Origin of the sequence: Haloarcula sp. H-GB4, from assembly GCF_030848575.1 — an archaeon.
Taxonomy (GTDB): domain Archaea; phylum Halobacteriota; class Halobacteria; order Halobacteriales; family Haloarculaceae; genus Haloarcula.
Genome location: NZ_JAVDDX010000002.1, coordinates 1,275,338 through 1,384,753, shown reverse-complemented (window position 1 = coordinate 1,384,753; position 109,416 = coordinate 1,275,338). Strand labels below are relative to the sequence as shown.

The 109,416-nt window shown below is 63.6% G+C and carries 119 protein-coding genes and 2 tRNA genes (2 of these 121 only partly in view); 60 read left to right on the top strand and 61 right to left on the bottom strand.

All coding sequences use genetic code 11. The features are described 5' to 3' along the window. Positions 1-1,335, top strand: the 3' portion of a protein-coding gene (locus RBH20_RS15730) for an MATE family efflux transporter (RefSeq protein WP_306710261.1). Its footprint begins 135 nt before the window's first position; 1,335 of the gene's 1,470 nt are visible here — the last part of the coding sequence; its start codon lies beyond the left edge, outside the window; the stop codon is at positions 1,333-1,335. Between the two features lie 34 nt (positions 1,336-1,369). Here the strand turns inward: RBH20_RS15730 and RBH20_RS15725 are convergent, their stop codons facing one another. Next, entirely contained in the window at positions 1,370-1,756 is a 387-nt protein-coding gene (locus RBH20_RS15725; protein WP_306710259.1) for a RidA family protein, read from the bottom strand. Between the two features lie 167 nt (positions 1,757-1,923). On the opposite strand from RBH20_RS15725, the gene RBH20_RS15720 reads away from it, so the two are divergent. Further along, positions 1,924-2,709 (top strand): hypothetical protein, encoded by a 786-nt coding sequence (locus RBH20_RS15720; protein ID WP_306710257.1) that lies wholly within the window; start codon positions 1,924-1,926, stop codon positions 2,707-2,709. A gap of 48 nt (positions 2,710-2,757) precedes the next feature. On the opposite strand, the gene RBH20_RS15715 is transcribed toward RBH20_RS15720, so the two are convergent. Together RBH20_RS15715 and RBH20_RS15710 are read right to left on the bottom strand one after the other, a co-directional pair. Beyond that, a complete protein-coding gene (locus tag RBH20_RS15715; protein ID WP_306710254.1) occupies positions 2,758-3,885 on the bottom strand; it encodes an ORC1-type DNA replication protein in 1,128 nt (375 codons plus the stop codon). Positions 3,886-3,968: 83 nt separating this feature from the next. Further along, positions 3,969-6,047, bottom strand: coding sequence for a helix-hairpin-helix domain-containing protein (locus RBH20_RS15710; protein ID WP_306710252.1), 2,079 nt, complete (start codon positions 6,045-6,047; stop codon positions 3,969-3,971). A gap of 141 nt (positions 6,048-6,188) precedes the next feature. Here RBH20_RS15710 and larE point away from each other — a divergent pair, with 141 nt between their 5' ends. Next, complete coding sequence (gene larE, locus RBH20_RS15705; RefSeq protein ID WP_306710250.1) at positions 6,189-7,070, top strand: ATP-dependent sacrificial sulfur transferase LarE; 882 nt, start codon at positions 6,189-6,191, stop codon at positions 7,068-7,070. Between the two features lie 222 nt (positions 7,071-7,292). Further along, entirely contained in the window at positions 7,293-7,565 is a 273-nt protein-coding gene (locus tag RBH20_RS15700) for a hypothetical protein (protein ID WP_306710248.1), read from the top strand. Positions 7,566-7,672: 107 nt separating this feature from the next. Here RBH20_RS15700 and RBH20_RS15695 read toward each other — a convergent pair whose 3' ends face one another. After that, a complete protein-coding gene (locus RBH20_RS15695; RefSeq protein WP_306710246.1) occupies positions 7,673-8,302 on the bottom strand; it encodes a histidine phosphatase family protein in 630 nt (209 codons plus the stop codon). 1 nt (position 8,303) lies between these two features. Continuing rightward, positions 8,304-9,923, bottom strand: a complete 1,620-nt coding sequence (locus tag RBH20_RS15690; protein WP_306710245.1) for a twin-arginine translocase subunit TatC — start codon at positions 9,921-9,923, stop codon at positions 8,304-8,306. A 104-nt stretch (positions 9,924-10,027) separates the two neighbouring features. Here RBH20_RS15690 and RBH20_RS15685 point away from each other — a divergent pair, with 104 nt between their 5' ends. The 3 genes from RBH20_RS15685 to RBH20_RS15675 all read left to right on the top strand — a co-directional run bounded on the left by RBH20_RS15685 (position 10,028) and on the right by RBH20_RS15675 (position 13,362). Next, positions 10,028-12,223: a twin-arginine translocase subunit TatC gene (locus RBH20_RS15685; protein WP_306710243.1), complete on the top strand. Its 2,196-nt coding sequence runs from the start codon at positions 10,028-10,030 to the stop codon at positions 12,221-12,223. 274 nt (positions 12,224-12,497) lie between these two features. After that, positions 12,498-12,674 (top strand): ribbon-helix-helix protein, CopG family, encoded by a 177-nt coding sequence (locus tag RBH20_RS15680; protein ID WP_008307016.1) that lies wholly within the window; start codon positions 12,498-12,500, stop codon positions 12,672-12,674. Then, the gene (locus RBH20_RS15675) at positions 12,664-13,362 is read left to right on the top strand and encodes a queuosine precursor transporter (RefSeq protein WP_306710483.1); all 699 of its coding nucleotides are present in this window, start codon (positions 12,664-12,666) and stop codon (positions 13,360-13,362) included. The genes RBH20_RS15680 and RBH20_RS15675 overlap by 11 nt, the downstream gene beginning before the upstream one ends. 18 nt (positions 13,363-13,380) lie before the next feature. On the opposite strand, the gene RBH20_RS15670 is transcribed toward RBH20_RS15675, so the two are convergent. Then, the gene (locus RBH20_RS15670) at positions 13,381-14,172 is read right to left on the bottom strand and encodes a 23S rRNA (uridine(2552)-2'-O)-methyltransferase (RefSeq protein WP_306710241.1); all 792 of its coding nucleotides are present in this window, start codon (positions 14,170-14,172) and stop codon (positions 13,381-13,383) included. A 309-nt stretch (positions 14,173-14,481) separates the two neighbouring features. Here RBH20_RS15670 and nirK point away from each other — a divergent pair, with 309 nt between their 5' ends. From nirK to RBH20_RS15650, 4 genes are all read left to right on the top strand, one after another. Then, positions 14,482-15,567, top strand: coding sequence for a copper-containing nitrite reductase (nirK, locus tag RBH20_RS15665; protein WP_306710239.1), 1,086 nt, complete (start codon positions 14,482-14,484; stop codon positions 15,565-15,567). A 159-nt stretch (positions 15,568-15,726) separates the two neighbouring features. Beyond that, positions 15,727-16,470, top strand: coding sequence for a DNA polymerase sliding clamp (locus tag RBH20_RS15660; protein ID WP_007187874.1), 744 nt, complete (start codon positions 15,727-15,729; stop codon positions 16,468-16,470). Between the two features lie 6 nt (positions 16,471-16,476). Then, positions 16,477-17,373: an alpha/beta fold hydrolase gene (locus RBH20_RS15655; protein ID WP_306710237.1), complete on the top strand. Its 897-nt coding sequence runs from the start codon at positions 16,477-16,479 to the stop codon at positions 17,371-17,373. A 36-nt stretch (positions 17,374-17,409) separates the two neighbouring features. Continuing rightward, positions 17,410-18,021: a hypothetical protein gene (locus tag RBH20_RS15650; RefSeq protein ID WP_306710235.1), complete on the top strand. Its 612-nt coding sequence runs from the start codon at positions 17,410-17,412 to the stop codon at positions 18,019-18,021. Between the two features lie 13 nt (positions 18,022-18,034). Here RBH20_RS15650 and RBH20_RS15645 read toward each other — a convergent pair whose 3' ends face one another. After that, entirely contained in the window at positions 18,035-18,994 is a 960-nt protein-coding gene (locus RBH20_RS15645; RefSeq protein WP_306710233.1) for a DUF4382 domain-containing protein, read from the bottom strand. A gap of 192 nt (positions 18,995-19,186) precedes the next feature. On the opposite strand from RBH20_RS15645, the gene hjc reads away from it, so the two are divergent. Continuing rightward, complete coding sequence (gene hjc, locus RBH20_RS15640) at positions 19,187-19,705, top strand: Holliday junction resolvase Hjc (RefSeq protein WP_306710231.1); 519 nt, start codon at positions 19,187-19,189, stop codon at positions 19,703-19,705. Positions 19,706-19,723: 18 nt separating this feature from the next. Here the strand turns inward: hjc and RBH20_RS15635 are convergent, their stop codons facing one another. Beyond that, positions 19,724-20,371 (bottom strand): SWIM zinc finger family protein, encoded by a 648-nt coding sequence (locus RBH20_RS15635; protein WP_306710229.1) that lies wholly within the window; start codon positions 20,369-20,371, stop codon positions 19,724-19,726. 129 nt (positions 20,372-20,500) lie between these two features. Between RBH20_RS15635 and RBH20_RS15630 the strand changes: the two genes are divergently transcribed. Beyond that, positions 20,501-20,710, top strand: a complete 210-nt coding sequence (locus tag RBH20_RS15630) for a hypothetical protein (RefSeq protein WP_004590143.1) — start codon at positions 20,501-20,503, stop codon at positions 20,708-20,710. Here RBH20_RS15630 and priL read toward each other — a convergent pair. Then, a complete protein-coding gene (gene priL, locus RBH20_RS15625; protein WP_306710224.1) occupies positions 20,707-21,783 on the bottom strand; it encodes a DNA primase regulatory subunit PriL in 1,077 nt (358 codons plus the stop codon). The genes RBH20_RS15630 and priL overlap by 4 nt on opposite strands. A gap of 281 nt (positions 21,784-22,064) precedes the next feature. Here priL and RBH20_RS15620 point away from each other — a divergent pair, with 281 nt between their 5' ends. Beyond that, on the top strand, positions 22,065-22,217 hold the full coding sequence (locus RBH20_RS15620; RefSeq protein WP_306710222.1) for a hypothetical protein: 153 nt from the start codon (positions 22,065-22,067) through the stop codon (positions 22,215-22,217). 136 nt (positions 22,218-22,353) lie between these two features. Here RBH20_RS15620 and RBH20_RS15615 read toward each other — a convergent pair whose 3' ends face one another. The 4 genes from RBH20_RS15615 to RBH20_RS15600 all read right to left on the bottom strand — a co-directional run bounded on the left by RBH20_RS15615 (position 22,354) and on the right by RBH20_RS15600 (position 26,795). After that, positions 22,354-22,809, bottom strand: coding sequence for a DapH/DapD/GlmU-related protein (locus RBH20_RS15615; RefSeq protein WP_306710220.1), 456 nt, complete (start codon positions 22,807-22,809; stop codon positions 22,354-22,356). Positions 22,810-23,064: 255 nt separating this feature from the next. Continuing rightward, positions 23,065-24,342, bottom strand: coding sequence for an adenosylhomocysteinase (locus tag RBH20_RS15610; RefSeq protein ID WP_306710218.1), 1,278 nt, complete (start codon positions 24,340-24,342; stop codon positions 23,065-23,067). Positions 24,343-24,386: 44 nt separating this feature from the next. Further along, on the bottom strand, positions 24,387-25,358 hold the full coding sequence (locus tag RBH20_RS15605; RefSeq protein WP_306710216.1) for a hypothetical protein: 972 nt from the start codon (positions 25,356-25,358) through the stop codon (positions 24,387-24,389). 138 nt (positions 25,359-25,496) lie between these two features. After that, positions 25,497-26,795 (bottom strand): amidohydrolase, encoded by a 1,299-nt coding sequence (locus tag RBH20_RS15600; protein ID WP_306710214.1) that lies wholly within the window; start codon positions 26,793-26,795, stop codon positions 25,497-25,499. 214 nt (positions 26,796-27,009) lie between these two features. On the opposite strand from RBH20_RS15600, the gene RBH20_RS15595 reads away from it, so the two are divergent. Beyond that, on the top strand, positions 27,010-28,152 hold the full coding sequence (locus RBH20_RS15595; protein ID WP_306710212.1) for an MFS transporter: 1,143 nt from the start codon (positions 27,010-27,012) through the stop codon (positions 28,150-28,152). A gap of 68 nt (positions 28,153-28,220) precedes the next feature. Next, on the top strand, positions 28,221-29,069 hold the full coding sequence (gene hisG / locus RBH20_RS15590) for an ATP phosphoribosyltransferase (RefSeq protein ID WP_306710209.1): 849 nt from the start codon (positions 28,221-28,223) through the stop codon (positions 29,067-29,069). A 207-nt stretch (positions 29,070-29,276) separates the two neighbouring features. Here the strand turns inward: hisG and RBH20_RS15585 are convergent, their stop codons facing one another. Next, the gene (locus RBH20_RS15585; RefSeq protein WP_004590159.1) at positions 29,277-29,666 is read right to left on the bottom strand and encodes a hypothetical protein; all 390 of its coding nucleotides are present in this window, start codon (positions 29,664-29,666) and stop codon (positions 29,277-29,279) included. 87 nt (positions 29,667-29,753) lie between these two features. Here RBH20_RS15585 and RBH20_RS15580 point away from each other — a divergent pair, with 87 nt between their 5' ends. Both RBH20_RS15580 and RBH20_RS15575 read left to right on the top strand, forming a co-directional pair. Further along, the gene (locus tag RBH20_RS15580; protein WP_306710208.1) at positions 29,754-30,785 is read left to right on the top strand and encodes a TIGR01177 family methyltransferase; all 1,032 of its coding nucleotides are present in this window, start codon (positions 29,754-29,756) and stop codon (positions 30,783-30,785) included. Positions 30,786-30,874: 89 nt separating this feature from the next. After that, positions 30,875-31,030, top strand: coding sequence for a rubrerythrin-like domain-containing protein (locus RBH20_RS15575; protein WP_004960444.1), 156 nt, complete (start codon positions 30,875-30,877; stop codon positions 31,028-31,030). 23 nt (positions 31,031-31,053) lie between these two features. On the opposite strand, the gene RBH20_RS15570 is transcribed toward RBH20_RS15575, so the two are convergent. Genes RBH20_RS15570 through RBH20_RS15550 form a run of 5 tightly spaced genes read right to left on the bottom strand, consistent with a single transcriptional unit; the run spans position 31,054 to position 33,980 of the window. Beyond that, positions 31,054-31,593 carry a GTP-dependent dephospho-CoA kinase family protein gene (locus RBH20_RS15570; RefSeq protein ID WP_306710205.1) on the bottom strand — a complete coding sequence of 180 codons (540 nt, stop codon included), beginning with the start codon at positions 31,591-31,593 and terminating at the stop codon, positions 31,054-31,056. Position 31,594: 1 nt separating this feature from the next. Further along, complete coding sequence (spt4, locus tag RBH20_RS15565) at positions 31,595-31,792, bottom strand: transcription elongation factor subunit Spt4 (protein ID WP_004960449.1); 198 nt, start codon at positions 31,790-31,792, stop codon at positions 31,595-31,597. Next, a complete protein-coding gene (locus tag RBH20_RS15560; RefSeq protein ID WP_004516007.1) occupies positions 31,792-32,370 on the bottom strand; it encodes a DNA-directed RNA polymerase in 579 nt (192 codons plus the stop codon). Before RBH20_RS15560 ends, spt4 begins: the two co-directional genes overlap by 1 nt. A gap of 3 nt (positions 32,371-32,373) precedes the next feature. Continuing rightward, positions 32,374-32,751, bottom strand: coding sequence for a DUF188 domain-containing protein (locus RBH20_RS15555; RefSeq protein ID WP_170082589.1), 378 nt, complete (start codon positions 32,749-32,751; stop codon positions 32,374-32,376). Continuing rightward, positions 32,751-33,980 (bottom strand): translation initiation factor IF-2 subunit gamma, encoded by a 1,230-nt coding sequence (locus RBH20_RS15550; RefSeq protein WP_005536660.1) that lies wholly within the window; start codon positions 33,978-33,980, stop codon positions 32,751-32,753. Before RBH20_RS15550 ends, RBH20_RS15555 begins: the two co-directional genes overlap by 1 nt. A gap of 397 nt (positions 33,981-34,377) precedes the next feature. On the opposite strand from RBH20_RS15550, the gene RBH20_RS15545 reads away from it, so the two are divergent. From RBH20_RS15545 to RBH20_RS15535, 3 genes are all read left to right on the top strand, one after another. Beyond that, complete coding sequence (locus RBH20_RS15545) at positions 34,378-35,265, top strand: ArsR family transcriptional regulator (protein WP_306710200.1); 888 nt, start codon at positions 34,378-34,380, stop codon at positions 35,263-35,265. Positions 35,266-35,415: 150 nt separating this feature from the next. Then, entirely contained in the window at positions 35,416-35,592 is a 177-nt protein-coding gene (locus RBH20_RS15540; protein ID WP_306710198.1) for a hypothetical protein, read from the top strand. A gap of 42 nt (positions 35,593-35,634) precedes the next feature. Beyond that, complete coding sequence (locus tag RBH20_RS15535) at positions 35,635-36,585, top strand: DUF5787 family protein (RefSeq protein WP_306710196.1); 951 nt, start codon at positions 35,635-35,637, stop codon at positions 36,583-36,585. A gap of 19 nt (positions 36,586-36,604) precedes the next feature. Here RBH20_RS15535 and RBH20_RS15530 read toward each other — a convergent pair whose 3' ends face one another. The 4 genes from RBH20_RS15530 to RBH20_RS15515 all read right to left on the bottom strand — a co-directional run bounded on the left by RBH20_RS15530 (position 36,605) and on the right by RBH20_RS15515 (position 39,591). Beyond that, on the bottom strand, positions 36,605-36,901 hold the full coding sequence (locus RBH20_RS15530) for a hypothetical protein (protein ID WP_306710195.1): 297 nt from the start codon (positions 36,899-36,901) through the stop codon (positions 36,605-36,607). Between the two features lie 62 nt (positions 36,902-36,963). Beyond that, entirely contained in the window at positions 36,964-37,839 is an 876-nt protein-coding gene (locus tag RBH20_RS15525; RefSeq protein ID WP_306710193.1) for an MBL fold metallo-hydrolase, read from the bottom strand. A gap of 44 nt (positions 37,840-37,883) precedes the next feature. After that, positions 37,884-38,159, bottom strand: coding sequence for a hypothetical protein (locus tag RBH20_RS15520; protein WP_306710191.1), 276 nt, complete (start codon positions 38,157-38,159; stop codon positions 37,884-37,886). 82 nt (positions 38,160-38,241) lie between these two features. Continuing rightward, positions 38,242-39,591, bottom strand: a complete 1,350-nt coding sequence (locus RBH20_RS15515) for an ATP-binding protein (protein ID WP_306710189.1) — start codon at positions 39,589-39,591, stop codon at positions 38,242-38,244. Between the two features lie 118 nt (positions 39,592-39,709). Here RBH20_RS15515 and RBH20_RS15510 point away from each other — a divergent pair, with 118 nt between their 5' ends. From RBH20_RS15510 to RBH20_RS15500, 3 genes are all read left to right on the top strand, one after another. Continuing rightward, positions 39,710-41,290 carry a DUF1508 domain-containing protein gene (locus RBH20_RS15510; RefSeq protein WP_306710480.1) on the top strand — a complete coding sequence of 527 codons (1,581 nt, stop codon included), beginning with the start codon at positions 39,710-39,712 and terminating at the stop codon, positions 41,288-41,290. Positions 41,291-41,378: 88 nt separating this feature from the next. Next, positions 41,379-41,849: a pyridoxamine 5'-phosphate oxidase family protein gene (locus RBH20_RS15505; protein WP_306710187.1), complete on the top strand. Its 471-nt coding sequence runs from the start codon at positions 41,379-41,381 to the stop codon at positions 41,847-41,849. Between the two features lie 110 nt (positions 41,850-41,959). Further along, positions 41,960-43,093, top strand: a complete 1,134-nt coding sequence (locus tag RBH20_RS15500) for a thiolase family protein (RefSeq protein ID WP_146417720.1) — start codon at positions 41,960-41,962, stop codon at positions 43,091-43,093. 140 nt (positions 43,094-43,233) lie between these two features. Here the strand turns inward: RBH20_RS15500 and RBH20_RS15495 are convergent, their stop codons facing one another. After that, the gene (locus tag RBH20_RS15495; RefSeq protein ID WP_306710184.1) at positions 43,234-43,701 is read right to left on the bottom strand and encodes an NUDIX domain-containing protein; all 468 of its coding nucleotides are present in this window, start codon (positions 43,699-43,701) and stop codon (positions 43,234-43,236) included. 259 nt (positions 43,702-43,960) lie between these two features. On the opposite strand from RBH20_RS15495, the gene RBH20_RS15490 reads away from it, so the two are divergent. Both RBH20_RS15490 and RBH20_RS15485 read left to right on the top strand, forming a co-directional pair. Further along, positions 43,961-44,107 (top strand): hypothetical protein, encoded by a 147-nt coding sequence (locus RBH20_RS15490; protein WP_306710182.1) that lies wholly within the window; start codon positions 43,961-43,963, stop codon positions 44,105-44,107. 89 nt (positions 44,108-44,196) lie between these two features. After that, on the top strand, positions 44,197-44,649 hold the full coding sequence (locus tag RBH20_RS15485) for a PaaI family thioesterase (protein WP_306710180.1): 453 nt from the start codon (positions 44,197-44,199) through the stop codon (positions 44,647-44,649). Here the strand turns inward: RBH20_RS15485 and RBH20_RS15480 are convergent. The 3 genes from RBH20_RS15480 to RBH20_RS15470 form a co-directional block, all read right to left on the bottom strand. Further along, a complete protein-coding gene (locus RBH20_RS15480) occupies positions 44,646-46,550 on the bottom strand; it encodes a cation:proton antiporter (protein ID WP_306710178.1) in 1,905 nt (634 codons plus the stop codon). The two genes, RBH20_RS15485 and RBH20_RS15480, sit on opposite strands and share 4 nt — an antisense overlap. Positions 46,551-46,665: 115 nt before the next feature. Beyond that, positions 46,666-47,613, bottom strand: coding sequence for a mechanosensitive ion channel family protein (locus RBH20_RS15475; protein ID WP_306710176.1), 948 nt, complete (start codon positions 47,611-47,613; stop codon positions 46,666-46,668). A gap of 35 nt (positions 47,614-47,648) precedes the next feature. Then, the gene (locus RBH20_RS15470; RefSeq protein WP_306710174.1) at positions 47,649-48,557 is read right to left on the bottom strand and encodes an MBL fold metallo-hydrolase; all 909 of its coding nucleotides are present in this window, start codon (positions 48,555-48,557) and stop codon (positions 47,649-47,651) included. A gap of 107 nt (positions 48,558-48,664) precedes the next feature. On the opposite strand from RBH20_RS15470, the gene RBH20_RS15465 reads away from it, so the two are divergent. From RBH20_RS15465 to RBH20_RS15455, 3 genes are all read left to right on the top strand, one after another. After that, complete coding sequence (locus RBH20_RS15465; RefSeq protein ID WP_306710173.1) at positions 48,665-49,108, top strand: universal stress protein; 444 nt, start codon at positions 48,665-48,667, stop codon at positions 49,106-49,108. A 77-nt stretch (positions 49,109-49,185) separates the two neighbouring features. Further along, entirely contained in the window at positions 49,186-50,568 is a 1,383-nt protein-coding gene (gene serS / locus RBH20_RS15460; RefSeq protein ID WP_306710172.1) for a serine--tRNA ligase, read from the top strand. A gap of 111 nt (positions 50,569-50,679) precedes the next feature. After that, the gene (locus tag RBH20_RS15455; protein ID WP_306710171.1) at positions 50,680-51,390 is read left to right on the top strand and encodes a class I SAM-dependent methyltransferase; all 711 of its coding nucleotides are present in this window, start codon (positions 50,680-50,682) and stop codon (positions 51,388-51,390) included. Positions 51,391-51,416: 26 nt separating this feature from the next. Here RBH20_RS15455 and RBH20_RS15450 read toward each other — a convergent pair whose 3' ends face one another. After that, positions 51,417-51,797: a nuclear transport factor 2 family protein gene (locus tag RBH20_RS15450; protein ID WP_306710169.1), complete on the bottom strand. Its 381-nt coding sequence runs from the start codon at positions 51,795-51,797 to the stop codon at positions 51,417-51,419. Then, a complete protein-coding gene (locus RBH20_RS15445; protein ID WP_306710167.1) occupies positions 51,794-53,479 on the bottom strand; it encodes a redoxin domain-containing protein in 1,686 nt (561 codons plus the stop codon). The genes RBH20_RS15450 and RBH20_RS15445 overlap by 4 nt, the downstream gene beginning before the upstream one ends. A gap of 87 nt (positions 53,480-53,566) precedes the next feature. On the opposite strand from RBH20_RS15445, the gene RBH20_RS15440 reads away from it, so the two are divergent. Then, positions 53,567-54,082, top strand: coding sequence for a DUF367 family protein (locus RBH20_RS15440; protein ID WP_306710165.1), 516 nt, complete (start codon positions 53,567-53,569; stop codon positions 54,080-54,082). Positions 54,083-54,251: 169 nt separating this feature from the next. Here the strand turns inward: RBH20_RS15440 and RBH20_RS15435 are convergent, their stop codons facing one another. Further along, positions 54,252-55,325, bottom strand: coding sequence for a hypothetical protein (locus tag RBH20_RS15435; RefSeq protein WP_306710164.1), 1,074 nt, complete (start codon positions 55,323-55,325; stop codon positions 54,252-54,254). A gap of 136 nt (positions 55,326-55,461) precedes the next feature. Here RBH20_RS15435 and RBH20_RS15430 point away from each other — a divergent pair, with 136 nt between their 5' ends. Continuing rightward, positions 55,462-55,611, top strand: coding sequence for a 50S ribosomal protein L40e (locus RBH20_RS15430; protein WP_004515982.1), 150 nt, complete (start codon positions 55,462-55,464; stop codon positions 55,609-55,611). 50 nt (positions 55,612-55,661) lie between these two features. Here RBH20_RS15430 and RBH20_RS15425 read toward each other — a convergent pair whose 3' ends face one another. Then, a complete protein-coding gene (locus RBH20_RS15425; RefSeq protein WP_306710162.1) occupies positions 55,662-56,567 on the bottom strand; it encodes a hypothetical protein in 906 nt (301 codons plus the stop codon). A 50-nt stretch (positions 56,568-56,617) separates the two neighbouring features. Continuing rightward, positions 56,618-57,229: an MBL fold metallo-hydrolase gene (locus RBH20_RS15420; protein ID WP_306710160.1), complete on the bottom strand. Its 612-nt coding sequence runs from the start codon at positions 57,227-57,229 to the stop codon at positions 56,618-56,620. 160 nt (positions 57,230-57,389) lie between these two features. Between RBH20_RS15420 and RBH20_RS15415 the strand changes: the two genes are divergently transcribed. From RBH20_RS15415 to RBH20_RS15400, 4 genes are all read left to right on the top strand, one after another. Then, positions 57,390-57,575 (top strand): DUF5786 family protein, encoded by a 186-nt coding sequence (locus RBH20_RS15415; protein WP_004515979.1) that lies wholly within the window; start codon positions 57,390-57,392, stop codon positions 57,573-57,575. Next, positions 57,572-58,123: a DUF99 family protein gene (locus tag RBH20_RS15410; RefSeq protein ID WP_306710155.1), complete on the top strand. Its 552-nt coding sequence runs from the start codon at positions 57,572-57,574 to the stop codon at positions 58,121-58,123. Before RBH20_RS15415 ends, RBH20_RS15410 begins: the two co-directional genes overlap by 4 nt. Before the next feature lie 223 nt (positions 58,124-58,346). Then, the gene (locus RBH20_RS15405; protein ID WP_306710152.1) at positions 58,347-58,790 is read left to right on the top strand and encodes a RidA family protein; all 444 of its coding nucleotides are present in this window, start codon (positions 58,347-58,349) and stop codon (positions 58,788-58,790) included. 76 nt (positions 58,791-58,866) lie between these two features. Beyond that, positions 58,867-59,454, top strand: coding sequence for a uracil-DNA glycosylase family protein (locus tag RBH20_RS15400; RefSeq protein ID WP_306710150.1), 588 nt, complete (start codon positions 58,867-58,869; stop codon positions 59,452-59,454). A gap of 27 nt (positions 59,455-59,481) precedes the next feature. On the opposite strand, the gene RBH20_RS15395 is transcribed toward RBH20_RS15400, so the two are convergent. Then, positions 59,482-59,847: a hypothetical protein gene (locus RBH20_RS15395; protein ID WP_306710148.1), complete on the bottom strand. Its 366-nt coding sequence runs from the start codon at positions 59,845-59,847 to the stop codon at positions 59,482-59,484. 168 nt (positions 59,848-60,015) lie between these two features. Here RBH20_RS15395 and hisH point away from each other — a divergent pair, with 168 nt between their 5' ends. Genes hisH through RBH20_RS15380 form a run of 3 tightly spaced genes read left to right on the top strand, consistent with a single transcriptional unit; the run spans position 60,016 to position 62,263 of the window. Then, positions 60,016-60,663: an imidazole glycerol phosphate synthase subunit HisH gene (gene hisH / locus RBH20_RS15390; RefSeq protein WP_306710146.1), complete on the top strand. Its 648-nt coding sequence runs from the start codon at positions 60,016-60,018 to the stop codon at positions 60,661-60,663. Positions 60,664-60,683: 20 nt separating this feature from the next. After that, positions 60,684-61,532: an SDR family oxidoreductase gene (locus RBH20_RS15385; protein WP_306710144.1), complete on the top strand. Its 849-nt coding sequence runs from the start codon at positions 60,684-60,686 to the stop codon at positions 61,530-61,532. Beyond that, positions 61,529-62,263, top strand: coding sequence for an acetoacetate decarboxylase family protein (locus tag RBH20_RS15380; RefSeq protein ID WP_306710142.1), 735 nt, complete (start codon positions 61,529-61,531; stop codon positions 62,261-62,263). Before RBH20_RS15385 ends, RBH20_RS15380 begins: the two co-directional genes overlap by 4 nt. A 206-nt stretch (positions 62,264-62,469) precedes the next feature. Here the strand turns inward: RBH20_RS15380 and RBH20_RS15375 are convergent, their stop codons facing one another. Next, positions 62,470-62,817, bottom strand: coding sequence for a hypothetical protein (locus RBH20_RS15375; protein WP_306710140.1), 348 nt, complete (start codon positions 62,815-62,817; stop codon positions 62,470-62,472). Positions 62,818-62,957: 140 nt separating this feature from the next. Here RBH20_RS15375 and RBH20_RS15370 point away from each other — a divergent pair, with 140 nt between their 5' ends. Together RBH20_RS15370 and RBH20_RS15365 are read left to right on the top strand one after the other, a co-directional pair. After that, positions 62,958-64,640, top strand: coding sequence for a histidine kinase N-terminal 7TM domain-containing protein (locus RBH20_RS15370; RefSeq protein ID WP_306710138.1), 1,683 nt, complete (start codon positions 62,958-62,960; stop codon positions 64,638-64,640). 156 nt (positions 64,641-64,796) lie between these two features. Further along, positions 64,797-65,900 (top strand): tRNA (guanine(26)-N(2))-dimethyltransferase, encoded by a 1,104-nt coding sequence (locus tag RBH20_RS15365; protein ID WP_306710137.1) that lies wholly within the window; start codon positions 64,797-64,799, stop codon positions 65,898-65,900. Between the two features lie 61 nt (positions 65,901-65,961). Here the strand turns inward: RBH20_RS15365 and RBH20_RS15360 are convergent, their stop codons facing one another. Continuing rightward, positions 65,962-66,378, bottom strand: a complete 417-nt coding sequence (locus tag RBH20_RS15360) for a hypothetical protein (protein ID WP_306710135.1) — start codon at positions 66,376-66,378, stop codon at positions 65,962-65,964. A gap of 94 nt (positions 66,379-66,472) precedes the next feature. On the opposite strand from RBH20_RS15360, the gene RBH20_RS15355 reads away from it, so the two are divergent. The 3 genes from RBH20_RS15355 (at position 66,473) to RBH20_RS15345 (ending at position 70,105) form a co-directional block, all read left to right on the top strand. Then, on the top strand, positions 66,473-67,909 hold the full coding sequence (locus tag RBH20_RS15355; RefSeq protein WP_306710133.1) for an MATE family efflux transporter: 1,437 nt from the start codon (positions 66,473-66,475) through the stop codon (positions 67,907-67,909). Between the two features lie 70 nt (positions 67,910-67,979). Next, positions 67,980-69,215 carry a YihY/virulence factor BrkB family protein gene (locus RBH20_RS15350; RefSeq protein WP_306710131.1) on the top strand — a complete coding sequence of 412 codons (1,236 nt, stop codon included), beginning with the start codon at positions 67,980-67,982 and terminating at the stop codon, positions 69,213-69,215. Then, entirely contained in the window at positions 69,212-70,105 is an 894-nt protein-coding gene (locus tag RBH20_RS15345) for a phosphatase PAP2 family protein (RefSeq protein WP_306710129.1), read from the top strand. Before RBH20_RS15350 ends, RBH20_RS15345 begins: the two co-directional genes overlap by 4 nt. A gap of 12 nt (positions 70,106-70,117) precedes the next feature. Here the strand turns inward: RBH20_RS15345 and glnA are convergent, their stop codons facing one another. After that, positions 70,118-71,473 (bottom strand): type I glutamate--ammonia ligase, encoded by a 1,356-nt coding sequence (gene glnA, locus RBH20_RS15340; protein ID WP_306710126.1) that lies wholly within the window; start codon positions 71,471-71,473, stop codon positions 70,118-70,120. 126 nt (positions 71,474-71,599) lie between these two features. Between glnA and lrp the strand changes: the two genes are divergently transcribed. The 3 genes from lrp (at position 71,600) to RBH20_RS15325 (ending at position 74,280) form a co-directional block, all read left to right on the top strand. Further along, positions 71,600-72,058 (top strand): HTH-type transcriptional regulator Lrp, encoded by a 459-nt coding sequence (gene lrp / locus RBH20_RS15335; RefSeq protein WP_306710124.1) that lies wholly within the window; start codon positions 71,600-71,602, stop codon positions 72,056-72,058. Between the two features lie 141 nt (positions 72,059-72,199). Then, positions 72,200-72,796, top strand: a complete 597-nt coding sequence (locus tag RBH20_RS15330) for a TetR/AcrR family transcriptional regulator (RefSeq protein WP_306710122.1) — start codon at positions 72,200-72,202, stop codon at positions 72,794-72,796. After that, complete coding sequence (locus RBH20_RS15325) at positions 72,793-74,280, top strand: MATE family efflux transporter (protein WP_306710120.1); 1,488 nt, start codon at positions 72,793-72,795, stop codon at positions 74,278-74,280. The genes RBH20_RS15330 and RBH20_RS15325 overlap by 4 nt, the downstream gene beginning before the upstream one ends. 49 nt (positions 74,281-74,329) lie before the next feature. Here the strand turns inward: RBH20_RS15325 and RBH20_RS15320 are convergent, their stop codons facing one another. Then, positions 74,330-74,875 carry a Rieske 2Fe-2S domain-containing protein gene (locus RBH20_RS15320; protein ID WP_306710118.1) on the bottom strand — a complete coding sequence of 182 codons (546 nt, stop codon included), beginning with the start codon at positions 74,873-74,875 and terminating at the stop codon, positions 74,330-74,332. Between the two features lie 97 nt (positions 74,876-74,972). On the opposite strand from RBH20_RS15320, the gene RBH20_RS15315 reads away from it, so the two are divergent. After that, positions 74,973-75,251, top strand: coding sequence for a hypothetical protein (locus tag RBH20_RS15315; protein WP_306710117.1), 279 nt, complete (start codon positions 74,973-74,975; stop codon positions 75,249-75,251). Positions 75,252-75,424: 173 nt separating this feature from the next. Then, entirely contained in the window at positions 75,425-76,009 is a 585-nt protein-coding gene (locus tag RBH20_RS15310; RefSeq protein ID WP_306710115.1) for an NADPH-dependent FMN reductase, read from the top strand. 2 nt (positions 76,010-76,011) lie between these two features. On the opposite strand, the gene RBH20_RS15305 is transcribed toward RBH20_RS15310, so the two are convergent. Together RBH20_RS15305 and RBH20_RS15300 are read right to left on the bottom strand one after the other, a co-directional pair. Next, positions 76,012-77,532 (bottom strand): hypothetical protein, encoded by a 1,521-nt coding sequence (locus RBH20_RS15305; RefSeq protein ID WP_306710113.1) that lies wholly within the window; start codon positions 77,530-77,532, stop codon positions 76,012-76,014. Between the two features lie 137 nt (positions 77,533-77,669). Then, on the bottom strand, positions 77,670-78,164 hold the full coding sequence (locus RBH20_RS15300) for a hypothetical protein (RefSeq protein ID WP_306710111.1): 495 nt from the start codon (positions 78,162-78,164) through the stop codon (positions 77,670-77,672). Positions 78,165-78,333: 169 nt separating this feature from the next. On the opposite strand from RBH20_RS15300, the gene RBH20_RS15295 reads away from it, so the two are divergent. Continuing rightward, positions 78,334-79,194, top strand: a complete 861-nt coding sequence (locus RBH20_RS15295; protein ID WP_306710109.1) for a transcription initiation factor IIB family protein — start codon at positions 78,334-78,336, stop codon at positions 79,192-79,194. On the opposite strand, the gene RBH20_RS15290 is transcribed toward RBH20_RS15295, so the two are convergent. From RBH20_RS15290 to RBH20_RS15265, 6 genes are all read right to left on the bottom strand, one after another. Continuing rightward, positions 79,173-79,889, bottom strand: a complete 717-nt coding sequence (locus RBH20_RS15290; RefSeq protein WP_306710107.1) for an AAA family ATPase — start codon at positions 79,887-79,889, stop codon at positions 79,173-79,175. The two genes, RBH20_RS15295 and RBH20_RS15290, sit on opposite strands and share 22 nt — an antisense overlap. Further along, positions 79,886-80,653, bottom strand: a complete 768-nt coding sequence (locus RBH20_RS15285) for a hypothetical protein (RefSeq protein ID WP_306710105.1) — start codon at positions 80,651-80,653, stop codon at positions 79,886-79,888. Before RBH20_RS15285 ends, RBH20_RS15290 begins: the two co-directional genes overlap by 4 nt. Positions 80,654-80,685: 32 nt before the next feature. Beyond that, the gene (locus RBH20_RS15280; RefSeq protein ID WP_306710101.1) at positions 80,686-81,495 is read right to left on the bottom strand and encodes a hypothetical protein; all 810 of its coding nucleotides are present in this window, start codon (positions 81,493-81,495) and stop codon (positions 80,686-80,688) included. Further along, a complete protein-coding gene (locus RBH20_RS15275) occupies positions 81,492-81,827 on the bottom strand; it encodes a hypothetical protein (RefSeq protein ID WP_306710099.1) in 336 nt (111 codons plus the stop codon). The genes RBH20_RS15280 and RBH20_RS15275 overlap by 4 nt, the downstream gene beginning before the upstream one ends. A gap of 167 nt (positions 81,828-81,994) precedes the next feature. Next, entirely contained in the window at positions 81,995-82,267 is a 273-nt protein-coding gene (locus tag RBH20_RS15270; protein WP_306710098.1) for a hypothetical protein, read from the bottom strand. 1 nt (position 82,268) lies between these two features. Beyond that, a complete protein-coding gene (locus tag RBH20_RS15265) occupies positions 82,269-84,365 on the bottom strand; it encodes a minichromosome maintenance protein MCM (protein WP_306710096.1) in 2,097 nt (698 codons plus the stop codon). A 155-nt stretch (positions 84,366-84,520) separates the two neighbouring features. Between RBH20_RS15265 and RBH20_RS15260 the strand changes: the two genes are divergently transcribed. Then, positions 84,521-85,663: a BMP family protein gene (locus RBH20_RS15260; protein ID WP_306710094.1), complete on the top strand. Its 1,143-nt coding sequence runs from the start codon at positions 84,521-84,523 to the stop codon at positions 85,661-85,663. Further along, the gene (locus RBH20_RS15255) at positions 85,663-87,993 is read left to right on the top strand and encodes a methyl-accepting chemotaxis protein (RefSeq protein WP_306710092.1); all 2,331 of its coding nucleotides are present in this window, start codon (positions 85,663-85,665) and stop codon (positions 87,991-87,993) included. The genes RBH20_RS15260 and RBH20_RS15255 overlap by 1 nt, the downstream gene beginning before the upstream one ends. A 211-nt stretch (positions 87,994-88,204) precedes the next feature. Here the strand turns inward: RBH20_RS15255 and RBH20_RS15250 are convergent. Beyond that, a tRNA-Pro gene (locus RBH20_RS15250) sits at positions 88,205-88,277 on the bottom strand. 55 nt (positions 88,278-88,332) lie between these two features. After that, positions 88,333-90,207 (bottom strand): SLC13 family permease, encoded by a 1,875-nt coding sequence (locus RBH20_RS15245; RefSeq protein ID WP_306710478.1) that lies wholly within the window; start codon positions 90,205-90,207, stop codon positions 88,333-88,335. A gap of 141 nt (positions 90,208-90,348) precedes the next feature. Between RBH20_RS15245 and RBH20_RS15240 the strand changes: the two genes are divergently transcribed. Then, entirely contained in the window at positions 90,349-90,522 is a 174-nt protein-coding gene (locus tag RBH20_RS15240) for a hypothetical protein (RefSeq protein WP_306710090.1), read from the top strand. A gap of 37 nt (positions 90,523-90,559) precedes the next feature. Here RBH20_RS15240 and RBH20_RS15235 read toward each other — a convergent pair whose 3' ends face one another. From RBH20_RS15235 to RBH20_RS15225, 3 genes are all read right to left on the bottom strand, one after another. Next, positions 90,560-92,746 carry a hypothetical protein gene (locus RBH20_RS15235; RefSeq protein WP_306710088.1) on the bottom strand — a complete coding sequence of 729 codons (2,187 nt, stop codon included), beginning with the start codon at positions 92,744-92,746 and terminating at the stop codon, positions 90,560-90,562. 79 nt (positions 92,747-92,825) lie between these two features. Beyond that, positions 92,826-94,871 (bottom strand): DEAD/DEAH box helicase, encoded by a 2,046-nt coding sequence (locus RBH20_RS15230; RefSeq protein ID WP_306710085.1) that lies wholly within the window; start codon positions 94,869-94,871, stop codon positions 92,826-92,828. Between the two features lie 176 nt (positions 94,872-95,047). Then, positions 95,048-95,413 carry a cupin domain-containing protein gene (locus RBH20_RS15225; protein ID WP_306710083.1) on the bottom strand — a complete coding sequence of 122 codons (366 nt, stop codon included), beginning with the start codon at positions 95,411-95,413 and terminating at the stop codon, positions 95,048-95,050. A 100-nt stretch (positions 95,414-95,513) separates the two neighbouring features. Between RBH20_RS15225 and RBH20_RS15220 the strand changes: the two genes are divergently transcribed. Then, complete coding sequence (locus tag RBH20_RS15220) at positions 95,514-96,719, top strand: CBS domain-containing protein (protein WP_306710081.1); 1,206 nt, start codon at positions 95,514-95,516, stop codon at positions 96,717-96,719. 3 nt (positions 96,720-96,722) lie between these two features. Here RBH20_RS15220 and RBH20_RS15215 read toward each other — a convergent pair whose 3' ends face one another. Both RBH20_RS15215 and RBH20_RS15210 read right to left on the bottom strand, forming a co-directional pair. After that, a complete protein-coding gene (locus RBH20_RS15215; RefSeq protein WP_306710079.1) occupies positions 96,723-97,370 on the bottom strand; it encodes a phosphoribosyltransferase in 648 nt (215 codons plus the stop codon). A gap of 89 nt (positions 97,371-97,459) precedes the next feature. Further along, positions 97,460-97,738, bottom strand: coding sequence for a hypothetical protein (locus tag RBH20_RS15210; RefSeq protein WP_306710076.1), 279 nt, complete (start codon positions 97,736-97,738; stop codon positions 97,460-97,462). 372 nt (positions 97,739-98,110) lie between these two features. On the opposite strand from RBH20_RS15210, the gene RBH20_RS15205 reads away from it, so the two are divergent. Further along, positions 98,111-98,563, top strand: coding sequence for a DUF5814 domain-containing protein (locus RBH20_RS15205; RefSeq protein ID WP_306710074.1), 453 nt, complete (start codon positions 98,111-98,113; stop codon positions 98,561-98,563). Here RBH20_RS15205 and RBH20_RS15200 read toward each other — a convergent pair. Further along, positions 98,555-98,989 carry a CopG family transcriptional regulator gene (locus RBH20_RS15200; RefSeq protein ID WP_004590291.1) on the bottom strand — a complete coding sequence of 145 codons (435 nt, stop codon included), beginning with the start codon at positions 98,987-98,989 and terminating at the stop codon, positions 98,555-98,557. The genes RBH20_RS15205 and RBH20_RS15200 overlap by 9 nt on opposite strands. Positions 98,990-99,122: 133 nt before the next feature. On the opposite strand from RBH20_RS15200, the gene RBH20_RS15195 reads away from it, so the two are divergent. After that, positions 99,123-99,551: a VOC family protein gene (locus RBH20_RS15195; RefSeq protein ID WP_306710072.1), complete on the top strand. Its 429-nt coding sequence runs from the start codon at positions 99,123-99,125 to the stop codon at positions 99,549-99,551. A 46-nt stretch (positions 99,552-99,597) separates the two neighbouring features. Here the strand turns inward: RBH20_RS15195 and RBH20_RS15190 are convergent, their stop codons facing one another. Both RBH20_RS15190 and RBH20_RS15185 read right to left on the bottom strand, forming a co-directional pair. After that, positions 99,598-100,212 carry an RPA family protein gene (locus tag RBH20_RS15190; protein ID WP_306710070.1) on the bottom strand — a complete coding sequence of 205 codons (615 nt, stop codon included), beginning with the start codon at positions 100,210-100,212 and terminating at the stop codon, positions 99,598-99,600. Next, positions 100,213-101,157, bottom strand: coding sequence for a replication factor A (locus RBH20_RS15185; protein ID WP_306710068.1), 945 nt, complete (start codon positions 101,155-101,157; stop codon positions 100,213-100,215). Positions 101,158-101,341: 184 nt separating this feature from the next. On the opposite strand from RBH20_RS15185, the gene RBH20_RS15180 reads away from it, so the two are divergent. Together RBH20_RS15180 and RBH20_RS15175 are read left to right on the top strand one after the other, a co-directional pair. Further along, positions 101,342-101,626, top strand: coding sequence for a hypothetical protein (locus RBH20_RS15180; RefSeq protein WP_306710066.1), 285 nt, complete (start codon positions 101,342-101,344; stop codon positions 101,624-101,626). 83 nt (positions 101,627-101,709) lie between these two features. Continuing rightward, positions 101,710-102,705 carry a mannose-1-phosphate guanylyltransferase gene (locus RBH20_RS15175; RefSeq protein ID WP_306710064.1) on the top strand — a complete coding sequence of 332 codons (996 nt, stop codon included), beginning with the start codon at positions 101,710-101,712 and terminating at the stop codon, positions 102,703-102,705. 21 nt (positions 102,706-102,726) lie between these two features. On the opposite strand, the gene RBH20_RS15170 is transcribed toward RBH20_RS15175, so the two are convergent. Further along, on the bottom strand, positions 102,727-103,509 hold the full coding sequence (locus RBH20_RS15170; RefSeq protein WP_306710062.1) for an SDR family oxidoreductase: 783 nt from the start codon (positions 103,507-103,509) through the stop codon (positions 102,727-102,729). A 63-nt stretch (positions 103,510-103,572) separates the two neighbouring features. Continuing rightward, positions 103,573-104,025 carry a TRAM domain-containing protein gene (locus RBH20_RS15165; protein WP_306710060.1) on the bottom strand — a complete coding sequence of 151 codons (453 nt, stop codon included), beginning with the start codon at positions 104,023-104,025 and terminating at the stop codon, positions 103,573-103,575. Positions 104,026-104,170: 145 nt separating this feature from the next. Between RBH20_RS15165 and RBH20_RS15160 the strand changes: the two genes are divergently transcribed. Then, complete coding sequence (locus tag RBH20_RS15160; protein ID WP_306710058.1) at positions 104,171-105,619, top strand: hypothetical protein; 1,449 nt, start codon at positions 104,171-104,173, stop codon at positions 105,617-105,619. Between the two features lie 131 nt (positions 105,620-105,750). Further along, positions 105,751-106,113 carry a group 1 truncated hemoglobin gene (locus tag RBH20_RS15155; protein WP_306710056.1) on the top strand — a complete coding sequence of 121 codons (363 nt, stop codon included), beginning with the start codon at positions 105,751-105,753 and terminating at the stop codon, positions 106,111-106,113. 397 nt (positions 106,114-106,510) lie between these two features. Here RBH20_RS15155 and RBH20_RS15150 read toward each other — a convergent pair. The 4 genes from RBH20_RS15150 to RBH20_RS15135 all read right to left on the bottom strand — a co-directional run bounded on the left by RBH20_RS15150 (position 106,511) and on the right by RBH20_RS15135 (position 108,608). Then, positions 106,511-106,615: transfer RNA gene (locus RBH20_RS15150), tRNA-Arg, on the bottom strand. Positions 106,616-106,669: 54 nt separating this feature from the next. Beyond that, complete coding sequence (locus RBH20_RS15145; RefSeq protein ID WP_306710054.1) at positions 106,670-106,966, bottom strand: hypothetical protein; 297 nt, start codon at positions 106,964-106,966, stop codon at positions 106,670-106,672. Further along, positions 106,966-108,063, bottom strand: a complete 1,098-nt coding sequence (locus tag RBH20_RS15140; protein WP_306710053.1) for a DUF373 family protein — start codon at positions 108,061-108,063, stop codon at positions 106,966-106,968. The genes RBH20_RS15145 and RBH20_RS15140 overlap by 1 nt, the downstream gene beginning before the upstream one ends. A gap of 44 nt (positions 108,064-108,107) precedes the next feature. After that, entirely contained in the window at positions 108,108-108,608 is a 501-nt protein-coding gene (locus RBH20_RS15135; RefSeq protein WP_306710051.1) for a phosphate-starvation-inducible PsiE family protein, read from the bottom strand. Positions 108,609-108,734: 126 nt separating this feature from the next. Here RBH20_RS15135 and RBH20_RS15130 point away from each other — a divergent pair, with 126 nt between their 5' ends. Continuing rightward, a protein-coding gene (locus RBH20_RS15130) for a radical SAM protein (RefSeq protein ID WP_306710049.1) crosses the window boundary here: on the top strand, positions 108,735-109,416 show its 5' portion. Its footprint extends 347 nt past the window's final position; 682 of the gene's 1,029 nt are visible here — the first part of the coding sequence; the start codon lies at positions 108,735-108,737; the stop codon falls past the right edge of the window.

The window sequence follows — 109,416 nt, the reverse complement described above, 5'->3', positions numbered from 1 at the left end:
CGCATCCTCTTGCGTCTCGCCGACTTCCTGATGGTCGGTCTGGCGCTCGGTGACGCGGCCATCGCTGGCCTCGAACTCGGCTTCCAGTACTACTTCGTCGGGTTTGGGCTCTCACTGGCAGTCTCCTCTGGGACAATAAGCGTCGTCTCGCGGCTGCAGGGGGCCGATCAGCCGGAGCGTGCAAACCTCGCGGTCAAACAGTCGCTGTGGATCGCGTTGCTCGTCTCCCTGCCGCTGTCGGTACTCTGCTGGCGCTATCCGGAACTACTCGTTGGGGTTCTCACCGACGACCCGGCGACCATCCGCCTCGGCGCGACGTATCTCGCCATCGTGATGTTGTCGCTGGCCCCACGGTTCTGGAGCATGGTCGCCGCCCGGGCGCTGGCGGGCAGCGCCGACACCCGAACGCCGATGTACGTCCGCCTGCTTACGCTGCCGACGAACGTCGCACTCAACGCCATCCTCATCTTCGGCGTCGGTCCGTTCCCCGAATTCGGCATCGCCGGTGCGGCGTGGGGGACAGCCATCGCGAACACGCTCGCGGCAGTGATTTTCCTCGGACTGTTGCTGTCCGGGCGCTACGTCGTCACGCTCCGGCCCGGCGGGACGCAGTTCAGCGCCGACCTCATGCGCGAAATCGTCCGTGTCGCCCTCCCGCTGTCCGGAATGCGGCTACTGCAGACGTTCGCCCGCTTCCCGTTCCTGTTCATTCTCGGTGTGCTGGGGACGCCGACACTCGCGGCCTATGCCATCGGCCGCCGGGTCATGCTGCTCGCGCTAATGCCGGCGTGGGGGTACGCGACTGCCGCGTCGACGCTGGTCGGGCAGTCGCTGGGTGCTGGGGACGAAGGAGAGGCGACCGCCTACGGCTGGCAGACGCTTCGCGTCGCGCTTGCTCTCCAGCTCGTCGTGGCGGCCCTGCTTGTGGTGTTTGCCCGACCCATCGTCGCCCTGTTCGGGACCGCCTACCCCGACCTGGCGGCGGCGTTCGTCCGGGTGTTCGGCCTGCTCGTCGCCGGCTTCTCCATCTCCCGGACGATGCGGGGCAGCCTGCGGGGTGCCGGCGACACACGCTGGCCGCTATACGGGACGTTTCTGGGTGGCTACTGCTACCGCCTCCCAGTGGCTGCCCTCGCCCTGCCGTCGTCGTTCGTGGTAACCGTTCCGGTCCTCAATATCGCCGTCTCACCGGGACTCGGGATTGGACTGCCGGCAATCTTCGCTGCACTCGTTGGCGACTTCTACCTGAAAGCTGCGGTCAACGCGGGCCGGTTCTGGTCCGGTGGATGGCGCGACGTTGCCAGACAGGCGAGCGTTGGTGCGACTGACGACTGACACCACTGGTCGTCTCCGACCCGTCTCGACGGCGTCACTCGCCCTGCGCGACGGCTTCGACTTCGACGACGGCCTCGGGCGTTGCCAGCCCGCTCACTTCAACCATCGTCGCTACAGGACGAACGTCGCCGAAGAACTCGCTGTGGGCCTCGCCGACCCGTTCCTGATTGTCGATGTCGGTGACGTACATCCGAGTCTGGACCACGTCGTCGATAGCGGCATCAAGGGCTGTCAGTGCATCCGAGACGATTCCGAAGGCATGTTTCGTCTGTTCGTATGGGTCACCCGGCGCGACGACCTCGCCTTCGTCGTCCGTGGCGATGGTGCCGGCGACACGGACAGTATCGCCAGTGCGTATCGCCCGCGAGTAGCCAACCTGCTGTTCCCAGGCAGTCCCCGTCGAAGTGCGTTCGCGACGCATACTCGATACTCGCTTCGGATCCCGAAAATCGTTTCTCAAGTTTTAATGTCCGGCCCGAGATACTCATTGGCATGAGCAAGGCCACAAAAATTGTCCTCGGAACAATCGGCGTGTCGGCACTACTGTCGGTCGGCATCATCATCAACCTCGTCCTGTTCTCGGCGTAGATGTTCACCGAGCGCTCACTGGCCGGCGAGCTGCCGGCCGTACGTGACGCCTACGCCCCGAAGGCGCTCGTACTGAACTGCGACCGTGACTTCGAGACGCTGGACCCCGCAGTCGCCGAGGAACTCCTGCTGGTGACCGACAGCCTCGACCAGATTTCCTACGACGGTGCGTGGCTCCCGACCACAGCGCCAGAGGTGCTACAGGAGTACATCGGGAACGACCTCACCATCGGAATGCCCGGCGACGGCGGCGTCGCCTGGACGCGCCAGACGGTCCCGCCCTGCGTGTTCGTCAAGCCGCGGCTGGAGACCTCACCGGACGACTTCGTCTCGTTTCTCGTCGCCGAGGCGCTCGTCGAGGTCAGTCTCAACGAACCCGAGCATTTTCTGGGCTTTTTCGGCGAGCAGTACCCGGAGTTCGTGGCTGCCACAGAGAACCATCTCGATGCGAACGCCCGATACCAGCTTTCAGCAGCGGTGTATACGGCGTATCTCGGGCTCCAGACCCGGGCGGAGTTCGCCGACTGGGCTGATGACTATCCGGATCTTTACGCGGCGTGGGATGACGCCGGCGAGCGCCTGCAACCCCGCCTCGAAGATCTCCCCAGCGAGATCGCACAGGGCCAGACGGAGTTCGCCGCGGCCGCCGAACTTGCCTGCAGCGGCATCAAGCACGGACTCGACCTCCCCGCGCCGTTTGCCGCACTCGACACCGACGCCTATCTGGAGTACGGCGCTGACTACGCCGTCCAGTGGGCCGAGACGACGTTTGAGAAGATGGAGTAAGCCGGCTTTATTTCGGTGGTTCGGCAGAATACGATTGACTACGTTGTGCTACAGCCGTTCCAGCACCGCGTCGGCGTCGTAGTTGAGCGTCAGTTCCCGTGAGCGGCCTCGACCTTCGACGTTTGTGTAGTCGGCATCGATGATGTCGAGCTGGTCGAGCTTGTTGATGATCTCAGAGTACCGAGTGTAGCCCAAGTCTGTCTGCTCTGAGAAGGCGTCGTAGATGTCGCCGGCCTGCTGGCCGTCGTGGGCCGCGATGACCTCCACGAGCGCGGTTTCCGAGTCCGACAGCTCCCGCAGCCGGCGGGAGAGGTGGACGTATTTTGACTTGTCGTAGGCTTCCTCGACGTCCTCGGTTTCGACGGAGCGGGAGGCGCGCATCTCGGCGTTCATGCCGGCCCGGCGCAGCAGGTCGATGCCGACCCGGAGATCACCGCCCTGCTCCTCGGTCAGTTCGGCGACACGATCAAGCACTGTGGGGCCGACGACACTTTCGTTGAATCCCCGGTCGGCACGCTCGCCCAGGATATCTGCGATTTCGGCCTGTCCGTACGGGTTGAAATACACCTCCTCCGGGCGGAACACGGACTGGACGCGTGTATCGAGGGCGTCGATGACATCGAGTTCGAGGTCCGAGGAGACGCAGATGACACCGATTTTCGCGCCGGAGTGGGCCTCGTGGGCGCGCAGCAGCGAGTACAGCGTGTCGCTGGCCTCGCTCTCGTAGAACAGGTAGTTCACGTCGTCGAGGGCGACGACGAGCACCTCGTCTTCCTCGACTAGTTTATCGGTAATCTGGGAAAACAGCTTCTTGAAAGAGATGCCCGAGGAGGGCGGTTCATAGTCGAAGATCTCGGCGAACAGCCGCGAAAAGACGGCATAGCGCGTCGAGTCCATCTGGCAGTTCACCCGGACGGTTTTCACGTCTGTCTGGGCGGTGAGTTCGTCGAACAGGATCTGGGCAGCAGTCGTCTTCCCTGTACCGGGCGGCCCGCGGGCGATGACGTTGAGCGGGCGCGACCCCCGGACGGCCGGCCGAAGCGCGTACTTCAGCGTCTCCATCTGGGTGTCCCGGTGTTTGAACGTCTCCGGGAGCCAGTCGATTTCAAAGACGTGTTCGTCCCGAAAGACGGACTCGTCCCAGCCGAGCATCCGGTCCTCGGGGTCGTCGCTCATCACTTTCACCGAGCTTCGCGGCCCACTTAACCATTTGCCACAGCTTCACCCACAGTGACAGGTCAGTGCGTCTCAGGCGGTCACTACTCGAACTTTCCGAGCAAATCACTGTAGAATCCATCGGCATCGTCGGTCCCGTCGTCGGCGAGCTTCTCGACGATGAGTTCCGGCGTCGAGCGGGCGAGCTTCCCCTTGACCGGGGAGCGCTCAACGCGCAGCTTGCCGTCTTCCAGCCCTTTCGCCTCGATTCCGTCGATACTGATGTCGGTTTCGGCGGCCGCGCGGATGTCGCGTGCGAGGTGTGATACGAAGATAGCCGTCGCCTGCCGTTCACCCAGCGCTTCGAGGATGCCGGCCATAATCTTCGCGCTGGCGCCGGGCTCGGTGATCGATTCGAGTTCGTCGACCAGCACCATCACTGGGCGGTCGTCGGTCCCAGCCGCCGGATCGTCGCTGTCTGTTGTTGCATCGCTGTCAGCCTCTGTCCCGTCCCCATCCGCTGCCGCCGGCGACCGATGGTCCACGTCCGCAACGAGGTCACCGAACTCCCGCAACGTAGCTTCGAACGCACCGGCGTCCAGCGTCCCCTGGGTCTTGGCGTGGTAGTGGAGTTCGGAAATCCGACCGATTCGGGCCGACTCCGCCGGGACGGGCAGGCCCATGTGGGCTAGGGTCGTCACCAGCGCCACGAGGTCCAGCGTCGACGTCTTGCCACCGCTGTTGACCCCGGAGAGGACCGTCACGCCCTCGACAGTGTAGTCGACAGGCTCGACGTTTTCAAAGGGAACATCCAGCAGTGGAGAGCGCCCGCCCTTGATGGCGACGCCCTCGGACTCGGTTAGCTCAGGCATCGTGCAGTCAAAATCGTCGGCAAAACGGGCGATCGCCAGCTCCACGTCGAGTTCCAGCGCGGCATCGACTAGCGCGGCGGCGTCGTCGCGCATCTCGGCGAGGTCGTCGGCCAACTCTCGCTTCCGGCGGGTCGCCCGCTGGTCGCGCGCGGCGGTCAGTTCCTCTCGGAGACGGGCAACGACGTCTTCACTGTGTTCGACGGGGTAGGCGGGCTCGTCAGGGAAGGCTCGGCGCGCTGTCGCCTCCATGTCCCGGAGCGCCAGCGCGTCGACGAGGTGGTCGCGGGCCTTCTCGACAGCCGCGGCGTACTCGTCGGCCAGTTCCCGCTGGAGCAGCGAGTCGACGCCCGCCCCGCGTTCGACCAGCGATAGCAGGTCCGTCCCCTCGATAGTCACGTCCTGTTCCTCGATAGCCTCCCGGAGGTGGTCGTTGGCGACACTCTCAGCCGTCGACACCGCCGCGTCGAGGTCGTCGACAGCAGTGGCGAGCCGGTCGAGTTCCTCGTCGCCGCTGACACTGCCGTCTTCATCGAGCTGGTCGAGCGCCGACAGGAGCGTCTCTAGGTCACACGGCGCGTCGAGGTCGGCGACGCAGTGGACCTCGGCGGCGGCCCGTATCCGGTCGCGGTTGCGGGCGAAGAAGGTGAGTACGCGTTCCGGAACGACGGATTCGGGCTCTTCGAGCGCGTTCGGCTCCACCCGTACGTCGCCCTCGATGTCGACGCCGGCGAAGGCCTCATCCAGCGCGACGACCGTCGAGTACGAGCGGGCGAGTTCGGCCAGCTGACGGGCGTCGTCGACGACCTCAACGCTGACCTCCGGAATCGCGGCCTGTGCGTCGGCGTAGCGCTCGGCGTCGCGGGTCGCCAGACAGCGGTCCCGCACCCGCACGTCACCGGGTTCGGCCAGCGGCTCGACGGCCGAGAGGGCGTCGAGAACTGCCGGGTCGGGCTCGCGGGCCATCGCCGACTCGGCGAACGAGCGGACTTCTTCGATACGGCTACGGATGCCGCTGGGATAGATCGTCTCCAGTCGCTTCGCGGCGTAGTCGGTTACCGTCCGGTCGGTCAGCAGGGCCAGTGCGTCCTCGTGGATCTCTCGGGCGCGTTTCGTCGCGGTGAACCCACCAGGGTCGTCGTGTTCGGCCCGGATCGCGCCGCGAGCGATACGGGCTGCCCGGCCCTCGCTGATACCCGGTGCGCGTGCAAGCGACGCGACGTCGCCGTCCCGGAGTGCTGCCTCCGGGTCGTCTAGTTCCCGGAGCGCCGCGGCTGTCTTCGCCCCGACGCCCGGAACCGATTCGAGCTCCATCTGCCCGCCCATTCGACGCCAGCGAGAAAAAACCCGTTGCCAGCGGTTCCGGCGGCAGCGGAGCGGTCAATACCGCTCCGGCCCGGTCAGTCAAACACCGAACGCGAAGGCGTTTTTGCGCTCCACCGAGAAAGAAATTCCATGTCTGCTGTTTCGGAGAAGCTAGCGGCCGCCCGCGAAGACCTCAAGTCGCGAGACGGCGTGCTGATCGCCTTCTCCGGTGGGGTCGATTCGAGTGTCGTCGCCGCACTGGCGCACGACGCCCTCGGCGACGACGCCATCGCCTGTACCGCCAAATCTGAGACGCTCCCCGCAGCCGAGCTTACGGACGCGACCCGCGTCGCCGAGGAAATCGGCATCCGTCACGAGATCGTTGAGTTCTCCGAACTCGACAGCGAGGAGTTCATGCAGAACGACGACATGCGGTGTTACCACTGCCGGTCGATGCGGCTGGGCGCGATGTACGACCGCGCCCGTGAACTCGGCATCGACGTGGTGTGTGATGGGACAAACGCCTCCGACGTGGGCGAGGGTCACCGTCCCGGCCTGCGCGCCGTCGAGGAACTGGACGCCTACTCACCGCTACTGGAACATAACATCGAGAAATCCGAGGTCCGTGAGATCGCCCGCGAGTACGACCTTTCGGTCGCCGACAAGCCCTCGATGGCCTGTCTCTCCTCGCGGATTCCAACCGGCCTCGAAGTCACGGAGGAACGACTCTCCCGCGTCGAGAAGGCCGAGCGCCTCCTGCGGACGTGGGGCTTCGAGCAGTTCCGCGTGCGCGACCACGACGGCCTCGCCCGGATTGAGGTCGGCGAGGAAGAACTCGAAACCGCACTCGACCCAGACTTCGTCCGCACTGCTCGCGACCACATCGAAGACTGCGGCTTCGACCACGTCACGCTCGACCTCCACGGGTACGAAACCGGCAGTGTGAGCCCGGAAACAGAAGAACCAGCCGAAGAAGAGGCCGAGGACGTGGTTAGCAACGTTTTCGACGCCGACTATCCGTCCGTCGATTGACGGCGTAACCCTTCTCAAACCAGTGCGTCACGTCAGCCATCGCTTCTACGTTGGGCGATCAGACGCGCAAAGTAGCGCTTTCGTTGTCATTGAAAGTATGAGATAAAGTACAAGTGTAGCGGTACAGTCGGAGGAAATACAGACCACAGTGGACCGCGGTCGGGCTGAGTTCAGTGATATGCGCGGCCAGCCTCGAAACACGGCAGGAATACCACGTTATATATGCTTGTTGACCTATTTCTTGATTCGGCGCTTCTCGTACTCGGCATCTTCTCGTTGTTTGCCATTCCGGTAGTTTTCGCGCAATCGACCGAAAACACGGACGCCGAATCCAAGTTAGAACGTGTCGCACCGTTGCTTCTCAGCCTCTCGTACGTACTCTCGAAGCTCGTTCCGGGTCGGTTCGTTACGGTATCCCCGGGCGTGGAGAGCGCCGTCGGGACGTTAACACTCGTACTCCTTGTCATCAGTGTCTATTTCATGTTCGTCAGATAGCCAGCACCACAGCGCGGCGACTACTCGCAATCGCTCGTAGTTCAAGATTCACCGACGAGAGTACAGGGCGGTTTTTAGATCGTATCGCATCAAGCAACAGTAAGCACTCAGTCTAGCAACGTTCGCCAGCCAGTCATCTCCTCGTTGACCAGTGCAGGACCGTCCTCGTCTAATCGAATTTCGTTGGCTGCGCAGTTCGGCTGTGAGCTTTTGGCCAGCGCCGCATCCGGGTCAACATCGGTGAGTTTTGCCAGCAAGACCTTGATGACGCCGCCGTGGGTGACCACAAGCGTCGTCTCACCGGCGTCGGTGGTCGCGATTGCCCGGTCCCAAGCCGACTCGACCCGTCCGCGGAAGGTCGGGATGCCCTCGCCGCCTTCCGGGGCTGCGTCGAGTGAGATGACGCTCGCGTCCCGGTCGTGGTCGGGGAACTCATCAAGCAGTTCCTCCGCGTACAGGCCCTGCATGGTCCCAAAGCCCCGCTCACGCCAGTCAGTATCGAACTCAGGGTCGGGCAGACCACCGTAGCCGTCGTTGGCTGCGGCGGCCGTTTCACGGGTCCGCCGGAGGTCCGACGCGAAGACACGGTCGACGCCGTAGCGCTCATCGAGCCATGTTCCGAGCGCCGTGGCCTGCTTCTGTCCCTGGTCGGTCAGCCGACTCGGGGCCCAGCCCTGGATGCGTCCGTCTCGATTCCACGTCGTCTCGCCGTGCCGGGCGACAAGTAGGGTTCCCATCTTATTCACCCCGGTTTCGCCAGCGCGCGACGGCGATGGTCCCCTCATAGAGGATGACGAGGCCGGCGGCGACGGCGATTGCGGCGTTTCTCGGGAGGCTGAACTGGTTGATGAGGCGGAACAGCGTCGGGTCGGGGCTGCCGAGGTAGCCGACGACGATGGCGACGGCCCACACCGGCAGGCGGGCGGCCCGGAACCCGCGCCAGAGTTTGACCGAGCCGTAGTAGTTCTTGTTCACGTAGGCCAGCGCCTCGAACAGGACGATCATCCCACCGCCGACAAGCATTGGCGTGGCGTTCCCGAGGCCGACGGCTGCGAGCGTCTCAGTAACTGTGGCTGGCAGTTGCTCATAGTAGCCCGTCGGGACCGGTGCGGGGCTGAGGACGTAGCCGGCAATACCGGCGGTCAACCACGCAACCGGGCGGCGCGCGGCGAGGTCGTCCGCTGTCGGGACCGGCGACGTACTGCCGGTCCAACGAAGGAGCAGCAGGGTCCCCTCGAACAGCCCGATCATCGTCACGGCGACCATGAGCGGGGCCATCCCAGTCGGGTCCGGGCTGAACAGGAATGCCACAGCGGCGAAGCCACCCCAGAAGTACAGCCGCCGGTCCTGCAGCCACTGGCGGGTCGTCACGCCCATCATCACTGCGAGCATCACGAACAGCGGGATCTGGAAGATGAGCGCGAACAGCCCCAGCATCAGGATGATGAGGTTGAACGTCTCGCTCAGGCCAAAGGCCAGGTCGGCTGCGCGGTCGGAGTAAGTAATGAAGTAATCGAACATCGCCCGCAGCACGGCGAAATACGCGAAGCCAACGCCGACAGCTGCGAGAACGAGGCTTGTCGGAACCGCAGCCAGATAGTAGCGGCGCTCGCGGGGGTACAGCCCCGGTCGCATGAACAGGTACGTCTGGTAGACGAACACCGGCAAGGCGACGATAAAGCCGACTAGCGAAGACACCTTGAGACGCGCCAGAATGAGCGCGAGCGGGTTGTACACGTTCGGGCAGTCAGCGCCCGCGACAGCACTGCCGTCGACGTTCGTCGCGACCTGTCCGCAGGCCTCGGCCGGGCCGTCGAGGAACGAGTACCACAGGAAGTTGATGAGTTCATCGGAGTACGGCAAGGCGATAACGGCGACGACGGCCATCACGCCGACGACGACGAACAGCCGCATCGCCATCTCCTCGACGTGGTCGGCCAAGGGCATCTCCTCGTCGTCGGGTGCGCCCTCGTCGACGATATCGTCGTCGGGGTCGTAGCTCGGTGCATTCCCGCCGCCGGTTGTCGGCGCAGCACCACCGGCACCGGCCGGTGACGGCGTCGGCTTGCCCCAGTCAGTCGGAACGTCAGCCGGGACAGCAGCGGAGATATCTGACGCGTCCCGGTCGAACAGCCCGTCGCTGGATTCGGCTTCTGTCGGCGCGGCATGCGAGCCAACAGTGTCCTCGTCACCGCCGGCCGGTGCGGGACCGGGGCTGGTCACCTCGTCCGCCTCCCGGTTGGCATCGGCCTCGGCAACGGGGTCAGTAGGGGGTGACGAATCGTCGGACTCGTCGTCAGACGGTAGCGGCGGCTCTTCGGGCCTGCGTTGCTCGTCGTCCGCATCACCGTCCTCCATCTGTCCCGGGCTTAGACGGTGGGTGTTGTAAACTTTCTTTTCGAGCAGTGGCTGTCACCGGGATGAATAAATTGATAACGCCCACTGGGCTAGGCACAGAGAAGATGGCGAGTGCTATCGACGAGGACACCGTCCAGACGGTCCAGAGCGGGCGTGCGACGCTCGGTGCGATGCTCCGCTCGGCACAGGTGCACCTCCAGAAGGTGTTCATCGTCTTCGTCATCGGGATGATCGGCACGATCATGGGACTGCAGTACGGCGTCTGGGACACGCTGCGTGCTGATCTCCTGTACTCGCAGATGGACCTCACCACCCAGGAGGCCACGAGCATCGTCGCGGTCACACCGTTCGACGTCATCCTCCTGCAGGTGAAAATCGGAGCCGTCATCGGGATTCTCATGTCGCTGCCGCTGCTGATCTACTTCGGCCGCGATGGGCTCCGACAGCGCGGCTGGTGGCCGGCCGAACACATCCCGACCTGGAAGGGCGCGCTGTTCGTCAGCATAAGTCTGGGCCTGTTTTTCGGCGGTGTCGCCTACGCGTACGAACTGTTCTTCCCCCTGATGTTCAACTTCCTCGCCGGGGACGCGTTCAAGGCCGGCTTCACGCCGCAGTACTCCATCGTCAAGTGGTTCCAGTTCGTCTTCCTGCTGGCCGTCTCCTTCGGGCTCGCCGCCCAGTTGCCGCTCGTGATGACGGTGCTTTCCTACACTGAAATCGTCCCCTATGAGACGTTCCGGGACAAGTGGCGCTACGCGGTGATGGGGATTTTCGCCTTCGGGGCGCTGTTCTCGCCGCCGGACCCCTTCACCCAGATTATGTGGGCCGCACCGCTGTGTGGCCTCTACGGGATCAGCCTCGCGCTGGCGAAGCTCGCGATGCTGGTCAGGCGCTCCGGTGATCTGGTGAGCACGTGGAGCGTCGCCCGCGGACACTGGAACACGATTCTCGGCGGTGCAGTGCTGGGCGGCGGCGTGGTGTACTACGTCCTAGCGACGCCGGCGTTCCAGTACATCCAGCAGTTCGCCGAGGTGTTCCCGTCCGACCGGCTCACCGGCGATATCCAGCCGCCGGCGCTGTTCGGGCTCCCGGTCGAAAGCACAGCGCTGCTCATCGCCGCCGTATTCGGTGTCATCGGTGCTGTCGTCGTCCTGTACTACCACGTTCTGACCGCACTGTCAGAGAAAGCCGGTCCCGGTCAGGTCGGTGACCCGACGGCCATCGACATTGGCGAACTCAACGCCTCGGCCGTCGAGGTCGCGCCCCCCGAAGTGTTCGAGGAGATGACCGAGGACGAGGCGCTCGCCCACGCCGACCGCGCTCTTGCGGACGACAACAAGGAGAAAGCTCAGGCCGTCCTCGACCGCTGGGACATGGCTCACGAGGACGACACAGAGTCGGAGGGTGAGAGCGGCGGTGCTGACGGGGCCGCCGAAGCGGACGAGGAGGAGACAGGTGTGTTCACCTCGACGACCGCCGGTATGGTCGATGCCTTCACCGAGGACGAGACAACCGAAGACGAGATCGGCGGCTACTACTACGACATCCAGTTCATTCTCAGTGCGCTGGCGTCCCGGGCGTTCGTGATTCTGGGAATCTTCGGGGCGGTGCTCGCCGCTGCGTTCCTGTTCCTCTATCAGGGCGGCATCGGGTCGATACAGCGGACGTTCGTCAGCCGGCTCCCGCCGGAGATGGCCGCCGACGTGAGCATCGTCACGCTCCACCCCGTGGAGCACCTCGTGTTCATCGTCAAGTTCTCGACGATACTCGGAGCCGTCTCCATCATCCCCGTGGTGCTGTACTTCGCGTGGCCGGCGATGCGCGAGCGGGGACTGGTCATTGGGAACCGTAACATCCTCGGCGTCTGGGGCGGAACGCTGTTCGCCGCACTCATCGGCGGAAGCCTGCTCGGGTTCCTCTACGTGGCCCCGATGACCATCTCCTGGATCGCCTACGACCAGCTGAACTCGAACATGGTCATCGCCTACCGGGTGAGCAACTTCGGCTGGCTCGTGTTCTTCCTCACCATTGGGATCGGCCTGCTGGCGGAGATTCCGGTGACGATGTTCCTCTTCCATAAGGGCGGCATCATCCCGTTCCGCCTGATGTACGAGCGCTGGCGGGAGGTCGTCATCGCCATCGTCGCCCTCTCGGCGATTCTCTCGCCAAGTGGCATTTTCACGATGTTCATCGTCGGCATTCCCACGGCGCTGGCGTATATGCTCGGGCTCGGTATCCTCTGGGTGTACACGCTGGGCGGCCGGCGGACGACGAACCGCCGAAGCGAACCAGCTGACTGATAGCTGTGCTCGGCGACGAGTCGCGAACCGTTATTCGACGATGATCGCACCGCCGTCGCAGTCGTGGAACGCTCAGGGATACTCGTAACGGCCCGTTATCTCGATAACAGCCCCGCGAGGCTCTCCCTCCCCCTAACCGGAAATCCGAGCTGTTTCTCCATCCGTCCTGTTGCGAGTGCAGTAGCTCTCGTGATGCCCAGAAACTACCTGTGAGTCGACACGCCTGGCCAACGAACCACAGTGGCTAAGCATATGCCCAATATATTCTCCAGATATGCCCAAGATAAGCGTCGAAGTTCCGGCGGAGTTGCTGAATGACATCGACAAGCACGTCGGCGAAGACGGGAAGTTCGTCAATCGAAGCGAGGCTATCCGCGCCTCAGTCCGAAAAACGCTCGACGTGCTTGACGACATCGATGAGCGCCAAGGACGACTCGACGATGACCAGTGAGCGGTCGGAGGCGGTGCGCGTCGGCCTCGTCGCGCTGTTCGTGACAGCGCTGGTTACCTCACAGGTGACCGCCTCGAAGCTGCTTGCGTTCTCGCTGCCGTTCTCACTCCCGCTTGCCGGGTCGACACTTGTCCTGCCCGGGGCAGCGCTAGCGTACGCGCTGACGTTCTTTGCCTCCGACTGCTACGCCGAACTGTACGGCCGCCGGGCCGCGACCGTCGTCGTCAACGTCGGCTTCGCGATGAACTTCGTCCTGCTGGCGCTGGTCTGGAGCACGATTCTCGCCCCCGGACTCCCACAGGCGGCCCAGCCGGTCGATCTCGCGGCCTTCCAGAATGTGCTCGGGGCGAGCACGGCCATCGTCGTTGCCAGCCTGTCGGCCTACGTGATAAGTCAAAACTGGGACGTGTTTGTCTTCCACTGGCTCAGGGACCGAACGGACGGCAAAAAGCTCTGGCTCCGGAACATCGGCTCGACAGCCACCAGCCAGCTCATCGACACGGTCATCTTCATCGGCGTCGGCTTCGTCCTGTTTCAGGGGGTCCCGCCGGCCGAGGCGCTGGCGCTCATCGTCGGCCAGTACCTCCTAAAACTCGCTATCGCCGTTCTCGACACGCCGTTCGTCTACGCCGTCGTCGGCTTTGCCCGGCGAAACAACGTCGTCTCGACTCCAGCAAGCGCCGATTGAAAAACGACTGGAAGCGGCTTACTCGACCGGCTCAGCGAACGCGTACCGCGGTTTCACGTCATCGATTCGGACCTCGACTGTTTGGCCGTCTTCGACGCCGCTGACGAACACGGTGAAGTTCTCGATCTTTGCGATACCGTCGCCCTCCTCGCCGATATCCTCGATAGTGACTTCGACAACATCGCCCTCGCGGACCGGCCCAGTCAGGCGGTGTTTCGCCACCAGATACAGCTCCGAGGAGGAGTCCCGCGAGGCGTCGGGACGGACCTCGCGGACGTACTCGAACTCCGGTTCGATATCGGCGATGAGGTCGTCGAGGTCCTGTCCGTCGAACACCTTCGCACAGAAGTCCCCGCCAGCGTCGAGCAGGTCCGTCGCGACCTCGAAGGCCTGCCGGACCAAGTGGACCGACCGGGCGTGGTCGAGGTCATACTGGCCGGTCATGTTCGGGGCCATGTCAGAGATGACAACGTCGACCGGACCAGCGCTGCCGTTGCTTTCACCGACGATTTCTCGGATCTCGTCTTTCGTGCTATCTTCGGTCATGTCGCCGCGGACGTACTCGACGGTCGGCTCGGGATCTTCTAGGTCATCGATTGTCTGGCGATCGACACCGACGAGCGTCCCGCGGTCACCGATGCGCTCGGCCGCGACCTGCATCCAGCCGCCGGGTGCCGCACCGAGGTCTACGACGGTCCGTCCCTCACCGAGGAGGCCGGCTGTGTCGTCTAGCTGCTGGAGCTTGTAGGCTGACCGCGCACGATACCCCTCCTGCTTCGCCCTGTTGTAGTAGTCGTCTTTGCCCGACATGATTACCACACACCACGTGCGTCTCGACCGCCGAAAGATGGCGAACGCGTAGTCATAGTACCACGGAGGCGGTCAGCGCTCAAATGGATGCCGACTCAGAGTTTCCGGTCGAACTGCTGCGCGACAGTTACCAGTCGGTTGTTCCGAGGAAACCGGGATAGCGTTCAGTTTTCATAGGTATATTACCACCAACCCGAACACGTTCAGTGTCGTTCTTACCGCACAAGAACGCGTCTCAGCGGCTGAGATTCGCCGTCCCCATATATACAGGTTGCGCGCTGAGTCCCATCTGTAGGAAGTGACCTCCCAATGTCAACCATTCCGACGACGACGCGGAGGCGGGTGTTAGAAGCCTTGGGCGTCGGCACGGCCGCACTTGCGGGCTGTGCCAGCGCACCAGGCGCAAAAGAGCAAGCGACCGAAGCGGAGACGACCCCTCAGGAGCCAGCTATGAACGCCGCACAACAGACCGACGTCGACCGTATTGCCGCTGACCCGACCGCAATCCCAGACCCTATCGACCGGTCGGAGCCAAAGACCGTGTCGGTCGAGATGACCACCAAAGAACAGGTCGCAGAGGTCGAGCCGGGCGTCACCTACACGTACATGACGTTCGGTGACCAGATCCCAGGTCCGATGATTCGAGTCCGTCGGGGCGACACCGTCGAACTCACCATCACGAACGAGGAGGGGAACTCGATGCCCCACAACATCGACCTCCACGCCGTCCGCGGCCCAGGGGGCGGTGCTGAGGCGTCGATGGTCACGCCGGGCCAGACCAAGACGTTCCGGTTCAAGGCCACCTACCCCGGCGCGTTCATCTACCACTGCGCCGTCCCGAATCTCGATATGCACATCTCCTCGGGGATGTTCGGGATGATACTCGTTGAGCCGAAGGAGGGGCTCCCCGAAGTGGACCACGAGTTCTACTTCGGCCAGCACGAGCTGTACACTACCGGTGACACCGGCGAGAAAGGGCACCACGACTTCGACATGGAGGCGATGGCAGCCGAAGAGCCGACGTACGTCCTGATGAACGGCGAGAAGTACGCCATCACGCCGGACCGATACGGCTCGCCGAGTATGTCGGTCGGCGACACCGCTCGCGTGTACTTCGTGACCGGCGGGCCGAACCTCGACTCCAGTTTCCACCCCATCGGGTCCGTCTGGGACGAGGTCTGGCAGCAGGGCGCTATCGCCGGGCCGCCGAACAAGTACGTCCAGACCACACCGGTCAAGCCCGGGTCTTGTGCCATCACGACGCTCCACGCCGAAGTGCCCGGCCCGATCAAACTGGTCGACCACGCACTCTCTCGGGTCGCCCGTAAGGGCACGATGGCCATCATCAATCGCGAAGGGCCAGCAAACCCCGACGTGTTCGAACCAGAGGCCTGACCGCGTCGCCGGAGTAACGCTCTGCGCTGCTGCTTCGTGTTCTGATCGGTCACTCGATAGACAGTCATCGGTTTTCGTAAACGCCCACCCGCGGTCGCTCGCGCGCACGCGGTTTCAATGAGGGACTTTTTAATGGATGGGGGCATAGTCCGGTTCAAGATGTTCAACGCCATCGTGAGCGCAGACACGCTCCAGGCGACTCTCGACTCTGTGAGCGTGCTGGTGGACGAGTGCAAGATCCACCTCGAAGAAGACGGGCTGGAAATTCGGGCAGTCGACCCGGCAAACGTTGGAATGGTCGACCTGCGGCTCGACGCGGCGGCGTTCGAGTCCTACGAGACTGACGGTGGGCTCATCGGCGTCAATCTCTCCCGCCTCGAAGACATCGCCGGCATGGCCGACGCCGGCCAGCTCGTCCACCTCGATCTGGACGAAGAGACGCGGAAGCTCCACATCTCTATCGACGGTCTGGAATACACCCTCGCCCTTATCGACCCCGACTCCATCCGTCAGGAGCCCGACCTCCCGGATCTGGACCTCTCGGCAAACATCGTCATCGAAGGGAAGGACATCGACCGGTCGGTGACCGCCGCAGACATGGTCAGCGACCACATCGCACTGGGCGTCGACGCCACCGATGAACTGTTCTACGTCGACGCCGAGGGCGACACCGACGACGTCCACCTCGAACTCACCCGCGACGACCTCATCGACCTCACCCCCGGGGATGCTCACTCGCTGTTCTCGCTGGATTACCTGAAGAACATGAACAAGGCCATTCCGAAAGACGCCGAGGTCGAGATGGAACTCGGCGAGGAGTTCCCCGTTAAGATGCACTTCAGCTTCGCTGAAGGGCAGGGCCGGGTCACGTACATGCTCGCGCCGCGCATCCAGAGCGAATAACGACGGATGCCCTCCGCGCCGCCAATTCCGGCCACTGACTGGCTGCCGGACGATTCCGAAACGGAGACACTCTCGCTCCCAGACGGTCGGCAGCTGGCCTACGCCACCTACGGCGACGCCGACGGCTATCCGGTCCTCTTCTGTCACGGTACTCCCGGATCACACGTCGCCGCACGGCTACTCGCCGCGCCGGCTCGCGAACGCGGCATCAACCTCATCGCTCCGGACCGACCGGGCATTGGAAACTCGGAAGACGCTTCTGTCACGCTCAAGGACTGGCCAGACGACGCCGCGCACCTCCTGTCCCATCTTGATGTCGACACGGCTGGTGCCGTCGGTTTCTCCGGCGGTGGCCCGTTCGCGCTGGCCTGTCACCGACTGCCAGACATAGAGCGCGTTGCACTCTTAGGCAGCAGCGGCCCGCCGTCAGTCGGCGCGACAGGGCGTGTACAGCAGTTCGTGGGGGCACTGTCCCAGCACGCTCCATGGGCGCTCGGGCGACTCTTCCGGCTGCAGCGATGGTTTGCTGTCCGCAGGGACCCGTCCTACGCCGTGGGGTTAGTTGCTGATGAGACACCGGAAACAGACGACCTGGCAGCTGACAAGGTGGCTCGGATCGTCCGTGCGGATATGCTCACGTCGATGGCACGCGGTCCAAGCGGGATTATCCGCGAGCAGCGACTCCTCTCACAGCCATGGCCATTTGCCCTCGAAGATATTTCAGTGCCGGTCAGCGTGTTTCAGGGGCAAAGCGATGCCAACGTTGCCCCGTCAACGGGGAACGCCCTTGCCCAACGGCTTCCAGACGCCTCGCTCGAACTCGTCGACAGCGACCATCTCGGTACGTTGATAGCTGCTGGCGGCGACGCATTGGGCGCCGTACAGCGTCGAACGCGCGTCTGACGTAGCGTTTTGTGGGTCGGGTACCAACGGGCCGGTATGGAGGACCTCAGGGACGCGTACAGCAACCGGCGTTGGGAGGGCCGCAACCCTCGCCGCGTCGTTGCCGGTGCGACCCTGGGGGGTGTCGGCGCGCTGGCAGTGGTTGTGGCGATACTTCTTGTGACAACTCCGCTGTCGGCAGTGGTCGGCGCAACTGAACCCCACGCCGCCGAAAAGCTCGGCGGGACACTGGGCGGCCTCGGCATCCCCGCGATGTTTCTGAGCGTCGTCGCCGTGCTCCCTTCAAGCCGCCGGGAGCAGAGCGGTGTCGCCGTCGGCGCGATTCTCTGTCTGGTCGGAATCGGACTGTTTCAGGTCGCGTATCCCTACAACTGGACGGTCGGCGAGCAGACACTGGCCTTTGAGACGACGATGGCGTACTTCATCGGGACGTGCGTGGCGTTCTGGTTCGTCTTCACGGCGATGGCGAGCTTCCGGCGCCGGAACAATCCACACGGCACAGTGAAACTTGAGATTTCGCACAAAGGCGAAACGAAGACTGTGGAGGTATCCCCCAAGGAATACAGGCGCTACACGCAGGCGGTTCGCGGCGATGGCGGCACGACCGATGAGGTCATTCAGGAACTGGAGTCACGAATCGAAGACTAAGCGTCCCTGAGCGCTACTCGGCGGCTGTCGTTTCGTTGCCGCGCTGGTTCGACTCCGGCGTCGAGTCGCGCTCAGTTTCATCGATTGCTGTTGTCTCGACCTCGGCCTCTTCGTCGCCGGTATTATCGCCGTCCGTCTCCGTCTCGTCAGCCTCGTCTTCCGTACTGTCGCTGCCGACCTCCTCAACAGCAACGTCCTTGCCGGCGACCCCGCTTTCCGAGATGACCGGCAGGAGGTTGTAGCCGCCGTTGCCCTTCTTGACGACATTGATGTCGAAGACGAAGTCGACCGATTCGCCAGCAACGACTTCGAACGGCTTGGTGAGCTGGAGCTTCTCGCTCGGAATCTTTACATCGACCGATTCGCCGTTGACGACCCCGTCAACGGATTCAGCGTACAGTTCGATCTTGCTGTAGCGGCCCGCTTCGAGTTCACCGTCGAGGACGCCGATGGCTTTGTCCCCGACGACTTCGGTGAGGTCAACGGTTGCGCCGTCAAGGTCACGAACCTCGAAGCTGCTGTCGCCGCCGTCAGCTTCCTCGTTCTCTTCCTCACCGGTGTCTTCGTCCTCACCCTCAGTGTCGTCATCGTCCGTTGTCTCGGTTTCAGTCGCCTCGGCCGTCTTTGTGTCGGTCGCTTCGGATGTGGCTGTTTCCGTCGGTCCGGTTTCGGTCGCGTCGTCGCTTTCGTCCGTCTCTTCGCTGTCTTTCGCGTGGAAGATGCGAGCCTCCGAGAACGATACGTTGAGCGAGTCGAAGTCACCGATAGCCGCGGGCTGGTCGCTGATGAGCAACCGGAACGTCCCGACGGTACTGCCGTCGTCCGTCATCGCATCCGCGTCAGTAGAGCCGCCGTCACTGGTTTCATCACCGCTAGTCCCATCGGATTCGCCGGAGGTGCTCGACCCGGAACAGCCGGCGAGGAGACCGACGCTGACGCCAGCGCCTGTCGCGATGAATCGTCGCCGTCTCATTGGCTCCACCCCGTGTGGTTGGTTGCCGACAATACTGTCGCTGCTGTTGCGTACGTAGTCATTCCATGACGTGGAATGGTGTTAGCCCGTATATGCCCCGCGATAGGTCAAATCGAGGTGCGCCTCTCTGAACGGGATGAACGGTCTGGCTGTATCTGAACGGTTTTACCCCCATCCCTCCACGACCTGATAATGGCAAACTCGAACGCGAAGGGTGACCGCCGCGAGCGCGAACTGGTCAACGCACTCGACGAGGCGGGCTTTGCAGTGATGCGCGCGCCGGCGAGCGGCAGCGCGACCGAGCGGGAACTGCCGGACGTGCTCTCAGGCGACGGGGAAACGTTCTACGCTATCGAGGCGAAGTCCAGTGCTGGCGACCCCATCTATCTCACTGGTGAAGAGGTCGAGGCGCTGCTGTTTTTCGCCCGGAACTTCGGCGCGAAGCCGCGTATCGGCGTCAGGTTCGACCGCGAGGAGTGGTACTTCTTCCATCCGGCTGATCTCTACACCACCGACGGCGGCAACTACCGCGTCAAAAAGGAAAAAGCTCTCTCTGACGGGACTGACTTCGATGAGTTCGTGGGCAACTCCGAGAAGGTCACGCTTGACGAGGTAGGCGACGACGGCCCCGACCAGAGCGTGCTAGATGTGCTGTCGGCCTTCGAGCGCGGCGACCTCGACAAAGAGGAAGCCGCAGCGATGCTTGAATAGTGCTTTACAGGCGTTCGATTACTGTGTCCCACCGCCAACGAGTTCGGCGTCGTCGGCGCGGCGGAGTCGTGACAGCGGAAAGGCGTATTCTCGCGGCTCGGTCGCGCTGACGGCATCAGAAAGATACGTCGCTAGCACAACGAGGTCGTCAGGCGGGTAGCCGTCGTTGGTGTCGTAGTCGGCGACCGTCTCGTCGGTCGCCTTGATGGTCCAGTCGTCGGCTGGCGTGTCGGTGACGGCCGTAACGACGAGGCTGTCGTCCGTCTCGCGGTCTCGCACGATGTCGCCGATTTCCAGTCGGCAGTTGCCACAGAGATGGGGCGTTCTCGCGTCGACGGCGACGAAGGTAACGGTCCCACAGGCGTCACAGACCGCCCGTTGCTTACCGGGCGGTGCGACCTGTCGTGCAGTGATTTCGATAGCGACGCGCCGGAGGTGTTTGCAGTGCTCGCCGCGAATGCGGTTGTCCGGACAGGAACAGGCGTGCTGTGCGATGTCGACGAGGTACGTGCTGTCGCTCTCCGTCGTCACGGCGTACGTGCTGTCCGCTCGCGGATGGACGGCCATGCGCTCGGTCCAAGCACGGGCGGCCCGGTCCGGGAGGGAACGGAGGTCCGGTGCAAGTGCGGTACTCTGCCGGTCGGCTGCTGGCTCGATGAGCGTCATAGGTGCGGACACGGCTGTATTTTCCAATGTGTCCAGTTGAAACGTAGGTGCTACACGGGCCTAAATGGCTCGGACAGTGGGCTCCGCCGCTTCGATACCCTTTTTGCCGGCCCTGTGAAATCGCAGAGCATGGATATCGAGCGGGAGACGCTCCTGCAAATCGTCATCTCGGCGGTCGCCGTCGTGCTGTTCGTCGGCGCAACTGTTACGGCCTCACAGATGTATCTAAGTGGGTCAACCGTAGAGGCAACGGGCGGCTACGCACTCATCGGCGCGATCGGGCTGTTCGTCGTGTTCATGACCGCTGCCGGTCTCTGGCTCGAACGCCAGCAGTTCTAGGCGTCGGCCTCTTCATCAGCCTCGTCCTCGCGCCAGTCGACTAGTTCCTCTTCGTCGGTGTCATCTAACTTCTGCTCGTAGTAGCCCATCGGGTGAGAAATCGTCTCACAGAGGTCGTCCATGTTGACACAGTCACCGTAGGACTGCATGGTCGAACACGCCGGGGTTGAGTATTCCGTCGGGCTGGTATCCCCGCGGATATGGTCGACCTGATAGCGGGTTGCCTCCTCGCCGAAACCGGGGTTGACCTGAAACAGGTCGACGATCTCGTCTGTCGTCATCCCGATGCCGATGAGGAAGGTCGCGATGGCAAACCGGGAGTGGTGTTCGAGGTGTTCGCCTTTCTGCACCTGATCGAGGAGCGACTTCATACAGGGTGGGAACAGCTCCGGGACGACAGTGTCGATCTCGCGGGTGAGTTCCAGTTCCGAGAGGACTTCCTCTAGGCGGTCGACCTCCTCTGTCAGTTCGTCGGCGATGGCATCCGGGACGGTGAACGGCAGGCCGTCGGTGACTCGGTGACGTATCGCCTGCTTCAGCAGGACGTTCAGTTCCTCGGCGGTGACCCTGACCTCGCCGTCTGTCAGTGGCCGATTGACCAGCCGCCAGGAATCGCCCCGCTGATCGGCCGCCAGGTCGAGATACGCCCCGACTTCGACGCGGTATCCGTCGCCGGCGTCGCTAACAGCACTCGCGAGGTCGAACTCCGCGAGCAGTTCCGTTCGGTCCAGTGTCTCGCGCTGAGTCGACTTCAGTTCCGTCGTCGTCGCGAACTCCTCGGTAAACCGGTCGTAGGCCGCCTCGGCCTCCGCCTGTGCGTACTTCCGGGTGCAGATGTGCACGTCGACGAGCGACACCAGCACGCGGGCGACCGGGTACGAAAGCAGTTCGACGCGGGTCCGTCGATGTGGCTCACCGACAGTCCCGTCCGTGATTGCCGATTCGACCCGCTCCAGCGCGCGCGCTGTGACCGTTTCGTCCGTGGCGACGATCTCGCCCAAGTCCACCGCCGCGGCTTCGACGGCCTCCCGCGACCGCGCCAGAAAGGGGTAGCGTGCGTGGAGCGGTTCCATTGCCACCACCTTTCGGATGGGAGCGAATAAAATTGCCGTCACCGGGACGGGCGGTGTCAGATTCCCGACAGCGGGGGCGACCAGACTGTGGGGCTATACATATAGGACCGGCCCCGCGGCGGGTGAATACAGCTAGTAGACAAACGGATGCCCACCACTCTCCAGTGATGAAGTGTGGTAAGGATATGCGGGTCGGCGACTGCACACGGTTCGGTCGGGGAACTGGACCGGTGCAGTCATTCCCGACGATGTAACTGCCAAACGAGACACGGAACACACCGATGACGCACGAGCAACACACCGATTCACAAGAGGGCATCAGAGCGACATTCGAAGAGTACGACGTTGGCGTGGATACAGTCGCCCACATCGGCGACCCCGAAAACCCGTCTGCGTGGATTCAATCGACGGTTTTCGTCGACGTAACCGAGTAGGACTAGTCGGCGGTCGGTTGGTGACACCAATGTGACAAGCGGTTTTGTTTTATATCGATCGAGTACCCCCGGCCGGTCGATCGGTCACGGTGGCCGACCGTTCACCGGGAGGTGGAAACCGGCGTTTTGTGCCGACTCAGAGGGAGCGCTGTACCGTTTCCGTGGCGCTCCGGACCACAGTCTCGGACGGGACATCTTCGGTTACAGTGGTCCCGGCCCCGACAACGGCGTTTTCGCCGACCGTGACGCCCGGGAGGACTACCGCACCAGCGCCGACGAAAGCTCCGTTCTCAATGATTACCTCGTCGAAGGTGTCGTTCTGGAACTCCATGCCCGCGTCGGTGAGGTCGTGGGTTACGCCGACGATGGAGGCGTTGGGTCCAATCTGGACGGACTCGCCAAGCGTCGCGTTCTCGACGTAGGCGTTTGCATTGATATCGGTCGGTCCGTGGATAGTCGCCTTCTTGATCGAGGCCCCCTCGTAAATCTGGACGCCGTCATCTATGTCGGCGTCGTGGATTGTCACGTATTCTCGAATATCGACAGTTCCCAGCGTCGCATTCTCAATCTGAGCGGTCTCGTGGACAGCCATACCGAGACATCAGTGCCGACCGTAATCATCGTGGTGTCGAAAACCGAGTGTTTGAATCCTAAATCGATTCAAGAAGGTTACCAGCACGGTTATCGCGTGGCAGTCTCGTCGACGTTGCAGCCTGGAGGTCTCTCGCTACGCCTCACGGCTTTCGACGTGTTAGGGTTCTCGCTACGCTCGAACCACTCTGTGTCCTCCACGGGTCGCTTCGCTCCCCATTCCGGTGCGAGATTCTTCGCACCGCTCAGAATCTCGCTATGTCCCGTGCTGCCAGGAATCCATGTACTCGGCCTGCGTATCGGTCAGCGAATCGAAGTCGACGCCCTCGGCGTCAAGTTTGATCTCCGCGACCTCCTTGTCGAGTCGGTCCGGGACAGCGTGGACACCGGCCTCGTAGTCGTCGCCGTTTTCGACCAGTTCGCGGACACAGACGGCCTGCACGCCGAAGCTCTGGTCCATCACCTCGACGGGGTGGCCCAGTGCGATAGGCGTCGCGAGATTGACCAGACGGCCCTCGGCCAGTACGTTCAGGCGGCGGCCGTCGGCCATCTCGTAGGTCTGGACGCCGTCGCGGGCCTCGTAAGTGTCGACAGCGAGGTCCGACAGCGCGTCGAGGTCAACTTCCACGTCGAAGTGACCAGCGTTGGCGAGCAGGACGCCATCCTGCATCGCCTCGAAGTGCTCCTCAACGATGACATCGCGGTTGCCGGTCGTCGTGATGAACACGTCGCCCTCGGTGGCGGCCTCGGCCATCGGCTTGACCTCGTAGCCTTCCATGTGGGCTTCGAGCGCGCGGCGGGGCTCAACTTCGGTGACGATCACGTCGGCGTTCTGTCCGCTGGCTTTCTTCGCGACACCTTTGCCGCAGTCACCGTACCCGGAGACGACGACGGTCTTGCCGGCCCACGAGAGATTCGTCGTCATTGCAATCGAGGCCAGCGAGGATTCGCCGGTGCCGTGGACGTTGTCGAACAGGCGCTTCATCGGCGTGTCGTTGACCGCGAACACGGGGTAGTCGAGTTCGCCGTCATCGTCCATCGCGCGCAGTCGGTGGACGCCGGTCGTCGTCTCCTCTGCCCCACCGATGATGGTGTCGATGAGTTCCGGATAGTCCTCGTGGATGGCCGCGACGAGGTCCATCCCGTCGTCGACGGTGATGGTCGGCTTGTGGCCGATAACAGCCTCGATAGCCTCGTAGTACTCCTCGTCGTCGACACCGCGCTCGGCGTAGGAAGTGATGCCGTCAACAGCGTCAAGTGCGGCGCTCACGTCGTCGTGGGTCGAGAGCGGGTTACAGCCGGTGATGGCGACTTCCGCGCCACCGATCGCGAGGATTTCCGCGAGGACAGCGGTCTTGGCTTCGACGTGCATCGCCATGCCGATGCGTTCGCCCGAAAAGGGCTGCTCGGCCTCGAACTCCTCGCGGAGCGCGCCGCAGATGGGCATATGCTGGATAGCCCAGTCCATCTTTCGGCGGCCGGAATCGCGAGCCTCGTCGAGGTCGTCAAGTTGCTCCGAAATAGGCGTCGTCATGTCACGATAGAGGAAGAGAGTTCCTAAAACGCTACCGAAGCCGTTCAGTTACCGCGTTCGTCCGGCGGGCCGGCGTCGTCCGGTCGACCGCGGTCGCCGTCGTCAGCATCGTCGCTGACGTCGTCATCGCTGTCGGCCACATCCTCCGAGTCCTCGGCCTCGTCTTCCGATTTCTCGGTTTCGTTCTCGTCGTCTTCAGTCTCGTTCTCCACGTCGTCATCATCGCGGTCGTCAGGCGGTCCGGCATCCGCCGGCGGACCACGACGGTCGTCGGCCGTTTCGTTGTCGTCGTCAGTTTCGTTCTCGGCCTCGTCGTCATCGCGGTCCGGACCGCGGTCTTCAGGCGGGCCGCGGCGGTCGTCTGTCTCGTTTTCGTCCCCGGTCTCGTTCTCGTCGTCACCGAAGATGTCGGCCGGCGGACCCTGTCGTTCGCTGGGGTGGGTCTCGTTGTCGTCGGACTCGTTCTCACCGGTGACGTGTGCGGGTGGGCCGGCGTGGTCCGGCGCGTTGCCGGGGTTGTTCGCGGTCACGAAGCTGGCAACGGCCGGTCCGATACCGCCGGTCCGGTTCTCGTCGCTCAGCACATCGCTCACGTAGGCCGACACTTCGAGTCCGAAGGTGTCGAACTCGGTCATGTTGGTGGCGTTCGGCGCGACGGTCAGGTCCGCCGTCGTCGTCGCAGTGTGGTTGTCGGTCGTCGCCGTCACGTCGACCGTCACGTTCTGCTCGGGGGCAGGCAGTCCAACCGTCCCGTCACTGTCGGTCGTGTAGTTTCCTGACCCAGCGTAGGAGGTATTGTCAGCCGTCTCCACGGCAACTGAGGTGTTCTCGACGCCCGTCTCGTTCTGTGTGACCGATACCGTCGCGCTGCCGTCGTCAGCCTGTGAAACACCGACAGCGAGGGTGTTCCCTGCGCTGGTGTTGCCGGCCGAGTCCGCAGCGGCCGCCAGTCCCGGACCGACGGCCAGCAATATCAGTCCGACAGCGGCGTACAGTGCAAAGAGTTTGGTGCGCATCGTAGCCGATACGTTCGCCGAGAGAGCGATAAACACCCCCTCTCGTTCATCCCGTTCAGGCAGTTTGCGCAGTCAAAAATACCGGCTGAAGCACAGTTATACCGTTTAAAACTTTCTCTCAGCGTTTATTTCGTCTGTTCAGTCGCCGGCTCGTTCGACCAGCGCGGCCGCGTGATCGCTGGCTCGTTCGCGGACGGCCTGCTCGTCGAACACCTCGACAGTGCGGTCCCGCATGAGTACCTCGCCGTCACAGACCGTATGGCGCACGTCGCTCCCGTGGACGGCGTAGGCCAGGTGCGAGACAAGGTCGTGGGCCGGCGTCAGGTGCGGGGCGTCGAGGTCGATGACAGCCAAGTCGGCGTTCGCGCCGGTTTCGATGCGACCGCTGTCGAAGCCCAGCAGAGCCGCGCCGTTTGCGGTCGCCATTTCGACGACAGTGCCAGCATCGACCGCGCTGGCGTCGTCAGCCGCGAGCTTTCCGATCATCGCCGCGTCGCGCATCTCATCGAACATATCGAGATCGTTGTTCGAGGCTGCGCCGTCGGTTCCGAGACCCACGGTGACGCCGGCATCCAGCAGGTCCTGTACCGGTGCCATCCCGCTTGCGAGCTTCATGTTCGAGGCCGGGCAGTGAGCGACGCCGGTACCCGTCTCTGCCAGCAAGTCGATTTCGCTATCGTCGACGTGGACGCCGTGGGCCACGTACGTGTCGCCATCCAGCAGGCCGATGTCGTCGGCGTAGGCGAGCGGGCGCTGTCCGTGTTCGTCGACGATAGGCGTCACCTCGTCGCGTGTCTCGTTGGCGTGCAAGTGGATCGATAGGTCGTCGTCGAGGGCCTGCGGGACGAACTCACTGAGGAACTCCTCGCCGACGGTCGTGAGCGAGTGTGGCTGGAACGTCGTCCGAACTCGGCCATCAGCCGCACCGTCGAGTTTCCGAGCTACGTCGAGACTCTCCCGAAGGTCAGACCGCGCGGCCTCGTCGTCCTTGCCGACGGTGACCGCGGTGAAACCCAGGACTGCGCGCATCCCGGCCTGATCGACTGCATCTGCGATCTCCTCGACCTCGAAGTACATATCCGACAGTGCTGTCGTCCCCGACCGGATCATTTCGACCAGCCCAAGTTCTGCCCCGGCACGGATGTCGTCGGCGGTCAGTTCCGCCTCGACGGGCCAGACATCCTCCTGCAGCCAAGCGTCGAGGGGCTTATCGTCCGCAAGACCGCGCAGCAGCGTCATCGCGACGTGGGTGTGAGCGTTAACCAGACCGGGGATGACTAAGCCGTCGCTAGCATCGAGTTCATCGTCGCCGTCCAGTGTGCCCGGTTCGTCGACGGCCACGATGTCGCCGCTGTCCTGTGAAACCAGTACATCCGCACGCTCGACGGTCAGGTCAGGTCGGAGGACCTGCCCGCCGGTGACGAGAAGTTCGCTCATGACGGTGACTTCGCAACCGCGGGCCTTAGTTCGCCGGGTCCACGCCGTCGTTGTGTGGCGTGTTGCCACGTTTATCGGCGGGTGTCGCAGTGACAGCAGTGCCTGTTCCGCAGGGGTCTTTCGGCTCCGGCGCGTTCGGATTGGCAAGAGAATGGCGGCGGCAGAGCAACTCCGACAACGGGTCAACGCCATGCGGCACGGAAGCCCAGGCCGAATGCTGCTTGCCGTCGCTGCCGGCTGGTTTCTCGTTCTCGGGATGCGGTTTGTCGTCCCTGCGGTGCTGCCGACGATACGCGAGGAGTTCGTCATCTCGAACGCACAGGCAGGGCTCGCAGTCACAGTACTCTGGCTCACATACGCGGCGGTACAGTTTCCGGCCGGGGTGCTGATCGACCGAATTGGGGAGCGGACACTGCTGGTAGCCGCAGCGTTGCTGTCGGGCGTCGGGCTGCTGGGCTACTTCTTCGCGCCGGTCTTCTCGCTGTTCCTCATCGCAACGGGCGCGTTCGGGCTCGGAACTGGGGTGTACGGCCCGACCCGCGGGACCGCGCTCTCACGGACGTTCGACGCCCGCGAGGGGACCGCCTTCGGTGTCGTAATGGCGGCCGGTTCTCTCGGCGCGGCCACACTGCCTGCCGTCGCCGCGTTCGTCACCACACGGTACGGCTGGCGGCTGGCGCTTGCCAGCGCCGCTCCGCTGTTCATCCTTGTCGCCGGCGCGCTCTGGCTCTCAGTCTCGGACCGCCCGACCGGTGAGTCCAAACGGAGCCTCCGGCAGGACCTCCGAATAGTCCTCACCGGCTTTCGCAACCGTCGGCTCGTGCTGTCGGTCTCCGGCAAGACACTGATGCTGTTTGCCTTTCAGGCCGTGACAGCGTTTCTCACGACATATCTGGTCACAGTCAGGGACCTCTCACAGGGGACCGCCGGGGCGCTCCTCTCGGTGCTGTTCGTCGGTGGCGCGCTCTCACAGACGGTTACCGGCCGGGTCGCCGACCGATACGGAACGCCCAGTGTCCTGACGGCTGTCGCGCTCGTCAGTACTGTTCCACTCGTGCTCATTCCGTCCGTCCGCGGCGTCGTGCCGCTGGCCATCGTCTCCGGCCTCATCGGGGTTCGGATGAGCGTCGGCCCGCTAGCTAACGCCTACATCGTCGATACGCTGCCTGACACCGCCGAAGGGACCGGCTGGGGCCTGCTCCGGACCGGCTTCTTCGGGATCAGTTCGCTGGGCTCGACGGCCGTCGGTCTGCTAGCCGACCAGAACCTGTTTGCTCTCGCGTTCTACGGTCTGGCTGGCCTGACACTGCTGGCTGCGGCTACCTTCGTTGTCCTCCCACGCCGGGACCGCCTGTAACGGCTCCGCCCACAGCTTCGGCCAGCCTGAGGGGAAAGACAGTTGCACCACGGCCTGCCAGTAGGCGTATGCGAATCGCCGTCCCCAACAAGGGCCGCCTGCACGAACCAAGCGAGGAACTGCTCGAACGGGCCGGCCTCCATCTGGTCGACGGGGCCGACCGCCAACTGCACGCCGATACTGTCGATCCGGACGTAACCGTCCTGTACGCCCGCGCCGCCGACATTCCTGAGTATGTTGCGGACGGCGCTGCCGACGTGGGTATCACCGGCCTCGATCAGGTCCGTGAGTCCGACACCGACGACCTCGTCGAACTCCGTGACCTCGATTTCGGCCGCTGTCGCCTCGTCCTCGCCGCGCCGGAGGACAGCGACATCGAAACCGTCTACGACTTCGAGGACGGCCGCATCGCCACGGAGTTCCCTAAAATCACCCGCCAATACTTCGACCGGGTCGACGTCGACGTCGACGTAACCGAAGTGTCCGGCGCGACGGAACTGACCCCCCATGTCGACATCGCCGACGGCATCGTCGATATCACCTCGACCGGGACCACGCTCCGGATGAACCGGCTGGCCGTCGTCGACGAGGTGCTCGAAAGCTCCGTCCGTCTGTTCGCCCGCGAAGACACCGCTGACAACGAAAAGGTCCAGCAGGTCGACACCGCGCTTGGCTCCGTCCTCGCTGCCGAAGACAAACGCTATCTGATGATGAACGCCCCCGAGGACGCCCTTGACGACGTGGAAGACGTGCTTCCGGGGATGGGCGGCCCCACTGTGATGGACATCGCCGGCTCCGACCAGCTCGCCGTCCACGCCGTCGTCGAGGAGCGTGCTGTCTTCGAGACCATTAGCTCGCTCAAGGACGTGGGCGCGAGCGACATCCTCGTCACAGAGATAGAACGACTGGTTGAATAGTACCTTTTTACGTCACCCCATCTCCTCGCGCGCTCGTAGAGCGCGCTGTGGGGAGCGGGTTCGCAGAAATCTACGCTAAAAGCGACCTCCGGGTCGCGGCCTGCGGCCGCACTCGGAGCGAAACCGCGCCTCCGGCGCGGTATGCACCACACTCCGCTCCGCGCCCGCATTCCACAGACACTCCCACCACATTCCCAGCTCGGAGAGTCAGAAGAACATGAAAATGTTGTTTAGCGCGAACCCGAGCACCGCCGCAAACGCCAGATGCAGCGCCACGAGCGGGGCCGTCGATCGGGTCGACAGCCGATAGGAGAGGCTGATGGCGATCCCGTCGGCGACGAGGGTGAGCAACAGGACGACCGCAACGCCGAGGTCGGCCGAAACGACGCCGGACTCGACGCCCCAGCGTTGGAGGATCAGCGAGACGATCGCTGGCGCGAGGGCGGCCTTTGCGGCGAGTTGGCTCGGCACGTCGCCGATAAAAAACGTCGCAGCCAAGTGAAGCGTGAGGGCGTAAAAGAGCCAGGTGACAAGGACAGTCACGAGGACCGCAAGGATACCGCCGCCGGTCAGGCTGGAGAACCCGGACTGAAGCATACTCGGGGTTCGGCAGCCGCTCGCTTGTGCGTTTTGTTCCCGGGCGCGACCGGCACGCTCATAGCCGCTCGCCCACACCGCTCGGGCGTGTACGTCCTCGAACTCGGCGGGCAGGATGACGCGTTCGCGCGGCGGGAAGCCGCAAGCGCCGCGAGCGCCGTCGACGTGCTCGCCCCCGGACTGGCGACGGCACGGGGCATCAGCGACCGCGTTCGCCACCTCGCGTTCACCCACCGGGCCTGTGACCTGATCGGAACCTCGGACCCGGACATCGAGAGCGCCGCCGCGTTGCTGTCGGCCGCAACAATCGACCGCGAGGGGAGCGTCGCCGTGCGTGCGGTCGACGTGCGAGCGAGCACCGGTATCGACACCCAACAGGCCGAACGGACGCTGGGCGGTGTGCTCACCGACCGCGGCTTCGCCGTCGACCTCGACAACCCAGACCACGTTCTCTATGCCCACTTCTCGGACCCCGCGGGCGACGAGGAGGGCGGGACCGGCGAGGCCTGCTGTGCGCTGGGCTGGCTTACCACCGGGAGCGTACGAGACTTCGGGGGCCGCCAGCCGACCGAGCGCCCGTTCTTCCAGCCCGGCAGCATGGACCCGCTCGAAGCCCGCGCGCTGGTCAACATCGCTGGGGCCGGCCCGGATGCGACGGTACTGGACCCAATGTGTGGCACCGGCGGCCTCCTGCTAGAGGCGGGGCTGGTCGGGGCCGACGTGGTCGGCGGCGACGCACAGAAAAAGATGGTCTCGGGGACGCGCGAGAACCTGGCCTACGCACTCGACGGCGACGGCCACCCCAACCGAGCATCGTACCCGGAAGCGGGCGAGTGGGGGGTGTTCCGCTCCGATGCGTCCGCACTACCGGTTGCCGACGACGCCGTCGACGCCGTCGTCTTCGATGCTCCCTACGGTCGTCAGTCTCGTATTGAGGGGGAACTGGCCCCACTCGTGTCCGGTGCGCTCGGCGAAGCCACCCGCGTCGCAGAGCGATGTGTCCTCGTCGCCGACCGCGACTGGCGCGAGGCCGCGACCGGCGCGGGCTGGGCTGTCACTGATTACTTCAAGCGGCGCGTTCATCGCTCGCTGGTCAGGCACATCCACGTTCTTGAGTGAACGTACGTCCACTTTCTCTGGACGGGTGTTGTCTTTTATTTCGGTATGAGCAAAGTTTATGCCGTGACAAATGCTAATTAGTCCCAAGCATGCCAACGTGGTCAGACCCCGCCCCATGCGACGACGACGAACAGCTGTTTGAATGCCCGGACTGCGGGAAGCGTCTCTGTAGCGAGCGCTCAACCGTCTCCTGTGGCCGCTGTGAGACAGAAATGCAGAACCTCAGCGTCCCTCGGCCGGAATAAAATCAGTCCGCGTTTTTTGCTGGTTAGCTCGACACGAGTGCAGTCGCTCGCTCGGCGTCACCGTCCATCCGCTCCAGTAGCGACCGGACCCGGTCCCGGGCTGCGTCATCGCAGTCGGCCAGCACCATCCCCTCGTCCGGCTGGCCGTACACAACGCTGGCTCCGGCGGGCGCGGCGAGCACTGCGGGGAGCGTGGCGAGGTCCTCCTCGCCGTCAACATCCAGAAGAGTCGTCCCGTCACTGTCGAGACCATCCCTGAGCGCAGTAAGCAGTTCAGCAGTGAGCGTCGCGGGTGGGTTGTCGACCGGGAGCGTCCGGTCAAAGCCATCAATTGCCGCTGCCACGTCCGCGTCGACGGCCGAGCGTTTGGTCCGTTCGTCGACCAGCGCGAGGTCGGGCGTCCGCCCGGCCTCGATGAGATGGTACGTGACCATGTCGCCGACGGCGATGATGGGTTCACCGGCATCGGCCAGCAGCGCCGCTGTGTCGGTATAAATCCGTCCGAGCGGCTCTTTTAGCTCGTGCCGCAAGGCACTCGGGAGTTCGAGAACGACGTCGGACACGTTAGCGGACTTTCAGCGCGTACTTGCCCGGCTCGGTCACTTCCATCTCCTCGGCGATGTCGGACCGCTCCGGGTGGGCGATGACGACGTAGCCGGCCCAGTCCTCGGTCAGTGCGGTGCCGCCGCAGGCCTCACACTGGCTTTCGATCTCCGCGCTCTGGACGCGGTGACAGTCTCGGCAGACGAGTCGGTCCGCCATCAGCTATCACCGGCTTCCGCCGTGCCTTCGCGGCGCTCGCGCTCCTCTTGGAGCCAGCCGTGCTTGCCCAGGCCGACCTGTTTCGCTGTCAGGCCGATCTTGGAGTCACGCGGGTTTCGCTCGTCGATGCTCTTGGTGACGATACGCGCTCGGACGGCGTCACCGACGGTGAGCGTCCGGTTGGACTCGCGGGAGGCGAGTTGCTGGTTCTCCTCGTCGTAGGCCAGATACTCGTCGGAGATCTGGGAGACGTGGAGCAGACCGTCGACCGGCCCGATGCCGATGAAGGCCCCGAAGTTGACGACCTCGACGACCTCCCCGTCGACCACTTCCTGCATCTGTGGGTCGAACGTGAGGGCGTCGAACTCGGCCTCGTAGTAGACGCCGGGCTTGTTCGGCAGCACGGCACCGGTACCGATGTCGTGGACCTCGATGACGGAGACGACGCTGCCGACGTCCTCGTCCATTCGTCCTTCGAGCTTCTCTTGCAGGAGCCGTTTGACCAGCCCCGGACTGACCTCCGCCAGAAAGCGTGGCGGGACTTCGACCGTATCGCGTAGGCGTACCCGTTTATACATGTGTTATGGTTGAGTGATACCCAGTTTGTTCCGGCCCCTTAAACTAATTACTGGAACGCCCGCGTCCAGCAGGCGTCGTTTGAGGGGGTTGTCGTTCGTGACTGCGTGTGTCGCATCGTCTGCCTGTGCCAGTTCGAGGACGGCATCGTCCGCGTAGTCCGCCGTCGTCTCCCGAACCGTACACCGGTCAAGCAGGTCCTGCCCGACAGAAGCGGCCGTCGCTTCCGCGCCGGCGCCATCGGCCAGTTTCGCCAGCTCGTCGCGGACGGCGGCGGGCGCCACGTAGTCCGTCGCATCCGGCAGCACCCTGTCGAGTTCCTCGAACAGGCGCACGTTGCATTCGACCGGCATCATCAGTGCGTTCGTATCCAGCACGATCATCACCGCAGCGTGCCGACACCGATGAGCCGCCATCGAGCGCCGACACGGCGGTTGATGGCGATCTTCGAGCCCGAGGCCGCACAGACCGGGCGCTTGAGCGCGACTTCACATTCGTCGTCGCGCGCGCTCGTGACCGACCCAACCGTGGTGGCGGTGCCGATAGTCAGCATGAGCGGTTCACCGGTCGAGATTTCGTCGACCTCGCCGCCGTCGTCGCCGACGATGCGTTCCAGCAGGTCCACGTCCATCGTGAACGTCTCGTGGACCGGCGGGAGGCTACCGGGCGGCCCGGCGACCTGGCCGGCGAGCGCGTCGCCTTTCGTGATAGCGGGGTCGAGCCCAGTCCCGACGCCGAGCAGGCCACCCGGCGTAACCGTGTCCACGAAGTCGCCGCCGGACTGGAGCGAGCGGACCGTCGTCGTCACGGGCTGCCACTCCGTCTTGCCGCCTTCCTCGACCTCACGGCCAGGGCGGAGTTCGATCTCGTCGTCAACGTCCAGTTGGCCGCCAACGAGCGAGCCGCCGAGCACGCCGCCCATCAGGTCGTCCCAGGTCGTGCCGGGACGGTTGATGTCGAACGAGCGTGCGACCATCATGCGGGCGTCCTCGTCGGGGTCCCGTTCCGGCGTCGGAATCTCGGACTGGACAGCCTCAATGAGCAGGTCGATGTTGGCCTCCTGACCTGCGCTGATGGGGACAACCGGTGCGCCTTCGGCGACGGTCCCTTCGACGAACTCCTGAATCTGCTCGTAGTTCTGCATTGCCCGCTCCTCGTCGACGAGGTCGACCTTGTTCTGGGCGATGACGATGTTGTCAATACCGATGATATCGAGCGCGCTCAGGTGTTCCTCGGTCTGGGCCTGCGGGACAGGCTCGGTCGCCGAGATGACGAGAACGGCCCCGTCCATGATGGCCGCGCCGGACAGCATGGTGGCCATCAGCGTCTCGTGTCCGGGCGCGTCCACGAACGACACCGTCCGGAGGTGGTCGGTGTCGACGTCGTGGTCGTCGCAGTGCTCGTCGACGGTAAAGGCCTCCGGCTCCTCGGCCTCCGGGCAGCGACGGAACGTCGCGTCGGCGTAGCCGAGTCGGATAGAGATACCGCGCTTCATCTCCTCGGAGTGCTGGTCGGTCCATTCGCCGGACAGCGCCTGTACGAGCGTCGTCTTTCCGTGGTCGACGTGCCCAACGAGTCCGATGTTCACCTCCGGTTGTTTGTTCGATGTCATTTCGAGAGTAATCTTGGTGGATTTTCGCCGCGTGCAATTGATAAACCTACTGTTTGCGGCCCGTCGACCCCGGTTCAATCGCCGATATTGTCCCTGCTGACAGCGGCAACATCACCGGATTGCTCGGTATCGGCCCGGATATAGCGACGCGATCCCATCGCTGCGCACGAGCCGCGGACTGCGCGAGTCGGAGATTACACCGGCTATCGCCGTTAAGAGAACGTCGGAGTCAACGACCAGTCATACCACCATCCGTGACGAACCGGTCGAACCGGTCGAACCCTGCTCGTTGACTAGACGGGGACGCTGAAGTAATCGTGACGCGTTCATGTCGGTGCTGTTACGTAACTGTGTTTCTGTGAACGCTTTTGTTTATGCGGGGACAGGTTCATGCACGATGCGAGTCGATGAGTCCCCCGAAACGGATGCCGACATTGACCCGGCGACAGCGTTTTCGGTCATCGCGAGCGAGACGCGCCTGGACATTCTGGAGGCCCTGTGGCGCGCAGACGACCGACCAGTTCGCTTCTCGGAGTTGTTCGACGCCGTAGAGCTAGCCGACAGCGGGCAGTTCAACTATCACTTACAGGAGCTCACTGATCAGTTCGTCAGCCAGGGAACTGACGGGTACGACCTCCGGCACGCCGGGGCGCAGGTCATCCGCGCGGTGCGGGCGGGAACGTTCACTCGGACGCCCGACATCGACCCGTTCTCGGTGACCGGGGCCTGTACGCGGTGTGGTGGCGGTCTGCTAGCCGAGTACGCCGACGAGCAGTTCGCTATCGACTGCGAGGACTGCGGGAAGGCTCACGGCGAGTACCCGTTCCCGCCGGGCGGTCTGGTCGACCGGACACCGACGGAAGTCGCGACGGCCTTCGCCGAGCGGGTGCGACACCTCCACTGTCTGGCCGCCGACGGGGTCTGCCCGGACTGCGCCGGTCGGATGGGGACAGAGATCTCCCGCGATGGCGACTGCTGTCTCGATGTGTCGATCCGCGCCGAGTTCGTCTGCGAACGGTGTCGCCACGAACTCTGTTCGCCTGTCGGACTGACGCTACTCGATAACTCCCGCGTTGCAGCGTTCTACGACGACCACGGCGTCGATCTGTCGAGTCGACCCTACTGGACGCTCCCCTGGTGTGTCGACGACCAGTACACCAGCGTTGAAGACACCGACCCGTGGCGGCTCACGGTCCGGGTTCCGCTGGCCGAGGCGGAACTGACCGCCTATCTGGACGGCAACCTCCAGCCGACCAAGTTCGAGCGACAGGCTTGCGAGCACTGAGCCGGTCCGCCGGTTGTACTGTCTGTCTTATGGGGGTGAGCTGTTTTTCGGCTGACTGAAATCGTCTTCAGGAGAGCCTCTGTCCGCGTCTGTTGCAGAAATATCATTCAGATTATGCTTATCGGCGTTCGGGACCATTGTTTCACTGTAATGTATCAGCCTGCACCCTACGCCGACCCCGAACTGTACAGGCCGACGTATCCACCGCTGACCGTTCGTTCCCTCCTCGGCGTTCTGACGGTCTACCTCGGCTTGCTGACGATACTCTCGCAGAGTCCGGTTCTCGCACTGGCGGCGCTGACCTGTTTCCTTGTCGCCACCCGGTAACCGAGCACGGGGCTTTTGCCCGTCCCAGCCCTGCCTCCGGTCGTGCGGGAGTTCGACTTCGAACTGGCACTGTGTGCCCACCTCGAACGCGAGGGTCGACTGGTGAGCCGCCAGCTCGGCGGCGCTATCCACGGCCGGCGCGTCCTCGATACCGTCGTCGTTGAGCCGGGCCCCGAGTTCGACGAGCGGGCGGCCATCACTCCCGAACGACTACCGACGGCGGCCATCGAAAGCGACGTTGGCCCGGGTCGGGCGCGGTACTGGAAGGACGCCTTCGACTGTCACCCCGACCGCGCCGAGCGGGCCGTCGAACTGGCGGTCGATCGGGGCTTCTTCGAGCGCGAGCGTCGCGGCGGCCGGACGTACGTCCGACAGACGACGCGGTACCCCGACTGGGTCGGCGACATCGTCGCCATCGAGAACAAGCCGGACCTGCGTCGGCCCGGCGACCTGGAATCACAGTTGCGGACCGACGTCTCGCTCGCGCTTGCCGACCGCGTCGTGCTGGCGACGGCCTCCTACGTTACCGGGGCGCACCTCAACCGGATTCCCGAGGAAGTCGGTGTCTGGCGGTTCGACGCCGACAGCGGAACGATAGACGTCCGTCGGGAGGCGACACCACTGGCGACCGACGACGCCGGCGTCGAACTCCTCGACGAGCGGGCGATCCGGACAGACGTGGGGATAGTCAACGCTTCTGAAAAGGCTCGCGCACGCCGGCGACTGGCCGAGCGAGCGTATGGGAAGGGATGGCGGAGTTTCGACTATCCGGCGTGTGAGCGCTGTTCACCCGACAGTGACGGGATTCCGTACTGTCAGTGGAAGGATCGCGCTGTCCGCGAGAGCGACGAGTGCGGCCCGGACTGCGGCGGGTACAAGGCAGCCGACCCGCCGGCCGTCGACGGGGACTCGCTTCGGGCCGAGCGGACGCCGTGGCGGGCGGACCCAGACGGACGCAGGCGTCGTCAGTCGGGGCTGGATCGGTTCGGATAGCCGCGAGAAGTCGTCACCGCTACCGGTCGTCGTCGCCTGAAGGCGCGTCATCCGACGGTAAGCCGCCGTCACCGGCTGTCGGACGGCCGTGCTGTTCGTAGTTGTCTTCGGTCACTGCCGGCGCTTCGGTGGCGACCTTCGCCGCATGTTTCGTTCTGGCCTGATAGTTCGCCGCGGCCGCGATACCGACACAGGTGACCAGTCCCACCACCAGCACCCAGTCGATACTGCCCACGATACCCTGCTGGACGGCGATTGCAAGGACGCCGCCAGCCAGCGACAGCCCACCGACCTCCGCGATGCCGCGCCTGTCCATACAACGGCATTAGCCGCCATGGCCTATAAGCTACGGTCCGTTTCACCGAGCCGAATCGGGAGTCAGAGCGTGAACCGCTCGCCGTCGAGTCCGATGTCGTCAGCGAAGGCCCTGTCCGCGGGGACGTAGTGCGCCGTGTGGACGATACGGTAGTCGTCGGCCGCAATGTCTTCGGCGAAGTCCCGCGCGCCGGGCAGGGTCATGTGTTTCGTGCCGAAGGTCCGCGGCACGCCGTTTTCGTCGTGGTGCGTGCCGCCTTTCGGGTGGTACTCGCAGGCCTCCGGGTGGACGATGCCCTCGACGAGCGCGAGGTCGGCCCCGGTCAGGACGGATTTCGAACGGTCGGGCACGTCGTAGCAGGTATCCCCGGAAATCGACAGCACTGCGCCGGTCTGAGGTTCCTCGATTCGCAGGCCGTAACACAGAAGCGGTGGGTGCGTGACCGGGACGAGCGTCACCTCGAAGCCAGCGACGGTGAACGGCTTGAGCGGCGTCTGTGCGTGGACCGAGACCGTATCGAGATAGTCATAGCGGCTCCGGACGCTCTCGGCGACGCTTGCACCAGTCACCGGATCGGTTTCGTCGGCAGCGTGGACCGGCAGTTCGTCGAACAGGCGGTAGGCGTTGCCGAGGCCATCGAGGTGGTCGAAGTGAACGTGCGTGATAATCGCCGCGTCCGGCAGCGGGACCGACTCGCGGAGGAACTGGTGACGGAAGTCCGGACTCAGGTCGATCAGTAGTGACTCGCCGGTTTCGTCGTTCTCCACGGCGACGGAGAAGCGCGACCGTTCGACGCCGCCCGTGGGGTCGATGCCACGCTCGCGGACGCGGGCCCGGAGTTCCTCGTCGGGGTCGCGCGCCCGTTCGCACGTGTCACAGTCGCACTGGACAGTCGGCGTCCCCGTCGTGTCGCCGGTCCCAAGCAGCGTGACCTCCATTACCATCCCTTCAGAGGGGGACCCGCCTAAGCCCCTCGCTTTCGTTACTGGCTATCGAACAGGTTCGCCGGGTCGATCCCCTGTCGCTCCATCGTCGCCGCCAGCAGGGACCGGGCGCGCTCGTCCGCGAGGTCGTCGAACAGACACTCGAAGAACCCCTCAAGTAACTCCGGTCGGATGCGCAGGTCGACATACTCGACCTGCTTTTCCGCGATAACCACGTCTACGTCCCACTCGCCTTCATCGGGATCAGTCATCCGAACGTCAACCCACGACTCGGCCGGCTCGTCTGTCTCGGTGAACACGTCGTTGTCAGCCATGGCTACCGAATGGTTCCTGCATTGATAAGTAAATCGCTCATACCGACAGCCAGAACGGGTGTCTAAGTGGGCAAGCCGTCGCTCAGTGGTCGTGATCGTGGTCGTGATCACTGCCGCCGTCACCGGAGAAGCCGCCGCTCCCGGCGACCAACGCGTCGGCGTCGCCGTCCATCATGTCCATGTTCTTGAGGTTGTCCCGCTCCTCGAAGTCGATGATAGCGTCTTCAAGATCCTGCTGGGTGAGCGTGGTCCGCTCCTCGGTCAGAGCATTGAGGACAGCCTCACGGAGCACGAGCCGGAGGTCACTGCCGGTCAGCCCCTCGGTGAGGTCCGCCAGTGTCTCCGGGTCGAAGTCGTCGATCTCCATCTGCTGGGTGACGATGCGGAGGATGTCCGCGCGCATACCGCTATCCGGCTTCGGGAAGTTGACGATCTCGTCGAAGCGCCGCCAGGCGGCGGCGTCAAGCTGGTCGGGGTGGTTCGTCGCGCCGATGAGCAACACCTCATCCTGAATAAGCGAAATCTCGTCGATGCTCTTGAGGAGAGTGTTGACAGCGCGCTTGATCGCGGCGTGTTCGTCGGAGGAGCGCGTCTTGGCGACGAAGTCGAACTCGTCCATGAAGAGGATACACGGCGAGAGTCGCTTTGCGACCTCGAACACCTTCTCGACGTTCTTGGCCGTCTCGCCGAGGTACTGGCTGGTGATCATCGAGAGCTTCACCTCGACGAACGGAAGGTCGAGGTCATGGGCCAGCGCGCGGGCGACGCTGGTCTTGCCGGTCCCCGGCGGGCCGACAAAGAGGAGTTTCCCGATCTCTCGCAGGCCGATCCGGGCGAGGTAGTCGCGGTGCTCGATGGCCTTGACGATCTTCTGGATCTCGTCTTCCTGATCGGTGGTCAACACCAAGTCAGCCAGCGTCATCTCCACCTCTTCAGGGGCGCGCACGTCGACAAGGTCGAGCATCTCCTCATCGTCCTCGTCGTCGGTGTCGAACGCCTCCTCCAGTTTGGCGTCGATAAACGCGCGGTCGGCACGCGACGGTCGGTTCTGTTCGCGGGCCCGCTTGTAGTCAGCGCCCTCCACATGGTCCTCGAAGGCTTTCGCCAGGACCGGATTGTCTTCGAGCGCCGCGGCGTCGACCCGTTCGAGGAACCACTCCTCGGCGAGGTCGCGGTCCGTCATGGAAATGCTCCCCGAGAAATCGTCGCGGTCGGTGAACATCAGGCCGGAGATGGCCGCCCAGGGTCGCTCGACACCGGTGGCCTCGCTCGCGGTCGTGTTGGTGACCGACAGCGGCCGTTCGATCTCGCCGTCGCTCCAGAAGACGGACCGGTACGAGGCCGGCAGGTCGTCCGGCTCAAGGTCCCGCCGCTCGCTGTAAATAGTGGCCGTCAGCAGAAACTCAACGACATCCAGTTCCGGATTGCTCATTCCCACTGATGTTACCACGCAACCGGTATAAGTCACTCGAAGCCCCGATGTCCGACACCAAGGTAATATACCACCGCCGTGTGTTTCCAACGTGGCAACTAATAACAAATTAATCTCGGTGTATCGGAACCGCATCGGCGAGCCGACGACCGACGACGAGGTGTACGGCTACTGGCTGTTCGTCATCGGCATCGTACTCGGTATCGTCGGCCTCCTCCTGTTTTATCTGACAGCGTCGCGGAGCACGCCCCGGCAGTTCGGCTATCTCCTCGGTGCAATTGGGCTCATCTCGCTGTTTGCCGGGCCGACGATCAGGCTGCCGCTGACACGACGTGGTCTGATACTCACATACCTCGGGGCCGTGGTCGGACTGGTCGCGATGGTGTGGTTCACCACGTTCTACCCCTCCAATTGGGCCGGCCCCGAGGGGAACCCGGCAGTGACGCTATACATCGTCGGCCTCGGGCTGATGGCTGTCGGCGCGGTCGTCTCCCCGCTGCTGACTGGCCGAAAAGAAGCGTACGACAAAGCCGTTCAAACGGCGCAGGAAGCAACTGAAGTGGCCGAGCAAGCCACACAGGAGGCCGACCAGGCGTCCCGGGAAGCGACACAACAGTCCCAGGCCGCCGAACAGGCGAGCCGCGAGCGCAACAGGCTGGCCGAGAAGTTAGCGACCAGCGAGGCCGCCCGCGAGGAACTGGCGACCGTGACCGAGGCGACCGAGGCGGAACTCGCCGCGGCCCACGCCACCATCGCGGCTGCGATGGACAGCAAGGCGACGTTCGAACTGTACGAGGACGCGGCGGGCAAGTACCGCTGGCGGCTCCGCCATCGGAACTCCAACGTCATCGCCGACAGCGCACAGGGGTATTCCTCGCGCCAGAAGGCGATGCAGGGGCTCCGTAGCGTCCAGTCCAACGCCGCCGGCGGGGCTGTCGTTTTCTTCGAGGATGCGACAGAGGACGACACCGCCGAGGACGTACCGGTCGTGCCGGCTCCCGAAAGCGACGCCGCGTTCGAACTGTTCGAGGACAATGCCGGGGAGTTCCGCTGGCGCTTGCGCCACGATAACGGCAATATCCTCGCCGACAGCGGTGAGGGATACGCCTCGAAGTCGAACGTCCGGCGAGCGCTGCAGAGCGTCCGCGCATACGTTCCCGGCGCGGCCTACCTCAAAGTCGACCCCGTCGCTTACGAGGTGTACGCCGACGCTGCCGGGGAGTTCCGCTGGCGCTTGCTCCACCGCAACGGCAACATCCTCGCCGACAGCGGCGAGGGGTACAGTTCCCGGTCGAACGCCCGGCGGGCGGCCCGTCGAGTCAGCGAACTCGCACCCGACTCCGCGGTCGATGACCGTTTCGAGGTGTACGAGGACGCTGCCGAGGAGTGGCGCTGGCGGCTACGGGCCGACAACAGCGAACTCGTCGCCGACAGCGGCGAGGGGTACGCAAATCGGTCGAAAGCCATGGATGCCATCGAGCGAGTCCAGTCGTACGCGGCCGAGGCTGATCTGCTAGAAATCGGGAGCGCAGCGTTCGAAGTGTACGAGGACAGGGGCGAGGAGTGGCGCTGGCGACTCCGCCATCGCAACGGCGAAATCATCGCGGACTCCGGTGAGGGGTACGCCGAACGCAACAAAGCCGTGACCGCCATTGAGCGGATCAAGCGCCACGCTCCGGGTGCAACACAGGAGGAGTAGCGGCAACCGGGCACGTTCCAGCGGGCAATTCTCCGCCGCGAGGAATAGCCGAATTAATTAAACAGGTTTCAGTCGAAGTTACACCTATATGACAATAGATACTCTCGAGGCGGCCGGACTCACGCGCATGGACGACAGCAACATTGCGGCGTTTCTGTCGAACCAGCGGGTCGGTGTGCTGGGGCTACCGACCGAGAACGGACCGTACATGATTCCCCTGTCGTTCGGGTACGATGATGACCGCGCGCTGTATTTCACCTTCATCGGTGGGTCAGCAAGCCGTAAACAACAGTTGACCGAGGCGGCGGAGAATGCGGCCGTGCTCGTATACAAAGTCGAATCGATGTTCCACTGGGAGAGCGTCCTGTTACAGGGCGGTATCGAGGCCGTCCCCGAGTCCGAGTGGGACGACTTCGCGGACGTGCTCGATACGGCATGGCGGCCGGAGCTGTTCGAGGACGCTATCGAGGACGGCGACATCGCAGTCTACCGGTTCCGTATCGATGAGATGGAAGGGCTCAGACACGCCGGCCTCCCGCCGGGATTCGAACCGGAGTGAATCCGCTGCTCGACCGTGTCGGGGCGCAGTCAGGCCGGTCGGCCGACAACGGTTCCCCCGCTGTGTAGAGTTTGTCAGGTTTTAACACAGGCCGAGACGTTCCGTTGTCCATGCCCACACCTGTCATCGTGGACGCAGTCAGAACGCCACAGGGAAAGGAGGACGGCGCACTCGCCGGCGTCCGGAGCGAAGACCTCTCGGTGCCGCTTATCAACCAGTTGCTCGCGTCGACCGGCGTCGAGGCCGATGACGTCGACGATCTGCTGTGGGGGTGTGCCCAGCAGCGCGGGGAACAGGGCAACAACATGGCCCGGGTCATCGCGCTGTTGTCGGACCTCGGCGAGAGCGTCCCCGCATCGACGATTAACCGCTGGTGTGCGTCCTCCGCCGAAGCGCTGATGCGAGCCGCCGACGCCATCGCGGCCGGCCAGCGCGACGTGCTCATCGCCGGCGGTGTGGAGTCGATGTCCCGTGTGCAGATGGACGAAAACACGCACAACGTCCACCCGCGGCTGGCCGAACACTACAACATCGGCGAACTCCAGATGGGAATGACCGCTGAGAAGGTCGCTAGCGAGATGGAGGTCGCCCGGCAGGAACAGGACGAGTACGCGCTCCGGAGCCACCAGCGCGCCGCCGACGCGACGGAGTCCGGTCGCTTCGACGACGAGATCGTCCCGATCGATACCGAGGACGGTCAGCTCGAAGCGGACGAGGGTATCCGTCCTGACACCACACTCGAAAAGCTGTCCCAGCTACCGACAGTGTTCAAGTCGGATGGATCGGTCACACCCGGCAACGCCTCGCAGGTCTCTGACGGTGCGGCAGGGCTGATGGTCACCTCCCGTGAGTTCGCGGAGGACCGCGGACTCGACATTCTGGCGGAAATCGGCTCCCACGAAGTCGCCGGTGTTGACCCGACCGTGATGGGGATCGGCCCGGTCCCCGCCGTTCGCAAACTCACCGAACGAACTGACCGCGAAACGGACGATTACGACCTCGTGGAACTCAACGAGGCCTTCGCCTCCCAGTGTCTGTACTGCCAGCGCGAACTCGGCTTCGACGACGACATCTACAACGTCAACGGCGGCGCAATCGCCATCGGCCACCCGCTCGGGGCCTCTGGCGCGCGCCTTCCAGTGACGCTCGTCCACGAAATGAACCGCCGCGACGCGGAGCTGGGTCTGGCGACAGAGTGTGTCGGCTTCGGTCAGGGCGCGGCTATCGAGTTCCGACTGCCCTGAGCAGCCGCTGTCAGCGCGGTTTCAGTATGCTACCCTAGCACATCGTTTGCGAATCCGTCGGTTTCGAGTCTGTTGCTTATGAATCCGTCATTTGCGACCGCTGTGGCGCTTGCACGAGCGATATTTGAGAGAAGAAGTCGTTAATCGGCAGCCACATCGCCGGCTGTCGTCGCCTCAGCGGGACTCGTCAGAGAGTGGAGATAGTCGTCAAGATCGAGTGCGAAGGTGGCATCGGTCTGGAGGTCGACCCACGAGAACTCGAACTCTGCACCGCGTTCCTCGCCCGTCCCGGTGACGGTGTGGACCCAGTGATCCCGGGATTCGTGGACAGGGAGGTGGTAGAACGACCGCACGTATCGCTTCGGTGGCGACTCGCGGCGCGTCCAGACATCGGTGGCGATGTGTTGCAGACGCTCGAATGAGGCGAGACCGCTCTCCTCGACAGCCTCTCGCTGTACGGCTACCCGCGGTCTTTCTCCCGGTTCAACGGTTCCCTTCGGTATCTGTAGCCCGTCGTGGCCCGGCCCGTCGAACACCAGCAGTTCCGACCCGTTTCTGGTGATGTAGGCACAGGCTTTCTTTACGTACGTTGCCCGCTGTGGTTGCATAGAATCTGGTAGCGACGGCCAACATATAGTAGTACCCACATATCTGCCTAAAATCATATTAGGTCATCGGGGGGCAAAGAGGGGTAATGAGTGGAATCAGACGCCGGTAGCAAGGCCGTCGAAGTACACCGACCCCTCATCCTCAGTAACAGACGCCCACTACGATAGTGGTAGCTCCCTATAGTAGGTGATAATCCACTACAATTTATTTTAGATTTTATTACAAGGATTAAAGTAGTGTCAACAGTGGATACTGTATATGGACGGTCACATCACACCCGAGGAGTGGGAGCGAATCGAAGCGTTCGCACAGAAGCCGAGCTACCTGCGTCGCCCGGAGCATCTACTTCCAGAAGAAGCCACGGAGAGCGACGAGAGCGTGGACGGAGCGGTAGCAGGGGACTGACAGGAAGTCGTGTCCCGAATAACGACCACACTCGACCCGTTGTTGATTGTTCTCGGAGGCTTATCTGACTCGATTCCGTGGAGATAGCCATGAGTCTCAAATCGATGTTCAACGACATCCCGTTTGTCAAGCAGCTAGGGATGGAGATCACGGCTGTCGATGACGGTTATGCGGCTGGCGAACTCCCGCTGGAGGACGGCCACTCCTCGAACCCTGAATCGATAATCGCACACGGCGGCGTCACGTACTCACTCGTGGATACCGTCGGCGGGGCGGCCGTCATCTCGCAATCCGGCACCGTCTCACCGACAGTCGACATGCGGATTGATTATCTCGCGCCGGCAACCGCTGATCTGCGGACTGAGGCAGAGGTGCTCCGAAGCGGCGGGAGCGTCTCAGTCGTCGATGCAGAAGTGTATGACACCGATGGCCATCACATCGCGAGCGCTCGCGGGACGTACAAAACTGATGGCGACCGCGGTGAATCGCCATGGACAGAGGGTGTCGAGGAATCAGATGTTGCCCATCTTACTGACGACTAGTCGCCGCTAACCATCTTCATCCCGTCACGCACGGACTCTCGACGGCCAAGCAGCGTCACCATATCGCCCTCTTCGAGGATGTAGTCTGCTGTGGGTACTTCGGCGTTCTCGTGGAGTTCGCCGCTGACGAGCGCGACCAGACAGGCGTCGGGCAGCATCGGACCGACATCGCGGATCGACTTCCCGATGAGTTCCGGATTGGTGACCTCGACTTCCTGAACATCCCCACTGCGGCCGACATCGGTCATCCAGTGGGCGATAGCCGGACGTTCGATTTGGTTGTCGATGGCCCAAGCCGTCGCCATCGCTGAGGAGATGGTCCGAACGCCGAGGTCCTCGAAGGCCTCGACGTTGTCCGGGTTGTTCGCGCGGGCGATGACCCGGTCGACGCCGAACTTCGAACTCGCCAGCTGTGACACCAGCAGGTTCGCGTCGTCGTCACCGGTCGCCGCGACGACGGTCTTGGCGTTTTCAGCCCCGGCCGACCGCAACACGTCGGTGTCGGTTCCGTCGCCGATCTCGACGGCATAGCCGTCGTTACGGGCTCGTTCGACGATCTCTTCCTCCTCCTCGATGATGACGACGTTTTCGCCCCGGTCTTCGAGGCGTGCGGCGAGCGCTCGGCCCACCTGTCCGCCGCCGACGATGATGACTCGCATTGGTATCACATCCAGTTTTTCCGCGATGAATCGCGCCAGTCCACCCTCGAACAGGGCGGTCGCAAAGATAACAAGAAAGACAGTGCCAAGCAGGATATCGGCCTGCGTCCCCAGTAGTTCAGCCTGTGCCCCGGTGACCTCCTCGGCTGCGGAGTGCAGTTCGACGGCAAACAGCGTCGCGACGGACGCCGGAATAATACCGCGCGGCCCGACGAAGCTGACGAACAGTTTCTCGTTGGTGGTAAACCGATCACCAGCGGCCGAGACAAACACCAGCAGCGGTCGGATAAGCAGGGCGACCGCGAGGACGACGATGATGCCCGCTAGCCCAACATCAATGAGTGAGGCCAATTCCAGTTGCGCCGCCAGTGCGATGAACACGAACGACAGCACCAGCAGCGTGATATCGCCTTTGAACTCCTCGATGTCCTCCTCGTACGGGTGGTCAACGTTACCGAGCGCCATCCCCGCTGTGGCGGCGGCGGCAACGCCGGCCTCGGTCGCTATCGTGTTCGCGCCCGCGTAGGCGATGAGCGCCCCGGCGAGCACGAGCAGTCGGGAGTTCCGCGGTGCGTCACCGGGCGAGAGGTCGACGTACTGGAGGAGGTAGTACACGACGCCGGCGACGATGAGGCCGACAAGTAGCCCCGTCCCCAGTCGGAGCGCAAATCCTCGTAGTAGGCTCTCACTGGCAACGGCTGGATTAACCGTCTCGAAGATGACGACAGCGATGATAGCCGCGGTCACATCGTTGACAATCCCTTCCGTCTCCAGTGCAGCGGCGACGCGGTCTCGAACCGGGACGACATCAAGAATCGGAGTGATGACCGTCGGTCCAGTCGCAACCAGTAGCGCACCGATCAGGAACGCGAGGTTCCAGGAGACGGCCGCGGAGCTGAACGCGAACTTGACGGCGATAGCGGTGCCCACAAGCGCGATAGCCGCACCGACGGTAACAAGTCTGAACGTCGCGGCCGGAGCCTCGCGTAGCCGGTCGAATCGGAGGTGATAGGCCCCTTCGAAAACGATGATTGCGACCGCTAAGCCGACGATTGCCGACAGTGCCCCGCCGAAGGTGCCGTCACCGATGATGCCCAGTCCGGGCTGGCCGATGATGACACCCACCAGCAGGTAGAAGATAATGCTGGGCACGCGTAGGCGTGCTGCGAGGACCTGTGCAAGGACGCCGAGCCCAATGATACCGGCGACGAGCGGAATCAATAGCCCCGAACTACCAGCCACAGTTAGCCTCCATCTGTCCAGCCTAACGCATCGCCCTCGTATAAACGCATTCACTCACCGGCAGACGAGAGGTCGATATCAGAGGCCACTCGACCTCTGTGACCCACACCAGAGTTCACCGGTTCCGGCTCACCGGGAACTTCACGCGGTCGGGATGCTCATTAAATTGCTCCAGAATGTCCTCGTACAGCGCGTTCCGCATCCGGGTCCCCCGACGAGGGTGGACCAGATATCGGAGGCGAAGCTCCACCCACGACTCACCCTGCGTGACGTTGACTGTCGGCTGTTCGTTCACGTCGAGTTCGACCGGTGTCTCAGCGAGGCGGTCACGGTACTCACGGACCTGTTCGGCCATCTCGTCGCCGAGGTGGGCCGACGCCACGTCGATCATCACCTCGGACGCGAACTGCAAGTCGGTCTCGTAGGCAACCTGTATCGAGAGCTCGTTCCAGACATACTGGACGCCCTCGCCGTAGAAGTTGACGACGCGAGAGGACAGAACCGTACTATTAGGCACGGTGACGATGCGGCCCGACGGCTGGTTCGAGGAGACGAGGTCGCCGTCAATCTCCCACACCTCCGTCACGAAGAAATCGACCGCGACGACGTCGCCGCGCATCTCCTCGATAGCGATGCGGTCGCCCACCTGATAGGGCCGTTTCGTCACGATGTACAGCCAGCCGATAAGCGAGAACAGCGGTTGCTGGAGGGCGAACGTGACCGCGAATCCGAGCACGCCCAGAGAAAACAGCACGCTCACCCATTCCCGGGTGACGACGCCGAAAATCGCAATCATTCCGAGGATGCCGAAGGTCAGCCGGAGGGCGTTCCGCACGTCGTGCCGGCGGCGTTTGTTCTGCGTGTGAGCGAAGAGGTACGACTGGCAGATAGTGTAGCTCCCGTAGAACGCAAGGAAAAGCGACGCCAGCGTCAGGCTCATCAGGGTCAGCGGTTCGAGTTCGACCCCGAACAGCCGCTCGTCGAAGCCGAACTGGCGGACGAACCGCGAGCCGGCGTACAGGACGACCGCACAGAGCAGCGACACGGAGCCAGTTCGGCGCATACCACGACACTGTGGCCCGGCCTTGAGAAAGCCTCCTATTCTTCCCGGTTATCGAGCGCCACGAGCACGCCGCGGACGTTCAGACGCATCTCGGCACGGCCCTTGCGCTCGCCCCAGAGATCGGTGTCAGCCCGCTCGACGAAGTAGTCGATGACCGCCTCGTCGTCGCCCAGTTCCTCGCGTTTACGTTCGACTTCGGCCACCCATTCGGGCAGGATCTCAGCGTAGGTTTCCAGTTTGTCACCGGTCTTCGCGGGGCCGTAGTGGCCGAACATGAGGAGTTCGGGGTCGAGGTCCTGCAGCATTGCCACGTCATCGAGGGCTCCATCCAGCGTGAAGTTGACCGGCGGCGTCGTGACGTGCATCTCGTCTGTCGACGGCGTGTAGATGCCGGCGGCGTCGGCGGTGAACACACCGTCGATGACGGGGTCGTAGAAGACGACCTGATGTGGCGCATGGCCCGGCGCGTGCAGGACTTCGAGCGAGTGGTCACCAAGGTCTATCACGTCGCCGTCAGTTAGCGTCTCGATCCGGTCTTCGGCGACCGGGATCGGCTTGCCGTAGAACTCGATCTGGTCGCCGACGGCGTGTTTGGTCCCCTCCCAGAGTCGCTCGGGGTCGACGAGGTGGCGCTTGCCGGACTCGTGGACGTACACCGTCGCATTCAGACAGTCCTCGGCGAGATACCCGGCCCCGCCGGCGTGGTCCAGATGGACATGGGTCGTCGCAATGACTTCCAAGTCCTCGGGCGCGATACCGACCGACTCCATCGCCGAGAGGATGTTCTCGTGTCGCGCACCGATGCCAGTGTCGACCAGCGCCGGTCGCTCGGCGTCGATGATGTAGACGGAGCCGTACTCAGCTACGTCGTACATCCCGGTGTCAACGTAGTGGACGTCCGTGCAGTCCCCGACCGTCACCTCGTAAACGTCACCGATTCCCATACACGTCCACGTGACCGGCGGGGGCAAAACCGTTGTGCTGTGGCTGTCGTGACACCCAAGCATCAGGAAGGGCAAAGCCATTTACCCGCACTCAGAAACACCACTGTATGTACGACGCCGTACTCGTTCCGACCGACGGCTCCGAGGGGGCTGCCACCGCGGCCGAACACGCTATCGACCTCGCCGAGCGCCACGATGCGAGTCTGCACGCGCTACACGTCCTCGAAACCGAGCAGGTAGTCGACCAGATTCCCGAGTTCGAGGACAGCAGCATCTTCGACCGCCTCGCCGATGCTGGGCAGCAGGCTGTCGACGACCTGCAGGCACAGGCCGAAGACGCCGACATCGACACGGTGACCACGGCGGTCAAGCAGGGCGTTCCCCACGAGGAAGTCGTGGAGTACGTCGAGCGCCACGACATCGACGTCGTCGTGATGGCAACGGAGGGACGGACCGGCCCCTCCCGGGAACTTATCGGCAGCGTCACCGAGTCGGTCATCCGGGCCTCGCCGGTGCCGGTGCTAGCGGTGAAGGTCGGCGGCGAGGCGTAGCGAGACGGACATTGACGGTCGGGGTCGCCCACCGCGGGACCGACACGCCTAATTTCTGCCGTCGAGAACCGTCGGCCATGTTATCGAGACAGTTCGTCCGGGAGAACCCCGAGACGGTCCGTGACGCTATCGAACGGAAGGGCGTCACGGGCGTCGACCTCGACGAAATCCTCGAAATCGACGAGGAGTGGCGAGAACTGAAAGCCGAAGGTGACGGGCTCCGACAGGAACGCAACGAGGTATCGAGCAAGATTGGAGAGCTCAAACAGGACGGCAAGGACGAGGAGGCTCAGGAGGCCATCGACCGCTCGCAGGAACTCAAAGACGAACTACAGGACGTCGAGGAGCGCGCCGACGAACTGGAGTCCCAGTTGGAAGACGCCCTGCTCGAACTGCCGAACATCCCCCACGATTCGGTCCCGACCGGCGAGGGCGAGGCAGACAACGTCGAGCGCTACCGCGAGGGGTTCGGCGACCTCCGGGACCTGCCCGACGAAGTGGTGCCCCACTACGACCTCGGCGAGGATCTGGACCTGCTTGACTTCGAGCGCGGCGCAAAGGTGTCCGGCGGCGGCTACCAGTTCGTCAAAGGTGAAGGTGCGCGCCTAGAGCACGCCCTCATCCAGTTCATGCTCGATGTCCACCGCGAGCAGGAGTACGTCGACGTGCTCCCGCCGATTCCGGTCAACTCCGATTCGATGGAAGGGACGGGCCAGCTCCCGAAGTTCGACGAGGACGCCTACCGCGTCGGGGCCAGACAGGACGACGACTACGACAGCGACGACCTGTGGCTGCTCCCGACGGCGGAAGTGCCGGTCACCAACATGTACCGCGGCGAGATTCTGCTTGACGACGACCTGCCGGTCAAACATCAGGCGTTTTCGCCGAACTTCCGCCGCGAGGCCGGCGAGCACGGGACCGAAACGCGGGGGTACGTCCGCGTCCACCAGTTCCACAAGGTCGAACTTGTCAACTTCGTCCGGCCCGAGAACAGCTACGACCGGCTGGAGGGGCTACTAGACGAGGCCGCCGAAGTCCTTGACCGCCTCGAACTGCCCTACCGCGTGCTCGACATGTGCACCGGCGATATGGGCTTTACACAGGCGAAGAAGTACGACATCGAGGTGTGGGCCCCCGGTGACGACATGGCGGACGGTCCCGACCGCGGCGGCCGCTGGCTCGAAGTCTCCTCGGTCTCGAACTTCGAGGATTTCCAGGCCCGGCGCGCTGGTCTACGCTACCGCCCCGAGCGGCACGAGTCCGCCGACTATCTCCACACGCTGAACGGCTCCGGACTCGCCGTCCCCCGGGTCCTCGTCGCAATTATGGAGTACTACCAGAACGACGACGGGACCATCACCGTGCCCGAACCGCTCCGTCCGTACATGGGCGGTCAGGAAGTCATCGAAGGCTCTGAGAAGATCGGCGAGAGCGCCGTCGGAGCCGGCGAAAAGGACTAATTCCACCGCGGTCCGTTACGCACGGCCGGCGTCCAGTCGTCTGCATGCGGTGTGTTACACGAAATCACATTTCATTACACTATTACATTCGTTCGCCAGCACCGTCGAGATATGGCTGACGACGCATTCGGCCGGATGGTACTGGACTTTCATCGCGACGACCTCGCCGAGCAACCCTGCTACCGCCGCGATGACGACGATTTGACCGAAGCACATCTTTCGGGCTACTTCGAGCCGCCATCGGCGTGGCATCCCACCGAGCGGGACCTGTTCTCGACGGTGAGAGGCCGCGTCCTCGACACCGGCTGTGGCGTCGGCCGACACGCACTTGCGCTGCAGGAGCGCGGCCACAGCGTGCTGGCGGTCGACCGGAGTCCCGGGGCCGTCGCAGTCGCCCGCGAGCGCGGCGTCAAGCGTCCCGTGGTCGGCGACCTCCCACGACCGCCGGGTGACGGGTTTGAGACGGTCGTTGCGCTGGGCAAACAACTCGGCCTTGGCAGTTCGCTGGCCGACCTCCGGACGACGCTCACCGAACTGGCGTCGGTGACGCGGCCCGGTGGCTGTCTCGTCGCCGACATGGACACGCTCGACCGAGCAGACCCGGAGACCGACGCGTCCCACCACGTCCAGCCCGGTGTCGCTTACCGGACTTTCCGTGTCGAGTACGACGGGCTGGCCGGCCCGTGGACCGACCTGCTACTGGTCGCGCCGTCACGGTTCCGTGCCGCAGTCAGCGAGACGCCGTGGACCGTGGACGCGCTCGTCGGGACCGAAACCGACGGGTCGATGTACGGCGCTCGGCTGTCGCTGCCGGGACAGTGAAATAGTAACTCCACGAGCGGCAGGAATCAGCGTGTGTACGTGTCGATGCGCTCGATATCGTCCCCAGCGAACGTGAACACATCGACGAAGCCAACGATACGCTCACCGTCGGCATCGAGCAGGCGGCCGCGGGCGACGACCGCTGCCGTCGACGCGTCGTCGCCGTCAGCCGGCTCAACCGCGCTGTCTTCCTGGCGACAGTAGAGGCCGTCGAGCGGATGCGTGGTGTCTGTCTGGGGCCGTTCCTCGCGCATGAACTGTACGAACCGGTCCCGGCCCTCGATGCTCCGGTCAGGGCGGTCGTGAACGAACGACGGGGCGAGCAGCGATGCCAACTGGTCGTAGTCGTCATCGTCAATGGCGTCGTAGTAGGCCCGTGTCCGCTGCAGAAGGGCAGGTCGCGTCACGGGTCTGATTCGGGTTCCGCAGGCGTGTTTCTATCGCTCTCCGCGTCGGATTGCTCGCCGTCTGTCTCCGGGTCAGAACCGTCATCTGGCCCGGATTCGGCCGCAGATTCGCTCGTGTCGCCGCCGTCACCGTCGGCCATTGGGTCGGCCAGATCCAGTTCGACTGTGTCGTCAGTCTCCGTCTCAGAGGCGGTAGCGGCGTCCGATGACGCGTCAGGGGTCGACTGCTCGCCGTCCGACGCATCCTGTGTCGAGGTGTCGTCGTCCACGCTGGCGACCGTGTCGGGCGGCGCTTCGACCATCGCGGTCGGCTCTTCCAGCGGGTCGGTCGGCTCGGTCTCGGCTTCGCTGGCGGCCAGTTCGGCCTGAATCTCCTCGATATCGGTGTCGTCGACATCCGAAATCTCACCCTCGCCGTCAGGCGTTGACGCTGATTCCGGCGGCGAGTCGTCGGCCGGCGATGCAGCAGATTCCGCCGCTGTCGACTGATCCGAGGGAGCAGGCGTTTCGTTGGGCGAGGTCGCCGGGTCCGTCGCCTTCTCAGCTGTCCCCGCCGTCGTCCCCTCTGCTGATTCTGCCGTCGCCCCGTCAGCTGCGTCTCGCATTTCGTCGGCTGTATCGGCTGCTTCAGGCGACGGCGTCGACTCAAGCGTAGACTCGGTAGCCGGTGATGCCGTCTCCGCCAGTTCGCTGTCTGTCCGTTCGACTTCCGCGTCGATATCCACGTCGAGCGATGTATCCACAGCTGTCTCGTCCTGTGTGAGGAACGCCGGCCGGTCGTCGTCCGCGTCCTTTTCCAGCGTCGCCAGATCTGGTGGCCACGGACCGTCGGGGTCGGGTGGTTCCTCGTAGCCGCGGGCGGCTTCAAGTGGCCGCTCGGCGTCGTCCCGAAGTTGCTGGCCCTCCGCTCCGTTCCCGCTAGAGTAGGCGCGGGCGGCCTGTGTAAGCCAGTCGCTGGCCTGCCACAGCGAGTTCGCCTTTGTCTTTGTGTCCTCGTAGATCGGTTTCAGGGACTCGTCGTCGACGAACCGGACAGCGGTGTCGAAGTGATCTTCGGCGTCGGCGAACTCCTCACGTGCCTGCTGGAAGTCGCCCTGTGCGACCATCCACTCCGAGTCGCGGAAGGCCGCCATCGCCGACGTGAACGCGCGCCGTCCCTCAGTGTAGTGGGCGTGGCCGACACGGTAGCGGGCGAACGCGGTGTCGTCGCCACCGGTGTCGGCGATAGCGTCCTTGATTTCTCCGACACGAGGGAGTTGCTGGAGGTCGTCGGTACTCCAGGCGTACTGCACGTCGCCGTCGTGGTCGATGACGACGACAGCGCGCTCGATGAGTTGCTGACCAATATCGTCGATAAAGTCGAGTCCGTACTCGCGGGCGACATCGTGGTCAGTGTCGGACAGGAGCGGGACTTTCAGGCCGTAGCGGTCGGCGAAGGCCCGGTGGCTATACACCGAATCCGGGCTGATGCCCAAGATAGTTACGTCCTTCTGCATCGTAAAGAGGTCGAGTTCGTCCAGATCACAGGACGTGTCGTCACAGGCCGGATTGAAATCCGCCGGATAGAACGCAAGGATGACTACGTCCTCGCCGAGATAGTCGGATAGCTCGACTCGCTGGCAGTCGCCATCGACGAGCGCCGGCAGTTCGAACAGTGGTGCCGCCGTCCCCTCTGAAAGCACACGTTGTACAACCAATCCTGGCTATAACAGTGTTTGCACAGTGTCACTGAACGAGTCGCTTTTATTCGCCAGTGTAGTAGCGCTCCTGTGGAACTGCACGTCCGGTACGAGGGTGACGACGACCCCGATAAATGTAGCGCGCGGAAACTGGCCCGGATGGACGAGGCCGAACTCCACCGCGCGACGCGGTCGACGCCGCCCGGCATCGTGCTCAACCCCTTCGCCGAGCAGGCGCTGTCCCCAGCGGACCGACCGACCCCCGGCGATGGCGCTCGTCACAGCCGACTGGTCGCGCTCGATTGCTCATGGGAGACTGCCGAACGGGAAGCGTTCGACCTCGAAGGGGTGCACCGCTCGCTCCCGTTCCTCGTCGCCGGCAATCCGGTCAACTACGGAACGGCCTTTCAGCTCAATACCGTCGAAGCCTTCGCCGGTGCGCTCGCCATTCTCGGGGAGCGCGACCACGCCGAGCGAATTCTCTCGACATTCTCCTGGGGCCACACGTTTCTGGAACTGAACGAGGAACCACTGGAACGGTACGCGAACTGCGAGGATTCGAGCGACATCATCGACGTACAGGACGACTACCTCGCCGAGGAGTAGTCACTGGGGCGTTGCTGGCTTTTCGAGGAGCGGCGCATCACAGTGTGGGCAGGCTCGTCGCGCGTGTGCCTCCAGTACGTCGTCGATGCGTTCTCCGCAGGCTTGGCATCGCATGACAATAGTTAGTATCCGTACAATAATGTAGCTTCGGCTTCATTTCTAAGGCCGCTTACGAGAAGCCGGTCCCGATGCCGGTCGGTGCATCAGGTGGGGTGAGCGGGCTCGTCGGCAGGTCCGCGTCGGGGTCGGGGTCGTTGTACCCCCCAGGCGCAACGTCGTTCGGCCCGTCGGGGTAACACAGCGACGCCAGCGCCTGAATGTGGTCCCGGCCGACGCCGAGTTCGAACTGGCCGCCGCCGTACAGGTCGATGCCGTGTTCCTCGCAGTAGTCGATGGCCGCAAGCACCGACTCGACGGTCCCGCAACGGGACGGCTTCATGTTGAGCCATGACGGCTCGAACGGCAGCGCCTCGATGCTCTCGACGCCGGTGATGGGTACGTCCCAGGTGACGCGTGCTTCTTGCCCGTCGAAAACCGGCCGCGTCGCGTCGGTCAGGTCGGGATCCTCGACCAGCGCGTCCGGGAGGCCGTCGACGACACGGCGGTAGAACTCGGGGTCGGCCTCGACATCGACGTCCGTCCCCTCGTACAGCCCTTTCAGGTCCAGCACTCGAACGTCGTAGTCCGCCAGCTCGTCGACAAGGGCGTCACTCCAAGACGGCGTCGGGTCGAGTTTGAACGAAAGGTCGCCGTAGCGCTCACACAGCATCGCCAGTCTGTCGGCCGTCGGCGGCATGTCGTCGTTCGCGTTCGAGAGCCGCGTCGAGACGACGAAGTTCACTGGGTCGTACTGCCGGCCGAGTGCCGTCCCGAGGTCCGTGTCGGCCTGTTTCAGCGCGAGGTCAAGCGCCGCGCTTTCGAATCCCCAGCGGCGGTAGTGACGGAACCGCTCCTCGTCGGGGGGTTCGGGCCACAGGTCGGCCGCTTCCAGCGCCGCCGAAAACGAATCGACGGTGTACTCACCGGCCAGCGGGGAGTCCTCGCCCGGCAACGCATCGCTGTCCTGTAGCGCGTCGTGGGCCTCGGCGGTGTACGTCACGTCCTCGCCACTGCCGGTCTCGCCCGCACCGGAGAGGTGGATGACCGTCGTCACTCGGTCGAATCCGCTGGAGGTCGCCCGCTCACGGCGCTCGAACGCACAGCTCTCGACAGTGACCGGAAGGTCTGCGACCTGGTCGTACATACTCCGGCTTCGCCGTTCGGGCATCTAAAGCCGGCGACGACTGGCAGTGTCTCCCTGTCTTTCAATGTCGTTCCACGCTGAATCGGTCCCGGGCCGAAACTCAAAGCTTAAACGCGCGCACCGGGAATGACCGCGCATGGCTAGCTTCGAGACAGCGTCCGACCGACTCCTCAACAAGCAGATCTGCATGCGGTGTAACGCTCGGAACCCAGAGCGCGCCCAACAGTGCCGGAAGTGCGGCTACGGTAACCTGCGTCCGAAGGCGAAAGAGACTCGCAGCGCCTGATTTTCGGGTCAGTTGCCGCCGGCATCCGGTGGCAGTTCGTCACCAATCCACTACTGCCCAGTGGGTTCTTTGTCCGCTGACTGGCGGTCGAGCGTTGCCATCCGAACCGACGCGTGTGAGACGATGAGTTCCAGCAGCTTCCGGTCTTCTTCGCCGACAGTCGTCTCGTCCGTCGTGACCGAGATGACAACTGTCGTCGTGCCCTCGTCGTCCAGAACCACCGCCGACACACAATCGGTGACTACCTCGGGGATGTCGACGGGGAACGGGCGGTCGTGAACGGTGACCGCGCCCTGTTCCTGTGTCTCGACTTCCTGCGCGAACTCGGCGACGACATCAACCGGGACGGTCCGAACCGTGTTCGCGAGCGCCACCGCATCGCCGTCCCTGAGCCGGATGACGGCCGTCTCCTCCATGCCAGTCATCGTGCCGAAGGCCTCAACGACGAAGGCGGCGACACCGTCGACGCTGGGGGCGCTGGCGATGGCGCGTCCGTAGTTGTTCACGTCGGCCGCCTTCCCGGCGAAAGCCTCGACGCGGTCGCGTTCGGCCGCCAGTTCGCGGAGCCGGTTGCGGCTCCGGGCGTCGTACAGGCCGACCAGAACGCCCGCCAGCGCACCGACGGTAACGAGGTCCACCGTCAGGTACGACGCTCGGGCAAGTGAGCCAGAAGTCACACGCTGGCTGAACAACAGGAGCGCCGCCACGGCAGCGAACGTCACGGTTCCGCCGGCGGCCCACGCGGCCACTCGGGATGTGGCCCCCTCGAATGCCGTGTCACGGGCGAGCCAGACGCCCGCGTACGCTACCGCGAGGCCCATCGCCGCAAAGGGGAGCGCATCGACCGCGACCGCCACCGGAATCCGGGTCTGCTGGACCGCGTGGAGCACCTGCATAGCGGCCAGCACGACGCCGGAGAGCGCCAGGGCCGTCCCCGTCAGAAGTCGCTGGTTCATAGCGTCGAATATCGGCCCTATCACTAGAGCGTTGCGCCGGTTTCGAGTGGTCAGTCGTCGGGATACTTCGGCTCACGGCGCTCGGCCCGTTCGAGGGCGCGCTCAACGACCTCGCGAACGTCGCCGTGGAAGACGCCACCGTGACCCGAATACATGTGTTCGACGCCTGCCGGCATCCGGTCGAGAATGCGCTCGATGCTCTCGATGAGGCGCTCGCGGGACTGGCCGGGGCGGTCCGTGCGACCGAAAGAGCCGTCGTCGAACGCGCCGTCGTCGTGGACGACCACATCACCGGAGAACAGGGCCGACTCGGAGACGAGCGAGACGTGGTCGTCGGCGTGGCCCGGCGTGTACACGACCTCACACTCCTCATCGCCGACGGTGAGCGTGTCGCCGTCAGCGAGTTTGTGGTCTCGGCGGGGATGGGAGCCGTAGGCGTACAGCGGCGCGTCGAAGGCGTCGAGGACGGCATCGAGTCGCTGGACGTGGTCGCCGTGCTGGTGGGTCAACACGACAGCGTCGAGCGTGTCAGTATGCTCGCGGATGACATCGACGACGCCACGCATCGCGCCGGCGTCGATCAGGGTCGTCTGCTCGCCGATGGCGAGATAGGCGTTGCAGGTGAATGTCTCGGCTTCGGCGGTGACGTTGTGAACGTCCATACACGAAGCCTGTGGCGCGGCCCGCTTGAGTGTACTGTCCCGACCGCCAGTCGCTACAGACGCTTCCGAGAGTGAGACCGAAGAACGTCGTGTTAACGCGCTAACACGCTGGAGTCGGCGAGTGATTTTTTACTATGAACGTCATAGTTGTACACGTACCATGGGGTTCGGGAGCTACGACGAATCGGAACAAGACAATCAGGAGTACGACACAGACTTCGAGGACGAAGACGGCCTCGATGCTGAAGAAAACGCCCACGAGGGCGACATCGAGTACGAGTTCACCGCGTCGAACGACGAACTACTCGACAGACTGGAAGACATCAAAGACAACCAGAACACGTGAAAGCAGGGGCACGGGCCCTCGGCGTGGCGGAGTCGTACCGAGCGGAAACCAGTCAGTTCGCTGGCGCTGTCGTTCGCGCCAGTAGAGTGGCCGACGGCTTTGTTTTCAGTACTGCCACGGTCGGCGGGAGCGACGCAACCGAGACAGTGTGTGCGATGGTCGACCGACTGGACCGCGAGGACATCCGCTACCTGCTGGTGGCGGGTCTCGCACCGGCATGGTTCAACGTCCTCGACCTCCAGCGAATTCACGACCACACCGACCTGCCGGTCCTCTCGATCACCTTCGAGTCCTCGCCGGGGCTCGAAGGGGCCATCCGCGAGGCGTTCGACGACCCCGATACCGTACAGGACCGACTGGCGACCTACCGTGCCCAGCCGGAGCGCCGACCGGTGTCGGTGAACGACGAGACAGTGTACGTTCGGAGTGTCGGTATCGACGACAGCGCCGCCGCAGATGTCGTCCAGGCGTTCACGCCGGAGGGCGGCCGTCCGGAACCACTCCGAGTCGCCCGACTGGCGGCGCGAGGACTGGTCGAGATGGAGTGAGTCAGGTGCGGTAGCGACCGCCCGGCGACGGATGACACAGTCCACCAAGATAGTCGAACAAGCCGGAGTCCCCTCTGTCAGGAGCCACAGCTAGAGTTATTTATTGCTAAGTTAGATCTGCGGCCCGAAAGCATCTCGCTAGCTATTACTGCCTCATCATTGCCTACAGTTAGTAATAGCTAAACGTATACTGATTAGCTGGCACTGTGTTTGTATGCGTACAATGGCAGAGAGCAAGACGCAGGCGAGGAATGCTGTAGAGCCCGCAGAAACGAACGAACAGACGAACATCGACAGTAGCGTAACCCGGTACGAAGGCGACCAGCCGACAGAACACAGCGTGTACGGCAAGCGCCAGCAGGACAGCCAGCTCCTGTTCTTTGATGGGCAGGTTCCGGACGCGGACACGGCTCGCAACGGCGATGTGCAGGAACAGACACTGGCCGCGCTCGATCAGATTCGTGCGATGGCTGCCGACTCCGGTCTCGAACCGCGGGACCTGCTGCGGACGACAGTGTACCTCACGGAGATGGACCAGCTACCAGCGGTCAAGCAGGCGTACGCGGCGTTTTTCGACGGACAGCGACCGTCACGAAGCGTTGTCGGCGTTGCAAGCCTGCCGAACGACGCGACGGTGCAGATCGAAGCAACCGGTGTAAAGCGGTAATCGCGGCCAGCATCTGCGGTCGAATGCCTGCCGGCGGACCGCTGCGTTTGAGAGTCCCCGGTGCAAACGACGGTGCATGGAGCAGATGGACGGCCTCAATGTCGTTGGCTGTGAGCGCTGTGACGACCTCTGTGGCTCGCGCTCGCGCATCGTCAACGGCGTCGGGCCCGCGGACGCGGACCTGCTGTTCGTCGGGGAGGCCCCCGGCGCGAACGAGGACGAACAGGGCGAGCCGTTCGTCGGGCGGAGCGGCGACGTGCTCGATGATGGGTTACGCGATGCCGGCCTCGACCGCGGCGACGTACGCATCACGAACTGCGTGCGCTGTCGCCCGCCGGACAACCGCGACCCGCGAACAGGCGAACTCACGAACTGCCGCGACTATCTGGAGACGGAAATCGACCGTGTTGACCCCGAAGTCGTCGTGACGCTCGGGAAAGTGCCGGCCGAGCACCTGCTAGAGCGTGATGTCGCCGTGACCGGCGAAGCGGGCGACGTGTTCGACGTGGCTATCGCCGGCCAGCCGCGTCGCGTTCTCGTCTCCGTCCACCCGGCGGCGACGCTGTACGATCCGAGCCAGAAAGAGACGTTCAAGGCCGCACTGACGACTGCCGCAGAGTTTACCGACGCCCAGAGCGGTCAGTCGCGACTCGGCGAGTTTTAAAATAGTCGGATAGTGCGCTCGAAAGCGCTAGTTCGCTGCGATATCCATCGCTTCTGCTCTGGTATCGACCAGTGAAATGTCAACACCCGGAATCTCGCCGACCTGACTCTTGAGCGCCATTTTCTTGATCCCCTCGGAGACGATGACCCAGTTCGTGATACCGAACTCCTTGCCCGCCTCAGCGGCCTCCTGTGCTCGCGTGAATACGTCGTCGTTCAGTGACGCCTCCATCTGGAGATTTGAGATGTGCGTGTCGACCGCCGGCTGTGAGGCGAGTTCCTCAAACCGTTCATTGACTTTCGCGAACGTCTCGTCTGTCATCTCCATTTCTTCGGGAAATTCAGCGATGAGAACGTTACCGTCGACGTACAGGACTTCTGTAAGATCAATCATTAGCGGCTGTATGCGGTAGGTGAATAAAACTGGGCTGGTCCATTCTCATTTTTGATACCCTCAGGACAGGGCGTGTGAACGCAATCGGGACCACATGCCTGACAATGGCTGTGCCGAAGGCTTGTTCGAACAGGAACTCACTTACCCCCCGTTCGCCTACGAAAAAGTATGAGTGTCAGACAGACGACCGCGGACGTGGTCGTCGTCGATTACGGACTGGGGAACCTCCGGAGCGTCACGCGCGGGCTCGAACGCGCCGGCGCAGACGTGTCGCTCTCGGAGGACCCCGCAGAGTTCGACGCGGCCGACGGCATCGTCCTGCCCGGCGTCGGAGCCTTCTCCGAAGGGATGGACAACGCCGGCCCGTTCCGCGAGGCGCTGGTCGAGCAGGTGGAGGCCGGCAAGCCGCTGTTCGGGATCTGTCTCGGGATGCAGATGCTCCTGACGACGAGCGAGGAGGCCGACCACGAAGGGCAGGGTGACGCTGAGGGGCTGGACCTCATTCCGGGCAAGAACGTCCGGTTCAGCCGCGACCAGACCGTGCCACACATGGGCTGGAACGAGCTTGACGTGACGCGGGACCACCCGCTTGTGGAGGGCATCGACGGCGAACACGCTTATTTCGTCCACTCCTACTACGCCGTTCCTGACGACGAGAGCGCGACGGTGGCGACGACGGACTACGGGACGGACTTTGCCTCGATTGTCGCCAACGACGCCGGCAACGTCTTTGGCACGCAGTTCCACCCGGAGAAGTCGGGCGAGACGGGGCTGCGCATCCTCCGGAACTACGTCGACTACTGTCTCGACCACTGAGTTCTCGACTCGGAATTCGTATGTCTACAGGGGATTCTGTCGTCCTGCTCACCGGGGCAGCGTCTGGTATCGGAGCGGCGACGGCGCAGGCGTTCGCCGACGACGGCTGGACGGTCTACGCGACGGACATCGAAAGCGCGTTTCCCGACGACCTCCGCGATCGCTGTCGGTGTCTCGAACTCGACGTGACCGACAGCGAGCAGGTCGAGGCTGTCGTTGACCACATCATCGAGGAAGCGGGACGACTCGACTGTCTGGTGAACAACGCCGGCTACGGAGTCGCCGGCCCGGTCGAGGACGTTTCGCCCGACGCCGCCCGCGAGCAGTTCGACGTGCTGGTCCACGGCCCACACCGACTCGCACAGGCAGTGCTCCCCGAGCTGCGCGAACATGGCGGGCTCATCATCACCGTCTCTAGCGTGCTGGGCCACACCGCCTCACCCGGACTCGGCGCGTATTCGGCCGGCAAAGCCGCCGTCGAGTCGCTGACCGACGCACTACGGATAGAGGTGGCCGGCGCGGACGACATCCACGTCTCGCTCGTCGAACCGGCGTGGGTCGAGACGTGGTTTGCCGACGGCGCGCTGGGGAACCTACGTGCCGAGGCCCGGACACCGACCTACGACGGAACGTACGACGCGCTGGAGGACGGCTGGGTTCTCACCGGTGGGCCGCTGGCGACGACGCCGGAGACCGTCGCCGCGACGGTGCTTGCCGCGGCGACCGACGACCCGCCGAAGGCCCGCTATCCGGTCGGCGCGTTCGCTACATTCGTCCGATGGACCCACTGGCTCCCGGCGCGGTTGCAGGACCCGATTCACCGCGGGTTCGGTCGAGCGAGCGCGTTTCTGGGGCGGTGGCTGCGGTGACAAAACTGTCTGACTGCGACCGGGTTCGGCTGTCGACCGGCCACAAGGTGACGCTCCCACTTGTCACCGAGGCGACGGCCGCCGGGGCGGTGCTCCCGGCACGATACGACGTTGCCGAGTCGCTGCTGCCCAACGGGCTGACGCCGGTTCGGGCAACGGCCCGACGGGCCGCAGTCGTGCTCCTCGCCGTCGAATACCACCGTATCGGCGACGATGCGATGACGCCCTACGACGAGTTCGCGGTGATAGTCGCGGCGACACCGGACGGGCAGCGGCCACCGCTGCTTCCACTGTTGACACGCAATGTCGGCGGCTACATCTGGTCGCTCCCGGTGACAACCGAACCCGCTCGCGCCCTCGGCGATGAGATCTGGGGCTATCCGAAGACAGTCGCCGACATCACCCACCACGACGACGAGACCCGTCGCGAGACGACGGTCGTCGAGAACGGCGACCGCGTGGCGACAGTCGGCATCGACTGGCCCCGAACCTGGGAGCGCCGGGAGAGCATCGAGAGTTACGCAGTTCGAGAGGGACGACTGGAACGAACACCGATCGAGTTCCGGGGGAAACTGGGGGCCGCACCGCTGAGCGGGCGCGTCCACGTTGACCTGGGCGACCACGAGCGGGCCGACACGCTCTGGTCGCTCGACCTCGGCTCCCGGTCAGTACTCCGGTTCTCGCTGGAAGGGCGGATCACGTACGGGGCTGGGCGGCCGGTAGAGCGGTAGCGGGACGATGCAGTAGCAAGTCAGTGCAGTAACGAAGTAGCAGGAGAGACGATAGCAGAGCGCTACAGAAACTGTGGCACGAGCATACTGCGCGCCGACGGCGCGCGGTTTCACGCGAATCGCGGAGCGATTCGCGCGTTTTTCGCCCACGTTTTTACCGCGAGAGGTGAGCGCGTAGCGCTCACCCGAGCGGGAAAAAGGTGGGTCTACAGAAACTCCCGGACCTCAGAGTACCACATATCGTGCTCGTCGACGGCGTCGATAGCCTCGGCGATGTGAACGGCGATAGCGTGCCAGCAGAGCTGGTCGGGGTCCTCGGCATCGAGGTTGTACTCGCTGTCGGCGCAAGTACAGCCGCCGTCCTCAACGATGTACTCGTCGTCGTGGCCGACGACAACCGTGAAATCACGGTACTGCTTGACGCGGCTCTCGCCGACGGCCTCGATAGCCTGGTGGCCGCGGTCATCGTGGACGGCGACGATAGCCGACACTGCATCGGGGGTCAGCTCACCGGCGGCTTCGAGGTCGGCCACCCACTCCTCGACATCAGTCACATCCGTGCTACGGAAAGGGGTGACAAAACGGCGTCGGCTTCAGCAGCCAGATTCCAGCTGGCTCGCCACCGGCGGCGAGAAGTTATCAATGCTTGTACTGTGCCCAGAAACATAAACACGGAGTACAAATTTATTCCGGCATGAACCTCGACCTCCCGTGGCTGGCGCTGGGCTCATTTGCCTCGGGATTCGGGTCGCTGTATCTGCTGGCCCAGCTCCGGGCACACTGGGACAAGCCCGGCGCGCAGTGGTTCGTGGCGACCATCGTCACGCAGACGGTCTGGTGTTTCAGCTACGGCGCGGCGCTGCTGGTGTTCGACCCGACACTGCGCCTCGCCCTGGAGATGGTGTCCTGGCTGGGCATCATCTGGATCGGCTTCTGTTTTCTCTCGTTCGCGCTGGGATACACAGGTCGGACGAACGTCCTCGAAAGTGGCTGGTACCGTGGCGTGGCGGTGCTACCGCTCGTCGAAACGGCGCTCGTCGTCACAAACCCACTCCATACTGTGGTCTGGCAAGGCTTCCGGGTCGTACCGGCTGCCGGCAGCGCGGGGGCCGACTACGCCGTCTTGCCGGTGGGGCTGCTCACGATCATCGTCGCAATGCTGTTCGTTAGCTTCGGGACCCTATTGGTGTTCGATACGGTCGTCAGCTACGGCCCACTGTACCGGCGTGAGGCGCTGGCGGTCGGCCTGAGTCCGATACCGCCCGGAGCCGCGGTGTTGCTGTGGGCCGGCGGTATCGGGCCGGTTCCAGCGGTGAATCTGACGACGCTCCTGTTCCTGCCCCACGTCGGGCTGGATCTGTACGCGTTCGTCCGGAGCGATATGTTCGAGTTCCACCCGGCGACCCGGCGAGCCGGCGAGCGAGCAGCCATCCACGACATCGCCACGCCCGTCGCCATCGTCGACGAACAGGGCCGGGTCGTGAACCTCAACCCCGCCGCCGAGGGGATGCTCGCCATCGACAAGTACGAAGCACTGACGGAGCCGCTGAACGACTTTCTGGGCGACGACGATATCGCGACCGACGGCGGGAGTTCACGGGTGTCTATCGAGGCCGGTGGTCGACATCGCGAGTTCAAAGTCCGGCAGACAGCGCTCCGCGACGAGACGGGCACGCAACTGGGGTACACTGTTGTCTTCCAAGACATCACTGAAGAGATTCGCCGCGAGCGCCGTCTCGAAGTACTCAATCGCTTTCTCAGACACAACGTCCGCAACGAGAGCGTCGTCATCCAGGCCCGGGCGGAACTGCTGGCGACGGAACTCGACGGCGACCACGCCGACTACGCGGCAACCATCGAGCAGTCTGTCAGTCGTCTGGTCGACTCCGGCCAGAAGGCCCGGACCCTCGCCGAAGCGGGTGCTGGCGACGCAGCCCTCGAATCCGTCGCATTGGCTGACCTCGCCGCCGGAGTCGTCGAAACTGTCCGCGACGAGTACGATGGCTCGGTCGCCGTGGAGATACCCGATGACCTCCAACTGACGACCCAGCCCGCCCTGCTGGAAATCTTGCTTACCAATCTCGTCGAGAACGCTCTTCAGCACGTGCCGGCTGCCACCGTCACTGTCAGCGCCACAACAGAGGGCGACGAGGTTGTGCTGACCGTCAGCGACAACGGCCCCGGGGTACCCGAACACGAACTCGGCGTGCTGGAGCGGGGCCGCGAGACGGACCTGAACCACGGCAGCGGCGTCGGCCTCTGGCTCGTCCGCTGGACCGCGACAACGCTTGAGGGCGACCTCGACTTCGACACGAACGACGGGACGACGGTGAGCGTTCGATTGCCCAAGGGTCGGACGGCCGCCGAAGCAGGGTGAGTGTGGCAGTCACAGAGACGGCCTTCCGGCCGAACTGAGTGCGATTACACCAGCAACATCGGGTGGGACTTTCTGGCTGTTCACAGCAGTCTGAAAGACAGCAGACCCAACGAGCAGGTTCGAACGACTTAACGGCGCCCGCGCGGACCGGTGAGTATGCGCGTCAGTGAGGGCCGGGTGACGATCACGGTGCCGGAACAGCCGGAGGCGGGGAAGGGTGCGGACGTGTTCTTTAACCCCGTACAGGAGCTGAACCGAGACATCACCGTGGCGGCGCTACGGGCCTACCGAGAGCGAACCCCCCGCGTGTCGACGTATCTGGACGCCACCGCCGCCAGCGGCATCCGCGGCGTCCGCGCGGCGGCCAACGACTGGGAGACGACGCTGTGTGACATCGACGACGACGCGACGGCGCTGTGTGAACAGAACCTCGAACGCAACGACCTCGCGGCCTCAGTCCGGCGGTCGGACGCGAACGTACTCATGCACTCCGAGGCGTTCGACGTGGTCGACGTGGACCCCTTCGGCACGCCGATTCCCTTCGCTGACGCGGCGGTGCAGGGAACCAAGCACCTCCTCTGTGTGACGGCCACCGACACCGCGCCGCTGTGTGGGGCGCACTTCGAGAGCGGCGTCCGCTCGTATGGCGCGGTGCCGCGAAACACCGAATTCCACGCAGAGATGGGGATGCGCGTCCTCCTGTCAGCGATGATCCGGACGGCGGCCCGCTACGACATCGCCGCCCGGCCGATTCTCAGCCACGCGACCAAGCACTACGCCCGGACCTATCTAGAGTTCGACCACGGCGCAAAAGTCGCCAACGACTGCATCGACGAACTCGGCTACGTCCACCACTGCCAGCACTGCCTCTGGCGCGACCACGACTACGGTCTCATCGCCGACCCGCCCGAGGACTGTCCGGTCTGTGACGAGCACCTCCAGACTGCCGGGCCCATCTGGCTCGGTCGGACCTGTGACCCCGAGTTCGTCAGCGCCGTTTCAGAGCAGGTGACCGAAGAGATGGGCACCGCCGACGAAGCCAAAGAACTGCTTGCGACGCTCAGCGACGAAATCGACACGCCGACCCACTACGACCAGCACCGCCTCTGCAAGCGCTGGGGGCGCGGCGCGGAAGCCATGGACGAGTTCATCGAGAAGCTCCGCGACGCCGGCTACGAGGCCTCCCGAACGCACTATGGCGGCACGACGTTCAAGACGGACGCCGACGTGGTGGAAATCCGCGAAGCGACGGCGGAGTAGCGAATCCGAGAGTCGTAGGCGGTATCGAGGATTGCGACAAGAGTGTGAATCGAACTGATTCTTACCGCCCGTTCGCCCGACCGACGCTTTCTCGAACCGCGGAGACGAGGTCGTAGCCCAGCAGGTACACCGGGCGCAGGAAGTAGTTCGCCATCCCCGCGAGCCCGAGCAGCCCGCCGATGGCCTGGACCTCGCCGGGTGTGGCCGACAGGCGAACGAGCAGCGGTAGAGCCGTAACGAGCGGCGCGAGCCACAGCGACTGGACGACGCCGTCCATATTGACACCGGCGACGGAACCGAATCGGTTCTCGTCCGGACGGACGGCGTACAGCACAGCCGTCAGTACCAGCAGGCCCACGACAATCGGCAGGGACGCGCCGACCCCGGCGACGCCAAAGCCGATAGCCAGCGCGGCCGCGACGAGCAACAGGATCGTCACCTGCATCGTCCCGTGCCGGATGGCCGCTTCCGTATCCATATCCGGTCGTTGCAGCGGCGCTGTATAAACCCTGTGAGGGCGGCTCCCCTTTCTTAACATCTTTCGGGTTCGACCGCAAAGCAGTGGCGAACACGTGCCCTCCACGTACAATCCGGTCCGTGGCGTCCTGCTGCTCGTCGGCAGCCTGCTCGCGCGGTTCGGCCTCGTCGAGCGCGAGCGGGTCCGCCGGGCGACGGACCTGTCCTGGCCCCGCATCGTCACCGGACTCGCGCGGATGTCGAAGTCGACGGTCGACGTGGCGATGGTCGGGCTAGCGCTCGGACCGACCGCCATCGCCGGCGTCGGCTTCGCCGCGCCGTTCTGGGAACTGGTGTTCGCGCTGGGCGGCGGCGTCGCCGGCGGGACTATCGGCATGGTGTCACAGCGCTACGGTGCCGACGCCGGCGAGGAACTGGCGGTAACCGTCACGACCAGCGCCGCTGTCGTGCTGGGGCTGACACTCCCGCTGGCGGCAGCGTACTGGGTCGTCCCCGGACTGCTCGTCGACCTTGTCGGAACGGGGTCCGAAGCCGTCGGATACGGGGTCCAGTACCTGCGTATCGTCGCCCTCGGTGTCCCCTTCGCCGCACTGAACCTCATCGGGAGCCGGACGCTCGTGGGGGCCGACGACGCCTGGACGCCGATGCTGTTGCGGGCCGGCGGCGGGGTCGTTAACATCGCGTTGAACGCCGTCTTCATCTTCGGGTTCGGCCTCGGCGTCGTTGGTGCGGCGCTGGGCACAGTCATTGCGAACGTGCTAGTCACGGTCGGGTTCGCCGTTGGGTTGGCTCGCGGTGGCCTGCCGATAATCGGCGCGTTCCCGGTTCGGATTCCGGTGTCGCGGCCGTTCCTGGACCGGAGACTGGGCCGAGACCTCGCGAAAACCGGGACCCCGCTCGTGGGAGCCAACCTCGCACGGACCGGGGCGCAGTTCCCCCGGCTGTTCATCGTCGGCCTGTTCGGGCCCGGCGTCGTCTCGGCGTACGTCGTGGCGCTTCGCGTCCGGGCGCTGCTTGACACACCGAACTGGGGGCTGAGCCTCGCATCGAGCAGCCTCGTCGGGCAGGCACTCGGCGACGGCGACGAGGGTGAGGCAACCGTCTGGGCGGAGACGGTTCTCCGGCTGAGTATTGGTGTGTACATCGTCGTCGCAGCGACGCTGCTCCCGTTCTCGCGGGGCATCGCCCGTCTGTTCGTTTCGGACCCCACAGTCCTCCCGCTGGTGACGGTGTTCGTCGCCGTCGCGTGTGCCAGTGTTGTGTTCCGTGGCGTTGACGGCGGCTCAGTCGGGCCACTCCGTGCCAGCGGCGACACGCGCTGGCCGTTTTACTCACAGCTGGCCGGGATGTACCTGTTTGCCCTCCCGCTGGCGTATCTCGGCTACGTCACACCGCTCGGAAAGGTCGCGCTGTACGCCTCACTCGTCGTCGAGACGGCGGTTCCCGCAGCGGTGACCTACTATCGATTCCGCTCAGGGGTGTGGCGGGTCGTGAGCCGGTCGTACCGGCCCGACGCGGCGCTCGACGACTGAGATGGCGTCGATGGCCGACTGACATCAGCCAGTCGACAGTATATTTGTGGCTCCACCCTGAGATGCCCGCGTGGACCGCACACGCGCTGTCTCCGTCGGTCGGGCTGTCATCCGTACCGTTCAGGAGGAAGAGGTCTCCTTTCTCGCCGCTGGCATCGCCTACTATATGTTCGTCTCGCTCCTGCCGCTGCTGTTGCTGACGCTGGTCGTCGGCACACTGGCGGGCGGAGAAGCCTTCGCCGAACGGATCGTGACGGCGGCGGGGGACGTGCTCACACCGGCAGCGTCGACGCTGCTCGAAGACGCGCTGACCAGCGGGGCCGGCCGCGGTGGTGCGACTGTGCTCGGCGTCGGCGTGACGCTGTGGAGCGCGCTCAAGGTGTTTCGCGGGCTGGATACGGCCTTCAGTCGCGTCTACGGGACGGACGGCCCCGACTCGATTGTCGGCGAAGTCATCGACGGGCTGGCTGCGCTGGGTGGCATCGGTATCGCACTGGTCGGGCTCGGTATCATCGGCGCGTTCGGGACGGTACTCGGCGTGCAGGTCGCGCTCGGCGGGCTCGCGCTCGTTCCCGTGCTGGCAGTCGCCTTCCTCCCGCTGTACTACCTCTTTCCCGATCAGGATATCACACTGCGGGAGGCCGTTCCAGGCGCGGTGTTTGCCGGTGCCGGGTGGACGTTACTCGGAACAGGATTCAACGTTTATGCGGCGCAGGCCGATTCCTATCAAGTGTATGGCGTCATCGGTGGAGTCCTGTTGCTCGTGACGTGGTTTTACTTCGCCGGACAGGTGCTCCTCGTGGGGGCAGCGGTCAACGCGGCGCTCGCGGACCGGCAACTACAACAGGTATCGCGCCGACGGTCCGGCAAAGCGATGAGTGAGGACGCTGACGAGACCGACACGCCCCCGCCAGCCGGAACCGGGCCGACCGGACGAGACACTGATACGCTGACAGATGAGGAACTACAGGAACTCCGCGAGGAGTTCGAGTCGTTCCGCGAGGACATCGAGGGCCGGACGCTCCACCGTGACGAGGTGCGGTCGGACCTCAAGCAGTACGTCCGCCGCCGGATGCGCCGCGGCCACGCCCGCCAGTGGGGCCCCTACATCGTCTTGCTGTACGGCACGATCATGACCCTTGGCGCGTTCTACTATCTGGAGGGGCTCTATGCTGTGCTGGCGATGCTGGTCATCTGGCTGTCAACGCTGGGCCTCTATGCGATCATGATTGCGGTCGGTGTGACCCTTACTGCCACCGGCCTCCCCGGACGGCTCGTCGACCGCGTGCGTGACTGGCGACAGTGATACGGGGTGTCGGGGTCACCGAGGTGCTGTCAGCGCTGCCCGGCGCGGTCGTCGTGCTGTTCGCGCTGATCACCCAGCTGGGAGATTTCTGGTTCACGTTTCTGGCCTGTGGCCTGCTGTACTGGCTCGGCCCGTGGACGCCGAAATTTGGGCAGGACCTCACTCGCGACCGGACGGTAATGCTGGTAGCGCTACTCGCCGTCGGTGTCGCGCTCGTCGTGTCACTGAAGGGCGTGTTCGCGCTGCCGCGGCCACCCGGGGCGGGCACAGCCACCCACGCCGAACTGCTCCCGGCGGCGCTACGGGGTGCCTACGAGTCGATGGCGACCGGAGAGGGGTTCGGCTTCCCGAGCGGCCACGCCACCCTTTCGCTGCTCGTCTGGGGCGGCATCGCGTGGGCGCTCCGGGTCGGCACGCGTCGACAGCGCACCGCTGTCGCCGCGACAATCATTGCCCTCATCGGGCTCTCCCGACTAGTACTTGGCGTCCACTACCTCGCCGATATCGTTGCGGGCTTTGCCATCGCCGGGACAGCCCTCGCACTCGCCCTCGGCGCGCTCAAAACGCCCGAGCGGGTGTTTGGCCTCGCGGCCGTCATCGCCGTGGCGGGGCTGCTCGTCACCGGCGTCTCCCGTAATTCGGCCGGCGCGCTGGGTGTCGCTGTCGCGGGTGCCGTGGTCTGGTCGCTACTGGGAGATGCGATCCCGGAGCCGACCCGGCACGGTGTCGGCATCACAGCGCTGCTGGGCGTTGTCTCGGTCGGAACGTTGCTCGGCGTGACGTTCGGGTTAGATCCGACGCCGGGCGTCGTCACGGTGCTTGCGGGGCTTGGGACTGGAGCGCTGCTAACGCTACCGCTGGCCGGTGAGCGCCTCGCAGAAAAATACTGAATAGGGAGCCGTTTAGAACTTCTCGAGGTAGCGGTCGAGTTCCCAGTCGGAGACGTCGACAAGGTACTCCTTGTGCTCCTGCATTTTGGCCTCAACGAAGTTCTCGTAGACGTGCTCGCCGAGTGCGTCCTGAATCACTTCGTCGTTTTCGAGCGCCTCGACGGCTTCGCCGAGGTTCGATGGGAGCGTGGTGATGCCGTACTCCTCGCGTTTCTCTTCGTCGAAGTCGTAGATGTTCTCGCGGACAGGGTCGTCGCACTCGAGATCCTGTTCGACGCCGTCGAGACCGGCGTGGATGAGTGCGGCGAAGGCGAGGTACGGGTTACACGACGGGTCGGGGAAGCGAGCCTCGATACGGCTTGCGGCCGGGGTGCGGGCGGCCGGCTTGCGGATGAGCGCCGAGCGGTTACGGTCGGACCAGGCGACGTAGACAGGCGCCTCATAGCCCGGGACCAGACGCTTGTAGGAGTTCACGGTCGGGTTCGAGACGGCCGTGATAGCCGGTGCGTGCTTGAGGATACCGGCGGTGAAGCTCTTTGCCGTCTCGGAGAGGTTGAACTCGTCGTCCTCGTCGTGGAACGCGTTCTCGCCGTCCTCGGTGAACAGCGACAGGTGCGTGTGCATCCCGGAGCCGTTGATCTTCGGGATAGGTTTCGGCATGAACGTCGCGTGCAGGTCGTGTTCGGCCGCGATGGCGCGGACGACGGAGCGGAAGGTCGCGACGTTGTCGGCCGTCGAGAGCGCGTCGTCGTAGGTGAAGTTGATCTCGTGCTGACCCTGAGCGACCTCGTGGTGGGAGGCTTCGATGTCGAAGCCCATGTCTTCGAGGCCGTAGATGATGTCACGGCGCACGTCGGAAGCGAGGTCCTTCGGCGCGAGGTCAAAGTAGCCACCGGCGTCGTTGGTCTTTGTCGTCGCACGACCCTCTTCGTCTTCCTCGAACAGGAAGAACTCGGGCTCGGGCGCGGCGTTGACCGTATAGCCCATGTCGTTTGCGCGCTCAATCGCACGCTTCAGGACGCCACGCGGGTCGCCGGAGAACGGCTCGCCGGTCGAGGTGTCGATGACATCACAGATGAGACGGGCACTGGAACCGCCTTCGACGTTTTCTCTCCACGGGAGCACGGAGAACGTCGAGGGGTCCGGGTCCAGACGCATGTCGGACTCCTGAATCCGGACGAAGCCATTGATCGAGGAGCCGTCGAAGTAAATTCCTTCTGTGAACGCTTTCTCTGCCTGGTCGGCTGTGATCGAGACGTTCTTGATCGTGCCGAGGATGTCGGTAAACTGGAGCCGAAGGAAGTCGACGTTCTTCTCGTCGATTTCGTCGAGTACCTCCTGTGCCGCCTCTGAAAGTTCGCTTGTCATCTTTGGACACCCGATAGGAGCGGTGCTACTACTAAAACCCTGCTGATTTGCGCAAAGGTTTCGACGCTTTCGCTTACATTTGGACATTCGTAAAATTCTAATCCCTGGGGGGCGTCCCCCGATGTAATGACGTACGAAAATCTCGACCGTGAGCTAGTGAATGCCCTGCTGGGCGATGGCCGTGCCAGCCTCCGAAGCCTTGGAGAGGACCTCGACGTGTCGGTAACGACCGTCTCAAACCACCTCTCCGATCTTGAAGACGAGGGGATCATCAACGGGTACACCCCCAAAGTCGATTACGACAAGCTCGGCTACGACGTGACGGCAATCATCCAGCTCAAGGTGGAGGGGTCGTCGCTCCCGGCAGTCACCGAAGACCTCAAAGAACACAAGCAGATGATTTCAGTGTACGAGGTCACCGGCGACTACGATATCATCGCGGTCGGGAAGTTCACCGACACCGACGGCATGAACGCCCAGATAAAGGAACTACTGACCGACCCTGACATCAGGGAGTCGAACACCTCCGTCGTACTCAACGCCGCAAGCGAACACGAGCAGTTCGACCTTGATCTGATAGAGTAGCGACCGGCCCTTCTGCCGTCGTTCCGAACACTCCCAGAGCGACGGCTCCCACGAGTCTGTACCTGATTTAGCAGACCACTCGAACCCACCTGCAGACGGTACCGACGAATACTTGACTGACCAGTCAGTTAGTTACACGTAATGGACGACGGCGACACGGCTGACGATATTATGGATGCGACCTACCGGGCGCTGTGCACGCACGGCTACGCGGATCTAACGATGCAGGACATCGCTGATGAGTCGGACAAGAGCAAGGCTGCCCTCCACTACCACTACGACAGCAAACACGACCTCCTCTGTGCGTTCCTCGAATACCTCTATGACGGGTTCGTCGACCGGATCGAGGACCCCGCCGGCGAGACCCCACACGAGCGCCTGCTTTCGCTCATCGATTCCGTGCTAGACAAGCCAGACGACGGGAGCGAGGAGTTCGGGACGGCGATTCTCGAAATCCGGGCCCACGCGCCCTACGAACCTGGCTTTCGCGAGCGGCTCACAAAGTTCGACGATTACCTCGTCGACGAGCTCGAAGTGATTCTCGAAGACGGTATCGCTGATGGGACATTCAAATCCGACCTCGATGCTGAGGAGACCGCCCAGTTCATCGTCACCGTGCTGACCGGAGCGGCGACCGAGCGTGTCACGACCGGACGCCCGGTCAAGTGTACCAGACGGATGCTCACCGAGTACGTCGAGACACACCTTCTGGACGGACAGCAGGAGGTCACAGCGTGAGCATCCGGCAAAAGCTAGGCCGTCTGGGCGCTCTGGTCGGGAACCTGTTCAAGGGGCAGGAGGAACTGGACCTGACAAGCGGCGACATCGGCAAACCGCTACTGTTTCTCTCCTTTCCCATCGTCATCACAAACCTGCTACAGGTGGCGTACAATCTGGCCGACACGTTCTGGCTAGGCCAGTACTCCACAACAGCGCTTGCGGCGATCTCCTTTGCCTTCCCAATGATCTTCCTGCTCATCTCGCTCGGCATGGGGCTATCGGTGGCGGGCAGCGTACTGGTCGCCCAGCACACCGGGGCCGAGGAGCACCGCGAGGCTGAGTACGCCGCCTCCCAGACTGTGACGTTCGCGCTACTGGCCTCCGTACTGCTCGGCGCGACTGGCTACTTCTTCGTTGAGGACTTCCTGTCGCTGCTGGGCGCATCCAGCGAGGTACTACCGGGCGCAACAGGCTACCTACAGGTCGTCTCGCTCGGGCTGACGGCGATGTTCGGTTTCTTCGTGTTCATCTCGTTGATGCGCGGGGCCGGTGACACCATCACGCCGATGCTGGTGATGTTCGGGACTGTCGTACTGAACATCGTCATCGACCCGTTCCTCATCTTCGGCTGGTGGGTGTTCCCCGAGATGGGCGTGGTCGGTGCGGCCGTCGCGACCATCTTCTCGCGTGGCGTCGCGCTGGTCGTCGGCATCGGTATCCTGCTGTCGGGCCGGCGCGGCGTGCGGATTCATCTCGGCGATATGGCGCCTGATCTAGAGTACCTCCGGAAACTGCTCAAGCTGGGTATCCCGGCCTCCGTTGAAGGCACTGGACGCGCCGTGTCGGTCAACGCTATGCTGTTCATCGTCGGGACGTTCTCCGTGACCATCGTGGCAGCCTTCGGTGTCGGCATCCGCGTGTTCTCGCTGGTGTTCATGCCGGCCATCGCGATGGACCGCGGCGTCGAGACGATGACTGGCCAGAACCTCGGTGCCGAGCGGCCTGACCGCGCAGCGACGGCGAACCACTTCGCCGCAAAAGTCTCGTTTGCCATCCTCACCGTCCTCGGCGTGGTCACTATCTTCGCCGCACCAACCGTCGTGAGCGTGTTCAGCGACGACCCCGAAGTCGTCCGGATCGGGGCTGAGTTCCTCCAGTGGGTTGCCCCGACCTTCGGCTTCATCGGAATCGTTCGGGCCTATTCCGGCGGGTTCCGTGGGGCTGGCAAGACACTCACCGCAGCGGCGCTGGCGGTGACCATGCTGGGAATTATCCGCCTGCCAGTCGCCTGGGTCGCCTCCCGCCCGGTCGCGGTCCCAGCGTGGCTTGGCCCGCAGGTCGTCGACCTCTTCGCGTACTCGCTGGCTGAACAGGGTATCTGGCTAGCCTTCGCCGTCTCGAACGTCCTCGCGGCCGGCCTCGCAGCGGCCTGGTTCCTCCGGGGAACGTGGCGCGAGGCCGACCCCCGGAGCAACAGCGAGCCAGCCGTCGCCGACGACTGACGGCGCTGCTTGTTTGGAGACAACTGCAGAAAGCACGCAGACAGCGATGTCAGCGCCGTTCGGCCCGCTCGAAGCGCTCGTCGATCAGGTACACGTCGCCGTCCCGAACCGAGACTTCGATACTGTCGAGGGCGTCACCGGCACAGGGCCCGTGCGTACAGACGCCGTCGTCGGGTTCGAACTGCGCGCCGTGTTTGTGACACACCAGCTGGTCACCCCGGACAATCGCGCCCCGGCCCGGATCCAGCAGGACCTCGGGCTGGTGAGGGCAGGAGTTGCGCCAGGCGGCGACGGCATCACCCGAACGGTGCAGGATGCAGTTGACACCGCACCGACCGTCACGTGCCTCGAAGACGAGCGTACTGTCAGTGGGCACCGAATCGAGGTCGACGATGCGGCGCCGCTCGTTACCGTCGTCATTGCCGTCGGGCGACTGCTCGTCGTCGCCGCCAGTCACCGGTCCTCCGTCGCTAGTCCCGGAAAAGCTGAATCGGACGGTCGCGTCGCCGGCTTCGACTTCACCACCGTCGTCGTGGATTCGGACCGATTCCGACTCGTCGTCAGCGTCAACGGTCACATCCACGGGGTCGCTCATAGCGGGTTGTCGGCGATTGACACAGATATCGATGTCGAAGTCGTCCGCGGGATGCCGGTTGCAAAACGGAGTTATGTCAGCCCCTCGGAACGTTGATATGGACCAAGACGACGTTTCCGTCGATGTGGAAGTCGAAGTGGAGATAGACACAGCGGAACTGGAAGCCGAAGTCGAAGACATGGCGGAGTTCGAGGCAGAGCTAGAGGGCAAGGGCGTCGAAATCGAACTCGAAGCCGAAGTCAAGTTCGCCGAGCACGACGAGCACGAAGAGGTGGATGAGACGGAAGAGTCCGAAGTCGGCGGCGAGATGGACGAGACAGAAGATGCGACGGCAGAGTCCGAAGTGGACGAGGCAGATGGTGACGACGAAGACTAGGCGTAGTCACAGACAGCGACAGCCGCGGTTGGGAAGCCACTCCCCAGTGAACGCGAGTGAAACTCGCAACGTCACCACGGACCGTCTAGCCACGCAGCTACCTATCAGAATACGTACTGAAATCTATTTCTCAGAATACTTACTGATAGGCGGCAGCTACGAACAGGCAGACAATGCACGACACGCCACACGTTATCGGTGTCAGCGGCAGCCTTCGTGACGATAGCGGAACCAGAATCGCTGTCCAGCGCGCCCTCGACGCGGCAGCGGGGGCTGGCGCAACGGTTGAGCACATCGACCTGCGAGAGTGGGACCTCCCGCTGTTCGACCCTGACGCAAGTGCGGCTGACTCCGGTGACGGCCCGGAACTCGCCGCCCGTGTCTGCGAGGCCGACGCACTGATCCTCGGAACGCCTGTGTACCACGGCACAATCGCCTCACCGCTGAAGACGGCACTTGACTACTGCGGTATCGACGACGTAGAGGGGACGACCATCGGCATCCTCGCAGTGGCCGGCGGCGGGTTCCCCACGCCGACGCTACAGCATCTTCGGGCCTCCGTCCTTGAGCTGAAAGGCTGGCCGCTCCCGCAAGATGTCGCCATCCCCGACTCGTGGGCCGCCTTCGATGACGGCAGCATCGCCGACGAAGACATCGGGGAACGCGTCGAAGAACTGGGATCAAACGTCGTCGCGTACACTGGTGTTGCGAACCGACGCGAGGAAACGGACCAGTCAGAGCTGGCGACCGGGGACTGAAGTTACTCGAACCAGTCGACGAAACTCCCCTCCAGCAGATTCTCCTCCTGATGGCGGATATAGGTGGCCTGCATCCCCCAGATCGCTTCGGCCAGCGGGACGTTCTCCTCGACGCGGCGGCGGACATAGTCGTGTTTCCAGCGTGCGGGCGTAAGCCGGCGGTCGACGCGTTCACGCAGCGGCCGGATGTACCCGTGTGCCTCCTCCGCCGAGAGACCGCGCTGTTCGAGCCCCTCGCGTGCGTGCTCGAACAATTCACCGTATATTTCTTCGGTGCTGGTCGTCGTCGCCCCGTCAGCGGTGATCCATTCGATTTTCGCCCGGAGGCCGTTCCGGGCGGCGGTGTAGAAGTTCCGCTTTGCCGTCTCCCAGTCCAGCGACCGGATAGGGTGTTCCAGCTGTGGCAGGCTCTCCATCAGGCCAGCGAAGACAGCCGCGAATCCGATTGCGTCGTCGACGGTCGGCTGTGCGGCCAGCGGGCGGAACTCGATGCGGGCGTTAGCCGCCGACCGGGTGGCTCCCTCGAACACCGGCCTGACCCACCGCCAGTAGGAGCCATGCTTGTGCCGGAGGTGGACGAAGTCGTCGTCGAAGCGGGTGCCCGACGGCAGGTCGACCGGGACGATAGTGTCGTCCGCAACGATGTCGTCGATGGCATCCTCAACGGTGTCAAAGTCCGGCGGGAAACAGACCTTCGGTGGCGTCGAGTCGCCATCGGGCGGATTGAGGACTGACTCGAAGACGCCGATGCGGTTCTCCATGTTCGCCCCCGCGACAATCTCCGGATCGGGCGCGTCGTCGTACAGGTCCGGCGGGAAAAACGGCGAATTGACGCCAAGCGCCAAAAGCGGCGCGGCGATACGGAGTGCATAGGTGAAATACTCCGGCAGGTCCGGAGCGTGAGGAATCTGGTAATGGGGTTGAATGGAAGTGATAAGCGATTCCGGCATCACCGTCTCGGCCTCCAGCGAGACGTGTGGTGCGTCAATTTCAAACGCCGAGGGGTAGTCCGTGTTGGCCATCGTGTGATAGCGAACGGAGTCCGACATGTTCGTCCCGATGCGGACGCCGCTCTGTTCAACGCAGTCACAGAGATACGTCTCGGCTGTCTCGCCGGCGGGCGGAACAGTCCACATACCGTCGGAGACGAGGCGGATGCCCTCGTTGCGTACCCGTTGCTGGGCCGGCATCAGCGACGCCTTCAGTTCGTTTCGCTGGGCCGCCAGCCCGTGGGTGTTCAGCGGCTGTGGGCTCGTCTGCATCTCGGCGTTGTGCAATCCAAGCTCCTTCTCAAACCCGATGAGTTCGAGCAACTGGCGGGGAACCCGCTGGAGCGCGTCGGTTTGCTCATCAACAGCATACAGCTCCAGTTCCATGCCGACGATTGCTTCCGTGTTGTCGAACGTCCCGTCACGAACAGCGGATTTGAGAGCCTGAGCTTCCTCGCGAGCGCGCTCGTTGAACGCCTCGCTGTCCGTCGCAAGCACCTCTGCCACCCGGTCCGCCAGTTCCGAAGCCGACATATCTCCGGGTTTGCAGCCATGGGTGTTAAGCATGCCCCAGGCAGGAGGCGAGAGCGAGAGAGCAGTTGCGACACCGTCACAGCAGCTCGCCGACGTCGCTCACTCCCGACCTCGCCAAGAAAGTCATTCGCACACGCTCACAACAGCTCGCCGACGTCGCTCATCGTCTCTCCTAACGGGTCCCGGTCCTCAGTTGTAAGCGCCCCCTCGACGGCGTCACGGGCCGCGGGCAGCGGGTCGTGCGTCTCGATGTACACAGCCAGGGCAAACTCCTGTTCAGTCACGTCAGCGAGTGCGATGGCGTCACTGCGGGAGAGGTCTCCGGCAAGCCAATCGGCAATTATCTCACGGCCCTGTGGGCCGACCGGCGAGACCTGTTCACCGACGAGATGGAGCGTCTTGGCGGCCATCACGGGTGCAACACCGGCAGCGCGGCCCGCATCGCCGACACTCCGGCCGGCTGCGTAGGCCTCGACGACGGTCGCCGCTGTCGCCGCTGAGCACGGGAGATCATCGGCCACGGAGACCAGTCGCTCCTGGAGCGGCGCGTCTGTCTCGTCGACAGCAGCGACGCCGTGGTCACGCTGGTGGGTCGTGACCTCGACACCGGCGGCGATATCCGACAGCGTCATTAAAATTTCATTCTTTTCGTCGGAATTTAATGCTGTCGGTATCTCGATATGCGCTAGTGTGACTCCTGAGGTCTACCTACCGGTTACCGGTAGGCAGTTTCGCCGAAAAGTGCCCGGAAACCTGCTTTGCATCGGTTTTTTAACCCTCCATCCGGCCGTAGGTGGAAACATGAGTACGACGGTAACGCAATGTCCGGAGTGTAACGGGTCGGTCAAACAGCAGGGCGTCGAATCGGTCTGTGGCAGCTGCGGGCTGGTCGTCGGCGAGGACGCCATCGACCCCGGTCCGGAGTGGCGGTCATTCGACGATGACGACACTGACCGGGCACGCACGGGTGCGCCGCTGACGCGGTCACGCCATGACCGCGGCCTCTCGACGAAAATCGGCCGGTCGACACGGCTGAAAGGGCGTAAGCGGCGTCAGTTCGCCCGCCTCCGCCGCGAGCATAACCGCGCCCAGATCAGCTCGAAACGCGAGCGAAACAAGGTGTACGCCTTCACCGAGATCCGGCGTATCATCAGCTCGATGGGGCTCTCAGACGCGATCCGGGACCGGGCCTGTGTGCTGTTCGAATCCGCACAGAACGAGGATCTGCTGCAGGGACGAACGCTGGAAGGGTTCGCGGCCGCGGCCATCTACGCCACCTGCCGGACCGAAAGCGTTGCCCGGACCGTCGACGAACTCTGTACCGTCGCCAAGGCGACACAGGCTGAGCTCCGCGCGGCCTACGACGCTCTGAACAGGGAGCTCGGGCTACCGACTGGTCCGATTGACCCCCGCGAGTACGTCCCTCGGTTCGCAACGACGCTGGACTTGCCGACGGCAGTCCGGCAGCGTGCGGAAGGGCTCGTCGATGAGGCACAAGACCGTGGGCTGGTCAGCGGGCGCAATCCGGCCGGCGTCGCGGCAGCGTGTCTCTACACCGCGGCGCAAGAGCAGGGTGTGGCGCTCACACAGGCCGAAGCGGCAGAAACGGCGGACGTGACGCCGGTCACGCTTCGCGGAACCTACACCGAGCTACAGGAATAGACGGCGTCGGCGAGCGATTGGAGCGAGCGCCGAGCCGACGTGTCCGGCGCTGTGTCTCGAAGCGGTCGTCCATGTGCCTGTGCCGTGGCTAGCGGGTCACTTTTCGGGATAGCGACAGCTGGCGCACCGAACCGGTCCGCGACAGCCCCAGTCGCGGGATCTGGACCGGCGCGGTTGAGGGCAACCCGACAGAGCCCGGCGTCAAGTTCGCGAGCCAGCGCCCTGACCCGGAGCGCGTCAGCGAGGGCCGCGTCTTCCGGCGTCGTGACGAGTACCGCGGCGTCGGCTGCTGCAAGGGGCAGTCCCACGTCGGCGTGCATCCCAGCAGGCGAGTCGACAATGACCCAGCGATAAGTCCGTTCCAGCGCGTCGAGTACATCTGTGAGCGCTCGCAAGTCGGCACTGCGAGCACCGGCCAGCGTTCGTCCGCAGGGGGCGAGAGTCACGGGACCACCCTCCCGGACAGCTTCGTGCGGGTCAGCGCGGTCGGCAAGAACGTCGTGCAGGTCGGGGCCATGACTGGACGGGAGGTCCGCCATCCCGAGGTCGCCGTCGACGACGACGCTCCCAGTGTTCGCAGTCGGGCGCGAGTCGCTGCTGTCAGTCCGTTCGAACGCGTCAAGTTCCGCTGCGAGGTTGTACGCGATAGTCGACTTGCCGACACCGCCTTTACCGCCGGTGACTGCCAGAATCATGCCAAGCGCGACAGCGTCTCGGTCGGTACCGTGGCAGCCGCTCGTCGGTCGGCAAGCCGTTCGGCCCGTCGGGCCAGTGCCCGGAGCATTTGCTCATCAGTATCGCCGCGTGCCGCAACTGTCCGGACGCCAGACAGGCCGCCCGCCGCGCGAACCGCAGCCGTCGCCGCCGACAGCGAATCCACCTCGGCCAGCCGCTCAGCACGGTCAACCCGCCGAGCAACGGTTTCGAGCCACTGCGAAACTGCATCGGGAGGTTGCTGGTCCGGCTGGTGGCCGGCCACAGTCCTCGATTCGGCTGACGGTTGGCATCCCTCTGGCTGCAGTTTGGTGTCTTGTTCAAGCGTTAGACCGGGCGACCCAGCACTCGCGGCTTCGGCTGCCTCCACCGACTCAGTTGTTGGGACGGCAGCAGCAGGCGGCGACGGGTCACCAAGTTCTCTGAGAACGGCGTTCGCAGAGTCGAGTCGCTCGTCCGCGACAGTGTTATCAGATGCTGGCGCGGCACTCACCAGCTCCGCCGGCTGGGCAGACGGTTGGGCCGGCGTCGCGTACCCAAGGGCACGTGTTCCCGGTCTTATGACACCCTCGAACCCGTCCTCAGACCAGCCAGCCGCAGGAACGCCCTGCGTTCTCGGCGGCCAGAGGGGACCATCGAGACAGTTCCGGACAGTAATTCGAGTCGGTTCAGCGATGTCGCTGACAGTCGCCGTGACGAGCGTCACGTCGTCGACTCGCTCGGCGCGACAGTCGAAAGTCACCATAGCGACGGTGGCCCGGCCTTCCAATTTAAAAGTCAGCAACGGACGATGGGGGCGTCGAGACAGTCCGCTGCGGTCGCTGGCGTCCTGAACCGATCCGTTTCGAGGACGACCGGTGCAGGCGTTTTGGCGATCCGGAGCACGGCCAGGGCAGCCGTTACTGGGTCGGCGTCGAACGGGTCGTCCGGAACTGATCCGGGAACAACTTCGATGGCCCGAGCGAACGTATCGGCGCACCGGTCAACGAGAGTCGCCCGGGCGCTCCGCCGAAGGTTGGCCAGTTCGTCGGCAAGTCGGCGTTGTTTCTCCAGCGTGTCCCGGTAGGCGCGTGCCCGCTCCCGGCGGAGTTCGCGAGTCTCTCTGGCGGCAGCCCGTCGAGTTTCTCGTTCGCTCAGTTCCGTCGCCGCGTCTCGGAGGTCAGCCTGTACCGCCCCGTCGTCCGCACCGATCGCCTGCCGAGCGGTAAGGCGACCCCGGTGGGTAGCGACCGCTTCCTGCAGGCCGTCAACGGTCGACTTCGGGACCGGGTCGACAGGGTCCGGCAGCTCCGGCGGCGAGCACTCAAGTTCGGCCAACTGGGCGTGGCAGTCTGCGATAGCGTCGTCCTGTGGCGTCTCGTATCCCTGTGACCGAGCGGCAGTTGCGAGTGCAGTCCGTGTTCGCAGTCCCATCGATGGATGGACGTGTCCGGCGTAGGCGTACACGGATGGCGGTTCCGGGCAGGAAACGACCGGAAAGGACTGCTGCCCGCGGATGCTTGCGGCGATGGTCCGACCGTCGACGGTTCGGGTTCGGAGGTCGACGACAGCGCCCGTGTACGTGGTTCCAGTGATGCGGAGCTTCACAGGTCAACGCCTCGGAGTTGGTCCGGGTCCGGAAGGTCACGCCCCGACGCGAACCGTTCGTATGGGGTCGCCGGTTCCTCGCGTGCCTCATACCGTTTGGCCGCCTCACGGATATGCTCCGGAGCATCTGTCGGCTCGAACGGTTCGACGTGCTCGATCTGCACGTCAAGGTCGTGTTTCTCGTGAAGCCGAAGCGCCTGGAAGGCCCCGAACTCAGTTCCGGAGAACAACGCTGCTCTCCCGAACTGCCGAACGACACAGTCTTCGTGGGCACGACAGACGTTCCGCAGGTCTCTGCGTGCCGCCCGGGAGTACGTGACGACGAGTAGCACTGGCTAGACATTGCTATTATTACTATAAAATTTTACTGAATTGAAGTAGATTTAGTCTGAATATATGCCAGTCGGCAAGAAAGATAGAGGGAGACAGTCGGACTCCGGAGTCAGTACTGTAGGGGTAGTGTGGAATATGTCATAGGGGCCACGCTGCTCGAAAAGGTCTACTCAACGGCTATAATGGTGAATTCGCCGGCGTCCGCGACGAGGTCCTGTACTCGCTCGCGGGCCGCTGGCTCAGACGGTGCGAGGACGACGAGACCGTCCACGGTGGCCCCGCCGCGTGCTCGATAGGCCTGCAGGTCGCCCTCAAACTCAGTCGCATAGGTCCGGAGAGTCCCGCGAACGTCCCGTTCGAGGTCACTCAGCGACGTCGACCCGGCCTCGAACTCGGCCAGCGCCTCTTCGATATTGCGGAGTGCAGAGATACGGTCCATATCAGGTCGTCCGAAGGTGATCCGTCCGAGGCTCGTACACCTCGCCTTTCTGTTTCAGCTTGTCAATCTCGTGTTCGGCCTTCGACTCGTCGATGCCGACCTCCTCAGCGCGTTCGATGACCACGTCGGCGGGTGCACCCTCATCGTACTCGTCCTCAATGTCGGAGATGATGCCCTTGATGTTCTGGATACGGTCGCGCTGGGTTTTCGACTGGCCGGTCTCGACCACGTCGGCGTCGAACTCGCCGGTCTCGGGGTCGACGCCGATCTCCTTCAGGCAGTAGTGGGCAATGTCGACCGCACGGTCGGCGTCGGCTTCGTCGACGGTGTCGGAGAGGCGTATACGTGCAGAGGCTTCAGCAAGCCGGACCAGCGCCTCCAGCTTCCGGGCGGTGACCGGCACCGGTGCGTCCTCGTCCTGACCCTTGAGCCGCAGGTCGACGTAGAAGTCCTCAATGCGCGATTTCGCTTCCTCTGTCATCGTCGGGAAGCAGTTGCGCTTCGCATAGGCGACGTACTTCCGGAGGAGGTCCGGCTCGATTGTCGGTGCGACCTCCTCAGTAACGGTGCCGACCTCCTCCTCGCTGAAGTTCGAGGTCGGGTTCTCCGTCCGATGGGTGTGGAGTTCGCCGGCGTAGTTGGTCTGGATAATGTGCTCGGCGAGGTTGCGGTCTTTTTCCTCATCTGGCTTGTCCGTCACGGTGAAGATGAGATCGAACCGCGAGATGAGCGCCGGTTCGAGGTCTATCTGCTCGCCGATGGGTTCGTACTGGTCGAACCGGCCATACTTCGGGTTGGCCGCACCCAGCAGCGAACAGCGTGATTTGAGTGTCGCGTTGATTCCGGCCTTCGAGACGCTGATACGCTGCTGTTCCAGCGCTTCATGCATCGCAGACCGATCTTCCGGGGACATCTTATCGAGTTCGTCGATAGCGGCGATACCCTGATCAGCGAGCACGAGCGCGCCGGCTTCGAGCGTCCACTGCTGACCGTCGCCGAAGTCGTCGCGAACGGCGGCCGCGGTGAGCCCCGCACTCGATGACCCTTTGCCGGAGGTGTAGACAGAGCGTGGCGCGATATTCTCGATATATGATAGCATCTGCGATTTACCCGTTCCCGGGTCTCCTATCAGCAGCATATGGAGGTCGCCGCGTATTCGAGAGCCATCAGGTAGCTCCTTCGTTACGCCGGAGAAGAGCTGAAGCATCATTGCGAGCTTCTCTTTCTCATAGCCGTAGATGGAGGGGGCGATGGCCCCGACCATCTTGTCGTAGATGTCGGATTCGCTGGAGAGTTCGACGATTTCCTTCTTGTCGGCGTCAGTGATCTCCATGTCCTCAAACTGCTCGTCCTCGATTTCGACGCTGACGCCCTCCATGTAGATGTCGAACATCGGGGACTTCTCGTTGTCGTTGCCCCGCTGGTCAAGTTTGAGGATGCCGGTCACGCGGACGTGGTCGCCGGCGGTGACGTGGCCCGTGATATCGTCCTCGATGTTGATGTCGATTGACTGGGGCGTCTCCCCGCCGCGCAGTCCCTCGGGAGATTCCTGCACGCGGAGCTTCTGGGCATCAATGAACTGGGACTGGTCGGTGTTGAGCCGGAATGGCCCCTGCCGTTCACAGCCCTGGCAGTCGTGCGGTTCCTGAAAGTCGCCGGCGGTCTGGGGGATGCGCGTGAGCGTCCCACAGCGCTGGCACTCGAAGGCCGCTTCGGTGACCTTCGGACGCACATCAGTCGCTTTCCGGATGATACCACGGACGGCAACGAGGTTGCCGTGATGTTCGTGGCGGAGGTCACGGATGTCCTCGGAATCCGGGAGATTTCGAACGCGGACATGGGCCTGCCCGAGTGAGACATCAACCGGGAGGTCGTACAATCGAAGGGCCTCCTCGGCGTACTCCTGAATCTGCCCGGGCTTGGTTCGGTAGTCGTCGGCCAGATCCGGGTCGAAACGATAGAGGTCGTCCCAGTCGATATACAGCGATTTCTGGTCGTTCGGATATTTCTGGGCGAGCTCACCGATCTCGTTGCGGTAGTAGTTGCGGTAGAACTCCTCGAAGCGGTCGATGAGTTCGGTGTTCTCGGCGGTCGCCATTTGAGTGGACAGTGGTTATGCCCACTGGCCTAAGAAGGTTCGCAAACCGGGGTGGAACTAAAATGAGTCGGCACGAGGGTGCTATCAGTATCAGCGTCGAGAATTGGGCCCTGTAGTTTTTGCTGAGATCCCGATTCACTCAAAGTAGAATAACCGTGCGCAATCAAAATATCACAAGGCGACGGCTCCTTGCCAGTGGCGGCGCGGCCGCGACCGCAGCACTCGCCGGCTGTGTGAGCGGCTTCGGGGGGAGCGGAGAAGGAGACGAGGGCCCCAGCGACGGCCAGCAAGCGACTGCCAGCGGCATCGACGAGAGCGATGCAGCGGCAACTGTCGGGATGGTGTACGCGCTGGGCGGGCTCGATGACCGCTCGTTCAACGATGCGGCGAACCGCGGCATTCAGCGCGCACGCCTCGATGACGGGGTCGAGTACACGAACCACGAGCCAGGCAGTATCGCCGGATTCGGCGAAGTGCAGGCCGAGCTGGCGAGTTCGATGAACCCGTCATACGACCTGATCTGTTGTATCGGATTTCTGCAGGCTGAGGGGCTATCTGAGGTAGCATCGGAGTACACTGACCAGCAGTTCATGATCGTCGACTCTGTCGTGGATGCCGACAACGTGGCCAGTTATGTGTTCCGCGAACACGAGGGATCGTTTCAGGCCGGGAACCTCGCCGGGCTGCTCACGACCAGGGACGTCAACCTCGGTGCGGGTGCAACGAACCCAGAAGAGACGACCGTCGGGTTTGTCGGTGGCCTCGACCAGCCGCTTATCCATAAGTTCGAAGCCGGCTTCAGAGCCGGCGTCGAGTACGCCAACGCGGACGTTGATGTTCTCACGGAGTACCTCGGGAACTTCGACGACGTGCAGGGTGCCCGCGACATCGCAGCCGGGATGTACGACGATGGAGCGGACATCGTCTACCACGCGGCGGGTGGCGCAGGTGTTGGCATCTTCCAGGCCGCACAGGCTCATGGCCGGTACGCAATCGGGGTGGACTCAGACCAGTCCCGGAGTAACCCCCGGTATGCGGACGTCGTGCTCGCGAGCATGGTCAAGCGAGTGAACGTTGCGGTCTACAACGCGGCGACAGCGACGGTCGCAGACAACCTCCCTGCTGGTGAGGTCGTCTCGCTTGGGCTTGATAGTGACGGCGTCGGCATTGTCTATGGGACCTCCCTCGAGCCAGCAATTCCCGACGACGTCAGAGAGGCGCTGTCGACATCGCGGGAGCAGGTCGCTGCCGGCGACATTGTCGTACCAACTGAGCGCTCCAACACGGGTGGTGCCTGATGGCGGGCGGTCCGCTTGATGGACTGGCGAGCGCGCTTGATCGGGTCGCCCCCGAGTTCGTCCGGCAGCGGTTTGCTGCGAAGTTTGCTGTTGCGTTCCTCGCCGTGTTGCTCGTCATCGCAGGCGCTGGGGCGTTCACGTTTCAGGCGACATCCACAGCAGTCGAACACCAGACGACCGAACAACTCGCCGAGACCAGCCAGCTGGAGGGGGACTCTATCGGCTCGTGGGTCGAGCAACAGCGCACGCACACGCGCTCCGTTTCGCAAGGTGAGCCGCTGCGGAGCGACCGACGGGCGGCCGCGTATATCCTGCTGCAGGACCAGCTACTGCCTGACGACGTTGTCAGTATGCACCTCGTAAATGAATCCCGTGGCGAAGTAGTCGCCAGCACTGAACTCCCGCTAGAGGGACGGTCGCTGTCCGAACTTGACGCGCCGTGGACGGCCGCCGAAGTGCCGGAAGGCCCTGGGAACAACACACAGGTCTGGTCGAGTAGTCGATCGTACCGCTCACCGGTCCTCAACGACGAGCCTGTGATGGCGTTCGCTAGCTCGGTTCCGAAGCGTGACGGCTCGCATCTGGTCGTCGTTACGCGCATCCAGAGTCAGGTCGACCGGCTCAGCGATACGAATTCGACGAAGGAAACCACGATTCTGAACACCAACGATGAGACAGTACTGAACATCGACCGCGAGTTTGATTCTGACACCCACAGTGAGAGCATCGCGGCAATCCGCGATGCGAACGGCACTGCAGCACCGGTGACAGCGGTGTCCGATGGTCGCGTGTACGCGTTCGCGCCTGTCCCGACCACGAACTGGGTCACGGTGACAAGCCTAGACACGGCCCAGGCGTTCAGTGTCCGAGATACGGTCGGTCAGATGGTCGGCCTGCTTGTCCTGCTAGCACTCGTTTCGTTGTCGGCTGTCGGCCTTGTGCTCGGGAAACGCACGGTCGACCCCCTGAAGCAGTTGCGGGACCGTGCTGAGCGCATCGAGGCCGGCGACTTCGATGTTGACCTCTCGACGAACCGCGCCGACGAAATCGGCCGGCTCTACGGGACGTTCGACGATATGCGGATCTCTCTCCAGAACCGCATTCAAGAAGCGGAAGATGCGGTCGAGGAAGCGAAGACGGCGCGGTCGGAAGCCGAAGAGCTCCGCACGGAGGCGGAAGACGCACGGGCTCAAGCGGAGGAAGCCAGCCAGCGCCTCCAGGAGCGCGCCACCGAGTACAGCGCGGTGATGCAGGAGATCGCTGACGGTGACCTCACGAAGCGCCTCGATGAGAACGCGGAGGAGACGGCGATGCGAGAAGTCGCAGTGGAGTTCAACGCAATGCTCGACGGGCTCGAAGCCACCGTCAGCGAGGTCGCGGCGTTCGCCGACGAAGTCGCGGATGCCACAATCGAGGTCGCGACTGGGGCCGAGGAAATCGAGACGACGAGCCAGACCGTCAGTGACCGCATACAGGAGATCGCCGACGGTGCCATCAGGCAGCACGACGACCTCGAGGAGGCCGCCGCCGAGATGGACGAGCTATCGGCGAGCATCGAGGAAGTCGCAGCGTCGTCAACGACAGTCGCAGAAACGGCCAGAGAAGCCGTCGACCGTGGCGAAACGGGCCGAGAAGCCGCCGAGTCGGCTATTGACGACATGGCTGAGATCGAGTCCCGCTCGGCAGATGCGGTCGACCAGATTCTCGACCTGCAGGAGCGCATGGACGACATCGGCGAGATTGTCGACTTCATCTCGGACATCGCCGAGCAGACGAATATGCTCGCCCTGAACGCCAACATCGAGGCCGCCCGTGCCGACAAGGACGGTGAGGGCTTCGCCGTTGTCGCCGACGAGGTCAAGAACCTCGCGGAGGAGACGAAACAGGCTGCAGCGGAGATAGAAGCCGAAATCGCGGCCGTGCAGACGGAGACCGATGAGACTGTCACGGATATCCGCGCGACCAGCGACCACATCGACACCGGTGTCAATACTGTCCGCGAGGCTGCTGACGCGATAGAGGACACTGTCGACGCAATCGAGAACGCCAACGATGGTATTCAGGAGATTGCGGATGCCACCGAGGATCAGGCCGACGCAACGCAGAACGTCGTCCACCGCGTCGATGGGGTTTCCGAGATCAGCCAGAACGTGACGGAAGACGCAGAGCAGGTATCGGCGGCCGCCGAAGAGCAGTCGGCGTCCGTCGCTGAAATCGCCCAGAGCGCGGACGAACTCCGCGACCGTGCCGACTCGCTGGCCGCGACCGTCGACGAGTTCGACACCAGTGGCGGGGAGGACGACCACAGCGATGTCGAAGGCCAGCGATAACCACTCCACCCGTTCCGTCCCTGATGGGACTGGCGACTAGCGCGGCGTGATATCGCGACGGATTCTTTTCGGAGAGTCGCTACGGACAGGGTGGTGAGGACTGGCCGTGGCTACGAGTGTGAACAGCGATGACAGCAAAGAACTGGCAAAACGGGTCGCTGAGGAATTAGCAGTAGCAGCGAGAAAAAGCTCGCTTTCGTTATCGCAGGTATGGGATCGCCCAGATTTGAACTAGGGGCGCGGGCACCCAAGGCCCGAAGGTTACCAAGCTACCCCACGATCCCGTACTACTCTCTCAATTCGACAGCATGTAAAGCGTTTCGTTGCGAGGCCGCCGTGTCACGCGGGAGCGAGGCCCCAGAAGTACGCGATACCGAGCGTCGTCGCGACGGCGAAGACAGCCTGTAGCGGCGCTCCAACCTTCAGATAGTCGGTGAATCGGTATCCACCGGGGCCGTAGACGAGGAGGTTCGTCTGGTAGCCGACCGGCGTCATGAACGCCGTCGAGGCAGCAAAGGTGACGGCGAGGACGAAGGCGAAGGCGTTGGCGTTCAGTTGCTGGGCGGTTTCGATAGCAACTGGGATCATCAGGACGACGGAGGCGTTATTCGAGATGATGTTCGTCAGCAGCGCCGTAACGAGATACATGAGTCCAAGGACGACGGCGAGGCCGCCCCCAGCGGTGAGGATGCTGTCAGCACCCATGACGAACAGCTCCGCGAGCAGGTCAGCGCCGCCGGTCTCCTGTAGTGCGGTGCCAAGCGGGATGACGCCAGCGAGCAGGAAGATGACGTCCCACTGGACGGCGTCGTACAGTTCCGGGGGGCGGAGACAGCCGGTGAGCACCATCGCCAGCGCGCCGCCGAGCGCCGAGATGACGATGTGGATCGGCGTCAGCGCCGCGACGCCGACGACAGCAGCGACGATGCCGATCGCAACGGGAATCTTCGACCGCCGGAAATCCGGCCGCGCGACCTCCTGCGCGACGATGAAGTCGTTGTTACGGTTGAGGCGTTCGATGCTTTCGGGAGTGGCCTGCACCAGAAGCGTATCACCGATGCGGAGTGTCACGTGGTCCATTCGCTGGCGGTACAGCTCCTGACCGTGGCGAAGCGCCAGCACGGTCGCGTCGTAACGCTGGCGGAAGCTCGTGGAGACGAGTGTCTCGCCAATAAGCGAAGAGCCGGGAGCGACGACAACCTCAACGAGGTTTTTCCGCTCGTTTGCGGTTTCCAGTTCCGCGTCGTCGACCTCGACATCCGGAATGATGTCCAGCCCTTCGACGTCGAGGAGGTCGACGAGCGTGTCTCGGTCCGTCCGAACGGCGAAGACATCACCGGCCCGAATGGATTTCTGGCCGAGCGGTTCGAGGAACGTGCGTTTCTCGCGAACCAACTGGACGATATCCACGTCGAACGCCGAGACTCTGAGTGCCTCGTCGACAGTCTGTCCGATGAGCGGGGAGTCTTCGCGAACGACAACCTCGGTGAGATACTCCCCCATTTCGAACTCCTCGGTGAGGTCCTCTTCGACCGGAATCCGCGACGGGATCAGATAGCGCCCGACGGTAAGGAGATAAACCGTGCCGATGACGGTCACGATGATGCCGAGCTGGGTGAACTCGAACATACTGAACGGATGGTCGATCAGTTCCGCCGAAAGCTGCGAGGCGAGGATGTTCGTCGAGGTCCCAATGAGCGTCAGCATTCCGCCGAACATCGAAGCATAGGACAGCGGCAAGAGCAGCTTCGACGGCGAGAGCTTGCCCTTGTGCGCGATATCAGTGACCATCGGCAGGAGGATGGCAACGGCGGCAGTGTTGTTGATGAACCCGGAGATAGGTGCGACCAGCCCGACGGTCGCACCGAGCTGTTTCGTTTCGCTGTCTCCGGTCAGCGAGGCGATTTTCGCGCCGAGAATCTGGACGATACCGGTCCGCTGGACGCCGTCTGAGAGAATGAACATCGCCAGCACCGTTATCGTCGCCGTCGAGGCAAAGCCAGAGAGCCCGCGATCCAGCGGCGAAATCCCATCACCAGCCTGATGTAACACGTACACCGGCTCGGCGAGGAGTCCGGCATCAGCCGCCAGAGTCGTTGCTGGCTCGGCCAGCATCAGCGCGACCATAACGGCGATAGCAGTCACGTCGACGGGCAGCGCCTCCGTCGCAAACAGCACCAGCGCAGCGACGATGACCGCGAACACGAATAACATCCCCGGCGTGACAGGTGGCAGCGACACGTCTGGCCCCTGCGCCGCCGTGACAAAAGGATGTATCGTTTGCGAGTGGCGGCATCCCCGCATGACCCGGAGCCGCAGCCGACGTTTATCCCTGTCCGGGCCGAATATGTTACAATGAGCCTTTTCAACGATATCGGTCGAAAGGTCGAGGAGCTGAAACAGGAGGTCGAAAAGGCGTCCGACGACGAGGCCACCCACCAGTGTAGCGAGTGTGAAACGCGCCTCTACACGGACCACGACGAGTGCCCGGAGTGTGGGAGTCCGTCCGTCCTCCCCCTGTCTGGCTAGCAACAGCGGGGAAACGACGGACCAGGAATCACATCGCTCACCGTGCCGGCCCGTCACGGCCAAGATCGTCGAGCAGGGCGTCGTAGCTCCGACCGAACACCGCCTGTTTTCTAAGCGAGGTTATCGCGACCTCGAAGACGGGGACGGCGAACTGTCCGTCCGGTCCGCCGACGACGACGGCCGCTTCGTGGTCCGTCTGGTCGGTCCATTCGCCGTCGAGGTGCCGGACGAGCACTTCGCCGAAGTAGCCGCCGAGTTCCCGCACAACGCTGGTGAACGCGCGGTCGTCGAACGACGTATCGCTCCCGAAGGTCGTCTCGGCGAAGCGCTCGTCGTCCCACTCCGCGTCAACGAGGTCGTCGAGCCGCGAAAGCGAGGCCGGCGAGAAATCGAGGTCGTGCTCGCCCCAGAAGTCGGCGAACTCGACGGCGGTCTCGGCGTGGTCCGCTCGGACCGTGCCGGAATCCCACGGACGGGCCATCGAGCTAGCGGTCGAATCGCTGTCACTGGGTGCGGACAGTTCACTCTCATCGGCATCTGCTGTCGCAGCCGTCTCATCAGCGGTTACGTCCTGTGACGCTGCGTGCTCGCTGGCATCGGTCGCGTCGACATCCGCGACAGGAGCCGGTGTGTTGGGACTGTCATCGAACAGCTCCGTGGTGTCAGAGTCCGAAACGGCTGCCGGGGTATCATCGGCCCTCGCGTCGGTGATGTCTGCAGGTGACTCGTCAGCCGTCGTTTCGGCAGCTGCCTCTGCGTCTGGAACGGCATCTGACAACGCATCCGGCGAGCTATCGCGGGTCGGCTCGTCGTCCATCGCTGCGTCGGTCGAGGTGTCGTCGGCTGTGTCCGTCGCTGCTTCGTCAGCGGCTGTGTCAGTTGTCGCCCCCGCGGGCGTGATGTCACCAGTTCCATCCTCGTCGCGGGAGTCGACAGCCGAGTCTTCAGGCGGTGCCTCGGCCGCTGGCGTTTCATCAGAGGTGGACGCTGTGACACTATCGAACGACGACTCCGCTTCGTCGATATACGCAGCCGGCTCGTCGGCTGCGGCCGCATCGGTCGTCGTTTCGACAGCATCAGTCGTGTCAGCAACCGGTTCATCCGCAGAATCATCGAGGGCTGACTCCTCGGCCAGCGTCTCAACTGTTGGCTGCTCATCAGCGGCCTCATCAGCCAACCACTCTGTGGCGGTATCATCCGCCGACCGCTCAGCGGCGGTGTCGTCAGCCGCCGGCCTGTCACTGGGCTCAACAGTCGATTCTTCTTCAGTAGTTTCAGCGGCTGGCGGCTCACTGCCAGCATCATCTGATGCTGAATCGGTCGTATCGGGGTCTGTGCTACCGCTGCTATCGGAAGTCCAGTCGTCGGGGTCGTCACTGCCCCACGGTGGCTCGTTCTCCAGATCGTCAGCGACCCCACTGACGACGGGTGTGGGGTCGGTATCGTCCGACCGGTCGTCGGCTTCCGACTCGGATTCGACCCGTTTGACGATGCGGGTCGGCTTCGTTTCGACAGTCTGAGACGGCGCAGAATCAGTGGTATCGCTGGCGGTTGCCGCACCTCGTTCGTCTGTCGCCGTCGGTTCGGGTGGAACCTCGCGCTCATCCGCCTGTTCGTCGTCAACGCGGCTAACGATCCGCGTCGGCTTGGAGACGACGCTGTCGGTATCGGTTTCTCCCGTCTCCGCATCTGCCCGTCTGTCACCGTCGATACGATGGATGCTATCTAATGCCAGTTCGGATTCCAGACGTGTTGGGACGGCCGCAAACACCGGCTTGTCGCCGAACGAGCGGGCGGCCACGTCGAACACCGCGACAGGGACCTGGTCATCCGGGCCGGCAACGGTAACGACCCATCGGCCGTCGGACTGGACCCACTCGCCGTCGTACGCCCGCACGAGGAGTTCGCCGAGATAGCTCCCAAACCGAACCGTGTTCTCGGTGTACGTCGTCGTCCCCGCGGTGTCGTTGACGGTCTCGCCACCGTAGCTCTCCTCGATTGCCGTATCGAGGCGGGCAAGCGCATCGGGGTCGAACGTCAGCGGGTCCGCACCATCGACGACGTTCTCGGCGTACTCGCGAAAGGTCGCCGGATTAAGCGTCGCTGTATCAAGTAGTTCCGGCCCGTCGTCGGACGGCGGGTCGCCCCCGGCCGCCTGTTCGTCCCTGTCGGTCGACGAGTCATCGCCACCGACAGCGCGACGGATCCTATCGAACAGGCCCATGGACACCGGAAGTACGTGCCGCTACAAGAATGTACGCCGAAAGGATACTCGGCCGACAGATCCGGCAGCCACGATCAGCTCAGTGCTCGTCGCGTAGTTCCATGTCGGCGACAATTTCGTAGGGGTGCTGTCCCTTGCGGATGCCATCAAGCAACTGGAACGATTCGTCGGGCGCGAGGAAGTGGCGGGTCACAGCCCGCCCAAGCGGCGTCGGCGAGAGGCCGTCGATGAACTCGTATTCAAGCAGTTTCCCCAGCGCGTGTTTCGTCGGCACCTCGCCGACCATCCGGTCGTTGAGCCGCTTGGCCTGTTTGCCGGCGACGGTGACGTTCGCCAGCGTCTCCTCGACGGCCGCACCCTCGTCGTAGCGGGTGATGACTGGCTCCATCTCGCCTTTCAGGAGCTTGAACGCCACCTCGTCCTCGGTCATCTCCATGCTGTTGTGGTACGAACAGTCAGGCTCGACCAGCATGTAGACGGTCCCCTTGTCGTGGTAGTCCGGGCGGCCGGCCCGGCCGAGCATCTGGCTGAACTCCTGGACGGTGAGCCACTCGATCCCCATCGCCAGCGAGTCGAAGATAACCTGCGAGGCGGGGAAGTCGACCCCAGCAGCCAGCGCCGCCGTCGTCACGACCGCTGCGAGGTCCTGGTCGGCGAACTGCCGTTCGACACGCTGGCGCTTCCGGTTGTCCAGTCCAGCATGATACGGCGCAGAACTGTACTCCAGTTTGCGTGAAATCTGGTGACAGCGCCGCCGAGAGTTCGTGAAGATGATAGTCTGGCCACGGTACCCCTTGCTGGATTTGTTGTCGAAGGCCCGCTTGACAAGCTTCTTTTCGGTCTCGATCTTTTCGCGGCCGTCGGCAAACGTGACGTGGCGCTCGATTGGGACCGGTCGCTCCTCGAACTCGATGAGCGTCGCTCGAAGCTGGTCAGCCAACTGACCGGGGTTGCCGACTGTCGCCGAGAGATAGATCCACTGCGTGTCGCCGCTGTCGGGCGCACCGCCGGACTCGCAGTAGTATTTGAGTCTGGAAATCAGCCCGTCGAGCCGGTGGCCCCGCTCGTCCTCACCGAGCGTGTGGACCTCGTCGATGACGACGGTCCCGACAGTGCCGAGGTCCTTGCCAGTCCGGAGCGCGTGGTCGATCCCCTCGTAGGTCCCGACGATGACATCGGCTTCGGGATCGAAGCGGCCGCCCTCGTCAGCGATGCGGCTCGCACCAACACGAAGGGACACGTCGACCATGTCGCCGTAGCGGTCCTGAAACTGCTCGTATTTCTGGTTCGCAAGGGCGACCAGTGGGACGAGAAACAGCATCGTGCCCTTGTTGTTCAGGACGCGGTCGATGCCGGCCATCTCGCCGATGAGTGTCTTCCCCGTCGCCGTTGCGCTCACGACCAGCTGGTCGCGGCCCTCCGTGGCCCCGTGCTCGACGGCGAGGCTCTGGACCGGCAACAGCGTGTCGAACCGGGATTCGAGGTGCTCCTGCATCCCGGGGTGGAGGTCCAGTGAATCGACGCGAACGGGGTCGACCTCGTCGGTGGTCGCCGAGATCTCGTCGAACTTCGTCAGGTCCGGGTCCAGTTGGCCCGACAGGAGGTTTGTCACCCGGTCGAGGTCCTGTACTTCGAGTAGCAACTCTTCGAGTCGGTCGCGGGCGTCGCCGCTGATGCTCCCTTTGAACGCGAGTTCGCGGTCGAGTTGCTGGCGAGCGCACTCCGGGCAGATGGTTTCGTCGTCGGTCTCGATAGCTGTCTCGCTGGTAATCGGCGAGTAGCGCCCGTCGGAGGCACACAGCCGACAGGTCCGGACGACCTTGGCCTCAATCTGGTAGGCGTCGAGCATCTCGCGGACGCGGTCGCGGGCAATCGGGGCGGTCTGCTCTGAAATGCGAATGCGGGCCGCACGGCGGGCGAGGTCGACGAACTGGTCGGGCGAGCGAAGCTCCTCGCTAGTCCCGTCCTTGACACGGAGCCGACGCGGGCGGGGACCGGCGTCGGTCTCTTTCAGTTCGAGGATGCCGTGGAAGAGCCGCTCGCCGTCCCGATGGGCGGCGACGCGAAACTCCTCGCCGTGTTCGTGGAGGAACAGCGTCTCTACCTGTGCGGCCTGCTGTGACACAGTCGTCTAGAGGCGACTGCGCTACTTGAGCGGTTCGGACTAGATGTGGGTGGTGCTATCGTTGTAGCCGTTGGTTTGACCAGCCAGAAGTCCCATCCAGCATACTCGTCTAATCGGCTACATGTGGTGCGGTTTGGCTCTCAGCTGTTGCTATTCCCGTGAACTACTGATAGCGGTCACTCCTGCAGTTTGATTTCGTCGTCGCCGGCGGGAACCGCACAGAGGAACGCGCCCGGTTCGTCGCCGTCGTTGCGGTACCAGTGGACAGCGCCAGCGGGAATGTGGAGGCTGTCGCCCGCCTCGACGGCGTACTCCTCGCCCTCGATACCGACTGTGTACCGTCCGGCAAGGACGTGCTGCTCGTGTTCGATGTCGTTGGTGTGTTTCGGCACGCTGCCGCCGGGGGCGAGCGTGAAGCGACGGATTGCGAGGTTGCCGCCGCCGCTCTCCTCGCCAATGAGAACGCCCTTTTCCAGCCCATTGGCTGCGTCAACGGGTTCGTATTCGATATCTTCGGTCCGCCGAATCAGTGGGTCGCTCATGTGCGATCCATCGTGGGCTCAGCGCAAAGGCGTACCGGCGACGGTGACCGTGGCAGTCCCGCCAAGGGGGCTTAAGACCGTCCCGCGTCAATCCCTCGATATGCGCCGGTTTCGTATCGGAAGCGCGTTTGGAATCCCCATCCAGTTGGACCTGACGTTTCTCCTCGTGCTACCGCTGTTCGCCTGGATTATCGGGACGCAGATCGAACAGACGACGGAGCTGTTGAATGGGACACTGAACGCCGGGCTGGATGCGGCCGTCCTCACAGACGGCGCGCTCGTGTGGGTGCTTGGCATCGGTGCAGCCGTCGGCCTGTTCACCGGCGTCGTCCTCCACGAACTCGGCCACTCCCTCGTAGCCATCCGCTATGGCTTCCCCATTGACTCCATCACGCTCTGGCTGTTCGGCGGCATCGCCCAGCTCAGCGAGATGCCCGAAGACTGGAAACAGGAACTGGTCATCGCCATCGCTGGCCCCATCGTCAGCATTGCCATCGGCGTTGTCTGTTTTGTCGCGTTCCAGATTCTTCCGAGCGGCGCGGCGACATCGATCGAATCGGCCCGGTTTATTCTCGGCTATCTCGCGCTGATGAACATCGCACTGGCGGCGTTCAATATGCTTCCGGGCTTCCCGATGGACGGCGGCCGGGTCCTGCGCGCGCTGCTCGCCCGGCGGCGGTCCTACGCCCGAGCGACGACCATCGCCGCTGAAGTCGGGAAGGTGTTCGCCGTCTTCCTCGGCCTGTTTGGCATCTTCGTCCTCGGAAATATCTTCCTCGCCGGTCTGGCCTTCTTCATCTACATCGGGGCGGCGGGCGAGTCCCGCCAAACCTCGATGCGGGCCGCGTTTGAGGGCGTCACGGTCGCGGATGTGATGACGCCAGCGGACCGCGTGACGACGGTCCCCGAGGACATGTCCGTCCGGGAGCTCATCCAGACGATGTTCAAGGAGCGCCACACCGGTTACCCGGTCGAACGTGGCGGCGAGGTCGTTGGTCTCGTGACGCTCGAAGACGCTCGCGCCGTTCAGGAGGTCGAGCGCGATGCCTACACCGTCGGCGACGTGATGACAACGGAGATCATCACGATCAGCCCGGACACCGACGTGATGGACGCACTGACCTCGCTCCAGCAGAACTCCGTCGGACGCCTGCTGGTCACTGACGAGGACGACTCCTTCGAGGGACTACTCACCCGGTCTGACATCATGACAGCACTTTCGATTATCAAATCAAGCAGCGACTACACTGTCATCGGCGAGTCAGAAACCGAGACCGTCCGGCCGGAATCAAGAATCGAGCGGTAGCGGTCACTCCTCGGCGAGGTACGACATCGCCGCCTCGTCGGAGACCTGCTCGAACTGCTCGTAATACTGGCCGACAGCGCGAAACGCCGACGGCCTTTCCAGACAGACCACCTCGTCGACTAGGGCTTCGAGGTCCGAAATCGCCGACGGTGAGCCGACCGGGACCGCGAGCACGATTCGTTCGGGGTCTGCCTGTTGGATCTGCTCGATACAGGCCCGCGCCGTCGCCCCCGTCGCCACACCATCGTCGACGAGGCAGACTCGCTTCCCGGTAAGTGTCGGCGACGACTCCGAACTGCGGTAGCGCTGGGCCTTCTGCCGAGCGGCTTCCGCCATCTCCGCTCGTGTGCTCGCAACGTAGTCCCGGGGTATCTCGCGTTGCTCGATGACATCGGTGTTGAGCCACACCGACCCGTCGGCGGCGACGGCGCCGATGGCATACTCAGGGTTGTTCGGTGCGCCGATCTTCTTTGCGACCGCGATGTCCAGCGGCGCGTCCAGCGCGTCGGCGGCGGGACGCCCGACCGGGAGCCCACCGCGCGGTATCGCGAGGACGATGTCGACTGCGATGTCCCGCTCGCGCAACGCCTCTCCCAGCCGTTTCCCAGCCGCCTGCCTGTTCTCGAACGTCGGGGAGCGGTTGCGTCTCATACTAGTTAGTTCGCTGTCGAGACGCAAATATTTCCGCATTCTGGCAGCTTCGGGGTAGTCAAACGAGCCAGTACCAGCGAAGCGCCTCGTTACTCGTCGGACAGCGCCGTGGCAATCGCTTCGAGTTCACCCTTCCGAAAGGGCTGCTCCGCGTCCGCCGGGTCATCATCGTCCTGCTCACCGATTTTCCAGAGAATGCCCGCCCGCATCTGTGGCTTCGATGGCAGCCGATCCGTGTCGATGTCGTACCCGACGGCCTCGCAGATCGCCGCTAGGGCTTCTTTGGTGAAAGCAGTCGAGACCGGGCGTTCGTACCGCCCGACAGCCTCGCGAATCTCGTTCCGCAGTTCGTCGACAGTTGGTGACATACGCGTACTGGCGGCGGGCCGGATTGTGTAGATTCCGGTCCGACTACACCGTCGCGCCGACTGCAACAGGAGCCCCATCCGGGGGAATCCACGAGATACTGGTAGTCCCAAAATCTGCAGGTAGAAGACCTAAGTCCGGGCGCGGGAATTGAACCCGCCTCTTAGCCACCACAAGGCTAAAGGATGCCACTACCCCAGCCCGGACACGCTGTTGAAGCACCTATAGATATTCCGCTGGAACAGAAATACGTTACGAATCTGGAAACCAGTGGGTCGTGAGAGCGCGTGACAGCGGTGGCACATCGGACGCTGTCCAGTCCATCGGCCGCTTCGAGACGCTTTTACACAGCCGACGCGTACAGAAAAGCACGCGTGGCCATCACGGACAAGATCTACGTCAAGAATCACCAGCAACTCGCCTCCCAGCTAGAGACGAGTTTCCCGAAGGGGGCGTTCAAAGGTGCGACGCTGGACATCCTCTTTCAGGGCGAGGGACTGGCAAAGCTCGACGAAGCCTCCAGAGAACGGGTCCTTGATTTCGCCGAGGACTTTCTGGACTGTGACTGTGAGGCCAACCCTCACTGCGGCTGTGCTGAGCGGAAGTTCATCTCATATCTGCTGGAACTGCGCGAGCAAGGGATGGGGCCGGACGCCATCGTTGACGTGATGAGCGACGACTATATGCTGTATGCCTATCCGGGCGACGTGCTGTCCTTCCTCGATAACTCCGTCAGAACGTTAGAAGCCGTGGAAACCCTGGCCGACGTCGATGGGCGCGACGACGTGGCCGAAGACGTACAGCGGAAACGCCAGCGATTACTCTAGGTCGTCGAAACTGCCGATGCGATAGGAGGCGTCATCCTCTTCGCCCTGGTCGAGGTCTTCGAGGTGAATGACCTCGTCCTGGTCCATCTCATCGAGTTGCTGGCGGAGCTTGGTGACGTAGCGCTTGTGTTCTTCCAGTTGTTCGCGGAGATGCTCGGCTTCGAGTTCGAGCCGCTCGTGCTCCCGGACGAAGCTCTTCGGAACTTCGACTTTCGGCGGGAAGCTCTCGGTGCTGGTCTCGGTTGCGTCGTCCTCGAACTCGTGTTCCGGCGCGACCTTCACCTGACCGTCGTGGGAAACGAGCGTGTCGACGTAGTCACGAAAAACTGCGGACAGCGAGATATCGCGCTCCTCGGCGATTTCGCGGAGGGTTTCGAATTTGTCCTCGCTGACGCGAAAGGAGATGGTCTTGTTTTTGTTGCCCATAGTTATGTACTATTTTAGCAGCAACGTATTTAATCGTTTGTCAGACACTACCGGGCCTGTTCGTCGGTGGTCGTCGCTGCCAACAGTCGAACCGCTGTGATTTAACAGTCGGCCGACCGCGATTCCGGCAGAGATGGCGACAGACATCGACGCAACTGGCCACCACTTCGGTATCATCGTTAGCGACCTAGACCGCGCGGTCGAGTTCTACCGCGACGTGCTGGGGCTTGACGTATTGACCCGCTTTTCAGTCGGTGACGAGGCGTTCGGAACCGCCGTCGACATCGAGGGGGCCAGCGCCGAACTGGTCCACCTCGACGCCGGTAACGTCCGTCTGGAACTGGCGACATACGAGCCGAAGGGCGAGGCAATGCCCGATCCCGACCTCAATCGGCCGGGGGCGACCCATCCCGGGCTGGAGGTCGACGACCTCGACGCCGTCGCCGACCGACTGCCCGAAGATGTCGAGACGCTCAGCGACCCCCAGACGACCGAGAGCGGGACGACGATCATGTTCATCGTCGACCCCGAGGGTAACCGAATCGAGCTACTGGAGCCGTAGCGGCGGAACAGTTACCAGCAGCGAAAAATAGACGACTGCGCCGGGGTCAGTCCGCGCTGGCTTCGGCTTGCTCGTCCTGTAGGCTTTCCAGCGCGCCGACGACCGACTGGCGGTAGTTCTCGATTGACAGTTGGTCGTATTCCTCGTCGGCCATCGCGATGTACTCATCAGTGGCCGGGTCCTCAATGTCGGCTTCCTTGTACCGCTTGACCCGGTCGAGGGTTCGCTCGGCCGTTTCGACGACCCAGCGGTCCCGGGTCGCTTCGTCGACCTCCGAAATTGACTCGGGGCGAATCGAGACGTTCACTTCGCCCTCGTCGGTCTCATATGTGCGTGGCTTGCCGACGACAGCGACGTAGGCCGGCGGTTCCAGTTCGCGCAGCATCGACGCCGCGTCGGGCTGGTACTGCCCGGCATACATGAAGAACGTGTCGCCGTTAGGGTCGACGACTCGTCCCTGCCAGTACTCGCTGTCCTCACCGACGTCCTCGGTCTCGGTGAGGGTCCCGACCAGGAACACGCGGTTAGCGCGCTGACCAGTCGGCAGGAGGACATACACCGGCGCGCGGTCGTCGTCGGATTCTTTGAACGTGTAGCTCGCGTCGTTGAACTCGCGTGCGAAGACGCGCCGTGCGACCTCGCGGGTGGGTGTACTCGCCATTTAGATCGACCTCGCTTTGATCAGAATCTCGTCTGCATCCACGGCCCCGGTCAGTCGCTCCTGCTCGTCAGCGAGCAAGTAGCGGCCGAAGGTCGGGCCCTGGACGCGGTAGTACCGGCCGAGGATCTTCTGTCGCATCTCGTCGGCGACGACGGTGGTGTCGAGCGCATCCATCGCCATCTCCTTCGCCTCTTCGAGGGCGATACCGGTCAGTTCCTCAGTCGCGTCCTCGTCGAAGATGACCTCGGTGACTTCCTCGCCGTCGTCGAGGACGCCCTTGATGCGGAGGTCGAACTCGCCTTCGACCTCGCCGTGTTCGCTACAGCGGCCGTTCTGGAGGACGCGCGTGCAGTCGTCCTCCGGACAGCGCTTGATGAGCCCGGAGCCCGACTGGATGTCGACCAGCGCGCCGTCGGCCTCGACGCTGTCGTCGCCGACTTCGATTGCTTCGTCGAGTTCCTCGATGGTGGTCGTCCGGTTGAGCTTCACGGAGAAGCGACCCTGATACTCGTCGGTGACGACGTTTCGCAGGGCGTAGGACTTGCCTTCTTCGAGCGACGGGAGGTCGGACTTCGACCATTTCGTGAACTTGATCGTCCCCGTCTCATCGCCCAGCAGGCCGACCTGCGCGACGGCGTCGGCGCGTGGCTCCCAGAGTTCGACGACCGTCGCGCGGACGTCGACCCACTCCTCGGGGGCGTCGACGTCAGCGACGTTCACCTGCTCGTTGCCGCCGCCGTCGCCGCCACCTAGCTGGTCGCGGTCCATACCGGCCTCGTCGAGGTACGTGTTGACGACGCTCCGTCGGGCCTCACTGATGGGGACCTGATAATCGTTCACCAGCGTATCGAGTCGCTCGACGACGTCGTCGACGTCGATCTCTAGCTGGTCGGAAAACTGCTCGTGTATCTCTGTCGCGTGGGTACGCAAATCTGACTCAGTCATTGGCTTTCACTGTCTCCGCCTGGTTTTCGTTGGGAGACAGTCGACGGTTGGTCGTCTTTGGTTATAAATACTCGGCTGGCAGAGAAAGTGAAACAGAGCGTGTTGTCGTCGTTTCAGAGCAAGCAACGCGCGTTCAAGCGAGTCACGCGAGAAGATTGATTTGTGGCCGGGCACAACGGTCAGTATGGCCGACGACGACCGACTCGCACGGTTCATCCAGGATACCTTGCGGTCGGCCGAGCAGCAACTCTCCGACGCGAAGAAGGCCTACAAAAACGGCAAGCGGTCGGCGGAGGCCGGCCTGCCCAGAGACGAGGAAGGGCGGGCGCGTATCGTCTGTCGCCGCCACGCCGAGTACCGTGCGGTGTCGATGGACGAGCAACGGCGGCCGGTCTGCTACGACGCGGAGAACCCGGACTGCCAGGGTTGTGTCGAGGATATCAGGGGCGGCACGATAGAGACGTGGTAAGTCGCTGATGGCAGTGGGTTCGGCTGGTCCCCGCCTCGGGTCGCCAGTGTAACACTTTAGCGCTGGCTGGGCAAAGCCCGAGTATGGAGCGACCAATTGTCGCGCTCGTCCTAGCCGGGGGCACTGGCACGCGCCTGTATCCAGCAAGTCGGAGCGACCGCCCCAAACAGTTTCTCTCTTTTGGGGAAGACGAATCGCTACTCGCCGAGACTATCAGTCGGGTGGGGTTCGCCGATGAGACCTACGTGCTGACCCGGGACTCGTTCGCCGACGGGGTCAGGGAGCGCGTCCCGAATGCGGCGGTACTGACCGAACCGGAACCGAAAGACACCGGGCCGGCGCTCGTGTACGCGGCCCACCGAATCCGCGAGCAGGTCGGCGACTGCGTCCTGCTGTGTCTGCCGAGCGACCACCGAATTTCGGGGCCGTTCGAGACAGTTGCACGTACGGCCGCGCGAGTCGCAGTGGAAACCGAGGGGCTCGTCACCGTCGGCATCGAACCGGACCGGCCGGCGACCGGCTACGGCTATATCAAGCCCGGGTCGTCCGAGAACGGCTTTGCGCCGGTCGAAACGTTCCACGAGAAACCCGACCGGGAGACCGCGACGGAGTACGTCCGGGAAGGGTTCTACTGGAACGCCGGCCTGTTCGCGTGGACGCCGACGGCCCTCCTGTCCGCCGCGTCGTCGTCACCGCTTGCACCCATGGTTGAGCGACTCGACAACGGGGACCACAGCGCCGCCTTTGCCGCTGTTGACCCGGTGAGCATCGACTACGCTGTGCTCGAAGACGCCGAGAACGCCTTCGTCGTTCCGGCGGCGCTTGACTGGGACGACTTGGGGTCGTGGGATGCCTTCGAACGCGTCCTCGACAACCAAGACGGAAACGCAGTGCTGGGCGAGGCAACCACCATCGACGCCGATGGGAACGTGCTGGCGAGCGATGGCCACGTCAGCGCGGTCGGCGTCGAAGACCTCGTCGTGGCGTCGTTTGATGACCGGACGCTTGTGGTCCCGAAAGATGAGGCCCAGCGCGTCCGAGAGGTGGTCGGGGAACTGCGCGACGACGGGCGGTTCTGAGCGGCCCGGCGGCCGGAACTGTTAGCTCTGCATCGCCCCGCCGTCGACAGGCAGGGCCGTTCCAGTGACGTATGAGGACCGGGGCGAGGAGAGGAAGGCGACGACGTCTCCGAGTTCTTCCGGTCGGCCGACACGCTGCAGCGGCGCATCGGCCCAGGATTCGATGCCCTCCTCGTAGGAGTCGTACTCGCCCCGTTCGACGGCCGCCTCGACGAGTTCCTCGATGCGTGGCGTCTCGTGTGCACCGGGGAGGACAGCGTTGACGCGGACTTCCGGTGCAAACTCGCTAGCCTGTGTCTTCATCAGGCCGATAACGGCGCGTCGAACGGCGTTCGAGAGCACCAGGTCGTCGATGGCTTCCCGAACAGAGCGGGAGGTGATATTGACGATGGTGCCCGCATCGGAGTCCCTGAGATGTGGGTAGGCGGCCCGAGTGGTCCAGACGACGCTCATCACGAGCAGGTCGTAGGCGCTGTACCACTCTCGCTCGGTCGTCTCCATGAACGGCCCGGGGGCCGGACCGCCGGCGCTGGTGACGACGTGGTCGAGGCCGCCGAAACTGTCGACGGTCTCCTCGACGAGTGCCTCGATCTGGTCGGGGTCGGTGATGTCGGCCTCGACGGCCAGGACGTCGCCGTCGCCGACTGCTTCGAGCCGGTCCCGTGCCTCGTCAACGTGTTCCGGCGTTCGGCCACAGACCGCTACGTTGGCACCATCCGCAGCAAGGGCTTCGGCACTTGCAAGTCCGAGTCCGCTCGTCGCGGCGGTACACAGCGCTGCGTTGCCATCGAGTTCGAGGTCCATATCCACAGGAACGACCGACTGGCTCAAAGAAGTCCCGCTCGCAAATTGTCCAACTGGTATGTCCTAGCTGCCCCAGAAGTTGTCCCGACTCCCGAGACGCCGGTCGTCATCATCAGCAGTGTCGTCCGTCTCGTCGGTGTCGCCGTCGTTCGCTTCGCTTTCGGACTCAGAAAGGTCCTCGTCCATCTCCAGTCGCTCGACTTCCTCAGCCCGAGCGTGGTTCGAGTGGACGTTCGTCACCTTGACCAGCGAGCGGGCCGGCGGGAGGACACCGTCGACCATGATGATGAAGCCGTCCTCGGTCCGACCGACACCGGCGCCACTCTCGTGGATGTCCTCAACGTCGACAGTGACTTCCTCGCCCATTTTGACCGGCTGGCTCTTGAGTTCCGAGATCGGCTGGTTGTAGTGATTGCACCACTCGGCGCCGCCACGGTCGCCGTAGTGGGTACAGCCCATCCCCTGAATTCGTTCGGTGAATTCGGGACAGTCGTCTGCGAGCGGACAATCGGCCATATCAGGGGATAACGTGGCCGCTGGCAAAACGCTTGCGACCCCGTGTCCGAGGCGCACAGCCTGTTATTACGTTTGAGATTTTCACCGGCACACACTTTACCGCCACTCGCTGGTTGTCGCGTAGCACTCGACACCACCCAGAGCTATGAGAACGCAGTTGTTGGCAGGACTGGTCTGTCTCCTTCTGGTTTGCACGTCTCCGGTCGCCCTCGGTATCGAATCGGGGCCACCAGCGCAGGGCAGTGTCGACCACGACAGGTCGATTGCTGTTCAGTACACACTCGACAGAGAGCCGAACCAGACCGGTCAGGTCCGGGTAACCGCGACGATTGAGCGACCACGGCACGTCACCGGACTATCGGTACGGACGCCGGGGGAGGCGACAGTCCTCCGAGCCGACGGACTCCAGTCCGATGGCGACCGCTGGCGTCTCAGCGGTGCTACTGAGAGAGCACGGCTGACCTACACTGTGCCGGTCGGACTCTCAACGACGTTCGGCCAGCGGACCGCCGACACCCGCAACTGGACGCTGCTTGCCCGACAAGAAGTGTCACTGCGTGCCCGCTGGCGCTGGCACGTCGGGCCGCGGCCCACGTGGAACGAGTCACTTGCACTCGCGCCCGGGCAAAGCGGTGTCGCCGGTCGGACGGCCGCCTACATCGGTCCCCACGAGACAGAAACCAGAACGGTCAATGGCGACCGAATCACGCTTATCGTCCCGGCGGCTTCGGATCTGCGGCCCAACCGGACCGCCGTCCTAGATTCCATTAGCCATGCGAAACGTGCCTCAACCGCCGGCACAGAGCACGACCACATCCGCGTGTTTGTCGCGCCGAACGAACTCGCACCGGGCGGGTACACTCCGTCCAACGGCGCGTCGGATGTCATCGTCAACGCCGGCGAACCCGTCCGGTCCCCGGTCAACGTCTGGGTCCACGAATACCGCCACACTCGACAGACCTTCGAGACGACGCCAGCGATGGACTGGCTCAGTGAGGGTAGCGCGGACTACCACACCGCGGCTCTCACGTACAGCGCGGGCGGCATCGGGACAAATCAGTTCCGTGAGCGGATTACGACCGAGCGCCACGAAAGCGCCGACCTGACACAGCCCGATACTTGGGAGGGAGCGGGTGCACAGTACCACAAAGGAACACGTGTCGTCGCGGCCATCGACGCCCGTCTCCGCCAAGCGACCGACGGTATCCAGACGTTCGAAGCGGTCCTCGACAGGCTGACCCGGCACAACGAGCGAATTACCCTCGCGCTGTTCGCCGAGACGGTGTCGGCTGTCTCCGGAGACGAGCTCGATGCGTTTGTTCGACAGGCTGTCACTGGCACCGCGCCATCGGTCCCGGCCGAGACACTCACGGACCGCGACCTGCGGCGAAGCGGCGCAGCAGATACGACCGGCCGACGGACGAATTTCGCGCCGTCGGGCGATAGCAGCGCGACCACAGCGGCCACCGCCGGCGACGGGCCCGGACGCGTCGTCGATACCACGCGGCCCGTCACGGACCGCCACGGGGAGTGGACCGTGCTCGGGACGCTCGGCCTGCTGTCGGTGTTGCTGGTTCGTCGCCAGCGACCGTAATGCGTCGAGAGTCATTTCGGTCGTGCTGCAGAATGCCACGGCCAGCCATTGCAGCCGAGCACAACGCGGTGGTCTGTGCCGAATATGTTTTTCCACAACTGTCATACCGGCCGGTTACTTGTCACCCAATAATGGCATCACAGTCTATCTTCGAGCGGATCGGCGGTCGTGACGCGGTCGACGCGGTGGTCTCGGATTTCTACGATCGCGTGCTCGACGACCCACTGCTCGAACCGTACTTCGAGGAAATCGACATGGACCAGCTCCGCAGCCACCAGGCTCAGTTCATCAGCGCCATCGCCGGCGGCCCAGTCGACTACGACGGCGATGAAATGGAGACCGCCCACGAGGGCATGGGAATCACCGAAGACGCGTTCGCCAATGTCGCGACCCACCTCGAAGCCGCGCTCCGAGAGAACGGCGTCCCCGACGACGACGTCGAAGCGATTCTCACCGAGGTCGCTGCCATGGAAGACGATATCGTGGAGGCGTAGCAGCCGCCGGAGTCGGGAGTGCACTCACACGTGGCACCGGAGTCGGAGACCAAGCCTGATTGTGCAGCGAAGCACGGTGTCGCTATCGCCCTGCCCCAGTAAACGGAGACCATGACAGTGCAGGTGTGTTACCCATATATTCAAAACAGTAGCTGGGTGTGAAAATGTCGCTAGTACATACGTGTTGCCGGGAAACCAATGCGTGTGAAGGGCACGAAACCGGTGCCGTCCCCCCAAGTCGGGTTGCCGTGCCTCTGACAGGTCATGCAAGCTGACGCGGTACTGGTAGTCGTCTGCCCTTCACTGTAATACTGCAAGAGTAGGTTTCGGAGACGATTGGCTTTGTGAGGCCGGATATCAACTGGTATTGATGCTTCTCCTTGTTGTTCGCAGATAACGGGCACGGTGGGATTCGAACCCACGACCGTCGGATGTCTTCCCCCGATGGCAGCGCCAGCGGAGATAGAAGTCCGACGCTCTATCCGGGCTGAGCTACGTGCCCTCGCTACCGTATATTTCCGGCGGTGACAAAAGAAGTGCGGAACACGGTCGCCGCTCAACCATCGCGGTCGAGGTCTTCCTCGACATCGTCAGCCGTCGTGATGGCGTTCACGTTGCCGGTCTGAATCGCTGTCAGGCCAGCCAAGTCACAGAGGGCGTCGATTTCGTCCTGTGTCGTCGAGACCAGCAGATCGTTGAACTGGAGGTGGCGCTCGACGGTCGCGCCGGCGGCTTCCGCGGCGGCGGCGACGCGCTCGGGGTCGGCATCATCGGCCGTTTCGAGAACCAGATCGACGGGCTCGCCATCGATTGGGTCCGCGCGCAGACTCTCGACAGCACGGGAGACGTACATCACTCGGATGAGGGACCGCCGGGGCCTTGGTTGTGCTGTTCGGTGCGGTCGAAGCGGGCCTCCGCGACAGCGAAGCCCAGCGTACTGACCAGGCCGAGCAGCGTCCCGCCAGTGAGCATTATGGCGAGGTATTCCAGATCCTGAATCCCGAGGAAGAAGGCGCTGACGGCGTGTAGCACGAGGGCGATCGAGAGGACATAGAAGGGGGCGTTGAGATACCGCCAGCGGAAGCTCCCGTCGAGATACTCGTCGGTCACGCGGCCGAGGCTGGAGGTAATGCCCGCGGCGGCAAACCACTGAATCGCGCCAGAGACCAGCGACGCGATAACTTCCAGTGCGTCAGGGTCCGTCTGGCGTTCGAACTCCTGGACGCCGCTAACGCCGCCGATAACGAGCAGTGCGGCCGCGACGACGTAGGTGATGATAGTTACCCGACCAGCGTACAGTCCGGCGGTCGTTCGCTCGACTGCTTCGTCCAGTATTTTCTCAGCGCCGAGGCCCCGTGCGAGGATATAGAGCCCAAGCAAGCCGGAGATGACGCCCAGCGCGGACCCGGGATACCCAAGGGCTTCGACGGCGATTGTCAGCGGGTAAATCAGCAAGAGGATACCCAGCGGAACCAGTATCGTCCCGCGGGTCTCCGGGTCGTCGAGTACCTGCTTGATGGTGTAGTACATCGACTCGAGGTTCTGGGCCTGACGGACGACGACGCGGCGAACGCCGTTAATTTGGACCCGGGAACGGATGACGGGGACCACCGACTCATCCTGTGCGCCGTCGGTGACCAGCAGCGCTCGCACATCCTCGTTGGCTGCCAGCGACGCGAGAACAGTATCGACCTCCTCGCCGACTGCCCGGTTGGCGGCGACGTCGCTTCCGTCGACACCGGTGACGGCTGCGACTTCGACCGGTTCGTCGGTAATGTCGTCATAAATGTGGACGCCCTCGAACAGGACGTTCACGTCGGAGTCCTCCGGGTCGTTCGAAGCCAGCGCCACCGCTGCGTCTACGACGGCATCGCGCCCGATGACTGGCGTGTCGATGCCGGTCTTGCGACCGAGGTCGTCGTCGAGGTCGATACACAGCACCAGCAGCATCTACCGGCGCTACGCCGCCTGTCTTTAACTTCTTTCGGGACCGCTCACTTTGATTCCGGGAGCGTACCTCGGGTCCGGCGCTCGACGAGCAACAGCGCCGCGAGTCCAAGAATGATGAGCGTGTACGCCGCTGCGGCAGTGAGCGCGGCCTGTTCGGAACTGTACTCGCCGGTGCGGAAGATGATGGCTTTCCGAACCATCGCGATGACGCCCGTGTAGATGACCAGGCGGACGATGCGGCGCGTCTCGCTTTCCTGCGTGTACGCGACGACAGTCTGGTACACCTCGACGATAATGAACAGGAGGAGGGCTGTGTCGATGAAACCAACAACGACCAGCGGGTCAGTGATATCGCCACGAAGTGCACTCTGGAGTATCTGGAGGGTCAGGTCGAAGACGCCGATAGCAAAGAGGAGGACCAGTACCAGCGCCGCGATGACTTCGACGTACCGGATAAGCGACTCGCTGACCCCCAGCACTCGATCGTCGAACGACTCCGCTTCCGGCAGTGGCCCGCCCACGGGGTCGGCGTCCTCGTCATCCATACGCATAGAACGGACGCCGGCCCATTCAAAGCGGTCCCCATCTGGCGTGGCCCACCCCATGCCGTCTTATCCCACGGCGGGTCAGATGCGCACGCTTTTTCCCGCTGGGAGCGGTGGCTAGAGACAATGATTTCCGAGGGCTGCGAACAGTGCGCCAAAGGCGGCAAGATGGTGCTGTTCGTCTACGGTTACTGCGACCAGCGAGACTGCTTCTACTGTCCCCTCGGGGAAAACCGCAAGAACGTCACCCAGATGTACGCCAACGAGCGTCCCATCGAGGACGACGCGGACGTTATCGAGGAAGCCAAGCGCATGAGCGCGCTGGGCACCTCAATCACGGGTGGCGAACCCCAAGAAGTACTCGACCGGACCTGTCACTATCTGGAACTGCTGAAAGACGAGTTCGGCGAGGACCACCACACGCACCTCTACACCGGCATTCCCGGCGGCCGCGAGAATATGCGCCGTCTCTCGGAAGCCGGCCTCGACGAGATCCGCTTCCACCCGCCTCTAGAGCAGTGGGGTGACCTTCACGGCACCGAGTGGGAGGATATCCTCTACATCGCCCGCGAAGAAGGACTGACGCCGGCCTTCGAGATCCCCGGCATCCGCGCCGAGGAGGAGTTCCTCGAATTCCTCGACGAGGGCGCGGCCGACTTCTGTAACATCAACGAGTTCGAGATGTCCGACGGGAACTACCGCCGGATGCAGGAGGAGGGCTTCGAACTGAAAGAGGACCACATGAGCGCCGTTGAGGGCTCCCACGACATCTTGGAGAAGATGGGCGACCACGAGAAGGTGTACTTCT

Excerpts from the sequence above, each read along its gene's own strand:
- RBH20_RS15725 (WP_306710259.1), bottom strand. The coding sequence starts at position 1,756 with ATGCGTCGCGAACGCACTTCGACGGGGACTGCCTGGGAACAGCAGGTT.
- RBH20_RS15720 (WP_306710257.1), top strand. The coding sequence starts at position 1,924 with ATGTTCACCGAGCGCTCACTGGCCGGCGAGCTGCCGGCCGTACGTGAC.
- RBH20_RS15715 (WP_306710254.1), bottom strand. The coding sequence starts at position 3,885 with ATGAGCGACGACCCCGAGGACCGGATGCTCGGCTGGGACGAGTCCGTC.
- RBH20_RS15710 (WP_306710252.1), bottom strand. The coding sequence starts at position 6,047 with ATGGAGCTCGAATCGGTTCCGGGCGTCGGGGCGAAGACAGCCGCGGCG.
- larE (WP_306710250.1), top strand. The coding sequence starts at position 6,189 with ATGTCTGCTGTTTCGGAGAAGCTAGCGGCCGCCCGCGAAGACCTCAAG.
- RBH20_RS15700 (WP_306710248.1), top strand. The coding sequence starts at position 7,293 with ATGCTTGTTGACCTATTTCTTGATTCGGCGCTTCTCGTACTCGGCATC.
- RBH20_RS15695 (WP_306710246.1), bottom strand. The coding sequence starts at position 8,302 with ATGGGAACCCTACTTGTCGCCCGGCACGGCGAGACGACGTGGAATCGA.
- RBH20_RS15690 (WP_306710245.1), bottom strand. The coding sequence starts at position 9,923 with ATGGAGGACGGTGATGCGGACGACGAGCAACGCAGGCCCGAAGAGCCG.
- RBH20_RS15685 (WP_306710243.1), top strand. The coding sequence starts at position 10,028 with ATGGCGAGTGCTATCGACGAGGACACCGTCCAGACGGTCCAGAGCGGG.
- RBH20_RS15680 (WP_008307016.1), top strand. The coding sequence starts at position 12,498 with ATGCCCAAGATAAGCGTCGAAGTTCCGGCGGAGTTGCTGAATGACATC.
- RBH20_RS15675 (WP_306710483.1), top strand. The coding sequence starts at position 12,664 with ATGACCAGTGAGCGGTCGGAGGCGGTGCGCGTCGGCCTCGTCGCGCTG.
- RBH20_RS15670 (WP_306710241.1), bottom strand. The coding sequence starts at position 14,172 with ATGTCGGGCAAAGACGACTACTACAACAGGGCGAAGCAGGAGGGGTAT.
- nirK (WP_306710239.1), top strand. The coding sequence starts at position 14,482 with ATGTCAACCATTCCGACGACGACGCGGAGGCGGGTGTTAGAAGCCTTG.
- RBH20_RS15660 (WP_007187874.1), top strand. The coding sequence starts at position 15,727 with ATGTTCAACGCCATCGTGAGCGCAGACACGCTCCAGGCGACTCTCGAC.
- RBH20_RS15655 (WP_306710237.1), top strand. The coding sequence starts at position 16,477 with ATGCCCTCCGCGCCGCCAATTCCGGCCACTGACTGGCTGCCGGACGAT.
- RBH20_RS15650 (WP_306710235.1), top strand. The coding sequence starts at position 17,410 with ATGGAGGACCTCAGGGACGCGTACAGCAACCGGCGTTGGGAGGGCCGC.
- RBH20_RS15645 (WP_306710233.1), bottom strand. The coding sequence starts at position 18,994 with ATGAGACGGCGACGATTCATCGCGACAGGCGCTGGCGTCAGCGTCGGT.
- hjc (WP_306710231.1), top strand. The coding sequence starts at position 19,187 with ATGGCAAACTCGAACGCGAAGGGTGACCGCCGCGAGCGCGAACTGGTC.
- RBH20_RS15635 (WP_306710229.1), bottom strand. The coding sequence starts at position 20,371 with ATGACGCTCATCGAGCCAGCAGCCGACCGGCAGAGTACCGCACTTGCA.
- RBH20_RS15630 (WP_004590143.1), top strand. The coding sequence starts at position 20,501 with ATGGATATCGAGCGGGAGACGCTCCTGCAAATCGTCATCTCGGCGGTC.
- priL (WP_306710224.1), bottom strand. The coding sequence starts at position 21,783 with ATGGAACCGCTCCACGCACGCTACCCCTTTCTGGCGCGGTCGCGGGAG.
- RBH20_RS15620 (WP_306710222.1), top strand. The coding sequence starts at position 22,065 with ATGACGCACGAGCAACACACCGATTCACAAGAGGGCATCAGAGCGACA.
- RBH20_RS15615 (WP_306710220.1), bottom strand. The coding sequence starts at position 22,809 with ATGGCTGTCCACGAGACCGCTCAGATTGAGAATGCGACGCTGGGAACT.
- RBH20_RS15610 (WP_306710218.1), bottom strand. The coding sequence starts at position 24,342 with ATGACGACGCCTATTTCGGAGCAACTTGACGACCTCGACGAGGCTCGC.
- RBH20_RS15605 (WP_306710216.1), bottom strand. The coding sequence starts at position 25,358 with ATGCGCACCAAACTCTTTGCACTGTACGCCGCTGTCGGACTGATATTG.
- RBH20_RS15600 (WP_306710214.1), bottom strand. The coding sequence starts at position 26,795 with ATGAGCGAACTTCTCGTCACCGGCGGGCAGGTCCTCCGACCTGACCTG.
- RBH20_RS15595 (WP_306710212.1), top strand. The coding sequence starts at position 27,010 with ATGCTGCTTGCCGTCGCTGCCGGCTGGTTTCTCGTTCTCGGGATGCGG.
- hisG (WP_306710209.1), top strand. The coding sequence starts at position 28,221 with ATGCGAATCGCCGTCCCCAACAAGGGCCGCCTGCACGAACCAAGCGAG.
- RBH20_RS15585 (WP_004590159.1), bottom strand. The coding sequence starts at position 29,666 with ATGCTTCAGTCCGGGTTCTCCAGCCTGACCGGCGGCGGTATCCTTGCG.
- RBH20_RS15575 (WP_004960444.1), top strand. The coding sequence starts at position 30,875 with ATGCCAACGTGGTCAGACCCCGCCCCATGCGACGACGACGAACAGCTG.
- spt4 (WP_004960449.1), bottom strand. The coding sequence starts at position 31,792 with ATGGCGGACCGACTCGTCTGCCGAGACTGTCACCGCGTCCAGAGCGCG.
- RBH20_RS15560 (WP_004516007.1), bottom strand. The coding sequence starts at position 32,370 with ATGTATAAACGGGTACGCCTACGCGATACGGTCGAAGTCCCGCCACGC.
- RBH20_RS15555 (WP_170082589.1), bottom strand. The coding sequence starts at position 32,751 with ATGATCGTGCTGGATACGAACGCACTGATGATGCCGGTCGAATGCAAC.
- RBH20_RS15550 (WP_005536660.1), bottom strand. The coding sequence starts at position 33,980 with ATGACATCGAACAAACAACCGGAGGTGAACATCGGACTCGTTGGGCAC.
- RBH20_RS15545 (WP_306710200.1), top strand. The coding sequence starts at position 34,378 with ATGCGAGTCGATGAGTCCCCCGAAACGGATGCCGACATTGACCCGGCG.
- RBH20_RS15540 (WP_306710198.1), top strand. The coding sequence starts at position 35,416 with ATGTATCAGCCTGCACCCTACGCCGACCCCGAACTGTACAGGCCGACG.
- RBH20_RS15530 (WP_306710195.1), bottom strand. The coding sequence starts at position 36,901 with ATGGACAGGCGCGGCATCGCGGAGGTCGGTGGGCTGTCGCTGGCTGGC.
- RBH20_RS15525 (WP_306710193.1), bottom strand. The coding sequence starts at position 37,839 with ATGGAGGTCACGCTGCTTGGGACCGGCGACACGACGGGGACGCCGACT.
- RBH20_RS15520 (WP_306710191.1), bottom strand. The coding sequence starts at position 38,159 with ATGGCTGACAACGACGTGTTCACCGAGACAGACGAGCCGGCCGAGTCG.
- RBH20_RS15515 (WP_306710189.1), bottom strand. The coding sequence starts at position 39,591 with ATGAGCAATCCGGAACTGGATGTCGTTGAGTTTCTGCTGACGGCCACT.
- RBH20_RS15505 (WP_306710187.1), top strand. The coding sequence starts at position 41,379 with ATGACAATAGATACTCTCGAGGCGGCCGGACTCACGCGCATGGACGAC.
- RBH20_RS15500 (WP_146417720.1), top strand. The coding sequence starts at position 41,960 with ATGCCCACACCTGTCATCGTGGACGCAGTCAGAACGCCACAGGGAAAG.
- RBH20_RS15495 (WP_306710184.1), bottom strand. The coding sequence starts at position 43,701 with ATGCAACCACAGCGGGCAACGTACGTAAAGAAAGCCTGTGCCTACATC.
- RBH20_RS15490 (WP_306710182.1), top strand. The coding sequence starts at position 43,961 with ATGGACGGTCACATCACACCCGAGGAGTGGGAGCGAATCGAAGCGTTC.
- RBH20_RS15485 (WP_306710180.1), top strand. The coding sequence starts at position 44,197 with ATGAGTCTCAAATCGATGTTCAACGACATCCCGTTTGTCAAGCAGCTA.
- RBH20_RS15475 (WP_306710176.1), bottom strand. The coding sequence starts at position 47,613 with ATGCGCCGAACTGGCTCCGTGTCGCTGCTCTGTGCGGTCGTCCTGTAC.
- RBH20_RS15470 (WP_306710174.1), bottom strand. The coding sequence starts at position 48,557 with ATGGGAATCGGTGACGTTTACGAGGTGACGGTCGGGGACTGCACGGAC.
- RBH20_RS15465 (WP_306710173.1), top strand. The coding sequence starts at position 48,665 with ATGTACGACGCCGTACTCGTTCCGACCGACGGCTCCGAGGGGGCTGCC.
- serS (WP_306710172.1), top strand. The coding sequence starts at position 49,186 with ATGTTATCGAGACAGTTCGTCCGGGAGAACCCCGAGACGGTCCGTGAC.
- RBH20_RS15455 (WP_306710171.1), top strand. The coding sequence starts at position 50,680 with ATGGCTGACGACGCATTCGGCCGGATGGTACTGGACTTTCATCGCGAC.
- RBH20_RS15435 (WP_306710164.1), bottom strand. The coding sequence starts at position 55,325 with ATGTACGACCAGGTCGCAGACCTTCCGGTCACTGTCGAGAGCTGTGCG.
- RBH20_RS15430 (WP_004515982.1), top strand. The coding sequence starts at position 55,462 with ATGGCTAGCTTCGAGACAGCGTCCGACCGACTCCTCAACAAGCAGATC.
- RBH20_RS15425 (WP_306710162.1), bottom strand. The coding sequence starts at position 56,567 with ATGAACCAGCGACTTCTGACGGGGACGGCCCTGGCGCTCTCCGGCGTC.
- RBH20_RS15420 (WP_306710160.1), bottom strand. The coding sequence starts at position 57,229 with ATGGACGTTCACAACGTCACCGCCGAAGCCGAGACATTCACCTGCAAC.
- RBH20_RS15415 (WP_004515979.1), top strand. The coding sequence starts at position 57,390 with ATGGGGTTCGGGAGCTACGACGAATCGGAACAAGACAATCAGGAGTAC.
- RBH20_RS15405 (WP_306710152.1), top strand. The coding sequence starts at position 58,347 with ATGGCAGAGAGCAAGACGCAGGCGAGGAATGCTGTAGAGCCCGCAGAA.
- RBH20_RS15400 (WP_306710150.1), top strand. The coding sequence starts at position 58,867 with ATGGAGCAGATGGACGGCCTCAATGTCGTTGGCTGTGAGCGCTGTGAC.
- RBH20_RS15395 (WP_306710148.1), bottom strand. The coding sequence starts at position 59,847 with ATGATTGATCTTACAGAAGTCCTGTACGTCGACGGTAACGTTCTCATC.
- hisH (WP_306710146.1), top strand. The coding sequence starts at position 60,016 with ATGAGTGTCAGACAGACGACCGCGGACGTGGTCGTCGTCGATTACGGA.
- RBH20_RS15385 (WP_306710144.1), top strand. The coding sequence starts at position 60,684 with ATGTCTACAGGGGATTCTGTCGTCCTGCTCACCGGGGCAGCGTCTGGT.
- RBH20_RS15370 (WP_306710138.1), top strand. The coding sequence starts at position 62,958 with ATGAACCTCGACCTCCCGTGGCTGGCGCTGGGCTCATTTGCCTCGGGA.
- RBH20_RS15365 (WP_306710137.1), top strand. The coding sequence starts at position 64,797 with ATGCGCGTCAGTGAGGGCCGGGTGACGATCACGGTGCCGGAACAGCCG.
- RBH20_RS15360 (WP_306710135.1), bottom strand. The coding sequence starts at position 66,378 with ATGGATACGGAAGCGGCCATCCGGCACGGGACGATGCAGGTGACGATC.
- glnA (WP_306710126.1), bottom strand. The coding sequence starts at position 71,473 with ATGACAAGCGAACTTTCAGAGGCGGCACAGGAGGTACTCGACGAAATC.
- lrp (WP_306710124.1), top strand. The coding sequence starts at position 71,600 with ATGACGTACGAAAATCTCGACCGTGAGCTAGTGAATGCCCTGCTGGGC.
- RBH20_RS15330 (WP_306710122.1), top strand. The coding sequence starts at position 72,200 with ATGGACGACGGCGACACGGCTGACGATATTATGGATGCGACCTACCGG.
- RBH20_RS15320 (WP_306710118.1), bottom strand. The coding sequence starts at position 74,875 with ATGAGCGACCCCGTGGATGTGACCGTTGACGCTGACGACGAGTCGGAA.
- RBH20_RS15315 (WP_306710117.1), top strand. The coding sequence starts at position 74,973 with ATGGACCAAGACGACGTTTCCGTCGATGTGGAAGTCGAAGTGGAGATA.
- RBH20_RS15310 (WP_306710115.1), top strand. The coding sequence starts at position 75,425 with ATGCACGACACGCCACACGTTATCGGTGTCAGCGGCAGCCTTCGTGAC.
- RBH20_RS15305 (WP_306710113.1), bottom strand. The coding sequence starts at position 77,532 with ATGTCGGCTTCGGAACTGGCGGACCGGGTGGCAGAGGTGCTTGCGACG.
- RBH20_RS15300 (WP_306710111.1), bottom strand. The coding sequence starts at position 78,164 with ATGACGCTGTCGGATATCGCCGCCGGTGTCGAGGTCACGACCCACCAG.
- RBH20_RS15295 (WP_306710109.1), top strand. The coding sequence starts at position 78,334 with ATGAGTACGACGGTAACGCAATGTCCGGAGTGTAACGGGTCGGTCAAA.
- RBH20_RS15290 (WP_306710107.1), bottom strand. The coding sequence starts at position 79,889 with ATGATTCTGGCAGTCACCGGCGGTAAAGGCGGTGTCGGCAAGTCGACT.
- RBH20_RS15285 (WP_306710105.1), bottom strand. The coding sequence starts at position 80,653 with ATGGTGACTTTCGACTGTCGCGCCGAGCGAGTCGACGACGTGACGCTC.
- RBH20_RS15270 (WP_306710098.1), bottom strand. The coding sequence starts at position 82,267 with ATGGACCGTATCTCTGCACTCCGCAATATCGAAGAGGCGCTGGCCGAG.
- RBH20_RS15265 (WP_306710096.1), bottom strand. The coding sequence starts at position 84,365 with ATGGCGACCGCCGAGAACACCGAACTCATCGACCGCTTCGAGGAGTTC.
- RBH20_RS15255 (WP_306710092.1), top strand. The coding sequence starts at position 85,663 with ATGGCGGGCGGTCCGCTTGATGGACTGGCGAGCGCGCTTGATCGGGTC.
- RBH20_RS15245 (WP_306710478.1), bottom strand. The coding sequence starts at position 90,207 with ATGTTATTCGTGTTCGCGGTCATCGTCGCTGCGCTGGTGCTGTTTGCG.
- RBH20_RS15240 (WP_306710090.1), top strand. The coding sequence starts at position 90,349 with ATGAGCCTTTTCAACGATATCGGTCGAAAGGTCGAGGAGCTGAAACAG.
- RBH20_RS15235 (WP_306710088.1), bottom strand. The coding sequence starts at position 92,746 with ATGGGCCTGTTCGATAGGATCCGTCGCGCTGTCGGTGGCGATGACTCG.
- RBH20_RS15225 (WP_306710083.1), bottom strand. The coding sequence starts at position 95,413 with ATGAGCGACCCACTGATTCGGCGGACCGAAGATATCGAATACGAACCC.
- RBH20_RS15220 (WP_306710081.1), top strand. The coding sequence starts at position 95,514 with ATGCGCCGGTTTCGTATCGGAAGCGCGTTTGGAATCCCCATCCAGTTG.
- RBH20_RS15215 (WP_306710079.1), bottom strand. The coding sequence starts at position 97,370 with ATGAGACGCAACCGCTCCCCGACGTTCGAGAACAGGCAGGCGGCTGGG.
- RBH20_RS15210 (WP_306710076.1), bottom strand. The coding sequence starts at position 97,738 with ATGTCACCAACTGTCGACGAACTGCGGAACGAGATTCGCGAGGCTGTC.
- RBH20_RS15200 (WP_004590291.1), bottom strand. The coding sequence starts at position 98,989 with ATGGGCAACAAAAACAAGACCATCTCCTTTCGCGTCAGCGAGGACAAA.
- RBH20_RS15195 (WP_306710072.1), top strand. The coding sequence starts at position 99,123 with ATGGCGACAGACATCGACGCAACTGGCCACCACTTCGGTATCATCGTT.
- RBH20_RS15190 (WP_306710070.1), bottom strand. The coding sequence starts at position 100,212 with ATGGCGAGTACACCCACCCGCGAGGTCGCACGGCGCGTCTTCGCACGC.
- RBH20_RS15185 (WP_306710068.1), bottom strand. The coding sequence starts at position 101,157 with ATGACTGAGTCAGATTTGCGTACCCACGCGACAGAGATACACGAGCAG.
- RBH20_RS15180 (WP_306710066.1), top strand. The coding sequence starts at position 101,342 with ATGGCCGACGACGACCGACTCGCACGGTTCATCCAGGATACCTTGCGG.
- RBH20_RS15175 (WP_306710064.1), top strand. The coding sequence starts at position 101,710 with ATGGAGCGACCAATTGTCGCGCTCGTCCTAGCCGGGGGCACTGGCACG.
- RBH20_RS15170 (WP_306710062.1), bottom strand. The coding sequence starts at position 103,509 with ATGGACCTCGAACTCGATGGCAACGCAGCGCTGTGTACCGCCGCGACG.
- RBH20_RS15165 (WP_306710060.1), bottom strand. The coding sequence starts at position 104,025 with ATGGCCGATTGTCCGCTCGCAGACGACTGTCCCGAATTCACCGAACGA.
- RBH20_RS15160 (WP_306710058.1), top strand. The coding sequence starts at position 104,171 with ATGAGAACGCAGTTGTTGGCAGGACTGGTCTGTCTCCTTCTGGTTTGC.
- RBH20_RS15155 (WP_306710056.1), top strand. The coding sequence starts at position 105,751 with ATGGCATCACAGTCTATCTTCGAGCGGATCGGCGGTCGTGACGCGGTC.
- RBH20_RS15145 (WP_306710054.1), bottom strand. The coding sequence starts at position 106,966 with ATGTACGTCTCCCGTGCTGTCGAGAGTCTGCGCGCGGACCCAATCGAT.
- RBH20_RS15140 (WP_306710053.1), bottom strand. The coding sequence starts at position 108,063 with ATGCTGCTGGTGCTGTGTATCGACCTCGACGACGACCTCGGTCGCAAG.
- RBH20_RS15135 (WP_306710051.1), bottom strand. The coding sequence starts at position 108,608 with ATGGATGACGAGGACGCCGACCCCGTGGGCGGGCCACTGCCGGAAGCG.